The sequence below is a fragment of the Leucobacter holotrichiae genome (assembly GCF_055791005.1).
This window is the reverse complement of the sequence record NZ_JBVUAC010000006.1, coordinates 1-115095: the sequence shown is the minus strand read 5'-3', so window position 1 is coordinate 115095 and position 115095 is coordinate 1. Positions and strand designations below refer to the sequence as shown.

At 66.3% G+C, this 115095-nt stretch carries 102 protein-coding genes, 1 tRNA gene and 2 pseudogenes (1 of these 105 only partly in view); 44 read left to right on the top strand and 61 right to left on the bottom strand.

The genetic code is table 11. The features are described 5' to 3' along the window. Both AC0KXF_RS09475 and mtnA read right to left on the bottom strand, forming a co-directional pair. On the bottom strand, nt 1–181 hold the start of the coding sequence (locus AC0KXF_RS09475; protein ID WP_473108941.1) for a BMP family ABC transporter substrate-binding protein. 881 nt of this gene lie to the left of the window's left edge; only the first 181 of its 1062 coding nucleotides appear in the window; its start codon is at nt 179–181; the stop codon falls past the left edge of the window. Between the two features lie 65 nt (nt 182–246). Then, nucleotides 247–1290, bottom strand: a complete 1044-nt coding sequence (gene mtnA, locus AC0KXF_RS09470; protein WP_473108940.1) for an S-methyl-5-thioribose-1-phosphate isomerase — start codon at nt 1288–1290, stop codon at nt 247–249. Between the two features lie 245 nt (nt 1291–1535). Here mtnA and AC0KXF_RS09465 point away from each other — a divergent pair, with 245 nt between their 5' ends. Continuing rightward, nucleotides 1536–2924, top strand: coding sequence for a PhoH family protein (locus tag AC0KXF_RS09465; RefSeq protein ID WP_473108939.1), 1389 nt, complete (start codon nt 1536–1538; stop codon nt 2922–2924). Nucleotide 2925: 1 nt separating this feature from the next. On the opposite strand, the gene AC0KXF_RS09460 is transcribed toward AC0KXF_RS09465, so the two are convergent. Next, nucleotides 2926–3693, bottom strand: a complete 768-nt coding sequence (locus AC0KXF_RS09460; RefSeq protein ID WP_473108938.1) for an SGNH/GDSL hydrolase family protein — start codon at nt 3691–3693, stop codon at nt 2926–2928. Between the two features lie 166 nt (nt 3694–3859). Between AC0KXF_RS09460 and AC0KXF_RS09455 the strand changes: the two genes are divergently transcribed. Next, the gene (locus tag AC0KXF_RS09455) at nt 3860–5452 is read left to right on the top strand and encodes an asparagine synthase-related protein (RefSeq protein ID WP_473108937.1); all 1593 of its coding nucleotides are present in this window, start codon (nt 3860–3862) and stop codon (nt 5450–5452) included. 44 nt (nt 5453–5496) lie between these two features. On the opposite strand, the gene AC0KXF_RS09450 is transcribed toward AC0KXF_RS09455, so the two are convergent. From AC0KXF_RS09450 to xseA, 11 genes are all read right to left on the bottom strand, one after another. Next, nucleotides 5497–6429, bottom strand: coding sequence for an ABC transporter substrate-binding protein (locus AC0KXF_RS09450; RefSeq protein WP_473108936.1), 933 nt, complete (start codon nt 6427–6429; stop codon nt 5497–5499). A 126-nt stretch (nt 6430–6555) separates the two neighbouring features. Continuing rightward, the gene (locus AC0KXF_RS09445) at nt 6556–7503 is read right to left on the bottom strand and encodes a glycine betaine ABC transporter substrate-binding protein (RefSeq protein ID WP_473110101.1); all 948 of its coding nucleotides are present in this window, start codon (nt 7501–7503) and stop codon (nt 6556–6558) included. Between the two features lie 88 nt (nt 7504–7591). Beyond that, nucleotides 7592–8377, bottom strand: coding sequence for an ABC transporter permease (locus AC0KXF_RS09440; protein ID WP_223043291.1), 786 nt, complete (start codon nt 8375–8377; stop codon nt 7592–7594). Then, on the bottom strand, nt 8374–9642 hold the full coding sequence (locus AC0KXF_RS09435) for a betaine/proline/choline family ABC transporter ATP-binding protein (protein WP_473108934.1): 1269 nt from the start codon (nt 9640–9642) through the stop codon (nt 8374–8376). The genes AC0KXF_RS09440 and AC0KXF_RS09435 overlap by 4 nt, the downstream gene beginning before the upstream one ends. Continuing rightward, complete coding sequence (locus AC0KXF_RS09430) at nt 9639–10244, bottom strand: ABC transporter permease (protein ID WP_255572645.1); 606 nt, start codon at nt 10242–10244, stop codon at nt 9639–9641. The genes AC0KXF_RS09435 and AC0KXF_RS09430 overlap by 4 nt, the downstream gene beginning before the upstream one ends. A gap of 147 nt (nt 10245–10391) precedes the next feature. After that, entirely contained in the window at nt 10392–12200 is a 1809-nt protein-coding gene (gene glsA / locus AC0KXF_RS09425) for a glutaminase A (protein WP_473108933.1), read from the bottom strand. 175 nt (nt 12201–12375) lie between these two features. Further along, nucleotides 12376–13782: a class II fumarate hydratase gene (locus AC0KXF_RS09420; protein WP_473108932.1), complete on the bottom strand. Its 1407-nt coding sequence runs from the start codon at nt 13780–13782 to the stop codon at nt 12376–12378. Between the two features lie 123 nt (nt 13783–13905). Beyond that, a complete protein-coding gene (locus tag AC0KXF_RS09415; protein WP_473108931.1) occupies nt 13906–14580 on the bottom strand; it encodes a carbonic anhydrase in 675 nt (224 codons plus the stop codon). After that, on the bottom strand, nt 14580–15269 hold the full coding sequence (locus AC0KXF_RS09410) for a DUF4245 family protein (RefSeq protein ID WP_473108930.1): 690 nt from the start codon (nt 15267–15269) through the stop codon (nt 14580–14582). The genes AC0KXF_RS09415 and AC0KXF_RS09410 overlap by 1 nt, the downstream gene beginning before the upstream one ends. 2 nt (nt 15270–15271) lie before the next feature. Next, nucleotides 15272–15517, bottom strand: a complete 246-nt coding sequence (locus AC0KXF_RS09405; protein WP_473108929.1) for an exodeoxyribonuclease VII small subunit — start codon at nt 15515–15517, stop codon at nt 15272–15274. A 46-nt stretch (nt 15518–15563) separates the two neighbouring features. Next, nucleotides 15564–16799 carry an exodeoxyribonuclease VII large subunit gene (xseA, locus tag AC0KXF_RS09400; RefSeq protein ID WP_473108928.1) on the bottom strand — a complete coding sequence of 412 codons (1236 nt, stop codon included), beginning with the start codon at nt 16797–16799 and terminating at the stop codon, nt 15564–15566. Nucleotides 16800–17116: 317 nt separating this feature from the next. On the opposite strand from xseA, the gene AC0KXF_RS09395 reads away from it, so the two are divergent. Beyond that, a complete protein-coding gene (locus AC0KXF_RS09395) occupies nt 17117–18148 on the top strand; it encodes a 4-hydroxy-3-methylbut-2-enyl diphosphate reductase (RefSeq protein WP_223045322.1) in 1032 nt (343 codons plus the stop codon). Between the two features lie 170 nt (nt 18149–18318). Here AC0KXF_RS09395 and AC0KXF_RS09390 read toward each other — a convergent pair whose 3' ends face one another. Together AC0KXF_RS09390 and fbaA are read right to left on the bottom strand one after the other, a co-directional pair. Then, on the bottom strand, nt 18319–19035 hold the full coding sequence (locus AC0KXF_RS09390) for a DUF6264 family protein (RefSeq protein WP_473108927.1): 717 nt from the start codon (nt 19033–19035) through the stop codon (nt 18319–18321). Further along, the gene (fbaA, locus tag AC0KXF_RS09385) at nt 19035–20063 is read right to left on the bottom strand and encodes a class II fructose-bisphosphate aldolase (protein WP_473108926.1); all 1029 of its coding nucleotides are present in this window, start codon (nt 20061–20063) and stop codon (nt 19035–19037) included. The genes AC0KXF_RS09390 and fbaA overlap by 1 nt, the downstream gene beginning before the upstream one ends. Before the next feature lie 69 nt (nt 20064–20132). On the opposite strand from fbaA, the gene glpX reads away from it, so the two are divergent. Beyond that, nucleotides 20133–21116, top strand: coding sequence for a class II fructose-bisphosphatase (gene glpX, locus AC0KXF_RS09380; RefSeq protein WP_473108925.1), 984 nt, complete (start codon nt 20133–20135; stop codon nt 21114–21116). 49 nt (nt 21117–21165) lie between these two features. Here glpX and AC0KXF_RS09375 read toward each other — a convergent pair whose 3' ends face one another. The 5 genes from AC0KXF_RS09375 to erm form a co-directional block, all read right to left on the bottom strand. Beyond that, nucleotides 21166–22455, bottom strand: coding sequence for an RNA polymerase sigma factor (locus AC0KXF_RS09375; RefSeq protein WP_473108924.1), 1290 nt, complete (start codon nt 22453–22455; stop codon nt 21166–21168). A gap of 14 nt (nt 22456–22469) precedes the next feature. Next, nucleotides 22470–22817, bottom strand: coding sequence for a YciI family protein (locus AC0KXF_RS09370; protein WP_223043304.1), 348 nt, complete (start codon nt 22815–22817; stop codon nt 22470–22472). A gap of 81 nt (nt 22818–22898) precedes the next feature. Further along, nucleotides 22899–24224, bottom strand: coding sequence for a DNA recombination protein RmuC (locus AC0KXF_RS09365; protein ID WP_473108923.1), 1326 nt, complete (start codon nt 24222–24224; stop codon nt 22899–22901). 66 nt (nt 24225–24290) lie between these two features. Then, nucleotides 24291–24875: a 3'-5' exonuclease gene (locus AC0KXF_RS09360; protein ID WP_473108922.1), complete on the bottom strand. Its 585-nt coding sequence runs from the start codon at nt 24873–24875 to the stop codon at nt 24291–24293. Between the two features lie 68 nt (nt 24876–24943). Beyond that, nucleotides 24944–25765: a 23S ribosomal RNA methyltransferase Erm gene (gene erm / locus AC0KXF_RS09355; protein WP_473108921.1), complete on the bottom strand. Its 822-nt coding sequence runs from the start codon at nt 25763–25765 to the stop codon at nt 24944–24946. Nucleotides 25766–26296: 531 nt separating this feature from the next. Here erm and AC0KXF_RS09350 point away from each other — a divergent pair. Further along, complete coding sequence (locus AC0KXF_RS09350; protein ID WP_473108920.1) at nt 26297–26617, top strand: antibiotic biosynthesis monooxygenase family protein; 321 nt, start codon at nt 26297–26299, stop codon at nt 26615–26617. Between the two features lie 70 nt (nt 26618–26687). Beyond that, a complete protein-coding gene (gene ychF, locus AC0KXF_RS09345; protein ID WP_473108919.1) occupies nt 26688–27761 on the top strand; it encodes a redox-regulated ATPase YchF in 1074 nt (357 codons plus the stop codon). A 9-nt stretch (nt 27762–27770) separates the two neighbouring features. Here ychF and AC0KXF_RS09340 read toward each other — a convergent pair whose 3' ends face one another. The 3 genes and pseudogenes from AC0KXF_RS09340 to AC0KXF_RS09330 form a co-directional block, all read right to left on the bottom strand. Then, nucleotides 27771–28370, bottom strand: coding sequence for a DNA alkylation repair protein (locus AC0KXF_RS09340; RefSeq protein WP_473108918.1), 600 nt, complete (start codon nt 28368–28370; stop codon nt 27771–27773). Between the two features lie 212 nt (nt 28371–28582). Beyond that, nucleotides 28583–29415: pseudogene (locus AC0KXF_RS09335) on the bottom strand (SDR family oxidoreductase). Between the two features lie 268 nt (nt 29416–29683). Further along, nucleotides 29684–30250, bottom strand: a complete 567-nt coding sequence (locus AC0KXF_RS09330; RefSeq protein WP_217781467.1) for a TetR/AcrR family transcriptional regulator — start codon at nt 30248–30250, stop codon at nt 29684–29686. Between the two features lie 130 nt (nt 30251–30380). Here AC0KXF_RS09330 and AC0KXF_RS09325 point away from each other — a divergent pair, with 130 nt between their 5' ends. From AC0KXF_RS09325 to AC0KXF_RS09315, 3 genes are all read left to right on the top strand, one after another. Next, complete coding sequence (locus AC0KXF_RS09325) at nt 30381–31361, top strand: NAD(P)-dependent alcohol dehydrogenase (RefSeq protein WP_473108917.1); 981 nt, start codon at nt 30381–30383, stop codon at nt 31359–31361. A gap of 356 nt (nt 31362–31717) precedes the next feature. After that, a complete protein-coding gene (locus AC0KXF_RS09320) occupies nt 31718–32584 on the top strand; it encodes an AraC family transcriptional regulator (protein WP_473108916.1) in 867 nt (288 codons plus the stop codon). Nucleotides 32585–32822: 238 nt separating this feature from the next. Continuing rightward, nucleotides 32823–33605 (top strand): aminoglycoside adenylyltransferase domain-containing protein, encoded by a 783-nt coding sequence (locus AC0KXF_RS09315; RefSeq protein WP_473108915.1) that lies wholly within the window; start codon nt 32823–32825, stop codon nt 33603–33605. Between the two features lie 662 nt (nt 33606–34267). Here the strand turns inward: AC0KXF_RS09315 and AC0KXF_RS09310 are convergent. Together AC0KXF_RS09310 and AC0KXF_RS09305 are read right to left on the bottom strand one after the other, a co-directional pair. Next, nucleotides 34268–35386 carry a sensor histidine kinase gene (locus tag AC0KXF_RS09310; protein ID WP_473108914.1) on the bottom strand — a complete coding sequence of 373 codons (1119 nt, stop codon included), beginning with the start codon at nt 35384–35386 and terminating at the stop codon, nt 34268–34270. After that, nucleotides 35383–36048, bottom strand: coding sequence for a response regulator transcription factor (locus AC0KXF_RS09305; protein ID WP_473108913.1), 666 nt, complete (start codon nt 36046–36048; stop codon nt 35383–35385). Before AC0KXF_RS09305 ends, AC0KXF_RS09310 begins: the two co-directional genes overlap by 4 nt. A gap of 134 nt (nt 36049–36182) precedes the next feature. On the opposite strand from AC0KXF_RS09305, the gene AC0KXF_RS09300 reads away from it, so the two are divergent. After that, entirely contained in the window at nt 36183–36680 is a 498-nt protein-coding gene (locus tag AC0KXF_RS09300; protein ID WP_218153565.1) for a M15 family metallopeptidase, read from the top strand. A 470-nt stretch (nt 36681–37150) separates the two neighbouring features. Next, nucleotides 37151–37324 carry a hypothetical protein gene (locus tag AC0KXF_RS09295; RefSeq protein WP_181371666.1) on the top strand — a complete coding sequence of 58 codons (174 nt, stop codon included), beginning with the start codon at nt 37151–37153 and terminating at the stop codon, nt 37322–37324. A gap of 19 nt (nt 37325–37343) precedes the next feature. Here AC0KXF_RS09295 and AC0KXF_RS09290 read toward each other — a convergent pair. Then, nucleotides 37344–38212, bottom strand: a pseudogene (locus AC0KXF_RS09290) (integrase core domain-containing protein). A 16-nt stretch (nt 38213–38228) separates the two neighbouring features. Between AC0KXF_RS09290 and AC0KXF_RS09285 the strand changes: the two are divergent. Continuing rightward, nucleotides 38229–38393, top strand: a complete 165-nt coding sequence (locus AC0KXF_RS09285) for a hypothetical protein (protein ID WP_473108911.1) — start codon at nt 38229–38231, stop codon at nt 38391–38393. 4 nt (nt 38394–38397) lie between these two features. On the opposite strand, the gene AC0KXF_RS09280 is transcribed toward AC0KXF_RS09285, so the two are convergent. The 3 genes from AC0KXF_RS09280 to AC0KXF_RS09270 all read right to left on the bottom strand — a co-directional run bounded on the left by AC0KXF_RS09280 (nt 38398) and on the right by AC0KXF_RS09270 (nt 40765). Continuing rightward, nucleotides 38398–39570 carry a low temperature requirement protein A gene (locus AC0KXF_RS09280; RefSeq protein ID WP_091513674.1) on the bottom strand — a complete coding sequence of 391 codons (1173 nt, stop codon included), beginning with the start codon at nt 39568–39570 and terminating at the stop codon, nt 38398–38400. Nucleotides 39571–39665: 95 nt separating this feature from the next. Further along, nucleotides 39666–39995: a nuclear transport factor 2 family protein gene (locus AC0KXF_RS09275; RefSeq protein WP_473108910.1), complete on the bottom strand. Its 330-nt coding sequence runs from the start codon at nt 39993–39995 to the stop codon at nt 39666–39668. A gap of 14 nt (nt 39996–40009) precedes the next feature. Beyond that, nucleotides 40010–40765 (bottom strand): SDR family oxidoreductase, encoded by a 756-nt coding sequence (locus AC0KXF_RS09270; RefSeq protein ID WP_179628898.1) that lies wholly within the window; start codon nt 40763–40765, stop codon nt 40010–40012. A gap of 73 nt (nt 40766–40838) precedes the next feature. Here AC0KXF_RS09270 and AC0KXF_RS09265 point away from each other — a divergent pair, with 73 nt between their 5' ends. From AC0KXF_RS09265 to AC0KXF_RS09255, 3 genes are all read left to right on the top strand, one after another. Beyond that, complete coding sequence (locus AC0KXF_RS09265) at nt 40839–41513, top strand: TetR/AcrR family transcriptional regulator (RefSeq protein ID WP_218863844.1); 675 nt, start codon at nt 40839–40841, stop codon at nt 41511–41513. 826 nt (nt 41514–42339) lie between these two features. After that, nucleotides 42340–42780, top strand: coding sequence for a TIGR02391 family protein (locus AC0KXF_RS09260; RefSeq protein WP_473108909.1), 441 nt, complete (start codon nt 42340–42342; stop codon nt 42778–42780). Further along, entirely contained in the window at nt 42777–43895 is a 1119-nt protein-coding gene (locus AC0KXF_RS09255) for a hypothetical protein (protein ID WP_473108908.1), read from the top strand. The genes AC0KXF_RS09260 and AC0KXF_RS09255 overlap by 4 nt, the downstream gene beginning before the upstream one ends. A gap of 38 nt (nt 43896–43933) precedes the next feature. On the opposite strand, the gene AC0KXF_RS09250 is transcribed toward AC0KXF_RS09255, so the two are convergent. Beyond that, nucleotides 43934–44629, bottom strand: coding sequence for an AbiV family abortive infection protein (locus tag AC0KXF_RS09250; protein WP_473109050.1), 696 nt, complete (start codon nt 44627–44629; stop codon nt 43934–43936). Nucleotides 44630–44744: 115 nt separating this feature from the next. On the opposite strand from AC0KXF_RS09250, the gene AC0KXF_RS09245 reads away from it, so the two are divergent. The 8 genes from AC0KXF_RS09245 to AC0KXF_RS09210 all read left to right on the top strand — a co-directional run bounded on the left by AC0KXF_RS09245 (nt 44745) and on the right by AC0KXF_RS09210 (nt 49629). Then, nucleotides 44745–45026: a type II toxin-antitoxin system RelE/ParE family toxin gene (locus AC0KXF_RS09245; protein ID WP_473108907.1), complete on the top strand. Its 282-nt coding sequence runs from the start codon at nt 44745–44747 to the stop codon at nt 45024–45026. Then, on the top strand, nt 45013–45315 hold the full coding sequence (locus tag AC0KXF_RS09240; RefSeq protein WP_473108906.1) for a HigA family addiction module antitoxin: 303 nt from the start codon (nt 45013–45015) through the stop codon (nt 45313–45315). Before AC0KXF_RS09245 ends, AC0KXF_RS09240 begins: the two co-directional genes overlap by 14 nt. Next, complete coding sequence (locus AC0KXF_RS09235) at nt 45312–46136, top strand: alpha/beta fold hydrolase (protein ID WP_473108905.1); 825 nt, start codon at nt 45312–45314, stop codon at nt 46134–46136. Before AC0KXF_RS09240 ends, AC0KXF_RS09235 begins: the two co-directional genes overlap by 4 nt. A gap of 126 nt (nt 46137–46262) precedes the next feature. Then, nucleotides 46263–46484, top strand: a complete 222-nt coding sequence (locus AC0KXF_RS09230) for a hypothetical protein (RefSeq protein WP_473108904.1) — start codon at nt 46263–46265, stop codon at nt 46482–46484. A 175-nt stretch (nt 46485–46659) separates the two neighbouring features. Beyond that, a complete protein-coding gene (locus AC0KXF_RS09225; protein ID WP_473108903.1) occupies nt 46660–47607 on the top strand; it encodes an NAD-dependent epimerase/dehydratase family protein in 948 nt (315 codons plus the stop codon). Between the two features lie 195 nt (nt 47608–47802). Next, nucleotides 47803–48234 (top strand): VOC family protein, encoded by a 432-nt coding sequence (locus tag AC0KXF_RS09220; protein ID WP_473108902.1) that lies wholly within the window; start codon nt 47803–47805, stop codon nt 48232–48234. A 35-nt stretch (nt 48235–48269) separates the two neighbouring features. Continuing rightward, the gene (locus tag AC0KXF_RS09215; RefSeq protein ID WP_473108901.1) at nt 48270–49079 is read left to right on the top strand and encodes an alpha/beta fold hydrolase; all 810 of its coding nucleotides are present in this window, start codon (nt 48270–48272) and stop codon (nt 49077–49079) included. A 46-nt stretch (nt 49080–49125) separates the two neighbouring features. Beyond that, nucleotides 49126–49629, top strand: a complete 504-nt coding sequence (locus tag AC0KXF_RS09210) for a GNAT family N-acetyltransferase (RefSeq protein ID WP_473108900.1) — start codon at nt 49126–49128, stop codon at nt 49627–49629. Between the two features lie 49 nt (nt 49630–49678). On the opposite strand, the gene AC0KXF_RS09205 is transcribed toward AC0KXF_RS09210, so the two are convergent. Beyond that, on the bottom strand, nt 49679–50071 hold the full coding sequence (locus tag AC0KXF_RS09205) for a VOC family protein (RefSeq protein WP_473108899.1): 393 nt from the start codon (nt 50069–50071) through the stop codon (nt 49679–49681). 183 nt (nt 50072–50254) lie between these two features. On the opposite strand from AC0KXF_RS09205, the gene AC0KXF_RS09200 reads away from it, so the two are divergent. From AC0KXF_RS09200 to AC0KXF_RS09185, 4 genes are all read left to right on the top strand, one after another. Further along, a complete protein-coding gene (locus AC0KXF_RS09200; protein WP_473108898.1) occupies nt 50255–51010 on the top strand; it encodes a GTP pyrophosphokinase in 756 nt (251 codons plus the stop codon). A 65-nt stretch (nt 51011–51075) separates the two neighbouring features. Beyond that, nucleotides 51076–51831, top strand: a complete 756-nt coding sequence (locus AC0KXF_RS09195) for a phosphotransferase (RefSeq protein ID WP_473108897.1) — start codon at nt 51076–51078, stop codon at nt 51829–51831. A 92-nt stretch (nt 51832–51923) separates the two neighbouring features. Beyond that, nucleotides 51924–52847 (top strand): homocysteine S-methyltransferase family protein, encoded by a 924-nt coding sequence (locus tag AC0KXF_RS09190; RefSeq protein WP_473108896.1) that lies wholly within the window; start codon nt 51924–51926, stop codon nt 52845–52847. Between the two features lie 57 nt (nt 52848–52904). Beyond that, a complete protein-coding gene (locus AC0KXF_RS09185) occupies nt 52905–53621 on the top strand; it encodes a hypothetical protein (RefSeq protein WP_473108895.1) in 717 nt (238 codons plus the stop codon). On the opposite strand, the gene AC0KXF_RS09180 is transcribed toward AC0KXF_RS09185, so the two are convergent. Next, a complete protein-coding gene (locus AC0KXF_RS09180) occupies nt 53618–54403 on the bottom strand; it encodes a CPBP family intramembrane glutamic endopeptidase (protein WP_473108894.1) in 786 nt (261 codons plus the stop codon). The two genes, AC0KXF_RS09185 and AC0KXF_RS09180, sit on opposite strands and share 4 nt — an antisense overlap. Nucleotides 54404–54645: 242 nt before the next feature. Here AC0KXF_RS09180 and AC0KXF_RS09175 point away from each other — a divergent pair, with 242 nt between their 5' ends. The 4 genes from AC0KXF_RS09175 (at nt 54646) to AC0KXF_RS09160 (ending at nt 60085) form a co-directional block, all read left to right on the top strand. After that, nucleotides 54646–56265 carry a peptide ABC transporter substrate-binding protein gene (locus AC0KXF_RS09175; RefSeq protein ID WP_473108893.1) on the top strand — a complete coding sequence of 540 codons (1620 nt, stop codon included), beginning with the start codon at nt 54646–54648 and terminating at the stop codon, nt 56263–56265. Between the two features lie 202 nt (nt 56266–56467). After that, nucleotides 56468–57394, top strand: coding sequence for an ABC transporter permease (locus tag AC0KXF_RS09170; protein WP_473108892.1), 927 nt, complete (start codon nt 56468–56470; stop codon nt 57392–57394). After that, nucleotides 57387–58370, top strand: a complete 984-nt coding sequence (locus tag AC0KXF_RS09165) for an ABC transporter permease (RefSeq protein WP_473108891.1) — start codon at nt 57387–57389, stop codon at nt 58368–58370. Before AC0KXF_RS09170 ends, AC0KXF_RS09165 begins: the two co-directional genes overlap by 8 nt. Then, nucleotides 58367–60085 (top strand): dipeptide ABC transporter ATP-binding protein, encoded by a 1719-nt coding sequence (locus tag AC0KXF_RS09160; RefSeq protein ID WP_473108890.1) that lies wholly within the window; start codon nt 58367–58369, stop codon nt 60083–60085. Before AC0KXF_RS09165 ends, AC0KXF_RS09160 begins: the two co-directional genes overlap by 4 nt. Before the next feature lie 127 nt (nt 60086–60212). Here the strand turns inward: AC0KXF_RS09160 and AC0KXF_RS09155 are convergent, their stop codons facing one another. After that, a complete protein-coding gene (locus tag AC0KXF_RS09155) occupies nt 60213–61400 on the bottom strand; it encodes a multidrug effflux MFS transporter (RefSeq protein WP_473108889.1) in 1188 nt (395 codons plus the stop codon). A 137-nt stretch (nt 61401–61537) separates the two neighbouring features. Between AC0KXF_RS09155 and hutU the strand changes: the two genes are divergently transcribed. Both hutU and hutI read left to right on the top strand, forming a co-directional pair. Next, nucleotides 61538–63265: a urocanate hydratase gene (gene hutU, locus AC0KXF_RS09150; RefSeq protein ID WP_473108888.1), complete on the top strand. Its 1728-nt coding sequence runs from the start codon at nt 61538–61540 to the stop codon at nt 63263–63265. Nucleotides 63266–63293: 28 nt separating this feature from the next. Then, entirely contained in the window at nt 63294–64538 is a 1245-nt protein-coding gene (gene hutI, locus AC0KXF_RS09145) for an imidazolonepropionase (protein WP_473108887.1), read from the top strand. A 151-nt stretch (nt 64539–64689) separates the two neighbouring features. On the opposite strand, the gene AC0KXF_RS09140 is transcribed toward hutI, so the two are convergent. Together AC0KXF_RS09140 and hutH are read right to left on the bottom strand one after the other, a co-directional pair. After that, a complete protein-coding gene (locus AC0KXF_RS09140; protein ID WP_473108886.1) occupies nt 64690–65478 on the bottom strand; it encodes an IclR family transcriptional regulator in 789 nt (262 codons plus the stop codon). A 181-nt stretch (nt 65479–65659) separates the two neighbouring features. Next, nucleotides 65660–67243, bottom strand: coding sequence for a histidine ammonia-lyase (hutH, locus tag AC0KXF_RS09135; RefSeq protein WP_473108885.1), 1584 nt, complete (start codon nt 67241–67243; stop codon nt 65660–65662). A 124-nt stretch (nt 67244–67367) separates the two neighbouring features. Here hutH and AC0KXF_RS09130 point away from each other — a divergent pair, with 124 nt between their 5' ends. Continuing rightward, nucleotides 67368–68327: an arginase family protein gene (locus AC0KXF_RS09130; protein WP_473108884.1), complete on the top strand. Its 960-nt coding sequence runs from the start codon at nt 67368–67370 to the stop codon at nt 68325–68327. Nucleotides 68328–68447: 120 nt separating this feature from the next. Continuing rightward, the gene (typA, locus tag AC0KXF_RS09125; protein ID WP_223043330.1) at nt 68448–70352 is read left to right on the top strand and encodes a translational GTPase TypA; all 1905 of its coding nucleotides are present in this window, start codon (nt 68448–68450) and stop codon (nt 70350–70352) included. 100 nt (nt 70353–70452) lie between these two features. Here the strand turns inward: typA and AC0KXF_RS09120 are convergent, their stop codons facing one another. After that, a complete protein-coding gene (locus tag AC0KXF_RS09120; RefSeq protein WP_473108883.1) occupies nt 70453–71904 on the bottom strand; it encodes an amidohydrolase in 1452 nt (483 codons plus the stop codon). Nucleotides 71905–72039: 135 nt separating this feature from the next. Here AC0KXF_RS09120 and AC0KXF_RS09115 point away from each other — a divergent pair, with 135 nt between their 5' ends. From AC0KXF_RS09115 to AC0KXF_RS09100, 4 genes are all read left to right on the top strand, one after another. Next, entirely contained in the window at nt 72040–73452 is a 1413-nt protein-coding gene (locus tag AC0KXF_RS09115; RefSeq protein ID WP_473108882.1) for a purine-cytosine permease family protein, read from the top strand. Between the two features lie 231 nt (nt 73453–73683). Then, nucleotides 73684–73757, top strand: a tRNA-Pro gene (locus AC0KXF_RS09110). Nucleotides 73758–73927: 170 nt separating this feature from the next. Continuing rightward, nucleotides 73928–74167, top strand: a complete 240-nt coding sequence (locus AC0KXF_RS09105; RefSeq protein WP_473108881.1) for a helix-turn-helix transcriptional regulator — start codon at nt 73928–73930, stop codon at nt 74165–74167. Nucleotides 74168–74171: 4 nt separating this feature from the next. Then, the gene (locus tag AC0KXF_RS09100) at nt 74172–75350 is read left to right on the top strand and encodes a tyrosine-type recombinase/integrase (RefSeq protein WP_473108880.1); all 1179 of its coding nucleotides are present in this window, start codon (nt 74172–74174) and stop codon (nt 75348–75350) included. Nucleotides 75351–75433: 83 nt separating this feature from the next. Here the strand turns inward: AC0KXF_RS09100 and AC0KXF_RS09095 are convergent, their stop codons facing one another. The 5 genes from AC0KXF_RS09095 to AC0KXF_RS09075 all read right to left on the bottom strand — a co-directional run bounded on the left by AC0KXF_RS09095 (nt 75434) and on the right by AC0KXF_RS09075 (nt 81894). Next, nucleotides 75434–75994: a hypothetical protein gene (locus tag AC0KXF_RS09095; RefSeq protein ID WP_473108879.1), complete on the bottom strand. Its 561-nt coding sequence runs from the start codon at nt 75992–75994 to the stop codon at nt 75434–75436. 7 nt (nt 75995–76001) lie between these two features. After that, nucleotides 76002–76448, bottom strand: a complete 447-nt coding sequence (locus tag AC0KXF_RS09090) for a single-stranded DNA-binding protein (RefSeq protein WP_473108878.1) — start codon at nt 76446–76448, stop codon at nt 76002–76004. Nucleotides 76449–76498: 50 nt separating this feature from the next. Next, entirely contained in the window at nt 76499–78292 is a 1794-nt protein-coding gene (locus AC0KXF_RS09085; protein ID WP_473108877.1) for a type IV secretory system conjugative DNA transfer family protein, read from the bottom strand. Then, nucleotides 78289–78771: a hypothetical protein gene (locus tag AC0KXF_RS09080; protein ID WP_473110100.1), complete on the bottom strand. Its 483-nt coding sequence runs from the start codon at nt 78769–78771 to the stop codon at nt 78289–78291. The genes AC0KXF_RS09085 and AC0KXF_RS09080 overlap by 4 nt, the downstream gene beginning before the upstream one ends. A 210-nt stretch (nt 78772–78981) precedes the next feature. Further along, nucleotides 78982–81894: a hypothetical protein gene (locus AC0KXF_RS09075; RefSeq protein ID WP_473108875.1), complete on the bottom strand. Its 2913-nt coding sequence runs from the start codon at nt 81892–81894 to the stop codon at nt 78982–78984. Nucleotides 81895–82101: 207 nt separating this feature from the next. On the opposite strand from AC0KXF_RS09075, the gene AC0KXF_RS09070 reads away from it, so the two are divergent. Next, nucleotides 82102–82701: a hypothetical protein gene (locus AC0KXF_RS09070; protein ID WP_473108874.1), complete on the top strand. Its 600-nt coding sequence runs from the start codon at nt 82102–82104 to the stop codon at nt 82699–82701. On the opposite strand, the gene AC0KXF_RS09065 is transcribed toward AC0KXF_RS09070, so the two are convergent. The 15 genes from AC0KXF_RS09065 to AC0KXF_RS08995 all read right to left on the bottom strand — a co-directional run bounded on the left by AC0KXF_RS09065 (nt 82702) and on the right by AC0KXF_RS08995 (nt 97272). Further along, nucleotides 82702–84180 (bottom strand): ATP-binding protein, encoded by a 1479-nt coding sequence (locus tag AC0KXF_RS09065; RefSeq protein WP_473108873.1) that lies wholly within the window; start codon nt 84178–84180, stop codon nt 82702–82704. It lies immediately after the preceding gene. Then, the gene (locus AC0KXF_RS09060) at nt 84177–85394 is read right to left on the bottom strand and encodes a hypothetical protein (RefSeq protein WP_473108872.1); all 1218 of its coding nucleotides are present in this window, start codon (nt 85392–85394) and stop codon (nt 84177–84179) included. The genes AC0KXF_RS09065 and AC0KXF_RS09060 overlap by 4 nt, the downstream gene beginning before the upstream one ends. Nucleotides 85395–85418: 24 nt before the next feature. Continuing rightward, entirely contained in the window at nt 85419–86879 is a 1461-nt protein-coding gene (locus AC0KXF_RS09055) for an SCO6880 family protein (RefSeq protein WP_473108871.1), read from the bottom strand. A gap of 6 nt (nt 86880–86885) precedes the next feature. Continuing rightward, the gene (locus AC0KXF_RS09050; RefSeq protein ID WP_473108870.1) at nt 86886–88289 is read right to left on the bottom strand and encodes a conjugal transfer protein TrbL; all 1404 of its coding nucleotides are present in this window, start codon (nt 88287–88289) and stop codon (nt 86886–86888) included. 34 nt (nt 88290–88323) lie between these two features. Further along, a complete protein-coding gene (locus tag AC0KXF_RS09045; RefSeq protein ID WP_473108869.1) occupies nt 88324–88593 on the bottom strand; it encodes a DUF6112 family protein in 270 nt (89 codons plus the stop codon). Nucleotides 88594–88722: 129 nt separating this feature from the next. Further along, the gene (locus AC0KXF_RS09040; RefSeq protein ID WP_473108868.1) at nt 88723–88989 is read right to left on the bottom strand and encodes a DUF6112 family protein; all 267 of its coding nucleotides are present in this window, start codon (nt 88987–88989) and stop codon (nt 88723–88725) included. Beyond that, complete coding sequence (locus AC0KXF_RS09035; RefSeq protein WP_473108867.1) at nt 88986–90263, bottom strand: M23 family metallopeptidase; 1278 nt, start codon at nt 90261–90263, stop codon at nt 88986–88988. Before AC0KXF_RS09035 ends, AC0KXF_RS09040 begins: the two co-directional genes overlap by 4 nt. Further along, entirely contained in the window at nt 90185–90874 is a 690-nt protein-coding gene (locus AC0KXF_RS09030) for a hypothetical protein (protein ID WP_473108866.1), read from the bottom strand. Before AC0KXF_RS09030 ends, AC0KXF_RS09035 begins: the two co-directional genes overlap by 79 nt. A 77-nt stretch (nt 90875–90951) precedes the next feature. After that, a complete protein-coding gene (locus tag AC0KXF_RS09025) occupies nt 90952–92055 on the bottom strand; it encodes a ParB N-terminal domain-containing protein (protein WP_473108865.1) in 1104 nt (367 codons plus the stop codon). Next, nucleotides 92048–92920 carry a hypothetical protein gene (locus AC0KXF_RS09020; RefSeq protein WP_473108864.1) on the bottom strand — a complete coding sequence of 291 codons (873 nt, stop codon included), beginning with the start codon at nt 92918–92920 and terminating at the stop codon, nt 92048–92050. Before AC0KXF_RS09020 ends, AC0KXF_RS09025 begins: the two co-directional genes overlap by 8 nt. Nucleotides 92921–92995: 75 nt before the next feature. Beyond that, nucleotides 92996–93409 carry a hypothetical protein gene (locus AC0KXF_RS09015; RefSeq protein ID WP_473108863.1) on the bottom strand — a complete coding sequence of 138 codons (414 nt, stop codon included), beginning with the start codon at nt 93407–93409 and terminating at the stop codon, nt 92996–92998. Then, nucleotides 93409–94152 (bottom strand): DUF2637 domain-containing protein, encoded by a 744-nt coding sequence (locus tag AC0KXF_RS09010; RefSeq protein ID WP_473108862.1) that lies wholly within the window; start codon nt 94150–94152, stop codon nt 93409–93411. The genes AC0KXF_RS09015 and AC0KXF_RS09010 overlap by 1 nt, the downstream gene beginning before the upstream one ends. Continuing rightward, nucleotides 94149–95057: a bifunctional DNA primase/polymerase gene (locus tag AC0KXF_RS09005; protein ID WP_473108861.1), complete on the bottom strand. Its 909-nt coding sequence runs from the start codon at nt 95055–95057 to the stop codon at nt 94149–94151. Before AC0KXF_RS09005 ends, AC0KXF_RS09010 begins: the two co-directional genes overlap by 4 nt. Then, the gene (locus AC0KXF_RS09000; RefSeq protein ID WP_473108860.1) at nt 95057–96142 is read right to left on the bottom strand and encodes an ArdC-like ssDNA-binding domain-containing protein; all 1086 of its coding nucleotides are present in this window, start codon (nt 96140–96142) and stop codon (nt 95057–95059) included. Before AC0KXF_RS09000 ends, AC0KXF_RS09005 begins: the two co-directional genes overlap by 1 nt. A 233-nt stretch (nt 96143–96375) precedes the next feature. Beyond that, nucleotides 96376–97272, bottom strand: a complete 897-nt coding sequence (locus AC0KXF_RS08995) for a helix-turn-helix transcriptional regulator (protein WP_473108859.1) — start codon at nt 97270–97272, stop codon at nt 96376–96378. Nucleotides 97273–98118: 846 nt separating this feature from the next. On the opposite strand from AC0KXF_RS08995, the gene AC0KXF_RS08990 reads away from it, so the two are divergent. The 3 genes from AC0KXF_RS08990 (at nt 98119) to AC0KXF_RS08980 (ending at nt 104518) form a co-directional block, all read left to right on the top strand. Continuing rightward, nucleotides 98119–101781, top strand: coding sequence for a CshA/CshB family fibrillar adhesin-related protein (locus AC0KXF_RS08990; protein ID WP_473108858.1), 3663 nt, complete (start codon nt 98119–98121; stop codon nt 101779–101781). A 194-nt stretch (nt 101782–101975) separates the two neighbouring features. Next, the gene (locus AC0KXF_RS08985) at nt 101976–103469 is read left to right on the top strand and encodes a SpaH/EbpB family LPXTG-anchored major pilin (RefSeq protein ID WP_473108857.1); all 1494 of its coding nucleotides are present in this window, start codon (nt 101976–101978) and stop codon (nt 103467–103469) included. A 95-nt stretch (nt 103470–103564) separates the two neighbouring features. Next, on the top strand, nt 103565–104518 hold the full coding sequence (locus AC0KXF_RS08980; RefSeq protein ID WP_473108856.1) for a class C sortase: 954 nt from the start codon (nt 103565–103567) through the stop codon (nt 104516–104518). Here the strand turns inward: AC0KXF_RS08980 and AC0KXF_RS08975 are convergent. The 3 genes from AC0KXF_RS08975 to AC0KXF_RS08965 form a co-directional block, all read right to left on the bottom strand. Beyond that, nucleotides 104439–105746 carry an MFS transporter gene (locus AC0KXF_RS08975; RefSeq protein WP_473108855.1) on the bottom strand — a complete coding sequence of 436 codons (1308 nt, stop codon included), beginning with the start codon at nt 105744–105746 and terminating at the stop codon, nt 104439–104441. The genes AC0KXF_RS08980 and AC0KXF_RS08975 overlap by 80 nt on opposite strands. Next, nucleotides 105743–108355 (bottom strand): helix-turn-helix transcriptional regulator, encoded by a 2613-nt coding sequence (locus AC0KXF_RS08970; protein WP_473108854.1) that lies wholly within the window; start codon nt 108353–108355, stop codon nt 105743–105745. The genes AC0KXF_RS08975 and AC0KXF_RS08970 overlap by 4 nt, the downstream gene beginning before the upstream one ends. A gap of 388 nt (nt 108356–108743) precedes the next feature. Continuing rightward, nucleotides 108744–109841 carry a DNA cytosine methyltransferase gene (locus tag AC0KXF_RS08965; protein WP_473108853.1) on the bottom strand — a complete coding sequence of 366 codons (1098 nt, stop codon included), beginning with the start codon at nt 109839–109841 and terminating at the stop codon, nt 108744–108746. Between the two features lie 247 nt (nt 109842–110088). Between AC0KXF_RS08965 and mobF the strand changes: the two genes are divergently transcribed. Next, complete coding sequence (gene mobF / locus AC0KXF_RS08960) at nt 110089–113625, top strand: MobF family relaxase (RefSeq protein WP_473109049.1); 3537 nt, start codon at nt 110089–110091, stop codon at nt 113623–113625. A gap of 19 nt (nt 113626–113644) precedes the next feature. Here the strand turns inward: mobF and AC0KXF_RS08955 are convergent, their stop codons facing one another. After that, the gene (locus tag AC0KXF_RS08955; RefSeq protein ID WP_473108852.1) at nt 113645–114940 is read right to left on the bottom strand and encodes a Y-family DNA polymerase; all 1296 of its coding nucleotides are present in this window, start codon (nt 114938–114940) and stop codon (nt 113645–113647) included. Nucleotides 114941–115095: the final 155 nt, after the last annotated feature.

The window sequence follows — 115095 nt, the reverse complement described above, 5'->3', positions numbered from 1 at the left end:
TGAGGAACTCGTTCTGACCGATCGGGTCGCTCGTGATGTAGATGAACGAGGGGCCCTCGGCGCCGGCGTCGGTATTGCCGCCGTCGGCGTTACCGCCGCCGGAGCAGGAGGTGAGCAGAAGCGCAGCCGATGCGGCTCCCGCGATCAGGGCCGCGCGGGCGCGACGCTTGGTGAAGAACATTGATGATCCTTTCGAATGGGTGGATGAAGCCGCGCCGGTGGGCGAGCCCCTCACAGCGATACAGCTTAGGCGCGCAGATCCTCGAGCGGGACACCGGCGAGGGTGTCGCCCCTCCCCGGCAGGATCACGCGACGCTCGGTCACGATGGCGGTGATGAGTTCGCGGGGTGTGACGTCGAAGGCGGGATTGACCGCGCCGATGCCCTCCGGAGCGGTGCGGGTGCCGCCGAAACCCGCGACCTCTGCGGCGCCGCGATCCTCGATCTCGATGTCGGCACCGCTCGCCGTCGACATGTCGATCGTCGATTCGGGCGCGACGACGATGAACGGCACACCGGCGTGCTGCGCTGCGAGCGCGAGGGAGAACGAGCCGATCTTGTTGGCGGTGTCGCCGTTCGCTGCGATCCGATCCGCTCCGATGAATACGGCGTCGGCGATGCCCCGCGACAGCAGGAAGGGCCCCGCCGAGTCGATGAGCAGGCGGAACGGCGCCTCCATGCGCTGCAGCTCCCAAGCGGTGAGGCGGGCTCCCTGCAGCAGCGGGCGCGTCTCGAGCGGGAACGCCTCTTCGAGCGACCCCTGCTCGAGGAGGGTCTGGATCACTCCGAGCGCGGTGCCGCGCTCGACCGTGGCGAGGCTGCCCGTGTTGCAGATGGTCATCACCCGCACACGATCCTTGCCGGTGAGTTCGCGGGTCAGATCCGCGCCCCGCAGACCCATCGAGACACAGGCGGCGATGTCCTCGTCGCGAATCGCGAGTGCCTCCTCGAGGATCGCCTCCGCGCCGTCTTCGAGACGCGTGAGCGCGCGATCCACACCCCACGAGAGGTTCACCGCGGTCGGCCTCGCCTCGCGCAGCAGCTTCGCCTGGCGACGCACCTCGTCGCGATCCAGTTCTGCGTCCCCGCACGCAGCGGCGACGCTCGCGGCGATGAGCGCTGTTCCCATCGCTCCGGCGACGCCGAGCGCCGGGGCGCCGCGAACCGCGAGCCGCTGGATATCGTCGATGAGCTCGGGGAGCTCGGTGACCCGCAGCACCTCGATGCGGTGCGGCAGCAGGGTCTGGTCGATCAGTTCGATGGCTCCGTCGACCCAGTCGATCGTTCGCAAGCGGTGCCCCCTATGTACGTATGAATGGCTGCACTCCAGGATACCGTCACAGCTCCGCTGATGGGTTCACGAGTCGGTCACGAGGTGTTCACGGATGAACGCGCGTGTCACTAGCGGTTCCCCGGGTGGGCGGCGTAGCGTGTGAAGCGTCGGGCAGGGTGCCCGACCGAGGGAGGCCCGCCGGCACCGCTCGGAGTGTCGACCTCGCTGAAACGGGGCAGCCGCCCCGGAGCAGAGGAGCCATCGTGGCCGAATTCCAGCACCCCGCAACCGCCCCGCTCACTCAGACGGGGAACGAGCAGGCGCAGCCATCCGGTGCGCACGACGATCTCGCCGCCGCGAGGCAAGCGCAGCGCAGCTACGTGCTCGACACCTCGGTGCTGCTGAGCGATCCGTCGGCGCTCTTCCGCTTCGCCGAGCACTCCGTCGTGCTGCCCGTGGTGGTCGTCATCGAACTCGAGAAGAAGCGCCACGATCCCGAACTCGGCTACTTCGCACGCCGCGCGCTGCGCATCCTCGACGAACTGCGGGAGAAGCACCTGCGCCTCGACTTCCCGGTACCCGTCGGCGAGGCCGGCGGCACGCTGCGCGTCGAACTCAACCACTCCAGCGTCGACGGGCTGCCGAGCGGCATGCGCCTGGGCGACAACGACACCCGCATCCTTGCGGTCGCCCAGAACCTCGCGAGCGAGGGGCTCGAAGTCACGGTCGTCTCGAAGGATCTGCCGATGCGCCTCAAGGCCGCAGCCCTCGGGCTCGGCTCGGAGGAGTACCGGGCCGAGCAGGCGCACGACGACGCCTACACGGGCACCGCGGCCGTCGACCTCGACGAGGAGCGGATGTGCGAGCTCTGGGACGAGGGGCGTCTCGACGGGGTCGGCGAGGTCGAGGGGATTCCGCGCGGTACCGGTCTGGTGCTCACCTCGCCCCGTGGCTCGGCGCTCGGACGCATCGACGGGTCGGGCTCGTTGCGGCTCGTGCGCGGCGACCGCGAGGTGTTCGGGATCACCGGTCGCAGCGCCGAGCAGCGACTGGCGATCGACCTGCTGCTCGACCCTGGCTTCGGCATCGTCTCGCTCGGGGGCAACGCGGGCACGGGCAAGTCGGCGCTCGCGCTCGCCGCAGGGCTCGAGGCGGTGCTCGAGCGGCGGCAGCACCGCAAGATCATGGTGTTCAGGCCCCTGTACGCGGTCGGCGGGCAGGAGCTGGGTTATCTGCCGGGGGACCGCGAGGAGAAGATGGGGCCGTGGGCGCAGGCCGTCTTCGACACGCTCGGATCGATCGTCTCCGAGAACGTGCTCGACGAGGTGATCGCCCGTGACCTGATCGAGGTGCTGCCCCTCACGCACATCCGCGGACGCTCGCTGCACGACGCCTTCGTGATCGTCGACGAGGCGCAATCGCTCGAGCGGGGCGTGCTGCTCACGATGCTGTCGAGGATCGGCCAGAACTCGCGGGTGGTGCTCACGCACGATGTCGCGCAGCGCGACAACCTGAGGGTGGGACGGTACGACGGCATCGCCGCGGTGATCGAGAAGCTCAAGGGGCACCCGCTCTTCGGTCACGTCACGCTCACCCGCTCCGAACGCAGCGAGATCGCGGCGCTCGTCACAGAGCTGCTCGACACGCCCTGAGTCAGTGCCGCCGCATCCACCGCTCGACGCGCGGCTCGACGAGCGGCCAGAACGCGTCGGCCCAGACCTCGTAGCCGCGATCGTTCGGGTGGAATGCGTCCTCGGCGAACTCGGTCAGGATCCCCCTGATGCCCCGCTCCCGGGTCGCACGGTAGACGGGGGCGATCTCGTGCCCGCGCGGCTCGGCCACGGCGTGCAGGATCAGATTCGCCTCTCGCACCGCACCCTCCCTCCAGGGGAGATGGAACGAGGGGATCTCCCCGACGATGGTGCGCTTCGGCAGACCGTCGAGGATCCGGCTCAGATTGCGGTGGAAGGCCACCGGATCCCACGCGGCGATGTCGTTCGCACCGATGGCCAGCGTCACGAGGTCGGGATGCTTCTTCAGCGGGTTCACGGTGCGCGGCAGCTGATCCCGGGCGCACAGGAAGCTCGTCGCCCCCGACACTCCGAGGTTGGTGACGTGCACGGGCTCGCCGATCCTGGCCTCGATGCGGTCGGTGATCTGCCCGACATAGCTGCGGCCCGGACTGCTCGCGCCGATCCCCTGCGCCGTCGAATCGCCGATGGCGAGGTAGATGAACCGCCCGGGCACCCTGCGGCGCTCCCGCCACCAGGCAGCTGTGACCGGCTGCATGTCGGAGAGCGCCCACATGGGTCGTTCGGCCCGCTCCAGCCACGCCTTGCGGCCGAGGCGACGGGCGAGCCAGGCCTGCGTCGACAGCGAGATCGCCTGCAGGCCCTGCAGCGGGGGAACGCCTGGCATCATCCCTCCAGAGTAGCGGGAGCTCCGGTGCGCACGCGGATCCTGCCCGCGCGATAGTACGCCCCCTTAGCGAGCGCGCCTCCGAGCGCACGCAGAATCTCTCCCTAGGGTGGGAGGCGAGACCATGAACACCACAGAGATTGAAGCAACCGAGAGGGGTTGATCGATCATGTCGGCGATCGTCGCTGCACATGGACCATTCGACGGGCAACTGGGGCTCCGCATGCTGCAGCGCATGCGGCATCGGGGGAGCGACGGACTCGGGCACCGCAGCGGCGAGGGCTGGTGGCTCGGCACGCAGCGGCTGGCGATCATGGATCCCGGACCCGACGCGGAGCCGCTGACCGGGATCTCCGATGGCGCCGGCGAGCTCTGGCTCGCCGGCGACGGTGAGATCTACAACCACCGTCGTATCCGGGAGCGGCTGGGAACCTCGGTCGGCGGATCCGACTTCGAGGCCGTGCTGCAGCTCGTACGCCGGCGCGGCGCTGCGGCCTTCGAGTCGCTCTGGGGCGCCTTCGCACTCGTCGTCGCGGGCGACGGCATCGCCGGTGCCGACGAGAATGCAGGCACAGGGGAGGGGGCGAGCGTCGGCGAGAGCGCGGACACGGACGGCTTCTTCGCCGTCACGCGGGACGTATTCGGGATCGCGCCGCTGTACTGGGCGCAGCGCGAGGGCACCGTGCTCTTCGCCTCAGAACTCAAGGCCTTCGACGATGACTGGCGCGGACTCGTCGAGCCGTTCCCGCCGGGCCACGTCTGGACGCCGCAGACCGGCCTCGTCGCGGGGCCCGAGCAGCCCAGCATGGGCCCGGTGCTGCTGAAGAGCCGGGATCCTCGCGAGGAGCCGCCCGCGTGGGTCTTCGCCGCGCTGCGCGAGACCCTCGTGCGCGCCGTCGAGCAGAGCCTCGACGCGAGCGCGCCCGTCGGCGTGCTGCTCTCCGGCGGCGTCGACTCGAGCATCGTCACGGCGATCGCCGCGAAGCTCATGCGCGAGCGCGGCAAGACACTGCCGAGCTTCGCGGTGGGCATGGAGGGGAGCCGCGATCTCGCCGCCGCGCGACTCGTCGCCGAGCACACCGGCACCGAGCACCACGAGCTCGTCTACACGGCGGAGGAGGCCATCGCCCTCGTGCCGCAGGTGGTCTCCGAACTCGAGTCCTTCGACCCGACGCTCGTGCACAGCGCGGTGCCGCACCACTTCGTCGCGGCGCTCGCCGCCGAACGGGTGAAAGTGGTGCTCGCCGGGGAGGGGGCCGACGAGCTGTTCGCCGGTTACAGCCATTTCGGGAGGCACGAGAGCGGCGACCGACTGCACGAGGAGCTGCTCGAGACCATCGCCGGTATGCACATCGGCGGCTTGCAGCGCGTCGATCGTGTCGCCGCGGCGCACGGGATCGAACCGCGCATGCCTTTCCTCGACCTCGACTTCGTAGAGCTGGCGATGGCGCTACCGCCGGAGTGGAAGCTGCTGCGCGACGAGCGCCCGGCCAAGTGGCTCCTGCGCCGCGCCTTCGACGGCTGGCTGCCCGACGAGGTGCTGTGGCGCCGCAAGGAGCAGTTCGGCCAGGGCACCGGCATGAACGTCGTGCTGCGCGAGCACTACGGGGCGAGTTGCTCCGAGGAGGATCTGGCGCGCGAGGGAGCCCTGGTCGATCCGCCGTTGCGGACCAGGGAAGAGCTCGCCTACTACCGGATGTTCGTGGCGGCGCTCACAGGGATCGATGCCGAGCGCAACGTCGGCCGCTTCGTGGAGGCCTGACGGGGTGCGGGCCGGGGGCGGATCCGCCCGGCCCGCACCGCCGATCAACCGATGAAGCCCTGCTCCTGCAGCCACTCCTCAGCCACGTCGCGGGGATCCTCGCCGTCGTTGTCGACCTGGCCGTTGAGCGTCGCCATCACCTCGTTGGTGAGTTCCTCGCTCACCGGGGCGAGCAATTCGGCGATCGCGGGGTACTCGTCGAGGACGTCCTGGCGAAGAGTCACGGCTCCGGCGTATTCCACGAAGAACCCGCGGTCGTCTTCGAGGACCACGAGGTCGTTGGTGATGTTGCGCGCATCCGTCGTCGTGACCTCTCCGAAAGCGCACCCCTCGTTGATCTGGGTGTAGACGAGGTTGAGGTCGACCTCGACGAGCGGATCGAACTTCACGCCGTAGGCCTCTTCGAGACCGGGGAGCCCGTCGTCGCGGTTGATGAACTCGCTTGCGGCGCAGATGCCCGCATCATCCGGGTTCTGCTGCATGTATTCGGCCATGTCCGAGAGCGTCGCGATGTCGTTCTCCTCGGCGAAGTCTCGACCTGTCGCGATGGCGTAGCTGTTCTCGAAGTTCGCCTGGTCGAGCCAGGCGACGCCGTTCGCGGCGTCCTCCTCCGCGACGGCGGCGAACAGGTCGTCCGGCACGTCTTCCGCCGTGTGACCGAAGTAGTTCACCCAGGCGGTGCCGGTGTACTCCCAGTAGAGGTCGATCTCGCCCGACACCAGGGCCTCGCGCACGGTGGCGCTGCCGGAGATGCCCGTCTGGTCCGTCACGTCGGCACCGGCGTTCTCGAGGACCTCGGCGGCGATGTAGCCGAGGACGATCGATTCGGTGAACTCCTTCGAACCGACCGTGATGGATGCGCCCGACAGCTCGCCCTCCCCGGAGCCGCCGGTATCGCCGGAGCAGGCCGAGAGACCGAGTGCGAGGGTCATGCCGCCCGCGATGAGTAGATTTCGTGCAGTCTTCCGAGTGTTCATCTTCTTCTCCCCTTCAGGTGATTGCGGTCGGATGATGACAGGTGCGTGATGTCCTCCTTTCATGCAGAAGGGCGTCGATCGAGTGCGGTGCACCCGATCGACGCCCTCAGCGCGATCTCATGGTTTTCAGCCGATGAAGCCCTGCTCCTGCAGCCACTCCTCAGCCACGTCGCGGGGATCCTCGCCGTCGTTGTCGACCTGGCCGTTGAGCTCGGTCATGACCTCGTTCGTCAGCGCCTCGCTGATCGGAGCCATGATCTCGGCGATGGCGGGGTACTCGTCGAGCGTCTCCTGGCGGAGCGAGACGAGGCCTGCGTACTCCACGAAGAACTTCTGGTCGTCTTCGAGCACGGTGAGATCGTTCGAGATGATGCGGGCGTCGGTCGAGAAGACCTCGCCGACGGTGCACGACTCGCCGACCTGCGTGTAGATGAGGTTGAGGTCGAGCTCCACGGGTGACCCGAAGTCGATGCCGTACGCCTCCTCGATGCCGGGGAGCCCGTCGTCGCGGTTGATGAACTCGCTCGCGGCGCAGATCGTGGCGTCCTTCGGGTTCTCCGCGAGGTAGTCCGAGAGGTCGGTCATCGAGGCGAGGTCGTTCTTCTCCGCGAAGTCGCTCTTCACCGCGATGCGGTAGGAGTTCTCGAAGGGGGCCGGCTCGAGCCAGGCGATGCCGTTCGCCGCGTCGGCCTCGGCCACCGCGGCGTAGAGATCCTCGGGCAGATTCTCGGAGGTGTTGCCGAGGATGTTGATCCACGCGGTTCCGGTGTAATCCCAGTAGAGGTCGATCTCACCGCTCTCGAGGGCCTCGCGCACGGTCGCGCTGCCCGAGATACCGGTCTGGTCGGTCACATCGGCGCCGGCGTTCTCGAGCGCGAGGATCGTGATCTGGCCGAGGATGTGCGACTCGGTGAACTCCTTCGAGCCGACGGTGAGCGAGGCGCCGTCGAGCTCGTCGCTCGTCGAGCCGCCGCCCGAGCCGCCGTTGCCGTTGCCACCGGAGCAGCCGGTGAGTGCGAGCGCGACTCCGAGGCCTGCGGCCGCGAGCGCGGTTGCCTTGCGCATTCTCTTCATGGTGTTCCCCTTTTGGTTGTTTCTTGGACTCGGTGGTGCTCGACGTGATCGGGCGCTGGGCGCCGCACCGGAGCGCCTCTCCCCGGACTCAGAGGCCGCGCGGCGTGAGCAGGTCTTCGATGATGCCCGAGATGTAGTCGACCGCGAGCGCGAGCACCGCGGTGATCACGGCGCCCGTGATCTGCACGATCACGCGGTTGGTCGAGAGTCCCGCGACGATGATGTCGCCGAGACCGCCCGCGTTGATGTAGGTCGCGAGCGTCGCGGTGCCGACGTTGATGACGAGGGCCGTGCGCACGCCGGCGAGGATCACGGGCACCGCGAGCGGGAGCTCGATCCGGCGCAGCACCGTGAGCCGCGACATGCCCATCCCGCGACCCGCCTCGAGCACCGAGCGGTCGACCTGCTCGAGGCCGACGATGGTGTTGAGCAGCACGGGCACGATCGCGTACAGCACGAGGCCGACGATCGCCGCCTCGAACCCGATGAACAGGAACGCGACCGCGAGCAGCACGAGAATCGCGATGGTCGGCACGGCCTGACCCAGCGTGAGCAGTGTGATCAGGTAGGGCCGGAATGAGCGCGTGAAACGACGGCTGAGCAGCACGCCGAGCGGCACCGCGATGAGGAGCGTGAAGAACGTCGATACCGCGGCGAGCAGGATGTGCTGCCAGAGCGCGGAGGACAGCCGCGAGGGGGCAAGCGCGCGGGCCTCGATCGTGTCGAGATCCTGACTCGACACGTAGAGGAAGAGTGCGAGGCACACCGCCGCGAGCACGAGCGGCATCGTGAGATACCGCGTCCAGCTGCGGCGCTCCGGGCGCGGCGCGGCCGTCGCCGGGGCGAGATCGGGTGTCGCGATCGCGGTGCTCATCGCGCGCTCCGCGGTTCGGGATCGGCGGGCTGGGCGGGATCGCCCGGTCGCACGGTCTCCATGGAACCGCTCTGCAGATCCGAGCGGAGATCCTCGACCGCGGCGTTGCGCATCTCGCGGATCGCATCGTGGATCTGCTCGAAGTCGGCGACGCCCTGGTAGCGTCCGTCGTTATCGGTCACCGCGATCGCGCTGTAGCGCGCCGTGATGAGCTCATTGAGCACGTCTGCGAGCGTGGCGCGCGGCGATACGGTCTGCTCAGCCGAGACTCCGAGCCCCGCGACGGAGGCAGCTGTCGCGCGCCGCAGGTCGCGGCCCGTGACCCAGCGGTGCGGGTGGCCGGCCTCGTCGAGCACGAGCAGTGCGCTCTCCGGCACCGCGCGCAGCGTCTCGAGCGCCCGCTCGATGGTCGTGTCCTGCCCGATGGTGGGCCACTCGCGCAGTGAGATCTCCGAGACCCTGGTGAGGTTCAGCCGCTTGAGCGATGCGCCGCGGCCCACGAAGTCGACCACGAAGTCGTTCGCCGGAGAGGTGAGGATCTGCTCTGGGGTGTCGTACTGGGCGATGCGCGACCCCTCTTGCAGGATCGCGATCCGGTCGCCGAGCTTGATCGCCTCGTCGATGTCGTGGGTGACGAACACGATCGTCTTGTGCATCTCGGCCTGAAGCCTCAGCAGCTCGTTCTGCAGGCGGTCGCGGGTGATCGGGTCGATCGCGCCGAAGGGCTCGTCCATGAGCAGCACATCGGGGTCGGCGCCGAGCGCGCGAGCGACGCCGATGCGCTGCTGCTGACCGCCCGAGAGCTGCTTGGGGTAGCGATCCCGGTACTCCTCCGGCGGCATGCCCACCATGGTGAGCAGCTCGTCCACGCGGGCGCGGATCCGATCCTTCTTCCAACCCAGCAGCCGCGGCACGGTCGCGATGTTGTCGCCGATCGTCATGTGCGGGAAGAGGCCGATCTGCTGGATCACATAGCCGATGCGTCGGCGCAGCTGATCCGGGTCGCTCTTCGTGACGTCCTCGCCGTCGAGCAGGATCCTGCCTTCGGTCGGTTCGATGATGCGGTTGATCATCTTCATCGTGGTCGTCTTGCCGCAGCCCGAGGGGCCGACGAAGACGACGATCTCGCCGCGGCGGATGTCGAGATCCAGCCGCTGGACGGCGTCTCGCTGCTGACCCGGGTAGCGCTTGGTGATGCCCTCGAGACGGATCATCACATCGTCGCTGCCGCCGCTCTGAGTGTTGTTCTCGGTGTTCTCGCTCATCGGATTCCTTTTGACGTTGTGAGGCGGCGCACGACGTAGAAGAGCACGTCGAACAGGATCGCGAGTACGACGACCCCGAGCGTTCCCGCCAGTACGAGGTTGACCGCGACGGGGGTGCCCACGCGGGCCAGGCCGGTGAAGATGAACTCGCCGTAGCCGGGGCCGTTGACGATGGCGCCGATCGCGGCGATGCTCAGCAGCGTGAGCGTGGTCACGCGGATGCCCGTGATGATGACCGGCCACGCGAGCGGCAGTTCGATGCGGAACAGGCGCTGCCAGCGGTTCAGACCGACGCCGCGAGCCGACTCGATGACGGCGGCGGGAACGCTCTGGAGACCCGCGACCGTGTTGCGGATGATCGGCATGAGGCCGTACATCGTGAGCGCCACGACCACCGGGCGCGGACCGAGGCCGAGCGGTCCGAGCAGCAGGATGAACAGCGCGAACGACGGGATCGTGAGCATGGCCCCGGTGAGGGAGAGCACGAAGTTCCGAGCCCGCTCGTTGCGGTAGGTGGCGAAGCCGAGGGCGATCCCGATGACGGAAGCGAGGATGACCGACACCCCGACGACAGCGGCATGCCCGATGCCCATCTCGAGCATGTCGTCACTGCGCTTGACGAGGAATTCGACGAAATCGATCGCATACTCCTATGGCTATATCGGACGTGGTTCGCATGCGGCTGCGTTCCTGCAGCCGCTTCCCAGAATAGGAGAAACAGCCGGAGTAGTCACATCGAGGCGCCGGGATCAGTCGCGAGAACGGGGTGTCTGCGCGCTTCCCGAGACGTCCATCCTGAAGTACGCATCTCTCGCGAGCGCGCGCCAGAGCTGCACCGCCAGGCGCGGATCGGAGGTCTCGAGAGCCTCGATCGCGTCCGCTCCGAGCACCATGAGCTCGACCGGCCCGTCGGCCTTCGCCGTGGTCTCCTGGCGATCGTCATCGCCCAGCGCGAGATCGCCGAAGGTCATGCCCGCGCTCAGCGTGCTCACCTTGACCCTGTTGCCGTCGAGGTCCGATCCGATGATGTCGATGGATCCCGAGAGGATGAAGAACACGCCGCCGAACCGCTGGCCGACGCGACGCACGATCTCACCGTCGGTGAAGGTGCGGCGATCCATGAGCGAGGCGATGGCGCGGATGTCGGCGGGATCGAGCATCGAGAGCGCGGGAGACGCGATGACGGGCACCTCCTCAGGCGAGGACCCGGGCGCTCCATAACGATCGAGCAACGCTTCTTCGCAGCGGGCGATCGCCTCGTCCGTCGACTCGAATCGCGCGGCGTCGTCCGCCGGGAAGACCGCTTCGAGCACGTGGTCGGGGTCGACGAGCATGATGCGCCTGCCCTCGGTCTCGAACCGCTCGCGCACGCGGGTGAACATCTCGGTCGCAAGGTGACTCGCCTCGTCGACGCCGCTGACGTCGACCACGACGCTCTCGACCTCATCGTCGAGCCCGCTGAGCTCGCGCATCACCGACTCGGTGCCGGCGAAGTAGAGGTCGCCGGCGAGACTCACGACGCGCGCGCGATGTCCGTGCTCGGCCAGCGTGGCGACCGCCTCCTCGGTGCGCCTGACGCTCGATGGCTCGCGGTCGACGGACTCGTTCGAGCGGATCGCCGACTGGCCCACCCGGGCCGATCGCACGAAGTGCATCTCCATGTCGTGCGAGATCCGCCGGCACGCCGCGACGCCCCGCACGCTGTTGCCGTGCTGGTCGAGCGGCGGGGAGAAGACCGCGAGGCCCGCCTGGCCGGGCAGCACCGCGATGATCCCGCCGCCCACACCCGACTTCGCGGGCATGCCGACGCGCACCACCCAGTCGCCCGCGTCGTCGTACATCCCCGAGGTGAGCATGACCGACAGCACCCGCTCCACGGCGTCGAGGGTCAGCGCCTCCACGCCCGTGACCGGGTTCGTGCCGCCGTTGGCGAGGGTCGCCGCCATGACCGCGAGATCGCGGCACGTCACCTGCACCGAGCACTGGCGAAGGTAGGTCTCGAGCGCCCGCGTGGGATCGCCGTCGATGACGCCGGCCGAGCTCAGCAGATAGGAGAGGCCGTGGTTGCGGTCGCTGTGCGCGCGCTCGGCGCGGTAGACGCGGCCGTTGCTGCGCAGCTGACGCCCCGCGTACAGCGAGTAGTGATCCTCGATGCGCTTGATGGCGGATCTGCCGCCGGAGCCCTTGATGAGCGACGAGACCGCGAGCGCGCCCGCGTTGATCATCGCGTTGGCGGGCCGCCCCGTCGACTCGCTGAGCGAGAACTCGTGGAACGGATCGCCCGACGGCTCGACGTCCACCTTGGCGTCGACGGCCTCGCTGCCGAGCTCGGTGAGGGCGAGACCGTAGCTCAGCGGCTTCGAGAGCGACTGCAGCGAGAACTGCTTCGAGGTGGTGCCGACCTCGTAGACGTAGCCGTCGACCGTGGCGAGGGCGATGCCGAAGTCGTCGGGATCGATCGCGGTGTCGGAGGGGCCGATGAGGTACGGGATCCCGTCGCGCAGCCGGCTCAGGTCGGTGTGCACGCCGCGAAGGTAGCTCAGGATCGGTGATTCCATACGCGCGAGTTTAGAGGTTGTGCGCGAGCTGCTCCGTCATCCTGCGCGAGCGCGCGAGTCGGCCTCGAAGTACCGAGCCGGCCTGCGATTCGTGTGAATCACAGGCCGGCTCGGTAGGAGTGGGCCGTTTCGATCCGATGGCGCGGAAGCGACGAGTGCGGCTACGCGGCGGTCGTCACTTGGCGACGCCGGGGTGGGTCATTGACAGCAGATCGAGGGCCTTGTCGAGGTCGGCCTCCGAGACCTCGCCGCGCTCCACGTAACCGAGGTCGACGACGGCCTCGCGCACCGTGATGCCCTTGGCGACCGAGTGCTTCGCGATCTTCGCGGCGGCCTCGTAGCCGATGAGGCGGTTGAGCGGGGTGACCGTCGACGGGCTCATGCCCGCGAGCGCGGCTGCGCGGTCGAGATTCGCCTCGAGACCCTTGACGGTCTTATCGGCGAGCACGCGCGAGGCGTTCGAGAGGAGGCGGATCGACTCGAGCAGCGCGGTGCCCATGACCGGGATCTGCACGTTGAGCTCGAAGGCGCCCGACGCACCGGCCCACGCGATGGTCGCGTCGTTGCCGATCACCCGCGCGCACACCATGAGCACGGCCTCGGGCACGACGGGGTTCACCTTGCCGGGCATGATCGAGGAGCCCGGCTGCAGATCGGGGATGTGCAGCTCGGCGAGGCCGGTGTTGGGGCCCGAACCCATCCAGCGGATGTCGTTGTTGATCTTCGTGAGCGACACGGCGATGGTGCGCAGAGCGCCCGATGCCTCCACCAGGCCGTCGCGGTTGGCCTGCGCCTCGAAGTGGTTGCGGGCCTCGGTGATCGGCAGGCCGCTCGAGGCGGCGATCTCGGCGATGACCTTCTCGGGGAAGCCGAGCGGGGTGTTGATGCCGGTGCCGACGGCGGTGCCGCCCTGGGGCACCTCGGCGACGCGGGGGAGGGCCGCCTCGACGCGTTCGATGCCGTAGCGGATCTGCGCGGCGAAGCCGCCGAACTCCTGGCCGAGGGTGACGGGGGTGGCGTCCATGAGGTGGGTGCGGCCCGACTTCACGGCCGTCTTCCACTGCTCGGCCTTCTCCTCGAACGCCTCCGCGAGGTGCTCGAGGGCGGGCTTCAGCTGCTCGATGAGGGCGCCCGTGACGGCGATGTGCACCGAGGTGGGGAAGACGTCGTTCGACGACTGCGAGGCGTTGACGTGATCGTTCGGATGCACGGGGGCGCCCAGGTGCTTCGTCGCGAGGGTCGCGAGCACCTCGTTCATGTTCATGTTCGAAGAGGTGCCCGAACCGGTCTGGTAGGTGTCGACCGGGAACTGGTCGTGGTGGGCGCCGCCGATGATCTCGTCGGCAGCGGCGACGATCGCGTCTGCGATACCGGCCTCGAGGATGCCGAGCTCCTTGTTCGCGATCGCCGCGGCGCGCTTGATGCGCGCGAGCGCGACGATCTGGGCCGGCTCGAGGCCCTTGCCCGAGATCGGGAAGTTCTCCACGGCGCGCTGCGTCTGCGCGGCGTAGAGCGCGTTCTTGGGGACGCGCACCTCGCCCATGGTGTCGTGCTCGACGCGGTACTCGATTTCTTCGGTCACTGCATTCCTTTTCTCTTCGTCATCCTGCACGGAGCCGCAGGATCTCGATGGCTGGAGGTGGTTCCTGCGATCCGCTTCGCGGCCGCAGGATGGCGGACTGGGAGTGTCTGAGGGGTGAAGGCGTCAGTTGATCGGGGCGAGTTCGAGGTCGACCGGGCCGACCACCGTGTAGGGCACGGCGCGCCCCTCGGTGAGGCGGTACTGGCACCCGACGATCGCGAGCCGCCCGGCATCGACCGCGTCGCTGATGGCGCGCGAGGAGCGCAGCAGCTCGTTGACGGTGGCGGTCAGGTGGAGACGGCCCACCGCGTTCGCGTCGAGCCTGCTCGCGTCGGCATAGGGGGTGTCGGTCTGCTCGCGCAACCATAGCTGCTGCACGGAGGGCTGGATCGGCGCCAGCGTGTTGCGCACGGACTCGGTGACCTGAGAGGGCTGCCGGCTCGTCTGATCGATCGCCGCGGCGACAGCCCCGCAGGAGTCGTGAGCGAGCACCACGATGAGCGCCGAACCGAGGGCCGTGACCGCGTACTCCATCGACGCCGTGATCGATTCGGCGACCACGTGGCCCATGTTGCGCGCGATGAAGAGATCGCCGAGGCCGCGGTCGAAGATGATCTCGGCGGCCATGCGGGAGTCGGCGCAGCCGAAGAGGGCGACGTCCGGGGTCTGGGAATTGGCGAGCTCGGTGCGCCGCTCGACATCCTGATTGGGGTGCGCCGACCGGCCCGACACGAATCTCTCATTGCCCGCGATCAGTGCGTCCCAGGCCTGCTGCGGGGTGACGCGAGGTGCTGTCATCATTGCTCCTTCGGGGTGGTGAGCGATGCGGCGACGTCAGCCGCCAGCACGCGGAGGGTGGCGGGAGTATCGGTGCCGTAGACGAGGAGGGTGTCGCCCCGCCACTCGCCCTGCAACCCGAACACCATGTTGCTCGAATCGGGATCCCGGTCGGGGTGGTCGTAGACGACCCAGTCGATGCCGCCGATCTGCTCGGCGCCCGTGGGTGACTGCTGCTCGAGAGCCTGTGAGACCCACTTCTCGTCGACCGGCGCCCCGTCGGGAGTGAACGCCTGCACGACGGCGGCGTAGGCCTCGTGCCCGGTGGTCTCGTCGACGGTGGTGTAATCGATCTGCCAGGAGACGACGCCGTCGCGCTGGCGCAGGCCGGCGCTCTTCGCTTTCCAGGCGTCGGGCGCTGCCGGCGCGACCAGCGTGCGGCCCGCGCTGGGAGCCGCCTCCGCCGCGAGCGAGGCGACGTCGACCGAGTGATCCTCGAAGGTGCTCTTGCCGCCGATGAGCCCGGGGGCCATGAGCACGATGACCAGCATCAGGCCGAGGCTCACGATGAGCGAGAAGACGAGGTTGTTGACGGTCTTGCGCTGCCGGTACAGGCGGCTGTCGTTGGCCTTGCGGGCTGTGGTTTCGGCGGGCGTCTCGGGCCGGCCGAGTTCGGCGACGACGGCCGGGGCCTTCTGCTTCCTCGCCACGCTTACTCGCCCGCTCCGGGCTCGGCCGGCTCGGTGCCGGTGCCCTGGCGGGCGGCCTCGAGCCGCTGCCTGGCACCGAGGAGCCACTCCTCGCAGCGAGCGGCCAGCGCCTCGCCGCGCTCCCAGAGCTGCAGCGATTCTTCGAGGGTGATGCCGCCCTGCTCGAGCCTGGACACCACCTGGATGAGTTCGTCGCGCGCCTGCTCGTAACTGAGCGAAGCGGGATCCTGGCTTGCCGTTTCTGCCATGGTGCCAAGCTTACCTTCCGCTGCGGGGACGCCGAACCCGTGGATATCAGGAACCCCGCGAGGTCGCGGCGAGACGGCCGCCCGCGAGGGAGATCCTGATCTCGGTGCCCTCGGGCGCATCGGCGGGATCGCGCAGCACGTCACCGGCGGCGCCGTCCGGGCCGATGAGCTGGGCGATCGCATAGCCCCGCTCCAGCGTCGCCTGCGGGGAGAGCGCGGTCAGGCGGGCCCGGGTCTCGGCGAGGGAACGCGCGCGATCCTCCACCGCCCGTTCCGCGAGCTCCGTGCCGCGCGCCACCCAGCGCACCAGTTCCTCGGCGCGCTCGTCGACGATGCGCTCGGGCTGGGCGAGCACCCGGCGGTCCCGCAACTGCGCCACCCGGTCGGTCTCATGCGCGAGCATCTGCCCCAGCCGGGAGCTCATGCGCGCCCGCGCCTGATCGAGCCCCGCGAGCTCCTCGCCCACGTCGGGCACCACGCGCTTCGCCGCGTCGGTGGGGGTCGAAGCGCGCAGATCCGCGACTTCGTCGAGCAGCGGGCGATCCGCCTCGTGCCCGATGGCACTCACGAGCGGGGTGCTCGCGCTCGCCGCAGCACGCACCACACGCTCGTCGCTGAACGGCAGCAGGTTCTGGAAGTCGCCTCCGCCGCGCGCGACGACGAGCACCTCGACCTCGGGATCGCGATCCAGTGCTTCGATGCCCGCGGCCACCTCGGCCGCGGCGCGATCCCCCTGCACCGCCGCGTAATGGATCTTGAAGCGCACTCCCGGCCAGCGCAGCGTCGCGTTGCGGATCACGTCTTTCTCGGCGTCGGAGTCGCGTCCCGTGACCAGCCCGATCAGGCCGGGGAGGAACGGCAGAGCCCTCTTGCGGCCGGCGTCGAACAGGCCCTCCTGCTGCAACTGGCGCCTCAGCCGCTCGAGACGCTCGAGCAGTTCGCCGAGCCCCACGTGCGAGAGCTCGAACACCTGCACTGTGAGCGAGCCCCCCTTCACCCAGAAGTTGGGCTTGACGAGCGCGATCACGCGGTCGCCCTGGGCGAACTCGCTCGTGAGTCGCTGCGCGACCGAGCGCCACACCGTGAAGCTCACCGTCGCATCCTGCGAGAGATCGCGCAGCTTGCCGTAGACGTGCCCGCCCCGTACCTGCCACTGCGTGATCTCGCCCTCGACCCAGACCTGCCCGAGACGGTCGATCCACGCCGCGATCTTCTCGCTCATCAGCCCCACAGGCCAGGGGGCGTCGCGGGTGGCGGGGGCGGTGGATCCTGCTTCGGCCATGCCGCCAAGCCTAGCTGGAGCCCCGGGTGGGTCTGATCCCCGGTTCGTTCGTTGGTTCGTCCGTTCGTATGGGATCTCCCGAATAGATGCCGGTTTCGGCCTCGAGCTCCATATCCTCGGCAGACCCCATATCGTTGGGCGCGTGAACGGCGCCGCCAGTCCGATCCGTCGGCCCGATCCGCCAGTCCGATACGCCGGGGACCGGCCCAGGAACGAACGGTAGAATCGACCCCATGAGTGACACCGCCCAGCAGACCGCCCCCGCCCCGCAGGCTCGGGATCCGCGCACCATCGGCGCGCCGGTCGTGAGCCTCGCGATGCCGCGACTGAGGCGCGAGGTCGGCCGCCTGAAAGACCTGCCGGTCGACGGCGAGAAGAAGGTGCTGCTCGCGGCTCCCCGCGGTTACTGCGCCGGCGTGGATCGCGCCGTCGTCGCCGTCGAGAAGGCGCTCGACCGCTACGGCGCCCCCGTGTACGTGCGCAAGCAGATCGTGCACAACGTGCACGTGGTGAAGACGCTCGAGAAGATGGGGGCCATCTTCGTGGAGGAGGTCGACGAGGTGCCCGAGGGGGCGAACGTGGTGTTCTCCGCGCACGGTGTGTCTCCCGCGGTCGTGCAGGCGGCCGAGGATCGCGGCCTGCACGCCATCGACGCCACCTGCCCGCTCGTCACCAAGGTGCACCGCGAGGCCGTGCGCTTCGCGAAGCAGGACAAGGAGATCCTGCTCATCGGCCACACCGGGCACGAGGAGGTCGAGGGCACGAGCGGCGAGGCCCCCGATCACATCACGATCGTCAATTCGCCCGACGACGTCGACACTCTCGAGGTGAAGGATCCCGATCAGCTCGTCTGGCTCTCGCAGACCACGCTCTCGGTCGACGAGACGATGGAGACCGTGCGTCGACTGCGCGAGAAGTTCCCGAACCTGCAGGATCCGCCGAGCGACGACATCTGCTACGCCACGCAGAACCGGCAGGTCGCCATCAAGCAGATCGCCCCGCAGGCCGACCTCGTGATCGTGGTCGGCTCCTCGAACTCCTCGAACTCCGTGCGACTCAAGGAGGTCGCGCTCGAGTACGGCGCCAAGGCGGCGTACCGCGTCGACTTCGCGAGCGAGGTCAAGCAGGAGTGGCTCGACGGCGTGCGCACCATCGGCGTGACGAGCGGCGCCTCGGTCCCCGAGGTGCTCGTGCAGGAACTGCTCGACGACCTCGCCGACGCCGGCTACTCCGATGTCGAGGCGACGGTCACCGCCGAGGAGGACCTGGTGTTCTCGCTGCCCAAGGAGCTGCGGCAGGATGCCTCGGGCAACCGCGACGAACGTGCCCTCGGGGGTCGCGTGCGCTGACGCGCCCGCGGCGGGGCCGATTCGCCGCCGTGTGCGGCGCTTTCACCTCGCGGTGCAACGCTGCGCGTCGGACATTTCGCGAGGTGCACGTGCGCTGACGCGCCCGCGGCGGGGCGCACTGGGTTCAGTGCGCGACCGGGCGCTCGGCTCGGGGCCGCCGAGGAGTGACCCTACGGCTGCATCGAGTTCATGTAGTCGAGCAGTTTCTGCATGGCATCGGGATCGTTCGCCGCCTGGGTGAGGTCGGGTACGTTCATCATCGCGATAGCGGTGAGCACGAACGTGAGGATCAGCGCCAGGGCACCCGCCGAGAGCGGCACCCAGAATGCCAGTTTTCCCGCGCGCATGCGCTGGATCGAGAAGATGAGCACGACGGCGTAGAGCGCGAACATGGCGAGCGCGCTGACGGTGCTGAACGTGTTGATCCACGCGGGCACGCTGAAGTCTGCGAGGCCGAGCGCGTCGCCGACGAGCGAGAGCGTGGACGGCAGCGAGAACAGCACGAGCGCGGTGTAGAGCGCGCCGAAGGCCCCGATCGCGAGCAGCGCGATGGTGATCACGAGATCGCCCGTGCGCCGCGGCCGCTGCGCCTCCTGCGAACCCGCGAAGCGAGGCTGCGGGGGCTGCTTACGACCCGGCGCAGGCTGGTCGGCGCGGTAGGGCGCGGGATCGCCGGCCTCGTTCCGAGGCGGTGCTTTCCGAGCGGGCGCAGCCTGCTGCTGCGCGTCGGGTGCGGGGGCGACGCCGAGGTTGTGCGGAACCCCGGCGCGGGCAGCCTGATCGGGGGCCGCGGCCGCCGGTTCTGATCCCTCGGGCTTCCACTCCCACCCCTCGGGGGCGTATTCGCCGAATGCGGGAGCGGGCCGTTCGTCGCGCGGATCCGCCACTACGCGCTCACCGACTTGCCCGCCGAGCCGAGCTGTTCGGAGGCGAGCACGATGCGGGATGCCATGCCTGCCTCGGCCGCCTTGCCCCAGGCGCGCGGGTCGTACTGCTTCTTGTTGCCGACCTCGCCGTCGATCTTGAGCACGCCGTCGTAGTTCTTGAGCATGTAGTCGACGACGGGGCGGGTGAACGCGTACTGGGTGTCGGTGTCGATGTTCATCTTGATGACACCGTTGCGCACCGCCTCGGCGATCTCCTCTGCCGACGACCCCGAGCCGCCGTGGAAGACGAGGTCCAGTGGCTTCTCGCCGGTTCCGTACTTGGCCTGCAGACCGCTCTGGATCTCGGCGAGCAGCTCGGGGCGCAGCTTGACGCCGCCCGGCTTGTAGACGCCGTGCACGTTACCGAAGGTGAGAGCGGTGAGGTACCGGCCCTGCTCGCCGAGGCCGAGCGCCTCGACCGTCGCCACCGCGTCGTCGATGGTGGTGTAGAGCTGGTCGTTGATCTCGTGGCTGATGCCGTCCTCTTCGCCGCCGACGACGCCGATCTCGACCTCGAGGATCACGCCGATCGCCGCGAGCCGAGGCAGCAGCTCCTTGGCGATGTCGAGGTTCTCGTTCAGCGGGATCGCCGATCCGTCCCACATGTGCGACTGGAAGTAGGGGAGGCCGCCCTGCGCCACCCGCTCCTCGCTCGCAGCGACGAGCGGGAGCACGAAGCTCTCGAGGTGCTGCTGCGGGCAGTGGTCGGTGTGCAGCGCCACGGTCACGTCGTAGGCCTTGGCGACCTCCTCCGCGTACTTGGCGAAGGCGATGGCGCCGCCCGCGCGGTTCTTGACGGTGTGCCCGGCGAAGTAGTCGGCGCCGCCGAAGCTGACCTGGAGAATGCCGTCGGACCCGGCTTCCGCGAAGCCCTGCAGAGCCGCGTTGAGGGTCTGCGAGCTCGATACGTTGACCGCGGGGAAGGCGAAGCCGCCCGTCTTGGCTGCGTCGAGCATGGCTGCGTACTGTTCCGGAGTTGCAACGGGCATGTGTGCTCCTTAGCGTCGTAACGGGTCGGCTCGATGCCGCCGTACCAGTCTACGCGGTAGGCTGGGGGCATGACTGAACCTGTTTCGCTGGGCGAATGGCAGCCCGATCGCAACCTCGCCATGGAACTCGTGCGCGCTACCGAGGCCGCTGCGATGCGCGCCACTCCGTGGATCGGGCGCGGCGATAAGAACGCTGCCGACGGTGCCGCGGTCGATGCGATGCGACGGTTCCTGTCGACGGTGAACATGAACGGCGTCGTGGTGATCGGCGAGGGTGAGAAGGACGACGCGCCCTGGCTCTACAACGGCGAGCAGGTCGGCAACGGCGAGGGCGCTGAGTGCGATGTGGCCGTCGACCCGATCGACGGCACCAGGCTCACTGCCGAGGGGCGCCCCGGCGCGCTCTCGGTGATCGCGGTGGCCGATCGCGGCAGCATGTACGACCCCTCGGCCGTGTTCTACATGGACAAGCTGGTGTGCGGCCCCGATGGTGTCGGCGTGGTCGATATCCGCCGTCCCATCGGCGAGAACATCCGCGCGCTCGCCCGTGCCAAGGGCGTCGACGTCTCCGATATCCGCGTGGCGGTGCTCGACCGCCCGCGTCACGAGCAGCTCATCACCGACATCCGCGAGGCCGGTGCCGGCACCCGTCTGATCATGGACGGTGACGTCGCCGGCGGTGTGAACGCCGCTCGCTGGGATTCGCGGATCGACCTGTGCGTCGGCATCGGCGGCACCCCCGAGGGCATCATCACCGCCTGCGCCGTGAAGGCACTGGGCGGCGTGATCCAGGGCCGCCTGTGGCCGAAGGACGACGAGGAGCGCCAGAAGGCGATCGACGCCGGCCACGATCTCGACCGCGTGCTCGAGGCCAACGATCTCGTATCGAGCGACAACTGCTACTTCGTCGCGACCGGCATCACCTCCGCGGACTTCGTCGACGGCGTGCAGCGCCGCGGGCCGTTCGTGCGCGCCGAGAGCATCGTCATGCGCTCGCACTCCGGCACGATCCGCCACGTCATCAGCGACATGGATCCCGACCGCTGGAGCTGACCTCCGTCTCCGGGGTGTTGCCCCGCGCTCGGATGCGCTGGCGCGGAACTCACTCGAGGCCGGCGAGCACCGAGGCGAGGTAGTCGTCCTCGGCCTCGTTGCCCGGAAGTTCGAGCGCGCGCCGGTAGGCGCTCGCGGCGCCGGACGGGTCTGCAAGCTCCTCGAAGGTCACGGCGCGCGCGATGTGGAACGGCCGGTATTCGGCCAGCACGGGATTGTGCTGCAGCGCGTCGAGCTGCCGCATCCCGGCTTCCGGCCCCAGCGCCCGGCCCACCGCGACGGCGCGACCGAGACGCACCACGGGGCCGGGTTCGAAGCGCTCGAGCATCTCGTAGAGCACGGCGATCTGCGCCCAGTCGGTCGCGGCGAAGTCGGCGGCCTCGGCGTGCACCGCGGCGATCGCCGCTTGGATCGCGTAGGGGCCGGCTCGTCCCGCGCGTGCCGCGGTCTCGGCGAGTTCGATGCCCTCCGCCGCGAGCTCCCGAGACCAGCGCGCCCGATCCTGCTGCGCGAGCGGGACCGGGCGGCCATACTCGTCGAGCCGGGCCGGCCGTCTGGCCTCTGTGAGGAGGAGCAGGCTGAGGAGTCCTGTCGCCTCAGGTTCTCCAGGTATGAGACGGTGCAGCACGCGCGCGAGCCTGATCGCCTCGGTCGTGAGGTCGTCGCGCACGTGAGCCGAGCCGTTCGAACGGGCGAAGCCCTCGGCATAGAGCAGGTAGATGACGCGTTCGACTTCGGCGAGCCGCGCGGGGAGTTCGGATTTGACGGGGATCTTGAACGGCACTCCGAGGGTGCGGATGCGCTTCTTTGCGCGAACGATGCGCTGCTGCACGGTGGTGACCGGCAGGAGCAGCGCATGCGCGACCTCGGCGGTGGTGAGCCCCGCCACGAATCGCAGGGTGAGGGCGATGCGATCGGCGGGGCCGAGCACCGGATGGGCGCACGCGAAGAAGAGCTCGAGTCGGTCGTCGGGTATCGGCGACGGTGGTTGCTCGGACGCCGCCTCAGCGGGGTCGGCGAACCCCTCGGGGATCGGCGAGCGATCCTCCTCGATGCGCAGCCGGGCGAGCTTCTGAGCGAGCACGGATTCGCGCCGGACCGTGTCGAGCGCCTTCCGCTTGGCCGTCGTCTTGAGCCAGGCCTCCGGCGATGCCGGTACACCCGTACGCGACCAGGTGCGCAGAGCCTGGGCGAGGGCGTCCTGCGTGACATCCTCGGCGAGGTCGAGGTCGCCGAACCATCGCGCGACTGTAGCGGTGATGCGGGATCTGGCATCACGATCGATCGCGGCGAGGGCTCGGCGAACCTCGTCCCGCGGAAGGCCCCTCTCAGGGTTCACGGTCGGCCCGCGGCTCAATAGGGGGCGAGGGGGCGGATCTCGACGTGGCCGCCCGGCGCGGAGGCGGGGCTTCTGCGCGCCCACTCGATAGCCTCATCGATGTCGGCGACGTCGATGATGTAGGCGCCGCCGACGAACTCCCGCACCTCGGCGAAGGGGCCCGACGACACGACTCGCTCGCCCTCCGGGTCGCTGCTGACGATGGCCCCCTGCTCGGGGTCCTCGAGGGCGAACGAGCTGACGACCACGCCGGCTTCGGTGATCTCCCGGTCGAAAGCGAAGAACTCCTCGGGGCTCGCCCCGCCGTCCTCTCCGCAAGCAGGGTCGGCCGTGTGGCCCATGAGCAGTAGTGCGTATTTCATGATCTCTCCTGAGCTCGTTCCGCTCTGAACGCTCGGTGCGGTCGGCGGATCCGAAGTGCCGAACCGGGTGGCCCGACACCATCATGACGGATGGGGAAGCTCTGGATCGACACCTCCTTCGGAAAAAGTTTCTGCGGATGTCGCTGCCGGTTCGTTCGCCGCTCCATCATCCGGTCGCAGCTCGGGGGCGACGAGCGGACGGACCGCGTCCTCGAGCTGCGCGGGCTCGGTGCCGATCTTCTCGCCGTTGAGGGCGCTGATCTTGCGGGCAGTGGGGAGCACCTGCCGCTCGAGCGATCCGATGTAGGCGTTGTAATCCTGCACACCGCGGGAGAGGGTGCGGCCGAGCTTGTCGAGGTGCGCCGCGGTGCGCCCGAGGCGCGTGTGGAGCTGTCGGCTGAGGTCGAAGAGCGTGCGCGCCTCAGCCGTGAGGGACTCCTGACGCCAGCTGTGGGCGACGGACTTGAGAATGGCCCAGAGGCTCACCGGCGAGGCCAGGGCCACGCGCCGTTCGAACGCGTACTCGAGCAGCAGCGGATCGGTGTCGAGCGCGCTCGACAGGAGGGACTCGCTCGGCACGAACGCGATGACGAACTCGGGGGAGTCGGGCAGCGCCGCGGCGTAGTCGCGGTTGCTCAGTGCCAGGATGTGATCGCGCAGCGCTTTCGCGTGCCGGTTGAGCAGCGTCGTGCGACGCTCCCCGTCATCGATGTGCTGGGCCTCGAGATAGGCGTCGAACGGCACCTTCGCGTCGATCGCGATCGCCTTGCCGCCCGGCAGGTGCACGACCATGTCGGGCCGGGCGGCACCGCGCTCGGTGGAGAACTGCTGCTGCACCTCGAAATCGACGTGCTCGAGCATGCCGGCCGCCTCGATGATGCGACGAAGCTGGGTCTCGCCCCAGAGCCCGCGAGTGTTGTTCGAGCGCAGGGCCGCCGCCAGGTTCTCGGCCGTGCCGCGCAGCTTCTCTTCGGCTCGGGCGGCCTCGCGGAGTTGCTCGGCCAGTTCGCCGTGCTGCGAAGCCCGCTGCTGCTCGATCGTGGCCACGGTCCGTTCGAGCTTGCCCAGGGAGTCGCGGAGCGGCGCGAGCTGCTGCAGCACGCGCTGCTCTTCGCGGTCGGCCTGCGATCGCTGCTGGGCGTTGACCTGGGCATCGCGCAGGCGATCCTCGAGCCCCTGCACCCGCGTCTCGGCTGCCGCGAGCTCCTCGCGCAGCAGACGTGCCCCGTCCTCTGCATCGAGCCGGGCCTGCTGCACCGCGAGGGTGCGCTCGTGTTCGGCTCGCGAGGCGGCCTCGGCCATGCGCCGCGCCGCCGCCGCGCCGGCGATCCGGTGGCCGGCCGCGGCGCCCGCGATGCCGAAGACCAGGGCCGTGATGACGACCAGGAGGAGCGTGAGAACTGTCATGCGGCTATGGTCTCAGGGACCACTGACATTCTCGGGATCCGAGTCGAATGACAACCCGTGTGCGGGTTACAGCTTGAGCGGGATCGCCTTGAGCTGCTGGATGCGCAGGCCCGTCTTCTTCGCGAGGGCGGCCAGGTCGCCGACCTCGTGGCGCCGCGCTGCGTCGGAGATGATCGCGGCGCACGCCTCGGCGTCGGCGAGCGCGTCGTGGTGCGCGAAATCGCCGAACCCGGCCGCCTCGGCCGCGAGCGGGAGCCTGTGCGAGGGCAGTTCGTAGGTCTTGCGCGAGACCTGAACGCTGCAGAGGTAGCGCAGCCTGGGCGTCGGAGTGATGGTCTCGGCGCAGGCCGCGCGGATCACCCCCATGTCGAAGCTCGCGTTGTGCGCCACGGTCACGTCGTCGCCGATGAAACCGCGCAGATCCTCGAGCTGCTCGGCCCAGTCCCGAGCATCGACCACCATCTCGGCCGTGATGCCGTGGATCTTGATGTTGAAGGGGAGGAACGCCGCGTGCGCTCGGGGCGGGCGGATCAGCCACTCGACGCGATCCACCACCCGCCCGTCGCGCACGCGCACCATGCCGACCGCGCAGGCCGAAGACGGGTGGCTGTTGGCGGTCTCGAAATCGATGGCGGTGAAGTCGACGGGCACGCATCTAGGGTGGCACACGCGTCTGACATTCACGCCGCCGGTGCTCCGGAGCCAGCCGACCCCCGCACTCAATGCCTCGAGAGACTCCGCCAGAGGCTCGCCCACTGGGGCGGAGTGAGATCCCGAGGGAGTGCCGCAGGGGACACCGAGGCGCGGCTCAGAGCAGCGCCACCCGAAGAGCGGCTCATCCCGAGACCCCTCTGCAGGATCTGGCCGATCCCGCGCCCGCGAGCGGTGAAGACCTGCCGCACGAACCGCTCGTACGCCGCCCGCTCCGAGAGCGGGACCAGGGGTGACCTGCGACGCGAGATGTCGAGCAGGCCGCCGTCGACTCCGGGGACCGGCCGGAACGCCCGGGCCGGTACGCGGCATCGCAACTGGAAGTCGAACCACGGCGCCGACTGGCCGGTGAGGAGAGTCCCACCGCCCACGCCTGCGCGCTTCCGCGCCACCTCCCACTGCGTGACGAGGATCGCCCGCTCCCACTCGGGGGAGCGCAGCAGCTTGCGCAGCAGGGGCGTCGTGAGGTGGAACGGGAGGTTGCCGACGACGACCCGCGCGTCGAGAGCGGTGTGCAGCGCGTCGGCGTGCAGGACCGTCGCGCGCGGGAAGCGCTGTCGGAGCCGGCGAACGCGGTGCTCGTCGAGTTCGACGAGGGTGAGAGGGCGTCCGAGTCTCGCGAGGCCGGCGGTGAGCGCGCCGTCGCCGGGGCCGATCTCGAGGAGCGGACCCTCCGTGTCGCGAGCGAGATCTACGATCCGCTCGATCGTGGGTCGGTGGTGCAGGAAATTCTGACCGAGTTCATGGCGGCCGCCGTAGCGGGATCGGTCATCGCCGGAGCGGCGGAGCTGGTGGGAGGGACGATGGTCTGAGTGGGGGTGGGCATGCATGATGCGCTCCATCCGAGAGAGGGTGAAGCGCCCGGAGGCGTGTCGGAGCAGCGGCCTTCCGAGCGCGATGGGCTCGGAGGTCGGCGCGACGAGCTGCCCGGCGTGCGAGGGCCGCCCTCAGCGGGCACGCCCGCGGCTCATAGCGGGGCAGGGGTTCGGGATCGCGCCGTCAGGCGCGGCGATCCCGGAAGAAAGCGCGCTGACCGAGCGCGCTGCACAGAGTTCCCATGCGCTCCACCGTAGCAGGGAGCGGCCGCGGTGTCAGCCCGGGCCGGGCCGGGCGGGGCGGGGCCGGGCGGGTGCGCGGAGCTTCCCGGCGCCGAGATACGGATTCCGCATGGAGGATCGCGGATCCGCGTGCGAGATCCACCTCTCGAGAGGTCGATAACGGCTGCGGTCCACGGAGTGCAGAGCGCTTTTCGACCTCTCGCGAAGATGCGTGAGGGCTTGGAGGGGCCGATCCGCGGTACCGTGGGTGCGATCCCTCGATCCAACACGCGATTCGAGCCGCAGAGCGAAAGGTCGATGCCCATGTCCGTCGTCAAGATCAACGCCATCTCCGTCCCCGAGGGCAAGGGACCCGAACTGGAGGCGCGATTCGCCGCTCGCAAGCACGCGGTGGACTCCTCGCCCGGCTTCGAAGGCTTCCAGCTGCTGCGCCCGGTGCAGGGCGATGACCGATACTTCGTGGTCACCCAGTGGGAGACCGAGCAGCACTTCGAGACGTGGCGCGACTCGCGCGGCAACGCCGACGCCCACGCGCGCCCCGAGGGGGAGCAGCCGCGCAAGCCCGTCGCGACCGGGGCCGAGCTGCTCGAGTTCGAGGTCGTCGACCTCGACAGCCTGAGCTGAGGCGCGGCCCGAGGGGGCCGATCCTGCCGCCCGGAGTGCGGCGCCCCCACGGCGGGTAGACTGATCCCTCGTGGCTCTTACTATCGGCATCGTGGGACTCCCCAACGTGGGCAAGTCGACCCTCTTCAACGCGCTCACTCAGAACGACGCTCTCGCGGCGAACTACCCGTTCGCGACGATCGAGCCGAACATCGGTGTGGTGAACCTGCCCGATCCGCGGCTCGACAAGCTCGCCGAGATCTTCGGCAGCGAGCGGATCCTGCCCGCCCCCGTGAGCTTCGTGGACATCGCGGGCATCGTGCGCGGCGCGAGCGAGGGCGAAGGGCTCGGCAACCAGTTCCTCGCGAACATCCGCGAGGCCGACGCGATCGCCCAGGTCGTGCGCGGTTTCAGCGACCCCGATGTGGTGCACGTCGACGGCGCGGTCGATCCCGCGAGCGACATGGAGACGATCAACACCGAGCTGATCATCGCCGACATGCAGACCCTCGACAAGGCGCTCGTGCGCTTCGAGAAGGAGCTGAAGAACCGCAAGATCGACGCCTCGGTGGTAGAGACCGCGAAGGCCGCCCGCGCCGCGCTCGACGAGGGCAAGGTGCTCTCGCACGCGGGTATCGACCTCGAGCCGATCAAGGAGCTCGGATTGCTCACCGCGAAGCCATTCCTCTACGTGTTCAACGTGGACGAGACGGTGCTGCAGGATCAGGCGAGGCTCGACGAGCTCTCGGCCCTGGTTGCTCCCGCGAAGGCGATCTTCCTCGACGCCAAGATCGAGAGCGAGCTCATCGAGCTCGACCCCGAGGACGCCGCGGAGCTGCTGGCCTCGATCGGGCAGGAGGAGAGCGGGCTGGATCAGCTGGCCCGCGTCGGCTTCGACACTCTCGGCCTGCAGACCTACCTCACCGCGGGGCCGAAGGAGGCCCGGGCCTGGACGATCAAGAAGGGCGCCACCGCGCCCCAGGCTGCCGGCGCGATCCACACCGACTTCGAGAAGGGCTTCATCAAGGGCGAGATCATCTCGTTCGACGACCTCGTCGAGTGCGGCTCGGTCGCCGAGGCGCGCGCCAAGGGCAAGGCCCGTATGGAGGGCAAGGATTACATCATGCAGGACGGCGACGTCGTGGAGTTCCGGTTCAACGTTTAATTGTCGGGTTCATTGATCGCGCCGTGCTGCATGCTTGCGGTAGATCTTGACCGCGGAGGCGACGCGCGGGTGCGGGTCGTCAGCAAGTAGGTCGGCAATGAGAAGTCCGCGCGCGACGTCACCATCTGTCCCTTTCTTGATGAACCATAATGGCGCGGTGATCGCAGACCGTCGTCGAAGTGGGTCGTCGGATCGTGCAAGGTCTTCGAGAACCCTAAAGTCGATCACGTCGCTTAGGATCGGCCACCCGATTACCCGGGGTGCTGCTCGATCAACCATGTCCCATGTCGTGATGGCGTCGTGGTGGTCGAGATAGATTGCGGCGAGATCCTCACGCTCTTTGTCGGAGAGACGCCGACGGGCGCGAAAATCGAGGATGCAGAATGCGGCGAGGCGCGGCTCATACGCAGGATGGGTGAAAAGTCTCTCGAGCTCTGCTGGGGGGATGTCGGTGGCAAGCTTCGCCGTCTCGAACAAGGTGCCCATCCGGACGCCGATGACCGATTCATCGGTTGCGACTCGGGTTCGGATCCGCTCGGTCTCACGTGGGTCAGACGCGTTCTGCAGTGCAGCGACGAGTTCGTCTGCAGTTTTCAGGAGACTCCCCATGTTCGGATCTTAGCAAGGGTGTCAGGGTTGCGGCGTGAGCCCAGCGCGAACGGTGGGGCATCGTTAAACGCCTCATGGAGACGCCAGGCGGCGGCGTTGCACATTCGACAGATTCTTCTTCTGGACGGAGCTGCGAGCACGCCCGCCTCGTCCAGCCCGTAAAGGTTGTTCCGTGCCGGAACGTGGTGGAGTTCCGCTTCAACGTCTGAAGGTTAGCTTCCGCGGGGACGCCAGCGCCCGAACCCGCCCTCGGTATTGATGATCTGGCCTGTGAGCCACGATGCCTCGTCGGTTACGAGCCACGCGATAAGGCGCGCAGGGTCGTCCGGTTGTCCGTATCGCCCGAACGGGAACATGGGCTTCACGAACTGCCACATGTCGTCGGTGAGATACCCGGTGTCGACGGGGCCTGGATTGATGGTGTTCACCCGAATGCCGTCGTCGGCGAGTTGATCGGCGATCGTCGTCGTCACTCCGGCAATCGCGGCCTTGGCTGCTGCATATGCGACCTCGCCGGGCATCGGGCCGAGGTCCTGTCCCGATGTGAGGAAGACGATTGACGCCGGCGTCCCCGGGACGTGATGTGTAGCGAAGGACTGGGCGAGCAGAATCGAAGCGCGTGCGTCGACTGCCCAGTGTTGGTCGAGATCTGCGGCACTCAACTCACCGATGGGCCGTCGGATCCTGATAGCGCTTGATTGCAGACCAATGCATCGACATGGCCGAACTCGCTCACGGCTGCGTCGATCACCTGCTCGGCGGCGTTTGGCTCGGTCAGATCGGCGTGGAAGTCAGCAACTCGTGCATCGCCCACGGCGTGTGATCGAACGCCTTCGAGTGCCGCGGTGATGTCGTCGCTGCCCCACTCCTGCTCGGCATCATGTGGGGAGAAGTGGTGACAAAACACGTTGGCTCCGTATGCGGCGAGTCTGCATGCGATGGCGTACCCGATTCCCGCGCGGCGGCTGACCCCGGTCACGACAGCGGACTTGCCCTTCAAAGGGAACGGGACGCGCGTCAAAGGATCCGTCGGTTCGAGGTTCATGATCTCCAGTGAAACAGAATGCCCGGTCGCATTCGACGGTTCTGCGCGGCTGTCAGCTGTGCAGAGGTTGCTCCGTGCCGGAACTCGGTTGAATTTCGTTTCTCGAACTGAACCTCTGGGCGTGATCCCGCTGACGAGGGCTTTCGAACGACCGCCTTCATGGCGTGCTCTAGACGATCAGGGAGAATCACCAGATCTGTCTCCGGTCAGCCACCCAGGTGATCCGGGAGCGGCCGACAGCGGGCTGTCGCGCCTTCGCGCGCATGGGCTATGGGTGACGGCGCAGGCCTTCGGTGATGAGCGTGATGTACCTGCGGCAGCGGGCCCGGATGTGAGGACCACCGCCAACCGCGATGGCGCGAACACCGGTGAGAAGCAAGGCGATGTCCCCGCTGGTCAGATCGGGGCGGGCCTCGCGGGTGTCGCGCACCCGGGCGGCAAGGCGCTCGAGATCCTGCCGCACGTGACGGTCGAATCCCTCGAGGAGCGGCGCGGACCGGTCGCTCGTCGTGATGAGGCTCGCAAGGCCTGGCGCAGCCAACTCAAGTTCGACGACTGCATCGAGCGCCTTACCGAGCCCTCGCCACGGGTCCGAGGTTCTGGCGGCGTCCGCGAGGATGGCCAGGCAGTGCTCGATCTCGTGGCCGAACACGGCGTCGATCAGGTCGGAGCGGGTGGGAAAATGCCGGTACAACGTGGCCGTGCCCACACCGGCGTGGCGTGCGACCGCGGCGGCCGACACCTCGAGCCCATGGTCGGAGAACGCCGCGCGAGCTGCGTCGACGATGCGAACGCGGTTTCGACGCGCATCCGCTCGATTCATCGACTCGGCCACGACCTCACCTCCGATGCGAGAGACCGAACAGGAGTACACTCCCACTTTACCGGAAAACGGATAGGCCTGCCCACTTCCGCAGTACCTTTGCTCAGGAAGGTACGAACGACTCAGGGAGTGTGAGATCACGATGACAATGGCAGCAGCGGGCTTCCGCCGCTACGGCGGACCCGAGGTCCTGGAGGTCATGCGGGTCGCGATGCCGGCGGCGGACGTGGGGCAGGTTCTCGTCAAGGTTGAAGCCAGTTCCGTCAACGGCGGCGAGATCGCCCAGCGGCAGGGCAAGTTGCGGGCACTCGCCCGGGTGAGCCTGCCGAGGTACGTTGGCATCGACTTTGCAGGTGAGATCCTCGCGCTGGGGCCCGGCGTCACCGAGTTCTCGATCGGGGACCGGGTGTGGGGAACCGTCGACGAGCGCGGCTCGGTGGGCGCGGCCGCAGAGGCGGTGGCGATCGATACGGGCCGGGTTTCCCGGATGCCCGAGGGGTGGAGCGCAGCGGACGCGGTCAGCGTGCTGGCCGGGGCTGCGACCGCAGTCGTCGGGCTCCGGGACAAGGCCCGGCTGCGGGCCGGCGAACGACTGCTGGTGCGCGGCGCCTCCGGTGGTGTGGGCAGTGTCGCCGTGCAGCTTGGCCGTATGTACGGTGCACACGTCACCGCCCTGGCCAGCCAGGCGAGTGAACAGTTTGTCCGAGGACTCGGCGCAGATGAGGTGATCGACTATCGCACCTCCCTCGACGCCATCGGAACCTACGATGTGGTGTTCGATACGCGTGGCACCGATCTGTGGCGACTGCGGCAGCACCTCGCGCCGCGCGGACGCATGGTCGCAGTGTCGTTCGACGTCGACCGCAAGGTGCGAAGTCTGGGCGGCATCGCAGCGTCGAGCATCTTCGGTGGCCGCCGCATACGCTTCTTCCTCGGGCACCCGACCGCTGCACTCATCGGTGAGGTGGCTCGGTTGGCGGAAGACGGGCACCTGCAGCCGATCGTCGATGAGGTCTATCCTCTCGACCGCATCGGTGACGCTCACGCCAGGCTTGAGGCCGGCGGGGTGCACGGCAAGGTTGTCCTCGTCGTCGAAGAGACGGCGTCGGGGGCAGTGGACTGACCGGTAATTCGTTGCCGGGGACAACGGATTCGGTCCGGCATCGTTGACGCCATCTCGGGTCTGGGTTCCGGAAGGGGTGATGGCGTACTTGACGGCCCCCACATACCGCATGACCGCCCACCGAGACTGGAAGACCTGTAGAACCCAGAGGTTGTTCCGTACCGGAACGCGGTGGAGTTCCGCTTCAACGTGTGACGTGAGCTGATCCTGCTCCGGAGCCCCGTCGATCCTCGTGATCGGCGGGGCTTTCGCTGTCCAGTGCGCTCGGTGTGGTCGTGAACCCGACAGAATCGGACCGGAACGATCGGGCGGGCGTCATGTCATCGGGATGAGAGTGGATGGCGAAGGGAGTAACCATGATCGAGATCCTCAATCGGCTGGTCGATGAGATCGAGCGCCGAATCGACGAGGACATCGACGTCGATGCGCTCGCTGAGTCGAAGGGCACGACGGGTTATCACGCCAGACGAATGTTCTCGTCGCTGGCGGGCATGCCCATTTCCGAGTACGTGCGCCGACGGCGGATGACTGTCGCGGCGGCGGACGTGGTCGGTGGGGAGGATCTGCTGACGATCGCGGTGCGGTATGGGTATGGATCCGTCGAAGCCTTCGGGCGTGCGTTCCGCTCCGTACACGGCGCAAGTCACGGAGACGTTCGTCGTGATGGTGGCCCCCTTCGTACTCAACCCACCCTCAGGTTCCGCCTGACTGTCGAAGGGAGCGTCCCCATGGATGCCCGAATCATCGAACGACCCGCTTTCCGCCTGATCGGTCACGCCGCGCGCGTGCCGCTGATCTATGAGGGCGTCAATCCGCACATCCAGCAGCACATCGCGTCGCTTCCGGCGGAAGAGCATCAGCGGCTCAAGGCGATGAGCAGCACGGACCCCCGTGGGATCCTCGCGGTGAGCGCCGATGTCGAGCCCGACTATCTGGAGGGGAGCGAACTCACCTATCTCCACGGCGTCGCGGTCGAGCACGGCACCGAGACCCCGGCGGGCCTGGATGTGATCGACGTCGATGAGGGGGAGTGGGTCGTGTTCCGTACCTCGGGGCCGCACCCGGCTGCCCTGCAGGACGCCTACGCGGCGTCGGCGTCGGAATGGTTCCCGTCGAATCCGTGGCGGTTGCGTCCCGGCCCGTCGATCGTGTCGATTCTGGAGCATGCCGACGACTTCCGCACGGCCACGTGTGAGCTGTGGTTCCCGATCGAGCGCGCGTGACCTGATCAGGCGCACGGGCGCAGACACGTGGCGGATGTCCGCCGTGAAGCCGTGAGGTTGGTCCGTGCCTGAACTCGGTGGAGTTCAGGTTCAATGTATAAATGACCCTGGTCAGAAGGGTGTCTGAGTCGTTCTCCCGTGTGGGTGAGTTTCACTTCAACATCTGAGCGCCGCGTTTCCGGCTGGAACGAAACGACCCATGCTGCCGAGCGGATTCTGGCACGTAGCCTTCACTGATATGGACGATCTGATCCGGACTGTTCTCGACAGAGTGCTCGCAATCGACCCCGGCGGGATCGTCGGGGTGTACCTCTACGGCTCCAGTACGTCGACGGGTCTCGGCCCGGAGAGCGATGTAGATCTGCTGCTGGTGACGCGCAGATCGTTGACGCCTCAAGATCGGGCATCGTTGATCTCCACGTTGCTCGGGCTCTCGGGGTGGAAGGGGCATGCCGAGGCGTTCCCGGAAGTCGCGAGCTGTCGCCCGCTTGAGGTGACGAGCTTGGTCACGGCTGACCTCAAGCCGTTGGTCGCTGCGCCGTGGCGTGACTTCCAGTTCGGGGAGTGGCTCAGGGGCGACTTCGTCCAGGGCTATGTGTCCGAGCCGGAGCGCGATCCGGATGTGGTGATCCTGCTGGCGACAGCTTTGGCATCGCACCGGGTGCTGCACGGGGCGGCGCTGGACACTCTGGTCACTGATGTGCCCTTCGCGCTCCTGAAGGACGCGCAACTGGCTGCACTGCCGGCGCTCGTCGACGATCTGGATGGCGAGCCGCGCAATGTTCTTCTGACGCTGGCGCGTGCGCTTCATACCGTGGAGACCGGAGCGATAGTCGCCAAGGATCAGGCGGCAGCTGTTGCGGCGAGGCGCGTCGATCCCGCTGGGGCGGATCTGCTTCTTGCTGCCGCTCGCGAGTACCTAGGCGAGGGGCAGGTCGACTGGGATCGTGAATCGAGTCAGGTGTCGTCTCTGGCGCAGTCGTTGATCACGCTGATCCATCGAACATCTGCGGAGGCGTGAACGTACACACGGACATCACCGGGCAACCAGCTGTGCGGATCCGGTGACAGAGGTTGGAACGTGCCTGAACGTGGTTGAATTCAGGTTCAACGTATAAGCACGTGCGAGTTGCACTTGCGATGTCTGCATGAATTCTCTCCGCAAGTGGCCGCAGAGTGCGTGCCGCGACGTCCGGCTTCTTATTCGTCCCGACAGATGCCGGGCTGGGAAACTCGCTGACGCGAGGGCCGTACGAGCCACGGGTCACGATCGTTCGAGCGTGCGGGCCCAGGGCCGGTCAAGGCCCACTCCTACAGGCGAATCAGGCCGCCGCGGTGACGCGGAGGAGGTCGAGCTTGCTCTCGCCCTGGAGTCTGCGGCAGCGGAATCGGCGACGATGCGCAGATCGGGTCCCGGGACGGAGAGGACGTCGCAGTCGAGCGTGATCGTACCGGCCTCGGGGTGCTTGATCGTAGTGTGGCTGCTAGTGTGCTCGGCCGGCCTTCTACGACGTCGAGGGCGAGCACACCGCCGCCAACCGCGCTGCCGGTCTGCGGGATGCGCGCCGCATCGGCGCGGTCTTCCTCTCGCCGGACCGCGTGCCCTGGGATGCGAAGGCCCAGCACCTTGAGGCGCGGCGGGCCGGGAAGGCCGCCTGACGCCGGTCGTGACGGCCGACGGCATCACCATCCTCCACCGCGTTGGTCCTCCGGCGCAGAGGTCGGCCGTTGATCGGCGGCAGGCAGTCGTATTTCGACCCGCATGCCGCCATCTGTGCGGGCCTGCAGCGTCAGGGTGCCGTCGTGGCCGTCGACGATCGCGCGTGCGATCGCCAGGCCGAGTCCCGTTCCCGAGTGGTCGTCACGTCGTGTGCGCTCGGATCCGCGCTGGAACGGCTCCGCAAGCGTCGACACGGTCGCGTCGTCGAGGACCTCGCCGGTGTTCTCCACCACGAGGGTGACCTCGCCATGGGTCGACGACGTCGCCACGCGTGCCGAGCCGCCCGCTGTGTTGTGGACGATCGCATTGTGCAGCAGGTTCGTCGCCAGCTGGCCCAGCAGGGCAGGGTCCCCGCGCACGTCGGCGCGGTCGCCTGACAGGTCCAACGTGACGTCGCTGCGCTCGGCAAGCGGCAGAAGCTCTTCGGCCGCCGCCTCGGCAGCCAACGACAGATCGATGGGTTCACGCTTGTCGATGCCCCGCTCGGCAGAAGCGAGAGCGAGCAGCGCCTCTGCCACGGCGATGGCGCGGTCATTCGTCGCGGCGAGGCGCTCGAGGGCGACGCGCGGATCCGCGTCAGGGTCGTCACGTGCGACGTCGAGCACCGATCGCATCACCGACAGGGGCGTGCGCAGCTCATGTGAGGCGTTCGCGGCGAAGCGCCTCTGCTCGGCGACGTGTGATTCGATGCGGGCGAGCATGCTGTCGAACGCGTCCGCGAGCTCGCCGAACTCGTCGTCGCGCCCGGTCATCCGGATTCGGTGCGACAGGGACCCCGCGGCCGTGGCTCTCGTCGCGGCGGTGATGCGCTGCAGAGGCGAGAGCATCCGTCCGGCCAGGAACCATCCGCCGATGAGCCCGAACGCCACAAGGAAGGCGAAGGCCCACGCAGCGCGCGGCCAGAACGCGCGGCCCAGGTCTGACCGGTTCGGCACGAACCCGCTTCGCATGGGAATCGCGTCGTCGGGCACATAGCGCAGCAAGAACAGCCACACGAGCGCGAGCAGGATCACGCCGGCGACGATGACGATCAGCGCGTAGCTGAGGGCGAGGCGCGCACGGGCGCTGCGTAGAAGCGTCATGACGGCACCGCGATGCGGTATCCGACGCCAGGCACCGTTTCGATGAGCATCGGTTCGCCGAGGCGTTTGCGCAGGGATGACACGGTGATGCGCACGGCGTTCGTGAACGGGTCGGCGTTCTCATCCCATGCGCGTTCGAGCAGCTCCTCGGCGCTGATCACGCCCCCGGCGGCGTCGACGAGCACTTCGAGGACGGCGAACTGCTTGCGGGTGAGGGCGACGTAGCGGCCGTCACGGTAGACCTCGCGGCGGAAGGGATCCACGCGCAGTCCTGCGGCTTCGAGGATCGGCGGTCGCCGTCGGTCTCTGCGTCGGGCGAGGGCGCGGATCCGCAGCACGAGCTCGCGCATCGCGAACGGCTTCGTGAGGTAGTCGTCGGCTCCGAGCTCGAAGCCGGTCTCCTTGTCGTCGAGCCGGTCGGCGGCCGTCAGCATGAGGATCGCCGGTCCTTCCCCTGAGGCGACGATCCGGCGGGCGACCTCGTCGCCGGATGGGCCGGGGATATCGCGGTCGATCAGCGCGATGTCGTACTCCGTGACCGACAGCGCCTCGAGCGCCGAGTCGCCGTCGCGCGCGATGTCGGCGTTGATCGCTTCCAGGCGCAGCCCGTCACGGACCGCTTCGGCGAGGAGGGGCTCGTCTTCGACGATCAGCACGCGCATGCGCCCATCGTACGAACGCGCACATATCGTCCGCGTATCGAAAACGGCATACGCTCTCGCAACACGCGCCCGCGTGAGCTGGGGGTATGACATTCACGAAGCGCATCTTGTCTGCCAATGCCCTTGTGGCAGTGATGCTCGGCGCGGCCGCCTGCGGGGCGGCTCCCGACTCCGCGGATCCGCGGTTCGCCGACGGGACCCTGCCGGAAGAGGCGACGCTCGACGACACGTATCCCGGCATCACGAACCTCGATCCCGACCTCGTCGCGGCCGTGCGGGCGGCCTCCGCCGACGCCGCCGAGGAGGGCATCGAGTTCTTCGTCAACAGCGGCTGGCGCTCGGTCGAGCATCAGCAGCGCCTCTATGAGGAGGCGGTCCAAGAGCACGGGTCCGAGTCGGCCGCCGCCCGCTGGGTCGCGACGCCCGAGGGATCGGCGCACACGACCGGCGAGGCCATCGACATCGGCTACTGGGATGCCGCCGCGTGGCTCCAGGAGAACGGCGCGCGCTACGACCTGTGCCAGATCTTCGACAACGAACCGTGGCACTTCGAACTGCGCGAGGGGGCGAGTGCCGACGGGTGCCCGAAGCCGTACTGGGACGCGAGCTTCGACCCGCGCAACAGCGCCTGAGGCCTGACCCGAGCTCATGACGCCGGCAACGAAAGCGCCGCCAGTGCATGAGGGCCGAGTCGCCCCGCCTGTCCCGTGGGGTCTGCTTTCGCCGACAGCCAATCAGGAAATGGTGCCTGAGGGCCGGATCCGCGAGGGCGAGCATGAGCTCGTGCAGGCCGAGGTGGCCCTGGCGATGGCCGAGGGGTACCTGCAGAACCTGAAGTCGCGGAGGACCGGCCGAGTAGCCGGCACTGATAGGATCGAAGGCGTACGCCCCGGTGACTATTCGGGCCTTCGGGTCCGGACTCTCGGGGCCACAGTTTTTCCGGGTTCATATTCGTGGCGGGTGTCGCCTCGCAAGTAGCACTCGAAGGCTCGGTCGGGCGCACCGAGGCGCGTGCCGAGCCTCCGTGATCGGCGAACTTGGCAGGCCTTCTGCAATGAGTCGTACAACGGGCGTTCGGTCTCGCCGATGAAATGATCAGCTCATGGACATCGCCGCCCTCATCATCTCGGGCCTCTCCTTGGTCGTCGCCGGCATCGGCACCTACTGGTCCAACAGGCGCTCGAAGGAGGCGCTTGCTGGGTCGCGACGCGCCGCCGCCGACGCTCGTTGGTCGGCGCGGCAGGAAGCGGTGCAGCGGCTCATCGGCTTCGACTGAATCGGCCTGACTTTTGTTCCTATCGGGAGCCTTGTCCAGCAGGTGCCGGATTGGCTGATTCCAGGTCAGCGTAGTACGCGTCTTCGACCTCGACCGGCGTGCGGTAGTCGAGCTCGCCGTGGAGACGAGCGTTGTTCCACCACCACACGTACTCGAGCGTCGCGAGCTCGACCTGCTCGACCGTCCGCCACGGGCCCTTCCGACGGATCAGCTCGGTCTTGTAGAGCCCGTTGACGGCCTCGGCGAGGGCGTTGTCGTAGCTGTCACCGACGCTCCCTGTCGACGGGGTCGCGCCGATCTCGTTGATGCGATCCGTGTAGACGACCGAGAGGTAGTTCGACCCATGATCGGCGTGGTGGACGAGGTCATCGAGCGACCCGCGCGCGCCCCACGCGGCCATGTTCAACGCCTGTAACGGCAGCACCTCCGCGCGCAGCGTCCCGGCGACGGAGGGCACGCGCGTCTTCGCCGCGCGATACCCGCGCGAGGTGAGGAACCTCGGCACCGCGTCGCGGAGGACGCGGCAGAGAAACTCGACCCCGGACTGATCCCTGTGTTCGTCGATGAAGCGGATCATGCTCGTCAGGGACGGTCGAGTTCCTTCGCGAAAGACACGCTCGCGGCTTTGAGGACCTCGTTCGCCTTCTTCAGCTCGGCGTTCTCACGGCGAAGTCGCTTGTTCTCCTCGGCGACGTCGGTCGGCACGCCGGGGCGCTGCCCGGCGTCGATCTCGCGGCGGCGGTGCCACACGCGCAGCGTCTCCGGGCTCATGCCGAGCAGGCTCGCGACATGTCGCACCGCGGACATGAGGTTCGGATGCTCGAGCTTGGCCTCGTCGAGCATCCGCAGCGCGCGCTCGCGCATCTCGGGCGAGTACTTCTGATTCATCGCATTCCATCCTTGCTTGAAGAACGGAACGAAACCCAGGGCGATTCACGTCCACAAGTCGATTCACGCTGCACGCTTCGAAGCCGTGCTCGGCGAAGGTGCGCGCGGAGGACAGCAGCATCTCGTGCCGATCGAACTGCGCAACCCCGACCATGCTCCAAGAACAGCCATTCTTGAATGACCGGTCAAGTTTGCTGTGGAGAGTCCTCTTGCGCCTGGCGTCGCGCGGTGTAGGCCGTGTGTGCTGCGAGGGTGGCGGTCACGGCGAGCACGGCGACGCTGAAGGCGCTCACTGGGAGGTGTCTGGCCAGCGGCATCGCGACGAATGTCAGCACCATGAGCACTGCGGCGGCGATGAAGCGGGATCGGGCGAGGCGTCCGAAGCGGGATCGGAGGAAGAGGATGTTGCCGACGAGGTAGACGAGCGGTCCGGCCGATGTCACCAGGACGGTGGCAGGGGTGAGGTGGTCGTGCGAGAGTCTCAGCTCGATCGACACCGCGACGAGGATTGCGCCGAGGACCATGAGCGCGTGAGCGTACGCATACGCCGAACGCAGTGCCGCCGTCGAGGAATCGCCGCCGCGAGTCTCCGGGCCTGCGAGTGCGAAGTAGTTCCACCAGAGGACGAACAGCGACGCGAAACCGATCACTGCGCTCAAGGCAAGTGATCCAGTGAGCTGTCCGCTGGCGACAATGCTGCCGCCCATGAGCAGAATCGACTCTCCGAGCGCGATGATGAACACGAGGCGGTTGCGTTCGGCGAGGTGGTCGGCATCGGTGTCCCAGTGCTCCATCGGAGCGGAGCCGAGCCCCGGGATGCGGTACTGCGCGAGGGGCGCGGCATAGTCGACCACGACCGCAACCACCCACAGGGCGAGTCTCGATTCTGCGGGCAGTGCCGCCCCGAGCACCCAGAACACACCCGCCAGGAGGGTCCACAGCAGCAGCATCCGGTAGTTGGCCGCGAGACGGTGACCGCGGTACGCGATCATCATGAAGACCGGGCGGATGACGCCCATGAGCAGGTAGCAGCCGACGAAGAGCCAGGCCGCATCCTCGAACGCACGTGGGATGGCGATGGACATGCCCAGCGCCGTGAGCATGAGCACTCCGCAGAGCAGTTGGACCTGTGTGCGACCGGGGTCGAGCCAGTTCATCGCCCAGGTCGTGTAGTTCCAACCCCACCACACCGCGGCGAACACCACGACGGTCTGTGCGGCCCCCTCCCAGGAGAGATGCTCGATCAGCAGGTGCGACAGCTGGATGATCGCGAAGACGTAGACCAGGTCGAAGAAGAGCTCGACGGGGCCCACCTCGGAGCGGCGGTGCCCGGGGCGGGCGAGTGCAGCGGTGGCCATCGGGGATACCTCCGGGTCGTGGGAAAAGCTGTGGTGGCGCACCTCGAGCGGGCGTCCGGATGCTAGACGCCCGCTCGAGGTACGAAGAAGCGTTCTCAGCCCTCGCGGATGGTCATCTTCGCGAGCTTGTCGCCTGCGATGTCGAAGATGAACGTGGAGCGTCCGTTGGCGTAGTTCGAACGCCAGTCGCCGACGACGGTGATCGTGCTGCCCGCGACGTCGACCTCCTCGACGGCGAGCGTGCCGCGCGCCCCGATGAACTCCTTGTCGCTCCATCGTTTGATCTCGTCGCGTCCGGTGAACACGCGGCCCCAGTCGTCGACCGCGCCGTCCGGAGTGAACGCTCCGAGGAACGCCGCCTCGTCGTGTCGGTTGACGGCGTCGATGAACGACGACATGGGCTCGGGGATCGTCAGGTCCGTCATCTCATCCCTCCCTGTCAGCGAGTGGTGTAGCCGCCGTTGGCGAAGATCGTCTGCCCGGTGATCCACCAGCCCTCGGTCGCGAGGAAGCGCACGATGGGTGCGATGTCCTCGATCTTGGTCAGCTGGTTCCCCATGCCCTGCGACTTGTGGAACTCGACCCGCTCAGGGGTCTCCTGCCCGTAGAAGAACGGGGTGTCCATCGGCCCCGGCGCGATCGCGGTGACCGAGATGCCCCGCTCAGCGAACTCCTTCGCCGCTGCACGGGTGAAGTGCTCCACAGGGGACTTGCCGCCGGCATAGGTCGAGTACCCGTCGGTGAACGCCGCGAGCAGCGAGGTGACGATCGTGATGACCTTCCCGCCGTCGGCAAGCTTCCTGCCGGCCTCCTTGATGAAGAAGTACGAGGCCTTGGAGTTGATGTCGAACATCGAGTCGTACTCGTCTTCAGTCGTCTCGACGATCGGCTTGCGCAGCACCTTGCCGACCGTGTTCACGGCGACGTCGATCTTCCCGATCGCCGCCTCCGCATCGGCGAACAGCCGCTCGACGTTGGCCGGGACGGTGAGATCACCCTGGAACATCGCGCCCTTGACCCCGGCGGCCTCGACAGCGGCAAGGGTCCGCTCAGCGTCCGGGCGCGTCGAATCGGAGTTGTAGTGGATCGCGACGTTCGCCCCGGCCTCGGCCGCCTGGCGGGCGATCAGGCCGCCGAGGTTCTTCGCGCCCGCGGCGATGAGGACGTTCTTTCCTGCGAGAGTGTGCTCGGTCATCGTGCTTCCTCTGTGTCACCAGTATGTATCAATGTAGCGTGGCTACATACGGTACTATAGCGACATTATGGAGATGGCGTCGAGTGATACACGGGAGAGGCTGATCTCCGCTGCCGCTGACCTCATCGCCGCCTCGCCCGGCGAGGACTTCTCCCTGCGCGCGGTATGCGACGCGGTGGGCGTGAAGATGCCGACCCTGTACCACTTCTTCGGCTCCAAGCAGGGGTTGATCGACGCCGTCGTCGAGCACGGCTTCGACCTCTACCTCGGCGAGAAGGCGGCGATGGAGTCCTCAGGAGACCCGATCCAGGACATACGGGCCGGATGGGATGCCCACGTCGCATTCGGCCTGACCAACCCGGGCTTCTACACCCTCATGTACGGCAAGGTCAGCCCGGGTCACTCGCCCGCCGGCCAGTCGAGAGCGAACGAGATACTGAAAGGGCTCACCTCGCGGGCCGCTGATCAGGGTCGCCTGGCGGTGTCGCCGGATCAGGCCGCAGCCCATGTCCTCGTCTCGAACATCGGCGTCACCCTGCGCCAGATCATCCTTGCGCAGCCGGACCCGGAGTTGAGCCACGCTGTGCGCGAGGGAGTGATGGCGGCGATCACCGGCACGGCGACCGGACAGGGAGACGCCCTCAACGCGGCGATCGAGGTTGCCGCTGCACATCCACACATCCTGGGCGCCACCGAGACTCAGCTGCTCGTCGAATGGCTGGGCAAGTTGAGCAGGGAAGTCTCCTGACCGCCCGCATTGATCGAGAGGCGAGCACACGTTCGACTCCACAGCGCCTCGCCGTGGATGCCGCCGACGCCCTCGAGGTCTCGCGGCGGTCCTGGCCCGTAGCGCCGACCTGCAAGTCCGTGACGCGGTCCACGATCGAGGCCAGGCCCGCGGATCGGACGCGCCCCAACGGCGTGCATAAGGAGCGGAAGTTGGCCGAGGTCCCGGACTCCGTCACGGGCGAGCTACGGAGCCACCGGGGCGCGAGGTCAACAAACATTCGCCAACCGCGGCGACGTGTGCGAGTGGCGTTTCAATGTCTGATTGGTGTTCGGCTGAGGGTTCTCAGCGCCGAAACGTGGTGGAGTTCCGTCACGGAGGAGCATCTGGCTCCGGCGAGAATTAGGCACTCAGGGCATGGCTCGCCAGCTCTCGCTCGTCGCGTGGCGGCGGTGATCTAGCATGGTCGAACTCCAGCCTCCGTGGTCCTACCCTGTGTTGAAAGCGATCGCTGACGTCCTCGCCGACACCTCCGACGGGTTGACTGGCCGCGAGATCGACGACTTGCTCCTGCGTCTGCGCATGGATGACCCGATCCCGACGGCGACCAAACGCGACCGGCTCGCCGAGGCCTTCGTCGTTCGCCAGAACAGGGACCAGAGCTCCAAACGCATCATCACATTCATAGTCACGGCGATGGAGCCGGTGCGGTCGCACCCAGCCGGAGCTCTTCACGCTTCGCCAGGAGCGGCTCAACGAGCACCTCGCCTTCGTCGGGTTGCGAGTCAACGACGAGGGCAGGGTCGCCAAGGGCGCAGTCGCGCGGACGCTGGACGAAGCGTCTCGCGTGGCCACATCGATCCGTGACGAGCTTCACCGCCGCAAGTGCCATCCTGAAGTGCTCAGGTACTGCTCCGTCGAGGTGCTGAAGAAGGCGCACTTCCACGCCTGTCTCGAGGCGACCAAGAGCATCTTCGATCGTCTTCGGAACCTGACAGGCGCGCCCGGCGACGGCGCTGCACTGGTCGACGCTGCATTGGCCCTCGGCAAGTCCGGTGTGCCGATGCTCGCGATCAACTCGCTGCGCACGCAGACCGAGAGGGACGAGCAGACCGGGCTTACGAACCTCGTGAAGGGCCTGAACGGTCTTTACCGGAACCCTACGGCGCACGACCCCCGGCTGAACCGCACGATCACCGAGGACGAACTGCTCGAGGTGCTGACGATGGCCTCGATGGTCCACCGCAGGCTCGACGGCGTGCCAGTCTCCCGAGGAGGTTCGTTGTGAGCGACGACGACCTCACCGTCGACCCTGAGGACGAGGACGCTTCCCGGGCCGAAGAAGTGGAGCCGGAGCCGGAGGAGTCGGGCGAAGGAAGCGACAGGGAGTCGGTCAGCGGCTTCCGCATGCCAGCGGGCTTCTCCCGATCGCTGATGCCGAACATGGACGACTACGTGGCCAGCATCGTCGCGCCCCAGCAAGAGCAGGTGCGCTCGATGCTGCCTGACTACAGCGCCATCACCCGCGAGATCCTGGCACCGATGACCCGCCGCGTCCAAGAGCAGGTGGCATCGGTCGTGGCCGCCGTCCCCACATTCTCGATGCCGCCGCTCGATTTGCCCGCGCTGCATGCTCCCGTTCTCAACTCGGCTACGCAGGAGATGCTCAAGAGCATCTCCGAGCAGCACTCCACTGCCATGCAGGGCCTGCGGAAGTCGCTTGGTCCGCTCTTCGACCCGGAGGCGCTCCGCGGCCTCAACCGCGCGCTAGTGCCGCCCAACCTCAAGGAGCACGCCGACGAGATCAGGGCCAGCCAGGTCCACGAGTTCGTCGAGCAGGAGGGCATCCCGCTCTACCTCGTGCCGCGGGGGCGGACGGCCTTGCGGCTGCTGCGGGCCAAGGACCGGGCAGGTCGACGACGAGTGCTTGGCGACTGCTACGAGTCGCTCATGGAAGACTGCGCGGCTGTGCTGGCACAGGCGGACCACGAGGCGGTCAGCGAAGAGCTGGGCTTCGCTCTCGACGGCCTCGGCGCGATGCGCGCGGGCCACGCCCGTTCCGCTCAGGCCATGTTCACCGCCACCCTGGACACGCTGATCTACCGCTTCTACCCCGACCGGAAGACCCGCGGCGTCATCACGAACCGGCGGAGAGGCGCTGACGTCCCGGATGAAATCGACGAGATGAAGGTCCGCGAAGCTCTCGTATGGTTGCCGATCTGGAATGCGCACGAGCAGTTCTGGAAGCACAAGGGCGACAAGGTGCCGCACTACTACTCTCGCCACGCCAGCGTCCACGGCGTCTCCTCGCGCCAGTTCAGCAAGCGGAACTGCATTCAGGTGCTCATGCTCGTCACGAGTCGTATCGGCTACGCCGATCGAGTGGCCCGCGAAGCGGATTAGTGCGCCTGCGGGCCCCGCGGCGGTGACGATGGCTCGGCTCAGTCCGTCCTGTCTCTGAGGTAGTCGCCGTCCTTGAATTCCTGCGACGCCGTGGCCCAGTCCTCGGGGTGCGAGATCGGCAGGAGCCTGTGCTGCTGCTCGTGCGTGCTGTCGTAGGGCATCGTGGCCTCGTGCTTCATCCGGCTGTGGTCCTTGATGAGCAGCATCTCCACGACCTGCGCCGCCGTCTGCAACTCCGCCTCGATCGTCCCAGCCGCGACATCGGCAGGGGAGAGGACCGTGGTGCCGTCGTCGCCCAGATCGACGTAGAAGCCGGCCATCTTCTCTTCGTTGGCCCGCTTACCCGCGGCAGCGGCCTCGGCGCGCTGGTTCGCGAAGTAAGCCGTCCAGCCCTCCTCTGACTGGTCCTCCGGGAGCTCATGCGACTCGTAGTCGCCCCAGAACGACGCGAGCTCCTGCCCGAAGACGAACGCCTCCATGTACTTCACCGCATGGCGGCGGCCGTCCGACGCGAGTCGCGGAACTTCACGCACATCTTCGGCTCCGGTGCTCCATGCAGTCTCGAAGGTCTCGTAGATCCAGAGGGCCTTGCCGAGTTCCTCCTGCGCGAGGACGGTGAGTGAACGTGCGCGGCCGAACGAGCCGCGCTCGAGCAGGATGTGGGCGTCGGTGATGAGGCCGGAGGCGTTGTCCATGAGCGCCTTCCAGAAGGTGCGCGCGGTGCCGGAATGCATTTCCACGTCTCGATTCTCCCTCACGAGCCGATGCCTCGATAATGCCTATGCGCAGTCGTGCGAGTGAAGATTTAACGTCTAGCGTTAATGACACAGCCCGTTATATGCTGGCCCCATGATCAGATCGTTCGGTGACAAGGAGACCGAACGGCTGTGGCGTCGTGAGCGTGTGCGGTCGATCGATCCGAGGATCCACCGGGTCGCACTACGCAAGCTGCGTCAGGTGGGCTCCGCGGAGGTCCTCGAGGATCTCCGCGTCCCGCCCGGTAACCGGCTCGAAGCTCTCAAAGGCGATCGGGTTGGGCAGTACAGCATCAGGATCAACGACCAGTGGCGGATCTGCTTCGTGTGGACCGACGCCGGACCGGAGGAGGTGCAGATCGTTGACTACCACTGACAAGATCGAGCCGATCCACCCTGGGGAGGTCCTCATGGAGGACTTCATCGAGGGATTTGGGATCACGCAGAACAAGCTCGCCGTGTCGATCGGCGTCCCGCCGCGGCGGATCAATGAGATAGTCCATGGCAAGCGAGGTATCACCGCCGACACCGCGCTTCGGCTGGCGAAGTACTTCGGCACGTCGGCGGAGTTCTGGATCAACCTGCAGAGCCACTACGAGCTCGACCGTGCGGAGGACCTGGCTGGCCAGCAGATCGCCGCGATCACGCCGCTGAGGGTTGCGTGACATCCACCATGGTCCTGCGCCCGGACGGCGTCTCGGTTGCAGTCAGCGATCTGGGCAGCGACGGGCCCGTGGTCGTGCTGCTTCACGGGTTGGCCGGGAGCTCGCGGGAGCTGCTGCCCACCGCGCAGGCACTCGAGGGGAACCGGGTGCTCCTCGTGGATCAGCGGGGGCATGGTGAGAGCACTCGGTGTCCAGGTGATCTGAGTCGAGCGGCCTTCGTAGGTGACGTCGTCGCCGTGCTGGAGGAACTTGTCCCGGGGCGAAGCGCGACCCTCATCGGCCAGTCGATGGGAGCGCATACGGCGTTCCTCACGGCTTCAGCACGTCCGGATCTCGTCGATGGTCTCGTTATGCTGGAAGGACACGTGGTGGGGAGCGACGATCCAGAAGACGCTGCGGGCCTTGGCAGGTACTTCGCATCCTGGCCGGTGCCTTTCGAGGACGAGGCTGCCGCTCGCGACTTCCTCGGTGATGACGCGATCGTCGATGCCTGGCTGGCGGACCTCCAGATGGCGGATGGAGGGCTTGTTCCGCGCTTCGACCCAGATGTCATGCGGCGCGCGATCGAAGCTGTGCATGAACCACGTTGGGTCGAGTGGGAGATTCTGCGGGTTCCGACGCTCGCGGTATTCGCGAAGAACGGGATGTTCAGTGATGCCGACAAGGACGACTTGATCCGGCGCAGACCTCAGACGGACCGGATTGATCTCCGCGGCGGTAGTCATGACGCCCACCTCGATGCCTTTGACGAGTGGATCGACGTGCTCAGTCGCTGGCTGTCTCGTGAGCCGACCAGCGTTGCGCATACTGATGGCGGCTGATGGCTTTCCGCGTCGGAACTCATGCGAGTGGCGGTTCAACGTCTAGCGAGGTCTTCGGGCCGAGCGTTATCGACGCTCGGGTACCTTGGCTCCGCGATCAGGTTGTTCGGCGGCGAAAGGATCGTGATGCCTGAGACGATGCCCGACGGGCTCGCGGAGGAGCCCTTCGCCTACGAGATCGCGAAGAGCGGCGAGGTCCGCATCAGTCGCGCCGGCCGGGTGGTGACCGTGGTGCGGGGAGCGGCGGCCGCGAAACTCGCCTCTCGGCTCGGGCGGGGAGCCCTGCGGGATCAGCAGGCGCTGGCCCGGGCCACCGGCAATTACCGTCGCGGCAACGAGCGCCGCTGAACCCGAGTCCTGCCGGCGAACCCCGGGCCCCTCTGTCGTCATGCACGTATCATCGACGCATGTTGACAGTGCTCACATATGCGGCCTACACTTAATGTGCTCGCTGTAAACATAGGTGTGATCCGGGTATCGAACGCTCTCGAATGCCCGCTCGCACGGGGAGTCGAGGACCGCAATGCAGACGATTCTGGGGGCCAACGGGCAGATCGCCGTCGAACTGGCGCGAGAGCTGCGCCGCACATCCGACACCGAACTGAGGCTGGTGAGTCGGAATCCCCGCAAGGTCAACGAGACGGACGCGCTCGCCCGCGCCGACCTGCTCGACGCAGAGCAGACCCGAGCTGCGGTCGAGGGGAGCGACATCGTGTATTTCACGGCCGGCCTGCCCGCGAACACCGAGCTGTGGGAACGGCAGTTCCCGACCATGCTCCGCAACGCGCTCGACGCGGCCCGCGCGGCCGGATCGAAGTTCGCCTACTTCGACAACACCTACATGTACCCGCAGGATGACCGTGTTCAAGACGAGCGGACGCCGTTCGAGCCGCTCGGACGCAAGGGTGTCGTCCGCGCGCAGATGGCGACGATGGTGCTCGAGGAGATGGCGCGGGGCGACATCCCGGTGCTGGTCGCACGAGCCCCCGAGTTCTACGGCCCGGGCCGCACCCAGGGCTTCACGAACGCCCTCGTCATCGACCGGCTGCACCCCGGCAAGAAGCCGCTCGTGCCGGTGCGCGACGACCGGCTGCGCACCCTCATCTGGACGCCCGACGCGAGCCGCGGCCTCGCGGCGCTGGGCGACACCCCCGATGCCTACGGGCAGACCTGGCATCTGCCCGCCGACGACGAACGGCCGACCTACCGCGAGTTCGTGGAGATGGCGGCGGCGGCATTCGACCGCGAGCCGAGCTACCACGTCATCCCGAAGTGGGTTCTGACCGCGTCTGGAGCCGTCAACGCGCAGGCGAAGGAGATCCGCGAACTGCTGCCGCGGTACGCGAGCGACAACCACTTCGACTCGTCGAAGTTCAAAGCGCGCTTCCCCGGGTTCGACGTGACCACCTATCGCGAGGGCCTCGGCATCATCGCCGACGAGGCTCGCGCGCGGAGCAGGTCGCGTTCCTGAAGGAGCAGGGGATGGGGCACGGACACGCGAACGCTCTCGTGCACGTCTTCCGGGCCGAGCACGACGGGGCCTGAGCGACGCTGACGGGCGCAATGCGATGACGTCGTCTGCCACGCCGCACGATGGGGGTTCTGCAATCGGCTCCGCGCGAGCATACTGGGGGAGTACCGACACTGGACACCGAAGGAGCGCGTCATGCCTCAGTCACTCGCAACCTACATCGCATTGCCGGGAACGACGGGCGACGCCATGCAGCACTGGCACGATATTCTCGGCGGTGAGCTGAACATCATGCGCTACGGCGACGCGCCGCCGATGGAGGGGATGCCGTTCACACTCGATCCGAAGGCCGTCGCGCACTCCACGCTCGTGCTGCCCGGAGGCGCCGGAGTCATCGCCGGCGGCGACGCTATGGACGACGAGAACGACTACCCCGTGCGCGGCACCGCCTACTCGCTGCTCTACACCACGGACACGCCGGAGGAGGCGCAGGGCCTGATCCAGAAGCTCGTCGACGGGGGCGGGGAGATCGGCATGCCGTTCGAGAGGGCGCCCTGGGGCGACTGGTACGGCCAGGTCTTCGACCGCTTCGGGGTGATGTGGGCGTTCTCCTGCGCGAGCGCCTGATTCCGAGCGGAGCCGGGGCGGAGTAGCGTGGAAGCGTGACTGACCACTCTCCGCCCCGTATCCACTCGACCGTGGTCGGCGACGCGGCGAACGCCGAGCATCGCGTCGTCTTCCTGCACGGCCTCTTCGGTCGGGGCAAGAATCTCACGAGGATCGCCGCGGGTCTCGAACCCGAGGCCGCGAGCCTGCTCGTCGACCTGCCCAATCACGGCAAGTCGGACTGGACCGACGGTTTCGACTATCTCGAGACCGCCGATCTCGTCGCGGAGCACGCCCGTACGGCCTTCGCGGGCGCCCCGGTCGACGTGGTCGGCCACTCGATGGGCGGCAAGGCGGCCATGGTGCTCGCGCTGCGCCATCCGGACCTGGTGCGCAGGCTCGCGATCCTCGATATCTCCCCGGTCGCCTCGGGATCCTCGCGCGGCGAGTTCCGCCACCTGCTCGATTCGCTCGCAAGCCTCGACCTCTCGACCGTCGAGCGGCGCTCTGACGCGGACCTCGCGCTGCGCGCCGCGATCCCGAACGACGGCGTGCGGGGGTTCCTGCTGCAGAACCTGCGCCGTAGCGAGCAGGGGTTCGAGTGGGAGCCGAATCTGGCGCTGCTGCGGGCACAGCTATCGGAGGTGATGGGGTTCCCCGATCTGACGGGCCTGCAGTTCGCGGGCCCGGTGCTGTGGATCGGCGGAGAGCGGTCCGACTACATCGCCGATGAGGACGCCCCGGCGATGCGCGCCCTCTTCCCCCGCACGCGTCGGGTGACCGTGAAGGGCGCCGGCCACTGGGTGCACTCGGAGAAACCCGACGAGGTCATCTCGGCGCTGCGAGCCTTCCTGCTGCACGACTGACCGAGGGCGGTGCGAGGCCCGGGCGGGCGCGGGGTGATAATGGGTCATGGGCATCCCTCCGCCGGTCATGACTCGCCCGCTCGGTGAGGACGAGGGAGAACTGCTGCTCGAAGCGGCGCTCGGCAATTTCAACTGGAAGACGCCGCTGTTCACGCCGCAGCAGGTGCGCGAGCGACCCGATCTCGACCGGTACACGAGGTTCGAGCCCGAGCGCGGTGATTTCGGTGTGGTCGCTCAGGCGCACGAGGGTCCGGTGGGTGTGGCATGGGCGCTGTACCTGCCGGCGGAGGAGCCCGGGTACGGGTGGATCGACGCGGTGACGCCGGAGTTCTGCGTCTGGGCGCACGAGGCGTGGAGAGGGCGCGGGATCGGGCGCATGCTCACCGGCCGACTGCTCATCGCGGCGCGCGTGCGCGAGGTGCCGCGGGTGAGCCTGTCGGTCGACTGGCGCAACGTGCGGGCGAAGATGCTCTACATGGATCTCGGCTTCGTGCCGGTTCCGGGCGGCGAGACCTACGGCGTGCTGCTCTGGACCAACCCGTGGGCGTGACGGGCGGCCGAGGGGGCGCCCCGGGCGCCGATGGCACGGAGACGCGGGATCAGTTCTCGCAGAGGCAGAACGGGTGGCCGGCGGGATCGAGGAAGACCATGAATGTGCCCTCCTCGCTCGGCTGGACCTCGTGCCGCACCGCGCCCGCGGCCTCTGCGAGGGGCGCGGCTTCGGCGATCGAATCGACGTAGAGATCGAGGTGCGCCTGCTGCGGGATCGGGCCGGCCGGCCACTCGGGGGCGCGGTAGTCGGGCACTTCCTGGCACGCGATCGAGAAGCCGGGGCTCTCGCCCTGCGGGGGAACCACGTCCACCCAGTCGGGATCCTCCTCTGACGAATCCGCTCGCCACCCCAGCAGGCGCGCGTAGAACTGCGCGAGAGCCGCGGCATCGGGGCAGTCGAGGGCGTATACATGGCGGGTGGCGCGGATGGATGTGCTCATGCCGGGCAGTGTAGGGCGGTTCGCGTGCCGGCGGAAGGGCCTTGCCTTTTCGGGCTCGGGCCCGCTCCTGAGGCCCGTCTGCGGACCCAGCCGCGCCCGCGTCCGAGGGCCAACCGGGGGAACCGGAGCCCGAACGCCGGGAGTCTCAGCCCCTTCCGACGTCGGCCCGCTAGCCTGTGCCCCATGAGCAATGCCGCAGTCGACAGCTTTGATCCGAGCTCGGACGAGGAGGAGAACGACGACGAGATCACCATCTCGGCCAGCGCGCTTCGCACCCTCGGCGACCAGATGCAGCGGTTTCTGCTCGAGTACCGCTTCGCGATGCAGGAGGTCGAGACGAAACTCGCGATCCTGCGCGAGGAATTCCTGCACATGCACGAGTACAACCCGATCGAGCACGTCTCGAGCAGGGTGAAGTCCGTCGACAGCCTCGTCGACAAGTTGCAGCGCCGAGGGCTCGGCACCGACTTCGACGAGATCCGCCGGGAGATCCACGACATCGCGGGTGTGCGGGTCACCTGCGCCTTCATCCGCGACGTGTACCGCCTCTTCGACCTGCTCACGCAGCAGGACGACATCACGGTGCTCGAGGTCGAGGACTACATCGAGCAGCCCAAACCCAACGGGTACAAGAGCCTGCACACGATCATCTCGGTACCCGTCTACCTGTCGAGCGGGCGGGTGGACGTGCCCGTCGAGGTGCAGTTCCGCACCATCGCCATGGACTTCTGGGCGAGTCTCGAGCACAAGATCTACTACAAGTACGCCCGTCAGGTGCCGCACGCCCTGACCGACGAACTCCGTCGTGCGGCCGAGGCCGCCGCAGAACTCGACACGCGCATGGAGCGGTTGCACATGCAGGTGCACGGCGAGCAGCAGCTGCCGCCGACCTCGCCGATCGATCTGCGCAGCGTCTCGGAGCGCGTGCACCGCGCATAGGGGAGCCGTTGTCGGTCGCGCCCCTCGCAGCCGTGGATCCCGGCGCACGGCGGTAGGGTCGATGCGTGGAGAACGAGCATCTGCCGGGTGGATCGGGCGGCGTGTGGCGCAGACGGGCGCCGGAGGGTGAGATCCGCGTGCATCGACCGACCGGGCCCTGGACGCCGGCGGTGCACGCGCTGCTCGGGCATCTGCACGAGCGAGGGCTCGACGGGGTGCCGCGCGTGCACGGTTTCGACGCCGACGGCCTCGAGGTGCTCGACTATCTGCCGGGCGAGACGCTCGATCCCGAATCCGAGCAGGCGAGCGACCGCGCGCTCGGGGAGGCCGCAGCCTGGTTGAGGCGCTTCCACGATGCGGTGCGCGACTTCCGCCCCGGCGCCGTGGAGTGGCGGCAGGGGGTGCGGGATCTCGGCGACGACGAACTGATCTGCCACAACGATCCCGGCCTGTACAACTGGGTCGTGGTCGACGACGGCTTCGCAGGCATGATCGACTGGGATCGGGCGGGCCCCGGCCGACCGATCGACGACCTCGCGTTCCTCTGCTGGTCGGGGGTGCCGCTGCTGCGCGAGATCCCCGTTGCCGATGCGGCGCGCAGGATCGCGCTCGCCGCGGATTCGTACGGCGAGGTCGACCCCGGCGAACTGCTCGACGCGGTCGATGCGCGCATGGAGCTCATCGCTCAGCGGTGGAGAACGGGGATCGAGCGGGGCGATCCCGGCACCATCGCGCTGCGTGATTCCGGTGTGATGGATCGTCACCTGGAACGGGTACGGGGGTTCTCGGGGCGCAGGGAATCGATCCGGCGCGCGTTGTAAAGACGTTACGCTGCGAGGCATCGTGGCTCGGAGCATGTGCAACACTGGGATCGGGGAGTGCCGCACGGCGCGGCCTCGTGAGGAGCGCAAGCATGACGACGACGGGCGTGACGGGTGCCACTGCGACCGGGGTCGGTCTCGCCGACGGCGGGATCGAGACCGCGTTGACAGAACGGCTGGGGCAGCGATTGCCGGAGTTCGCGGCGTTCATACTGCTCGACTCCGCCGAGGGGCGCGAGGCGCTTCGCGACTACTACCGCCCGTTCCTGCGCCTGGCGGTCGAGCACCGGCTGCCCATCGTGCTCGACACCGCCACGTGGCGTGCGAACACCGATTGGGGCGAGCGTCTCGGCTACGACCAGGAAGCGCTCGACGCGCTGAACGCCGACGCGGTGGCCCTGCTGCGAGAGCTCGTGGAGAACGAGGGAGGCGGCTCGGTCGAGGCCGTGATCAACGGCTGCGTCGGCCCGCGCTTCGACGACCACTACATCGAGGGACGCCGCATGACGCCGGCGGAGGCCGAGGAGTATCACGCGCCCCAGGTTCGCGCGCTGGCCGAAGCCGGCGCGGATCGTGTGACGGCCATTACGACGCTCGATGCGGCCGAGGGCATCGGAGTGGTGCGAGCCGCGCAGGCCTCCAGTATCCCCGCCGCGGTCTCCTTCGTCGTGGGCGAGGACGGGCTGATGGCTGACGGCAGCACCCTCGCGGAGGCCATCGCCGCCGTCGACGCCGGGACTGAGAACGCCGCGCTCGGTTTCCTCGTGAACTGCGCTCACCCCTCCGCTGTCGCAGAGGGACTCGCGGCCTGCGCGGGCAGTGCGGAGCTGGGCCGGCTGATCGGCTTCCGGCTGAACGCGGCTCACGACGGCGACGACGGGCCCGGCGAGGCTCCCGACGCCTTCGCAGCGCTCGAAGCGGGGCTGCGCGATCTGGCGCCCAACGCGAGTATCTTCGGAGGGTGCTGCGGCACCGACACTCCGCATGTCGCCGCACTCGCGGCGAGGCTGGCCTAACCGCGCTTCCTGCCGCGCGGTTACGGAGCGACCAGCTGTTGTGGTTAGGCTGGTGTCGTGAGTAGAGACCCATTCGAGGAGCTGTTCGGGGCGTCGAACGACGACGCCCCGGAGTCGACACCGGCCCCCGTGCCCGCGCGCGAACGCCTCGCGCACGAGCAGGCGGAGCGCGTGCGTACTTCCCAGCTGCCGACTGGCAAACGCACGGGCCCCGCGGGCGCGAGCACCCAGGCCGGCGACCGCGCGGCGCAGGCGAAGCCATGGATCGTGGTGGGCATCATCGCGCTCATCGCGCTCATCGCTTCGATCGTGGTGGTGAATCTCGCACGCGGTGCGCAGGAGGAACCGCCGCCGGTGACCGAGCCCACCACGACGCAGACACCCGACACCCCGTCTCAGCCGACGACACCGGATGCGGAGCCCGAAGCCGACGCGGACGCGGATGGGGAAGACGCGGAGCCCGACGGCCCGCCCCAGGTCGAAGTCGGAGCGACCTACGACATGAATATCGGGCCGTGGAACGCGACGTCGCAGATCTCGCAACGCTTCGGTTCGATCAGTTTCACCATTCCCGACAACACCAATCTCGTGCTCAACTCGGATCTGCTGAACTCCTTCCCCGACTCCTGCGCGGCGATGCGGCAGGGCTGGGGCGCCACGAAGACCGAGAGCGGCTACGAGGTGCTCAAGCCAGCTGAGCGGTGCGCTGAAGCCCCTGAGCTGTATGACGAGGTGTGGGGTCTCGTCGACGCCTGGGTGAAGACGATCCGCTAGGCCGCGAAGAGCGCCGGCCAGAGCGCAAGAGCCAGCGGGTATCCCGCGAAGCTGACGATGTCGAGGATCCAGTGGGCCACGATGAGGGGGAGGGAACGGCCCCAGCGCTGATAGACCCAGCCGAACACGAGGCCCATCACCACGTTGCCGATGAAGCCGCCGAAGCCCTGGTAGAGGTGGTAGCTGCCGCGCAGCAGTGCGCTCGAGACGATGGTGGCCACCGGCCCCACCCCCAGCCGGCGCATGCGATCGAAGAAGTAGGCCACGACGATCAGCTCTTCTCCCAGCGCCGCCTTGAGCGCCTGCAGCACGAGCACGGGAACGGTCCACCAGAAAGCGTCGAGCGCAGTCGGCACGACGGTGGTGTTGATCCCGATCCACTTCGCGAACAGATAGAACCCGAGGCCGGGGATCCCGATGAGCGCGGCGAGGGCGAATCCGCCCGCGACCTCGCGCGGCCACCAGCGATGGCGAGTGCCGTCTCCCGCACGCCCCAGCCCGAGCGCGGCCAGATGCGGGCGGCGCTCCCGCCACAGCAGAAAGACGACGAGTGCTACGGGCGCGAGGCCGAAGGCGAAGCCCAGCAACTGGTAGATCAGGTCGAAGAGCGGGCGCTCCGCCAGGGGTCGGTTGATCGTCGCGGTCTGGGAGGCCAGTGCCGTCTCCCGCGTCAGACGCTCGATGATCGTCACGATCGCGTAGACGCCGGATGCGCCGAAGGAGAGCGCGAGCACGATGACGAGTTCCCAGCGCAGTTTCGCGGGTGAAGAGTGAGCGGCCACGGCACCAGCGTATCCCCGCTCAGCTGCAGAACATGGTGATTTCGCACAGTCGGGGTCGCCGCTGGCGGGCAAACTTTTTCGGAGACCTACAGACCTCGATCACGATGCCGTTACGAGCCCGTTTTTGTCAGGACGGGCCCTCGGCGCTGGTTAGGCTGGGGGAGTTAATCGAATTCACTCCCGGGGGCGGATCTCGCCGAGGCGTGCCCGCGCCGGGGTGGAACTTTCAAGGAGGAAACCTAGTGAAGCGATCAAGGATTGGCTTCGGGTTCATCGCGCTGGCGGCAGCGGGTGCACTCGCGCTGTCGGGTTGCGCGTCGAACGGCGGAGGTTCGGACGAGGGCGGCGAGGCCACCGGCGGCATCATCACCGTCAACAACACCGAGCCGCAGAAGGGCCTGATTCCGGCCGACACCACCGAGGTCGGCGGCGGCAAGGTCGTCGACGCGCTCTGGGAGGGCCTGGTCTACTACGACGCGGATGGCACGACCCAGATGGGCGTCGCCGAGTCGATCGAGCCCAAGAACGACACCAACACGCTGTGGGAGGTCAAGCTCCGCGACGATGCGGTCTTCTCCGACGGCACCCCCGTGCTCGCGAAGAACTTCGTCGATGCGTGGAACTACGCCGCGAACGTCGACAACGCTCTCGGCAACCAGTACTTCTTCAGCGCGATCAAGGGCTTCAGCGAGACGGAGCCGGTCGAGGCCATGGAGGGTCTGAAGATCATCGACGATCACACCTTCACGATCGAGGCGAGCCCCGACTTCCCCGACCGCCTGGGCTACTCGGCCTACTACCCGCTGCCCGATGTCGCGTTCGAGGACATGGAGGCCTTCGGCCAGAACCCGATCGGCAACGGTCTGTACAAGCTCGACGGCGAGGGCGCCTGGAAGCACGACGAGTCGATCAGCCTCGTGAAGAACGACACCTACGTCGGCCCGCGCGAGGTCAAGAACGACGGCATCGAGTTCAAGGTCTACGCCTCGCTCGACGCGGCCTACACCGATCTGCAGGCCGGCAACCTCGATGTACTCGACCAGATCCCCGATACCTCGTTCGCGGTGTTCCAGGACGAGCTCGGCGACCGCGCCATCAACCAGGCGGGTGCGCTGACCACCACGCTCACCATCTCGACCAGCCTGCCGCACTTCGGCATGGACGAGGAGGGCAAGCTGCGCCGCGCCGCACTCTCGATGGCGGTGGATCGCGAGGAGATCATCGACGTGATCTTCGAGGGCACCAACGTGCCGGCCGAGGACTTCACCTCGCCCGTCGTCGACGGCTACGCCGAGGACCTCAAGGGCTCGGAGAAGCTGGACTTCAACCTCGACGAGGCGAAGAAGCTGTGGGCCGAGGCCGACGCGATCAGCCCCTTCGAGGGCACGATCGAGGTCGCGACGAACTCCGACGGCCCGCACCAGGTGTGGGTCGAAGCCGTCGCGAACCAGTGGGCCACGAACCTGGGCGTCTCCGCAGCGCCGAAGCTCTACCCGACCTTCGCGGCATTCCTCGATGACCGCGAGGCCGATGTGGTCGGCGGTCCGTTCCGTGCCGGCTGGCAGGGCGACTACCCGGGCGCGTACAACTACATGCAGCCGCTCTACTACACGGGCGCCAGCTCGAACCACGGCTTCTACTCGAACCCCGAGTTCGACGCCCTGCTCGACGAGGCCGTGCAGGAGAGCGATCACGATGCTCGCAACCAGAAGCTGAACGAAGCCCAGGAGATCCTGCTCGAGGACATGCCCTCGATCCCGCTGTGGTACCAGGGCACGACCGGCGGCTACAGCGAGAGCGTCGACAACGTGGAATTCGGTTGGAACTCGGTGCCGATCTTCAACGAGATCACCAAGAACTGACCTCTCACGAGGGTCCCGGGCCGCTGGCTCGGGGCCCTCGCACCGTCTCAAGGCCGGGAGTCCCGCTCAGCGGGGCGCTCGGCCTTGAGACGGTCACAGCACTTCGAGTCGGAGACACTGTCGTCCCCGACTTCGCATCCCAAAACAATTGCGAGAGAATACGCAACATGTCAAGCCAATCTGAACGGGGAGGTATCGGCGCATGCTGAGATACATCCTCTTCCGTCTGCTGCAGGTGATCCCGGTACTGCTGGGAACCACCTTCCTCATCTACTTCATGGTCTTCGCCATGCCGGGCGACCCGGTCGCCGCGATGTTCGGCGACAAGCAGCCGAGCGCGGCGGTACTCGAGCGGGTGCGCGAGCAGTACCATCTCGATCAGCCCTTCTTCATCCAGTATCTGCTCTACCTCAAGGGCATCTTCGTCGGCGACCTCGGCATCAGCTTCTCGGGGGAGCCGGTGTCGCAGATCCTCGCCCGCACCTTCCCGGTGACCATCAAGCTCGCGGCCATGGCGATCGCCATCTCGCTCGTGCTCGCCGTGATCATCGGCCTCTTCTCGGGGCTGCGCAAGGGCAAGCTCTTCGACAACATCAACCTGATCATCGGCCTGCTCTTCCTGAGCGTCCCGATCTTCGTGATCGCGTTCATCGCCCAGTTCGGCCTCGGCCTCAAACTCGGCTGGTTCAAGCCCACGGTGAGCTCGGGCGCTCCGGTGCAGGATCTGCTGCTGCCCGCCATCGTGCTCGGCGTGAGCCTCTACGCGACGAGCATGCGCCTCACCCGCGCCTCGGTCATCGATACCCTCAACCAGGATTTCGTGCGCACCGCCTACGCCAAGGGGCTCAGCCGCAACCGGGTCGTGCCGGTCCACGTGCTGCGCAACTCGCTCATCCCGACGATCACCAACACCGCCACGGACTTCGGTGTGCTCATGGTCGGCGCGACGGTCACGGAGGGCATCTTCAACGTGCCCGGCGTCGGCAACGTGCTCTTCCAGGCCATCCTGAAGGGCGAGAACTCGACCGTCGTCTCCTTCGTCACCGTGATGGTGCTCATCTACCTCGGCGTGAACCTGGTCGTCGACCTCCTCTACGCCGTGCTCGATCCGAGGATCCGCTATGCCTGAGTCGCAGAATCAGTCACCCCAGCGCGGGCGCGCGCAGCGTCCGCCCATCGAGCACTTCGTCGCTCCCGTCGAAGAGGTGCCGGTTGCCCCCGTCGATGCCGTGCGCATCAAGGAGAAGAAGTCGAACCTGTGGCTCGACGCGTGGCGCGACATGCGCCGCCGCCCCATGTTCTGGATCTCGCTCGTGATCATCCTGGTGGTCGCGCTCGTCGCGCTGTTCCCCGGCATGTTCACGCAGGTGGATCCGCGCGCGAGCTCGCTCGCGAACTCCAACGGCGAACCCACCGCGGGTCACCCGCTCGGGTTCACCAAGCAGGGCTACGACGTCTACGCGCGCATCATCTACGGTGCCTCCACCTCGGTGTCCGTCGGTCTCATCGTGATCCTCATCACCTTCGTGGTGGGCACGATCACGGGAGCGCTCGCAGGCTTCTTCGGCGGGATGGCCGATACGGTGCTCTCGCGCCTCGGCGACATCTTCTTCTCGATCCCCTACATCCTCGCGGCAGTCGTCGTGATGAGCGTGATGCAGGACTACCGCAACCCGCTCGTGATCGCCTTCGCGATCGGCGGCTTCCAGTGGCCCATCACGGCGCGCATCGTGCGAAGCGAGATCCTGCGGGTGAAGAACGCCGACTTCGTGATGGCGGCGGCGTCGCTCGGCCTCTCGCGCTTCGCCACGCTCGTGCGGCACGTGCTGCCGAACGCCCTGGCGCCCGCGATCGTCGTCACCACGCTCTCGCTGTCGTCGGCGATCGTGGCCGAGGCGACGCTGTCCTTCCTCGGCGTCGGCCTGCCCCCGGGCGAGTTCATCAGTTGGGGCAACGACATCAGCGCCGCGCAGCTCTCGCTGCGCACCGATCCGATGCCCCTCATCTACCCGTCGCTCGCGCTCACCGTCACCGTGCTGGGGTTCATCCTGCTCGGCGAGACCGTGCGCGACGCGCTTGACCCGAAGGCGAGGGCCCGTCGATGAGCGCGGAACCGCAGAACGAACAGAGCATGCAGCCGCTGCTGAGCGTGCGCGACCTGCGGGTCGCCTTCGGCTCGAAGAAGGAACCGAACGAGGTGCTGCACGGCGTCTCCTTCGACGTGTACCCCGGCGAGACCGTGGCCATCGTCGGCGAGTCGGGATCCGGCAAGTCGACCACCATGCACGCCGTGATCAATCTGCTGCCCGGCACCGGCCGCACCACCGGCGGCTCGGTGACCTGGAACGGGCGGGAGCTCGTCGGCATCGGACGTCGCGACATGGAGCGCATCCGCGGTCGCGAGATCGGCCTCGTTCCCCAGGACCCCATGTCGAACCTCAACCCGGTCTGGTCGGTCGGCTTCCAGGTCGAGGAGGCGATCCGCGCCAACGGGCTCGCGAAGGGGCGGAAGGAGGTCAAGCAGCGCGCCGTCGAGGTGCTCGAGCAGGCCGGCCTGCAGAACGCCGAGCAGCGCATGAAGCAGTACCCCCACCAGTTCTCGGGCGGTATGAAGCAGCGTGCGCTCATCGGTATCGGCCTCGCGGCGAGCCCGCAGCTGCTGATCGCCGACGAGCCGACGTCGGCGCTCGACGTGACGGTGCAGCGGGTGGTGCTCGACCACCTCGAGTCGCTCACGAGCGAGCTCGGCACCGCTGTCGTGTTCATCACGCACGACCTCGGCCTCGCGGCCGAGCGCGCCGAGAAGCTGATCGTCATGTACAAGGGCAACATCGTGGAGTCGGGGCCGAGCCGCGAGATCCTGCAGCATCCCCAGCACCCGTACACGAAGCGCCTCGTCTCCGCCGCACCGAGCCTCGCATCTCGGCGCATCGGCTCCGACTCCGAGCTGCCGCCGGCTCCCACCGAGTCGTTCGACCTCGCGGCGCTCGCCGACGAGGAGAAGCCGACCGTGAAGCACGGCGAGCCGATGATCGAGGTGAAGGGGCTCGGCAAGGTCTACAAGATCCGCAAGGGCAACTTCGGCTTCGAGGATTTCCACGCCGTAGCGGATGCGTCGTTCACGGTGAACCGCGGCGAGACCATGGCGCTCGTCGGGGAGTCGGGCTCGGGCAAGTCGACCATCGCGAAGATGGTGCTGCAGCTCGAGAAGCCGACCTCGGGAGAGGTGCGGATCGCGGGCCAGAACACCGCGGGCATCTCGGGGCGCAACCTGTTCGATCTGCGGCGCACGCTGCAGCCTGTCTTCCAGGATCCCTACGGATCGCTCGATCCGCTGCACAACATCGGCAACACCATCATGGAGCCGCTCAAGATCCACGGTGTCGGCGACGCGGCGAGCCGTCGGGCTCGCATGCTCGAGCTGCTCGACCAGGTCGCCCTGCCGCGCGAGCTCGCGAGCCGCTACCCGAACGAGCTCTCGGGCGGGCAGCGGCAGCGCGTCGCGGTGGCGCGCGGGCTCGCGCTCAAGCCCGACATCCTCGTGCTCGACGAGGCCGTGTCGGCGCTCGACGTGCTGGTGCAGGCGCAGATCCTCGATCTGCTCGCCGAGCTGCAGCAGGAGCTGGGGCTCACCTACCTGTTCATCACGCACGATCTCGCGGTGGTGCGGCTCATCGCCGACCGCGTGTGCGTGATGCAGCAGGGGCGCATCGTCGAGCAGGCGACCACCGAGGAGGTGTTCGAGAACCCGCAGCAGGAGTACACGAAGAACCTGCTCGCGGCGATCCCCGGCGCCCAGATCGAGCTCGGGGTGAACTGAGCACGCGGGCCCGGCCGGGGCTCCGGTCCGGGCTCGCGCGCGCAGCCGAATGCACCGATCGACGTTCGCGCACCTCGATCTCGTGGAAACAGGTGAGTGAACGTCGATCGGTGCTGGAACGGGTCGCTCAGGCCCCGCGACGGTAGACGAGCACTCCGACGCAGCCGAGGATCGCGGATCCGAGCACGAATGCCGCCATCGGCAGAGCCGTGTGCTCGCCCCAGGCGCCGACGAGGGGAGACGCGAGACCGCCCACGGCGAACTGGGCGGCACCGAGCAGCGCCGATCCTGCTCCCCGAGACGCCTCGGCCAGGCTCAGCGCGAGCGCGCTGGCGTTCGACATGATGAGCCCGGTGCCTCCGGTGAGCACGAAGGCGCAGACGATGAAGAGCGGCGGCGACAGGGTATCGCTGAGCGAGGACGCGGTGAGAGTCGCGCCCGCGGCGAGCGAGAGCACACTGCCGATGAGCAGCATGCGGGACGCGGGCACCTTGCCGGCCAGGCGGGCGTTCACCATGTTCGCGAGGATCATCGCGCACGCGCCCGCCGCGAAGGCGAGCGAGTAGAGCAGCGGCGGCATGCCGAGCATGGTCTGCCCGACGAAGGGCGAAGCCGAGATGTAGGCCATCATGCTGCCGAACCCGAGCCCGAATACGCAGGTGAGCAGCAGGAACCGCGGGTCGCCGAGCAGCCTGCCGAAGTTGTGCATGGCGGTGCGCACGCCGGACGAGGCGCGGCGGTCGCGGGGCAGCGATTCGGAGACGAGGATCAGCGCGAGCGCGAACATCGCCGTGGCGATTGCGGCGAGGGTCGCGAGCACCGCGCGCCAGTCGCCGAGAGTGAGGATCGCGCCGCCGATCGGGGGTGCGAGGAGCGGGCCGAGCCCGACGAACATCGCGATGAGGCTGATCGCGCGGATCGCGTCGGCGCCCTTCGTGAGGTCGACGGCGATGGCCCGGGAGACGACGACGCCCGCCGCGCCCGACATTCCCTGCACGGCGCGGAGCGCGATGAAGATGCCGATGTTCGGCGAGAAGACCATCGCGATACTCGAGGCGGCGAAGACGCCGAGGGCGATCACGAGCACCGGGCGCCGGCCGCACTGGTCGGAGAGTGGGCCCAGCAGCAGCTGACCGGTGCCCATGCCGATGAGGAACGCGGTGAGGGTGAGCTGCACCGAGGAGGGTATGGCACCCAGGTCGGTCGCGATCGATGTGAACGACGCGAGGTACATGTCGGTCGCGAAGGGGCCGACGGCCGCGAGGAAGGAGAGCACCGCGAGCAATCCGGGCGTGAGTCGGTCGCGTGCGAACATCTCCCGATCATATACGATCCGCGCAGTGTCCGGGATTCCGGACGCGGGGCGTGCGAATCCCGTTGTCGCGTGCCGCGAGGCGCGGTGGAATGGGGACATGATCCCGCGTTCCCGCGGACTCGACGAAAGGATCACCCATGGCTCTCCCCGGCGCCCGCCCCGTCCGCGCACCGCGCGGTACCGAGATCACGGCCAAGAGCTGGCAGACGGAGGCCCCGCTCCGCATGCTCATGAACAACCTCGACCCCGAAGTGGCAGAGCGCCCCGACGACCTCGTCGTCTACGGCGGCACCGGCAGGGCCGCCCGCAGCTGGGAGGCCTACGACGCGATCGTCGATACCCTGCGCGACCTCGAGGAGGACGAGACCCTGCTCGTGCAGTCCGGCAAGCCGGTGGGTGTGTTCCGCACCAGCAGGTGGGCGCCGCGCGTGCTCATCGCTAACTCGAACCTCGTGGGCGACTGGGCGACGTGGCCCGAGTTCCGCAAGCTCGAGGCCGAGGGCCTCATGATGTACGGGCAGATGACGGCGGGATCGTGGATCTACATCGGCACCCAGGGGATCCTGCAGGGCACCTACGAGACCTTCGCCGCCGCCGGCCGCAAGCTGCAAGGGCAGAACCGCATCGAGACCATCGAGGGCAAGGGCTCTCTCGCAGGCACCATCACCCTGACAGCCGGCTGCGGCGGCATGGGCGGCGCCCAGCCGCTCGCGGTCACGCTCAACGACGGCGCCTGTCTCATCGTCGACGTCGACAGGACGAGGCTCGAACGACGGGCCGGCAAGCGCTACCTCGACGAGATCGCGGGTGATCTCGATGAGGCGCTCGCGAAGGTGCAGCAGGCGAAGGATGAGCGGCGCGGCTGGTCCGTCGGCCTCGTCGGCAACGCCGCCGAGGTGTTCCCCGAGATCCTGCGCCGCCACCGCGCCGGCGAGATCACGATCGACCTCGTCACCGACCAGACGAGTGCCCACGACCCGCTGTCGTACCTGCCGATCGGGTATCGCGTCGAGGAACGCCTCGCACGGGCCGAGGCCGATCCCGAGCAGTTCACGCGCGACGCGCAGGCGTCGATGGCCGCGCACGTCCGGGCTATGGTCGAGTTCCAGGACGCGGGCGCCGAGGTCTTCGATTACGGCAACTCGATCCGCGACGAGGCCCGCAAGGGCGGCTACGACCGCGCCTTCGAGTTCCCGGGCTTCGTGCCGGCCTACATCCGGCCGCTGTTCTGCGAGGGCCTCGGACCGTTCCGCTGGGCGGCGCTCTCGGGCGATCCCGAGGACATCCGCGTCACCGACGAGGCGCTGAAGGAGCTGTTCCCCGAGAACAAGCACCTGCACCACTGGCTCGACGCCGCGGCGGAGCGCGTGGAGTTCGAGGGTCTCCCGGCCCGCATCTGCTGGCTCGGCTACGGCGAGCGCCACCAGGCGGGCCTGCTGTTCAACCGCCTCGTCGCCGAGGGCCGGGTCTCGGCCCCGATCGTCATCGGCCGCGACCATCTGGATTCGGGATCGGTCGCCTCGCCGTACCGCGAGACCGAGGCGATGGCCGACGGATCCGATGCGATCGCCGACTGGCCGCTGCTCAATGCGCTGACGGCCGCGTCCTCCGGTGCGACCTGGGTGTCGATCCACCACGGAGGCGGGGTCGGGATGGGGCGCTCCATTCACACCGGCCAGGTGTCGGTGGCCGACGGCACGGAACTGGCCGCCGAGAAGCTCGAGCGCCTGCTCACCAACGATCCGGGCATGGGGGTGATCCGGCACGTCGATGCCGGCTACGAGCGCGCCGCCGAGACCGCCGCGGAGCGCGGGGTGCGAGTGCCGCTGTCGCCGACCATCCGGAACCACGACCGTGCCTGGTAGGCCGCGTGCGGCGAAGGCTGGGAGAGTGATGACTCGCACACTGCTGATCGAGAACATCGGCGAGCTGACGACGAACGTCCCGGAGATCGGGGAGGGGATCGGGGGCCGCCTGCACGACGCCGCCGTGGTGATCGACGGCGAGCGGATCGCGTGGGTCGGCCCGGCGGCCGAGGCCCCGGCCGCGGACGAGCGTTTCGACGCCGCAGGTCGCGCGGTGCTGCCCGGCTGGGTCGACTCGCACACACACATGGTGTTCGCCGGCGACCGCACCGCGGAGTTCGAGGCGCGCATGGCGGGCGAGGCCTACGCTGCCGGGGGCATCAACGTCACGGTGGAGGCGACCCGAGCGGCGTCCGACGCGATGCTCGCCGCGAACCTCGAGCGACTCGTCGCCGAGGCGCGACGCGGCGGCACCACGACGCTCGAGACCAAGACGGGCTACGGGCTCACCGTCGCCGACGAGGTGCGCGCCGCCCGCCTCGCGGGCGAGCAGGTCGACGCGGTCACCTTCCTGGGGGCGCACGTGGTGCCGGCGGGGGAGGATCCCGCATCCTATCTCGACCTCGTCACCGGCCCGATGCTCGAGGCCGTCGCACCCCACGTGAGCGCCGTGGACGTGTTCTGCGAGACCGGCGCCTTCGACGAGGCCGCGTCGCGCAGCGTGCTCGAGACGGCGCTCGCCGCCGGCCTCGATACCCGCGTGCACGGCAACCAACTCGGCCACGGACCCGGCGTGCGGCTGGCCGTGGAGCACGGCTCGCTCAGCGTCGACCACCTCGGGTTCCTGAGCGATGACGACATCGCGACGCTCGCGGGATCGTGGGACGGCGGATCGCGCGGCACCGTCGCCACGGTGCTGCCCGCGTGCGACCTCTCGACCCGCATGCCCCTGGCCCCGGCTCGCGAACTGCTCGACGCGGGAGTCGTGCTGGCGATCGCGTCGAACTGCAATCCGGGCACGTCGTACACCAGCTCGATGGGCTTCGGCGTGGCGACCGCCGTGCTGCAGATGCGGCTCACGGTGCAGGAGGCCGTGCGCGCGGCGACACTCGGGGGAGCGATGGCGCTCGGTATACACGAGGACGGCTGGCGGGATCCGCGCGGCGTCTCTCAGGCGCGCGTCGGCGTCGTAGCGCCCGGTGCCCGGGCCGACCTGCAACTGCTCGAGGCGCCGTCGGCGACCCACCTGGCCTATCGGCCGGGGATGCCGCTCACCGTGGCGGTGTGGCGGGCCGGCGAACGGATCGTGCAGGAGGATCGCGCCCCGCGGTGATCGAGCCGGCCCGTTCTGTGCGAGCCGACCCACGATTCACGCAAGTTTCGGGCTGACTCGATAATTTCTGGCCGGTTCGTTGCGGGGCAGGGTGGGGCGCAGGCGGAGTGGGGGCCGACTCGCTGTCGGGCGGGGAGTGCGCGGATCCGGATCACCGCGCGGTCGCCGCGGCCCGGGCGTAGATGCGGGTCGAAAGCGTCGCCGCGGTTCGCCGGACATCGTTTGCAAGACTCGCGAGTGCGTCGTCGGTGATCTGCTCATCGGGAAACGTCACAGCGATCGCCGCGACCGGCCAGCCTCGATGGTCGAGCACGGGCACGCCGACCGAGGTGAGCCCCGGAGTGACGGATCCGCGCTCGAGGGCGAAGCCGCGCGTCACGGTCTCGTCGAGCACCGCGCGCAGCTTCGAGTAGCGGTCGATGCCGTCGCTCGACTCGTGCCGGTGCGAGAAGGCGTTCTGATCCGGGAACAGCGCACGCGCCTGCGCTTTCGGCAGTGCCGCGAGCACCGCGCGCCCGCTCGCGGTGAGGTGCATGGGCAGGCGCACATCGACGTCGGTGATGAGCGGGGGCGAGCCCGGAGCCCGCTCCTCGATCACGTAGAGCACGTCGCGCCCGTGCGGTACCGCGAGGTGCCCGCTCATGCGCGCGCGGTCGACGAGGGCTGCGAGGAGCGGGCGTCCGATCCGGGCCAGCGGCTCCTGTCGGGCGTAGGCCGAGCTCAGTTCGACCGCGGCGATCCCGAGGCCGTAGCGTTTCTCCTCGGGCAGGTGCATGACGAAGCCGTGCTCCTGCAGCGTGGCGAGCAGATGATAGACGGTCGACCGGGGCAGCTCGAGCTGGGCCGCGATCATGCTGGCGGGCAGCGGCCCCCGCGAACCCGCGAGCAGGCTCAGGATGCGCAGCGTGTGATCCGCCGCGGGCACCTTCGGAGTCACCATGGGTCGAAGCCTACCCTTCCGTTTCTACCCTTCCGTTTCTGCGTGCCGCGCCGTCCCGGCACCTCGCAACGTGCTCCCGCGGCGCCCGCGGATTCGATACAGGCTCCTCTCGTCGAGACCGCCTGCAACCGTCAGTATTCCAGCCGGTCTCGATGGCGAGAAGCCGTTTCGACATCCGTGCTTAGACGAGCGGGACGCCCAGTCGGGCCTCGACGGTGTCGAGCACGATCCGGCTCGCGACGAACTCGTGCGCCGCCGCGATGTCGGGGGAGAGGAAGCCGTCCGTGTCGGGTGCGGCGATGCGGCTGCGGAACAGCGCGTGCACCGCCGCAGTCGGGACTGCCGGCGAGCCGGATTCAGGATCGGCGGCGCGGAAGTCGAGGGCCCGCGTCGAGGCGAGCAGCTCGATCCCCAGCACCCGCGCGAGGCCGTCGAGCGCGCGGCGCAGCTTGCGGCCCGCGTGCCAGCCCATCGAGACGTGGTCCTCCTGCATGGCGGATGACGGGATCGAGTCGACCGACGCGGGCGCCGCGAGGCGCTTCAACTCGGAGACGATGCCGGCCGCCGTGTACTGCGCGATCATGAGTCCGGAGTCGAGGCCGGCGTCGGCGGCGAGGAATGGCGGGAGCCCGTGGTTGCGCGCGACGTCGAGGAAGCGGTCGGTGCGGCGCTCGCTGATCGAGGCGACGTCGGCCGCAGCGATCGCGAGGAAGTCGAGCACGTAGCCGACGGGAGCGCCGTGGAAGTTGCCGTTCGATTCGACGCGGCCATCGAGGGTGACGACCGGGTTGTCGATGGCCGAGACCAGTTCGATCTCGGCGACCCGCGCCGCGTGGCTAACGGTGTCACGTGCGGCGCCGTGCACCTGCGGAGCGCAGCGGAGCGAGTAGGCGTCCTGCACCCGCGTGAACTCGCCGTCGCGGGGGCGCTGGATCAGACCCGACCCCTCGAGCACCGCGCGCATGTTCGTGGCCGCCGCGGCCTGGCCGGGGTGCGGCCTGAGGGCCTGCAGATCGGCGGCGAATACGGAATCGGTGCCGGTGAGGGCCTCGACGCTCGCGGCGGCCGCGACGTCGGCGGTGCGCAGCAGCGCGGTGAAGTCGTGCAGTGCGAGACAGAGCATGCCGAGCATGCCATCGGTGCCGTTGATGAGGGCGAGGCCCTCCTTCTCGGAGAGCACCAGGGGCCGGATGCCGGCCGAGGCGAGCGCATCGGCGGCGGGGATCGGCGCCGCCTGCGGATCCTGATCCACTCGTACATCGCCCTCGCCCATCAGCGCGAGGGCGCAGTGGGCCAGCGGGCTGAGGTCTCCCGAGCAACCCAGGGAACCGTACTCGTGCACCACCGGTGTGATGCCGGCGTTGAGGATCGCGGCGTAGGTCTCGACGACCTCGGGTCGCACGCCGGTGCGCCCGCTCACGAGAGTGTTCAGTCGCAGCAGCATGAGGGCGCGCACGACCTCGCGCTCGACCTCGGGGCCGGCGCCGGCGGCGTGCGAGCGGATCAGGCTCCGCTGCAGCTGCTGGCGCTTCTCGACGGGGATCTGCACCTTCGCGAGCGCGCCGAAACCCGTGGAGACGCCGTAGTGAGGGCGGGTGTCGTTCGCGAGATCCTCGATGATGCGGCGGCTCTCGGCGACGCGGACGAGAGCCTCGGCCGTCACCTCGACCCGCGCGTCGTGGCGCGCGACGGCCACGACGTCTTCGATGGTGAGGGGAGCGGAGCCGAGCTCGACGGGGGCTGAGGCGGATGCGTTCGCGTTCATTGTTCGATCACATCGCAGCGGAGGGCCGTGTTCCAGGGGTTTGGCGCGCGTTGCGTCCGGGATTACAGACGGTGGACGAGGGATCGGCGGCACCCTCGCGCCCGAGACTGTTAGCGTCGCAGGCATGAGCACTGAAGCCTCCGAAGCACGCCCGCTCTCGCACGATCCTGCATGGCCGCGCACCGGTGGCTGGCCGACCGCCGACGGCGCGTCGGCGGACCTCGTGATCGTGGGTGTCCCCACCTCGCAGACCTCGCTCTCTCCGAGCAACGCGCACGAGACCCCGGCCGCGGTTCGGGAGGCGCTCCGCCGCTACTCCAGCCACCTCGTCGCTCCGGGAGCACGGGGCGAGCGCGGCGACGAGGCCGAGTGGGTGCTCGACGAGGCGCTGCGGATCGTCGACGCGGGCGACCTCGCGGATCCCGACACCGAGGCCGGGGAGCGCGCGGCCGCCGAGCGCGTGCGGCAGCTCGCCGCGAGCGCGCAGCTGCTCGTCGCGCTCGGCGGCGACAACGCACTCACCGTGCCTGCGGCGCTCGGCGTCGCGGGCGACGGCCTCGCGACGGCCGGCCTCATCACCCTCGATGCGCACCACGATCTGCGCGACGGGCGCAGCAACGGCTCGCCGGTGCGGCGGCTCGTCGAGGCCGGGCTCGATCCGCGGCGCATCGTGCAGATCGGGATCGCCGACTTCGCGAACTCCCGGGCCTATCGCCAGCGAGCCAAGGATTTCGGGGTCACGGTGATCCACCGGGACGAACTGCGCACCCGCCCCCTCTCCGAGATCGTCGATGAGGCGCTCGATGTTGCAGGCGCGGGCGGCGGGCCGATCCATGTGGATCTCGACGTGGATGTCTGCGACCGCTCGGTGGCGCCGGGGTGCCCGGCGTCGATCCCGGGCGGGATCGGGGCCGACGAACTGCGGATCGCCACCCGTCTGCTGGCCTCGGACGCGCGTGTGCGTGGGCTCGACATCGCCGAGGTCGACGCGAGCGCCGATGCCGCCGACGGCCGCACGGTGCGCCTCGCGGCGCTGCTCGTGCTCGAGGCGGCCGCCGGTCTCGCCGCGCGCCTCGGCCGCTGAGCCACGTTCGGCGTTGGGTCGGACTCGTACGCCAGGCCGGTTCCCCGGCGTCCAGGGGAGTTCGCAGGCTCGCCATGTATCATTGAACGTTCGCTGTTTCACGTTCGTTAGGAACCATCTATGGCTCTCGCCACTCGCGAAGACCTCCGCAACGTCGCCATCGTCGCACACGTCGACCACGGCAAGACCACCCTCGTCGACGCCATGCTGCGTCAGACCAACTCCTTCGACGCGCACGCCGAGGTCGACGACCGGGTCATGGACTCGAACGACCTCGAGCGCGAGAAGGGCATCACGATCCTCGCGAAGAACACTGCGATCACCTACGAGGGGGCGCACGCGAAGAACGGCCCCATCGTCATCAACGTGGTCGACACCCCGGGTCACGCCGACTTCGGCGGCGAGGTGGAGCGCGCCCTGTCGATGGTCGACGGCGTGGTGCTGCTCGTCGACGCCTCTGAGGGTCCGCTGCCCCAGACCCGCTTCGTGCTGCGCAAGGCGCTCGAGGCGAAACTGCCGGTGATCCTCGCGGTCAACAAGACCGACCGCCCCGACGCCCGCATCGAGGAGGTCGAGGGCGAGGCGCAGGATCTCCTGCTCGGTCTCGCCTCGGACCTCTCGGAGGATCACCCCGACATCGACGTGGACGCCGTGCTCGACGTGCCCACCGTCTACCTCTCGGGCCGCGCAGGCGCCGCGTCGCACAACCGTCCGGCCGACGGCGCCCTGCCCGACAACCCCGACCTCGAGCCGCTGTTCGAGACGATCCTCGAGCGCGTGCCCGCTCCCAGCTTCGACGACGAGCACCCGCTGCAGGCGCACGTCACCAACCTCGACTCCTCGCCGTTCCTCGGTCGCATCGCGCTGCTGCGCGTGCACAACGGGTGGATCAAGAAGGGCGAGACCGTCGCCTGGGTGAAGCACGACGGCAGCGTGCAGAACGTGCGCATCACCGAGCTCATGCTCACCAAGGCCCTCACCCGCTACCCGGCGGAGAAGGCCGGCCCCGGCGACATCGTCGCGATCGCCGGCATCGAGGACATCACGATCGGCGAGACCATCGCCGATGCCGAGGACGTGCGTCCGCTGCCGACCATCACGGTCGACGAGCCCGCCATCTCGATGACCATCGGCGCGAACACCTCGCCGCTCGTCGGCAAGATCAAGGGCCACAAGCTGACCGCGCGCATGATCAAGGACCGCCTCGACCGCGAGCTCATCGGCAATGTGTCGCTGCGCGTCGTCGACACCGGCCGCCCCGACGCCTGGGAGGTGCAGGGCCGCGGCGAGCTCGCGCTCGCGATCCTCGTCGAGAACATGCGCCGCGAGGGCTTCGAACTGACCGTGGGCAAGCCCCAGGTGGTCACCAAGATGATCGACGGCAAGAAGCACGAGCCCTACGAGCACCTCACGATCGATACCCCCGAGGAGCACCTCGGCGCGATCACGCAGCTGCTGGCGGCGCGCAAGGGCCGCATGGAGAACATGGTGAACAACGGCACCGGCTGGGTGCGCATGGAGTTCATCGTGCCCTCGCGCGGCCTCATCGGGTTCCGCTCCGAGTTCATGACCATCACGCGCGGCACCGGCATCGCCAACGCGATCGCCCACGGCTACGGCGAGTGGGCCGGCACCATCACCACCCGCAACAACGGCTCGATCGTGGCCGACCGCGCGGGTGTGGCGACGCCGTTCTCGATCATCAACCTGCAGGAGCGCATGAGCTTCTTCGTACAGCCCACCGAAGAGGTGTACGAGGGCATGGTCATCGGTGAGAACTCGCGCTCCGAGGACATGGACGTGAACATCACCAAGGAGAAGAAGCTCACCAACATGCGCTCCTCCACGGCTGACACCTTCGAGTCGATGACGCCGCCCCGCAAGCTCACGCTCGAGGAGTGCCTCGAGTTCGCCCGCGAGGACGAGTGCGTCGAGGTCACCCCCGAGCACGTGCGCATCCGAAAGGTCGAGCTCGAGGCGACCGCCCGCGCCCGCGCCGCGTCGCGCCTCAAGAACCAGAAGTAGGCACCGCTGTAAAACGGGAGTCCCGAATTGCTGTCTCGAATGTGACGGAGGCAGCAATTCGGGACTCTCGTTTTGTGTCGGGCGCTCAGCGGTCGGGCCCTCAGGCGCGCGGGAACCTCGTGCCGCCCACGACGGTGAGCACCGGCGTCGCCTCGCGCAGCACCTCTGCGCTGTCGGCGAAGGGATCGACGTCGAGCACGGCGAAGTCGGCGCGGCGCCCGATCCCGAGCACGCCTCGGCTGTCGCCCCAGCCGCACGCGACGGCGGCGTCGCGGGTCGCCGCGATCAGGGCGCGCTCGAGTTCCAGGTGCAGCTCGGAGTGGTTCGCGGGCAGCTCCGGGCGGCTCGGCGACCGGCGCGTGATCGCGATGAAGATGTTCGGCAGCGGCTCATATGGTGCGGTGGGCGCGTCGGTGCCGAGCGCGATCAGCGCGCCCGCCTCGGCGAACTCCGCCCACGGGTAGCCCCGCTCGACCCGGTCGTCGCCGAGCTGACGACGCCAGGCTCCCTGCACGGCGGGGTCGGAGTGCACGGGCTGCACCGAGGCGACGGTGCCGGAGCCGGCGAGGCGCTCGGCGGCCCGTCGATCCACCACCTCCAGGTGCTCGATGCGGTGCCGAGGCCCCGCACCGCCGTTCGCGCGTCGTGCGGCCTCGATCATGTCGAGCGCGAGATCTACCGCGGCGTCACCGATCGCGTGCATGGCGACCTGCAGACCGGCCGCGTCGGCGGCGATGACGACGGGTTCGAGGAGTGTGCGGGTCCACAGAGGCGCGGGCTGTGAGCCGTCGGAGAACGGTGCGGACATGGCCGCCGTGCCGCTGTCGATGACCCCGTCGATCCACACCTTGATGCCCGCGATGCGCAGCATCGGGTCGCTCTCACCGCGCTCGACGGCCCGGGCTGCGATGCGATCGCGCGTCTCGACGGCCCGCTGCAGCCGCTCCCGCAGCAGCTCGGGATCGGCTGAGGTCTCGACGCGCAGGTAGCCGGCGACGGGGATCGGCAGGGCGTCGGCATCCCAGGCCCGCTCGAGCGCCTCGAACTCGGCGCGGCGCAGCCCGAGATCGGCGACCGCCGTGGTGCCGGCCGCACGGTAGCTCTCGAGCGCGCGCAGCAGCGCCGCATCTCGCACCGAGTCGTCCTCGAGCGCCTCGATGCCGCCGCGCATGAGCACGAGCGACGCGGTCTCCAGCAGCAGGCCCGTGGCCTCGCCCGCGGCGTCGCGCACGATCGTACCGCCCTCGGGATCCGGAGTCTCACGATCGATACCGAGTTCGCGCAGTGCGGCCGTATTCACCCAGCCCGAGTGCAGATCGTTCGAGACCAGGTAGACGGGCAGGTCGGCGACGACCGGGTCGATCATTCGGCGATCCGGCTGGGCCCCGGCGAGCGGTTCCAGCAGCCAGCTGCGGCCGAGGATGCGCGCTGCCTCGGGCGCCGCGTCGGCCGCCGCCGCGATGCGCTGCCAGCTGATCGGCGGCGAGCGTGGGTCCGACGAAGCGGATCCGGTCGCCCTGCACCAGCAGGGATTCGGCCCAGGGCTGCTCATCGTCGGCGGTGAAGATGCGCCCGCCGCGGTAGTGGGTGAGCGATGCCATGCGGGCCTCCGAGTCGATGACGTCGATGGGACTCGGCAAGACTATAGTGTTTCCACGTTCTGCATCATCCCGGCGAATGGAGCCCCATGCCCAGCAGCGCAGCCCAGGAAGGCGTGGCGGCCTCGAAGCCGGAAACGCGCGGCATCGAGCTGATCCCGCCCTCCCAGCGGCACGGCAAGCCGCGATCGCTGTTCTGGGTGTGGGCGGCGCCCAACGCCAGCTACCTCACCTTCACGATGGGCGGCGTCATGGTGGCGGCGCTCGGACTGTCGCTGTGGCAGGCGTTCGCCGTCTTCCTCATGGCGGCGACCGGGTGGATCCTCACCGGCATCGTCGCGGTGAGCGGCCCGGCCGCGGGCACCTCGGGATCGGTGATCACCCGCGCGATGTACGGCGTACTCGGCAACAAGATCGTCGTCGGCCTGTACGGCTGGCTGTTGGCCGCCGTATACCTCTCGCTGACGTGGTCTGCGGCCTCGGTCAACGGACTCGGCCTGCTCGGCCGCCTCGGCGTTCAGGAGACTCCGGCTCTGAGCGTCGGCGTGATCCTCGTCATCGCCGCGCTCACCGTGGTCGTCGCGGTGTACGGGCACGCGCTCATCATCAAGCTGTACCCCTTCATCTCCAACTTCCTCGTGATCGTGTTCGTGCTGGCGACGGTGTTCATGGCGCCGCATTTCGACTGGAGCTACGAGCCCGCCGAGCCGCTCACCGGCGGCAGCCTCGCCGCGACGATCAGCATCGGCTTCACGATGCTCGTCTCGACCCCGATCTCGTTTATCAACAGCCCCGACATGGCGCGCTACCTGCCCGTGGACACGGCCCCCTGGCGCACCGCGACCGCGACCGCGCTCGGCGGCGCGCTCACCGGCATCCTGTTCTCGATGGTCGGCGCGCTCATCGTGACCGCCGCCGACTACGATCCCTCGCGCGGGCTCATGGGCGCCTTCGAGACGCACCTGCCCGCCTGGTTCTTCCCGATCTTCACGATCGCGGTCATCGTCGCGGCGATCGCGCTGAACGGCATGACGACCTACAGCGCGAGCCTCGCGCTGCAGGCGCTCGGGATCCCGATCAAGCGCATCCCCTCGGCGATGGTGATCGCCGTGATCGGCACGGTGCTCACCATCGTCGCCGTCACGATCTACGACTTCACGACTTCGGTGTCGGTGATGCTGCAGCTCGTCGTGGTCGCCGCGGCCCCGCTCATGGCCGTCTACGCTGCCGACGTGCTTCTGCGGCGCAATCGCTACGACGGTCCCGGGCTGATCGACGACACCTCCACGAGTCCCTTCTGGTATCGCGGCGGTTGGAACTGGGCCGGGCTGCTGGGCCTGCTCATCGGCGGCTTCGCGTCGGCGCTCTGCATCAGCACCGACATCTACGTCGGCCCGATCTCCGCGCTGACCGGGCTCGACCTCTCGATCCCGGCGGGAGTGATCGTCTCGGTGCTCGTCTACTGGGGGCTCTCGCGCACGTCGCTCGCGCGGGCGGAGTGAGGGCTTGGGGCGGCTGGGTGCCGGGCGGCTGGTCGGCCGGTGGGCTGGGCGGCTGGGCACGCCCTTCGAGATACGGATATCGCATGTGGAATCGCGATCCGGCATGCGATACCCGTATCTCGGCGCGTGCTCGCCGCGCAGCCGTTCCGCTGATCCGCCGCTCCCGATGCACCGCCGTTTTCGCTTTTCTGAAGGAACGCGCTAGAGTAATCCTCGCGTGAAAAACGCAATCGGGATGTGGCGCAGCTTGGTAGCGCACGTCGTTCGGGACGACGGGGTCGCAGGTTCAAATCCTGTCATCCCGACAGAAAAGCCGCGGAAACTCAATGGTTTCCGCGGCTTTTTAGGTAGGTAGATTTGATCTACTCAACAAAAACTCAACAAAAACCCCTCCGGATGACCGATATTTTGACCCCCGGAGAAGGACGTTTTTCGTCGGTTCCGGTTGCTTCGGAACAGTGCGCACCTGTCTGTCATGGACACTACGCAACACACCCCACCACCCTCTTCATTACTCGAACCGCTCTTCGACATCGAGGAGCTGGCAACGTATCTCGGGATTCCCGTGTCGACGTTGTACGACTGGCGAGTGCGCGGACTCGGTCCTCGCGCGCACCGTTTCGGGAAGCATCTGAAGTTCGCACTGTCCGACGTGCAAAGCTGGATAGCCGAACAACGCGAACCAGACCCCGACCCCATGCAGGATCGGAGGTGACAGCATGAGCCGGCCACGACTGACCATCGGCACGTACGGCGACATTGGATTCTTGCCTGCCGCTCGCGGAAGAACGACTGCCTACGCGCGATACCGAGACTGGGATGGGATCTCCCGTCAGGTGCGAGCCACCGCGGATTCGAAAGCGGCTGCCGCGCGCGCATTGCGGGCAAAACTTGCCGATCGCACCGTCTTTCAACCCGCCCACATCACGCTCACCCCAGATAGCCCGTTCGAAGACTTGGTGGCCTACTGGCTGGCCGACCTTGATCTGGATGAATACCTCTCTCCGAGCACCAAGCAACTGTATGAACGAAATATGCGCACCTTGGTTGTTCCAGCGTTTAAGGGGCTCACTCTTCGAGAAATCGGGGTCGCCAGGTGCGACCAGTTCCTGAAGCATCTGGCAAAGCAAAGCTACAACCGGGCACGCCAAGCACGGGTATCGCTCCGACTCGCTTTCGCTCTGGCAGTACGCCACGAAGTGTTGCCGAGAAACCCTGTCGATCACGTCTCGAAGCTGCGAAAGCCCAAACGCACCCCTGATGCGCTCACCCCCGTCGAAGTGAATGCGGTGCGTGCAGCCATTGCACATTGGGAAACCGGCCTGTCTTCCTCGGGACCAAGACCAGACGGACAGTTGAGCGCGATCGTCGAAGTGATGCTCGGTACCTCTGCCAGGATCGGTGAAGTGCTGGCAATTCGCCGCCGTGACATTGATCTGACGAGCCAGGTGCCCTCGATCCGAATATCGGGTACCGTCGTCAGCTTGAAAGGGCAACCGGTGCACCGGCAGGACCACCCCAAAACCTCGAAGTCTCGGCGAACCGTGGCAATCCCATCGTTCACCGCCGAAGCCGTAAGGAAACGGTTGGCACGACTGGACGACACTGACCCGGAAGCGTTGCTGTTCCAGTCCCGCGAGGGCACCCCACTCACCACCGCAAATGTGCGTCGGCAACTCCGACAGGTGATGGACCTGGCTGGGATCACCGGAGTGACCCCGCACATGTTTCGCAGGACGGTCGCAACGGCGATCAACGAACAAGCTGGTGCAGAACTCGCAGCAGAACTCCTGGGCCACACCGATAGCCGCATCACCATCCAGCACTACATTCGCCGGAACGAGATGGTGAACCCAGGTACCGCCGACATGCTTGAAAGAGCATTCGCGAAAAAATAGTTCCGACTGATAGCGGTGCCCGCCGAACCATTCACGTGTTCGGCGGGCACTGTCATGTAAACCGGAGACTTCTCGCATGAAGGTTACTGATCACTCCCTGCGTAGAATTCGTCTTCGGCTGCTTGGCGAGCGGCGACGTCATCGATCACGAACTGTACGAAGTCCTGCTCGCGATCGTCGATGAAGTGTTCGTCGATCGGACTGTGGGGTTCTTCGCCGGGCCAGGCCGTCTGGCGAGTGGGTCGGTCGTGGTTGAGTCTGGTGCCGCAGGCTGCTACCCAACCGCGCAGCCGTTCGCGAGCGAGAGCGAAGTCTTGGTGCCAGCCATGAGGTGCAAAACCGTTCTGCTCAGGATCGTAGGCGCATAGCCAGTGCAGGTGCAGCGCGCTGAGTTCCCAAACGAGCTCTGGGTGTCGATGCCAGAACGGGGGCACTTCGCTCACGGGGAGACCGTAGGTGTGACGGAGCCAATGCACCCATTTGTTCAACTCCAGCCACTCGATTTCAGCCTCGTGCGCGGTGAGGAGGTTCCAGTTGATGGGATGGGGTGGCTCCGCCTGCTCCATGTGACCGGTCGCTTCGAACTCGACACCTGGTTCTGGGGCATGGGGGTCAGGAACAGCCGAGTAATCGTTCGTGGTCATCTCGCCGTCACAGCCCCATTGCTTGAGTGGGCGATTCTTGCTGCAGCGCGCTTCGCTTCGCGCTGGGATTGCGCTTTGCCGCTACGGAATCGCGCTTGGTGCGATCAACCTCGTATCGTGTGCGAGCAAGGTCGTGGCCGAGCTTCTTCGCGATGAACTCCTCCGCTTTAACTGACACGCCTTCATCGTTCGTCCGCTCGTACTCTCGGGTGTACCCCTCGGCGAGAAAGTTGTCGCCCTTCGAGAACCTGTCATACGCCCGTTCGGCGGTCTTCCGGTAGGCGACCAGATCGTGAAATGTTGTCTCGGTCTGGGTGAAGCTGCCGTCTTCCTCTTTGCGGTAATGCTCTTGCCCGATCTTCGCGTAGAAGCGGGCATCGCCTCGTTCCGTCTGCGTGAGCTGAGGAATGGAAGCGATGAATCCCGACACCGATTCCTGAGTATGAATTGCCATTGGGTTCTTCTCCTGACGTCGAAGGCGACCCCATGGGCGGGATCGCTCTGTCAGGCAGGTGCGCTCCCGCTGCCTCGAGGTTGTTGGAGGATTTCTTCGATGCTCTTTCGGTCCGCGCGCAGCCGTGCCGAATCGGGACGGCTGGTCCACGTCCGCATCCGGGTCACGATGGGCGGTGCCGCACGCAGCAGCACGAGTGAGGTGCCGAACGGGAGTGTTCTGATCGTGTCGGGTGGCATGATCGGTACCCGGCGGATCGAGCGCTGCGCTGACCGGGAGCCCATATCGCCGATCGTCGTAGAGTCGGTGACCTCATCGCGTTCTCCGATGAGGGTGGAGAGGTCGGCGAGGTCTTTCGAGTTCGATGCCCCACCGAGAATGATCTTCACAATGGAGGCATCCCAGATCGCCCCGGCAGCGTTTTCCGACCACTTCTCCCGCGCCTGCGCGAGCGACTGCAACACGGGCATCGTCGTGATCCCCGTGCCGCCGCCCTCGGCCATAAGCGTCGGAAGCGACGGCAACGGTGCGAGGTTACCGACCTCGTCGAGAGCAAGGAGCACGGGTGGGTCGAGGCGAGCACCGGGGCTCGTGGCGGCGATGTGGCGTGCGGCTTCCACGAGGTCTTCTACGAACGCCGCAACCAGTGCTGCGGAGTTGTTCGCGCCGGCCCCGGTCGCGAGCAGATACAGGGTGCCTTTCGCGCGGAGAAACGCTTCGGGGTCGAAGTCCTCACCCTCCTGCGGCGATACGGCATCGAGCACTCGCGGGTCAGCGAGAGCGGCGAGTGCGAGTGATACGCCTTGCCAGATGGAGTCGCGGGTGCGGGGGTCTGATTCGATCATCGCTTGCAGCGAGTCCGCCCATCCCGTCGCAGCACGAGGGTGGGTGGTGAGGATAGCTACCGCGTCGGCAGCGGCAGAGGGGTCGAGGGTCCATCGGAACAGTTCGGCCGGTGACCGGCGATCTAGCGCGGCGGCATGAAGCAGCGCTTGGAGTGCAGTTCGCGTCTTTCCTTCCCAGAAGCCGCCGCCCTCGACACCGCCAGCGGAGAGTCCGGTGCCGGCGGCAAGTCCTGTGGCGCGGATCATCGCAGTGAGTGGGTCTTCACAGCCCCGGATCGGTGACCAGCGCAGCCCTGACGGTACGCCTTCGGCGAGGTGCTGAGGATCGAACACCGCCGTCGGCCCGATCTCGGCACGAGCCTTGAGCGTGGCGGTGAGGTTGTCTGGTCTGGTGCTCGTCGTGACGACCGCGCCGGGCGCGTCCAGGATCGCGTTGATGACGATATGCGCGCCCTTGCCTGAGCGGGGCGGCCCGATCAGGAGGATTGAGTCTTCGACGGATGCCCACACGCTCTTCCCGCGTGAGACGCCGATGCGGTAGCCAACGTCGTCGGGTTTCGGGTGCTCGAGCGAGGGCCGCAGATGCCCCGCCCGTCGCAGCAGCGCGGTATCGGAGGCGTTCTTTGCGACATCAGTGCGGGTCGCGATCCCGACGATACGGTACGGGTCTGATTCGGTCTGTCTTCCATGTTCACGGAGCAGATGCCACACCCACCACCCCGCAACCCCAGCAGTGACGATCAGGATGCCGGCGGTGACCCAGTACGCGACCGGGCTGAGCCCTGCCGCACCGAGCGGCACGGCAGGATCGCCGGGGTGCAGGATCACGCCCAGGCCGGCATCGATACCGCCCGAAGGCTGGGAGTGTCCGGTGATCCAGGCGGCGACTGAGCCGGCGGCGCGGAGGATTACCGCGAGGATCGCGGCACCGATGAGGACGCCGATGCCGAGGGTGGAGAGTTCATCCCCGAGCGCCCCGGTCGGGCGCGGCGCGCTCACGCCGGCCGCCCGACCGCGATCGTGCCCGACACGCGCCCCAACAGGATCACTTCGCCCGTGGGAGAGAGAGCGGCTTGCTCGGCGGTGAGCATCCCGCGTACTGCGCCCGTGGGGGCGGCGTCGGTGTGTGCGACGATGACCGCGATCGCGACATCCTCGCCAGGTACGAACCCTTCGCTTTGCAACCCGACCAGACGCGGCGGCACTGCCGGAGCCTGACTTCTCACGAGCTCGGGCGGTGCCGGTTGCACGTGTTGTTCTGGTGTTGTCTGGCGGCGTTTTCCTGGGGTGATGATGTCGGTGAACACGCTGCCGTCGACTTCACGGACCTCGACGCGGAGCGGGCACTGGCGTTGCGTCGTGAGCTGGTCGATCAGTCGCGCGAACGACTCCCGCCGCCACTGCGGCGCATACGGTTTGGGCTCATACGGTTGCCCGTCGACCGTGACGGTCATCGAACCGTCACCTGCGATGGTCATGATGACGTGAGGGAGCACCACCGGCACCCCGGCTTCTCCGTGCGAGGGGGCGGGCTGGTTCGGGGTGCGCTTGTATCTGAGGCGGCTCATGATAGGTGTCTCTCCGTTCGTTCAGACACACAACAGGTGCACGAACACCGCCAAAACGGGCACGAGAAAGGGGCGCGCACCCAACGGATGCGCGCCCCAGTTCGCCGGGTTCAGATGTGGTTAGTCCTCCTGTTCTTCACGAGCGCTGAGACCGATGCGGTCGTAGAGCTCCTGGTCCTCTTCTCGGATGTAGCCGTTGTTCTCGCGGTAGATCGCGAGGCGTCGTCCGAACCAGAGCATGAGGCCACTGGCGAGGATCATCACGCCGGCCACGATCCCTGCCGGCAGCCACCAAGAGCCGCCACCAGTGACCGCGAGCGTGTCCGGAAGCTCCGGCACCTCGGGCACCGGAGTCTTACTCACGACCGTCGTCTCACCCGGCGCACCGCACACGCCCCGATGAATCACCGTGCCCTCATGGTCGTACAGGGTCTCGACCCAGAAGTAGGTGCCGACCTTCTCGAACACCACCTCATCCGAGGTGACTTCGCCCGGCCCGTCGACTTTCACGGGGTCAGTGGCGAACACGAGCGTGTCAGGGGTACAGACCGGCTCCGTGCCGTCCTGCCGGTACGCCTCGAACGTGAGCGTCGCCCCGTCGGGCACGGTGCCAACGATCGTCGCGACATCATGGGCGGGCTTGCCGAGTTCCACCGACGGCATCGCCTTGGTCGAGACAGTCACGCCTTCGGGCTGCTCAGTGATGACGGTCGTCTCACCCGGCGCCCCGCACTTCCCTTCGGAAAGCACGCCGCCGGTTTCGTCGTACAAGGTCTCAACCCAATACACGTTCCCGGCAGTATCGACGCTCGTAGTGCCGGAGCGGTAGACGCCGGCCTGGGTGACCGGGATCTTCTCGCTGGTGAAGAACGGGTCTTCACAGACCGGCTCCGCATCCGCATCCTGCGGTCCGTAGGCGCGGAACACGAGGTAGGCGCCTTCTGGAATTTCGGAGCCCTGCACGAGCGCCGTATCCTCGAACGGCTCACCGACACGAGCTTCCGGGGTGGCCTGCGTGACGACCGAGACGGGCTGCTGATCCTCGGGCACGAAGAACCGCTCCCAAATATCCGATACCGAGCTCGTAAACGGCTGCACGCGGTCGTCGCCCGCGAACGTGGAGACGATGACGTAGTAGCCCGGCTCGGTCGGCTCGATCCGCTCCGCATCGGTGTAGCCGATGTCGTAGACGCCGTTCTTCGCCGGCGTCTCGACCGTCGCAAGCACGGGTGCGGTCGACAGGTCGAGTTCGTCGGTCAGCTCCTCATCGGTAGCGAATGGCCCGTAGACCGTGTGCGTGAGTGTCTGGGCGTCGGCCTGCCAGTAGCCGTCGCCTTCGAAGTCGCCGTGGTTCTCCGGGAACCCGGTCACGGTGATGCGGTCGAACGCGCGCCCGCCATCGTGCACGTTGTATTCACGCACCTCCGACGTGACGGTGATCGGCCAGCGCACCGAGTGGGTCTCGATGTTGATGCCGTACCGGTCCTGCCAGTCGGCGGCGAGGAACGGGCGCACCCACTCCGGCTGCGCACTCTTCCGCATCTGCCACACCCACGTCACGAAGCCACCGTTAGGGAGCGTGACTTCTGGCGAGGTGTAGGTGCCGGTGCCGGTCGCAGTCACAGTGACGGTGCCGAGCGGCGTCGCACCCGTAGGCACAGCGTCGTCTTCTGCTGGGGGTAGGGTGCCGGGCACCTGGTAGGCGGTGCCCTCGAATACGACGGGGATGTAGTCGCCGTTCTGTTTCAGCCAGGTTCCGTTGGTCGAGGAGACGGTGATCGTGTCGGTCACCTGATCGCCAGGAGCGACGAGTTTGCCGTTGGCCTTCGACACGGCCTCCGGCTGGAACGGCACCACCGAGGTTTCTGCGACGCGACCGTACTTGTCGTTGAAGGAGTCGGTGAGGTACTTCGCATTGCCGCCCTGTTTGGGTTTGTCGATAGCCCAGACCCACGTGTAGAAGCCCGACTCGGGCGCCGTGATGCTAGGCGACGTGAACGTTCCGGTGCCGGTGAGCGTGAGCGGCACCTGCCCTGCGACCGGGGTGCCGGTCGGGGGTGCGTTCGCTTCGGCGGGCTGCTCATCCAGCGGCCCGTACAGCGTGCCCTCCGCGACCACGGGCACGGGATCGCCGTTCACGACGATCCAGGAGTGCTTCGTCACGGAGACGGCCACGCTGTCGGTGAGTTGGTCGCCGGCCTGCACGAACTTCGACGTGACCTGCGTGCCGATTTCGGGTTGGAAGTCCAACGGGATTACCGGCGAAGACGCATCCGCCGACAGCGGCGTGAACGAGGCGAACCCCATCGTGCGTTGCTGACCCGGCGAGTAGAACACGTCCACGCCTGCACCGAGTCCAATCGAGGAAGCCGTCATGTGGCTTCTGATCTGATACTCCGGTGCCCCCGTCGCCGGCGTACCGACAATTGGATACGTGCCCGCACCCAGGCTCTTCGTCGTCGTGCCGTCAGCGAACTTCGCGTTCGAAAGCGTCACCGAGCCAGTCGCGCTGGTGGGGTTCGTGGCGATGGTGAGGTGCCCGGCGTACTGGTCGTCCATGCTGATCTGAAGATTCAGCGACGGGTTCCTGACCGCGTTCTGTGGTGCGCTCTGCCTCATGCCGTCGAGGTTCGCGAGCACGGTCGACTGCTCGCTGGCGGGTACGCGGGTGATGTAGTGAGCGTCACCGCCACCGTTCACATAGGCATCGTGGTCAGCGACATCCCAGACGTACAACTGCACCGCAGCCGTCACGCTCGGATCGCTCGATTCACCCCACCGACCCAGCACATAGTTGAGCTCCGCGAGCGTCTGCGGCGACAGATCATCTAGCGAAGTCACCGTCTCCGGCTCCTGCGTCTCCCCATACGGCGGCGCAGCGAGCAGATCCATGCAATACGCCTGCCGGCCAAACGCCGAGAACGAGCCGAGCCACAGATTCTCATTGCCATATCCGACACCGAGAGTCGCGGCCTGCGCCGTCGTCGGGGCGAGAATCAGACCGCCCGCGATGACGAACAGCGCGAGCAGCATCGAAAGAAGCCGTGCGACCGGGCTCCGATTCTCTGGTGGAGGCGCCTCCGCGTCTCGGGGCGGACTGGTGAACGGGTGAGCCATGGTGTTCCTCCTGACAAAACGAAGGCCGCCGCCCGGAGCGACGACGGCCAACAGTCAGGTGCACCCGATAGTCCGTGCTTAGCTGAATCTCGGTCACTGTCTTCGGCTCGATAAAGTACTTTCATGGTCAACCTCTTGAACTTCATTCCAGTTCTTGGTCTGGGAGCCACCATTGCAACACTGATCGTGAACTCTGCCCGCGAATGGGGTTGGAAACGTCGGCGTGAACTCCGAGACGAATTGGTGGCACTGATCAAATTCGAAGAAGAGTTCAATGCTGACGGGGCGCTTCTTGAAGGCGATAACCGGAAACGGAAGCAGGCCCTTCTCGAAGCAGCCTATGTACTTCATCTCCATGCCGGCGAAAGCGCTCTCAAAGCAGCTCGCAAACGTGCCCAAAAACTCAGGAACCGCGGTGGTAAACGCATAGTTTGGGCGGTGATAGGTGCGATCGTTACCATTTCACTATCCGCGGTTGGATTCTTCGTTCAAGTCCCGCAAATGCCAGCCGTCTTGGCAATCTTCGCGGTCATCTTCTACTCGATGTTGCCAGTTCTCGTGATATTTGCGGTTGTCATGCAGGTGAAAGACATCCGAAAGATCAAAGTCGGACGTACACACTTGACGAAGCAACTGGATGAAGTAGCAAGAGTGGGCTCCCTCTTCGGGCCTCACGAAGTACTGAGCCCCACAGAGCCACCAGCACCCGGTAGCAGGAACTGACTACTTCATACGCTCCGTAGTGTCGAACGTGGCAAGTTCTGACGGGTGGAGTTGGTGTTGGATAACGAAGGATCGGTCCTTGATGCGCCAGAGTCCCTGACCGGTGCCGAGCGTCGGGAGCAGTTTCTGTTCGGTGCCGGTGAGTCCGAGCGCGGTCGCGGTCGTGCCGAGCTGGTCGGGCTCTTGACGGTACACGATTCGCGTTTCCGCGTTCGCGAGCAGTGACGACGCGAGCGCCCGCATCGCCGACCCTTGATCGCCCACGTTGTCCAAGTCGCTGAGTTTGTGGAAGATCAGCATGTTTGCGATGCCGAAATGGCGGGCAAGACGCCACTGAGCATCCATACGGCGTAGTAGTGCGGGGTACTGCATGAGCCTCCACGCTTCGTCGTAGATCACCCAGCGTTGGCCTCCGTTGGGGTCGGCGAGGGCTGATTCCATCCAGGCACTTGAGCAGGTCATGAGTACGGAAATGAGCATCGAGTTCTCCGCGACTCGAGACAAGTCAAGTGACACCATCGGCAGGGTGGGATCGAACTTCACTGTCGATGGCCCATCGAACAGCCCTTGCAGGTCGCCTGCGACGAGGCGGCGTAGTGCGTGGCCGACGAGGCGCCCGTCTTCAGCGAGCCTGCCGTCGTCATCGGTGGCGGGGTCGGGGTCGAGGATGCGGTCAACGACCATCGGCAGTATCGGTACCTCGGATGATTTCACCGCGTCGGTTAGGGCGAGGTCGATCGCCGTGTGTTCCAGCGGCGACAGCACCCGATCCAGCACCGTCTCCGCGAGCGCCCCGATGAGGTCACGCCGGCGCGAGGCCACCTGCGTCGCCCACTCGGCATCGGTGATACCCGAGGGGCGGTGCCCTTCATCAAGCGGGTTCAACCGGTTCTGTAGTCCATGACCCAGGATGATCGCCTTCCCGCCGACTGCTTCAGCGACCGCGGTATGTTCCCCTTTCGGATCACCTGGCACATACACGCGCCGCCCGAACGGGAGCGAGCGCGTGTAGAGCGACTTGGCGAGTGAGGACTTCCCAGAGCCCACGATGCCCGCGAGCACAAGGTTCGGGGCGGTGATGAGACCCCGCTGGTACAGCACCCACGGGTCGTACACGAACGACCCGCCCGAGTAGAGGTCCTGACCGACGAACACGCCCTGCGATCCAAGGCCGCCTTCCGCAAGAAACGGATACTGGCCCGCAAGCGTCGCCGAGGTGTCTTGATGCTTCGGGAGTCGAAACCTGCCCGGTGTACGTAGCATCGCCCGCCCCAGCTCGCCAGCGGCGGGCAGATAGGTGGTGGCGCGTTTCTCGGCCTGCTCCAACTGCCACTTCGCTTTCGCCTCCTGTTTGCGAGACTCGCGGGCAGCCGTCTCGATCCGGGTCGCCGCGTGCCGCCTGGCCTTGCGGTTACGGCGTCGTTCGCCTTCCGGGTCGATCAGCGTCGACGTGTGCAGGCGCTCCTCTTCGCTGCTCACAGCGCCAGCCCCTGCGACGGGGCTCGGCTTCTCCCGCTGCGCCCAAACCACGACGACCCCGAGCGGTCCTTTCCGGCCGGTTGCGGCTCGCTAATGGTCTCGAGTCCAGGTTCAACTGTGGGTGGGGTGTCGATGCCGAGGAGTGCCGGATCTGGGATCGCATCGTACTCGCGCAGCAGGGAGACGTAGCCGAAGTCGTGGTTGTAGGTGAGCGTGTAGACATCTCTGGTTGCGGTGCGGTCGAGCGGCCCGTTCGGGGGCTCGTCGTAGACGTACCCGTTCGCGAGTGCTGCCTGCACGGTGTCGTCGCCCACGTCGTAGCCTGCGAGATACTCGATGAGTGCGTCCGTACCTTCTCGGTCGAGCATTTGAAGTGCCTGATCGGCGTCGTCTCCCTGGAGGAACACGACGTTAATCCACCGCTTCTCGTTCCCTGCCCCGGTGTCCATCAAAGTCTTGCTCGGACTCGCTTCACGGAGTGGGGATACGGACGTGATCGGCTGTTCTTGAAGCGTATGGAGCACGTTTCGGCTGCCGCGTGTGGCTTCCCTGATCGTGTCAGGGAACATTGGTCTGGGAGCGGTTTTACCTTCGGGTAGGAGCGGGTACTTCGGTGAGGCGGCGTCAGCCAGAAGAAGCCGCACGAGTTCTCGCATTGCCTGATCTGGTTCGACCGCTTCGGTACCGGTATAGATGTTGCGTCCGCTTGCGATATCCCCGGTTCGTTCATCTTCCACGAGATACCCGTATCGGTGATGTTCACCAAGTGGGCTGATAGGCCACACGGTGAGCGTCAATCGTCCAGCTTTCACGGTCGTTCGGGGCGCATCCGCTTCAAGGGCCCGGCCTGGGGGCACGCTTGGCGGTTCCGTGTGCCAGGCGATCTTTCCGGCTTGCATCTTGCCCGCATCGAGCCGGTCATGCACCTCGTCAAGCAGTGCGCCGGCGGTGTGGATTTCCGCGGCTGCAGACACTGCCGTTCCTGCGCCGAGCGATGGGCTTCCGGCATCGTCATACGCCTGCGCTCGACCCTCCAGGTGAGCTGCCGCGACCTGGTCAATCACTTGCCGAAGTGCCCGCACCCCTGCCAGCACATCTCCCAACACCGGGTACATATCGGACGGGTTCTCAAAGGTGCGTGTGGCGTGCGCGAGTCCACGCAATGCTTCAGCGGCTTCGTATGCATCGGCTTTCGGATCGTTGAATGTCGGCATGACAGGTCTCCTCGAATCGTGGGGTTAGACGTTTCGGCACAGCGGCAAGGCTGCGACCGTGAACGCTTGGGCTTGCTGACCCACCAGCCGGCGGGTCTCGCAGGAGGCTTGGATCGCGGCCTGCTCGATCGCCGACACCGCCGCATCAAGCTCATCCGATGTCGGGGCGGACACGGAGATGAGGCCGGAGACGCGCAGGACGCCGTGCCCTGCGGTGAGGTCGGCTTCTTGTTGCAGCACGTCATCGAGTTCCGCTGACGAGCCCGCGTCTTCGACCTGCCCGATCTTCCGCCGCTGCGCCGCATCCGAAATGAGTTCGGTCTTCTTCTTCCGCAGATCACGTGCCGCCTGATCCGCACGCACCGGCGTGTAATGCAGCGCGAGCGTGCGCAGCACCCCGTTCGAGAGCACGAGCGGGGCGAGGAAGCCGGGGAACACTTGCGAGCGGGGCCATTCGCTGATCCAGAGGACGGCGTGGAATGCGGAATCGGAGCGCAGCCGATCCCAGGTTTCGGTTACTGCGACAGGCCCCGCGGTTGCGAGATCACGGCCCAGTGCGCCGTGTCGTTCGAGTGAGGGGGCTGCGGCGGGGTCGTAGGCCGAACGTAGGATCACGGCGACCTCGCCAGGGGTGAGCCACCCGGTTGAGGTGAGTTCCGCAGACCTGAGCGCGGTCGTCATCGTCGCCATTTCCTGCCGCAGTACCGCAGCCGCCCCGCGTATCCCGCCACCATTGGTTCTGATCTGCCGGGTCGCCGCCTTCATATCCAACGCGAGCGAAATGGTGGTGGCGTGGCGTTCCCCGGCGGGGCCCGCCCGGTCGATGAGCTCCCGATACGTCGTCGCAGCCCACGAACCGTCGTCGGTGCCGTGCGCACGCCACCACTCCGCAAGCCCGGTTCCTGAGTCCGGCAGAGTGCGCTCCGACACCTGAATTCGGGCGATCCGCCCAGAACGGCACGCGGCGGCAAGCACGCGACCCCAGCCTGCGACGCGGCGCTGCTGCTCACCAGGATCGAGGAGCACGAACGCGGGATGGGAGACGCCGAGGATCGCGGTGAGGGTCCCTGCGTGGGGGTCGTGGATCATTGCGGCCCCGGTCTCGGGGTCTTCCCATTCCCGGAGTGCTGCCGCATCGCCCGGTAACGCGAGGGTGCCTGCTGGGCGGGGCTTGATGATCCGGGCACGGAAGAGGAGCTGCCCGGCATACACGCGCGTGACCCAGCGGGTGAGGATCGGCACCCACTCGATGATCTTTTTGCCGCCGACGGGCACCACGGCCAGCATGGTCGCGGTGCCCCAGATGGGTGAGGTCCACGCGAACGCCATCCCGCCGCCGACATACAGTGCGACGACGAGAGTGAGGAGCGCGATCCCGAGGACGATGAGTTGCGGCAGCGACAGACCGAGCATGATGCCACGTTTGGTGAGTCGGGAGAACTGCACCGGGTGCAGCGGATACTCCACGGTGGTGTTGGTAGCCAAGTCTGGTCACCCCTTTCCTGACGGCTGTGACGACGGCGGCGTGGGCGGCTCTGACCGGGGCTGCGCCGGCGGTACCTGCGTGCCGGGCGGGTTCCCGGACGGAGCGGCAGGCGGCACCGGCGGTGGTGCATCTGGTCCGGCAGCGGCCATATGCCCTTCTGCCGCGCCACCGACGGCGCCGCCGAGTTTCGGTCCGGCAGTCGCCGCCCCTTTCACGACAGCGGCACCAGCGACCACGGCGAGGCCGACCGGGCCAGCCGCCGCACCAGCCCCGGCCCCAGCCCCTGCGCCTGCGCCGGCTCCCGCACCGGCGCTTCCAGCCCCGGCACCAGCACCAGCGCCTGCGCCTGTTCCGGCACCTGTTCCCGCTGACGCGCCGGCAGAAGGTGGCGGTGGTGGAGGCGGGGTGCCACCCCCGCCACTTCCTTCACCAGGACCACCATCGAGTACTTTCTTCGGCCCGCCACCACCGCCGGGGGTTGACGGCATGGGGATAGGGCGGTTCATGGCCTGCTTGGCTTCCTGCTCCGAGCTCATCGCGTGGTACATATCGAAGCCGACGAAGGACACGAACTTGTAGGTGATGTACGGCGCGAACGCGGCAACACCCATGAGGACGACGCCGGCGATGGGGTCGCTGATCGAGGCGAGGTCGAACTCGATCGGTGCCGACATTTGCGCGACCGCGACGAGGAAGATCACGACGAGCACGAGTTTCGACACGATGAGCGCGATCACGAATGACGCCCACTTCCCGAACCATCCCTTGGTCGCATCCCAGGATGCGCCGGCGAGGGCGACCGGCCCGAAGACGATCGCGACCAGCAGCAGGGCTTTGCGGATCAGGAGGGAGAACCAGACGATCGCGGCAGCGCTGATGGCGAGGCCTGCGAGGAATATCGTGATGATCGCGCCGACGCCGGGGGCGGCGATGTTGATGCCTGCGAACCCGGCGGCCAGCAGCGCGATCCGGTCGCCCATCGTTTCCATCGTGTTCCCGGTGGCCTGTACGATCCCGACCGCGAGCTGGTCGGTGATTTCCAGCAGCAGCCCGGTGATCGTGATGACGAGGAACGACCCGAGCACCGACTTCGCAAGGCCCAGGCCTGCGCGTGAGAGTGCGGTGGGGTCGCGGTGGATGAGACCGGTGATGAGTTGCAGGCAGAAGAAGATCAGGAACACGAACACGGCGACACCGAAGAGCACGTTGTAGACGCCGAGATATTCGCTACCGGTGACATCGACAAGGGTCGTGGTGTCCATCACCGTCCAGACGGCCTCGAAGAGCCAGCCTGCCGCCTGCCCCATCGCTTGGGCGAGCCAGTCGAAGGGTGCCGCGACCAAGGTCGCAGCCCCCTCTCCGACGGCATCACACACATTGGAGATGACCGGCACATCGCAGACACTCATGCCCGGTCACCCCCGCCTGAGGTTGGGTGTCGTGTCATACCGACTGGCCCACGTTCCAAAAGAAATTGATCAACGTGACGGCAGCCCCACAAATGATCGCGGCACCGCACGAAATCAGCACACCGACCTTCCCGCGCGAGGCAAGATGCGGGTTCGAGCTGTTCGACCCGAACCCCCAGATGATCGCCGAAACAATCAATGCCAAGACGCTGAGGATAAGGCCGATGGTCATGACGGCGCCGACGATGGTTTGCAGTTGGTCGATACCGGGAAGGCCGGACGAGTTGGGGTCAATATCGATCACGGGATGCTCCTGAACTGGGGTCGAAACGGTCGAGAAGTGTTCTCGCACGTCAGGTGCACAACAGAGCGCCCCGCATCCCTCGGAGGTGCAGGGGGTGGGATGCGGGGCGCCGTCTCAGGGAAGCAGCAGTTACAAGGTGTCGCCCAGGTTCAGAAGGAAGTTCGTCCATGCGACGCCGGCACCCGCGAGTGCTGCCGCACCGACGGCGACGAATAGGCCGGCACGGGCTTTCGCCGCGACGTGATAGTTGCCGTGAGAGGACGCGATCGCCCAGGTAATCGCACAGACGATCAGCATGAGGACGGCGATGATGAGGACGAACATCAACAACGCGCCCACCACCTGGCTGAGCTGGTCGGAGCCGTTCACGGCCCCGAAATCGGGAAACACGTTCATGAGGTGCCTCCGGCTGGGGCGGTGCAGGCGGCAGGCTGCACGTTGCCGCCCTGGACGCCTTCGGCGTGGTGCTCAGTCAGCCAGGCGTCTCCGTCGACGGGGTCATTGCTGAGGCTTCCGGGGAAAATCTCGAAGTGCAGATGCGGTCCCGTGGAGTACCCCGAGGATCCCACGTCACCGATGTGTTGGCCGGCTGCGACGGTCTCACCCGCGGTGACGTAGATGCCGTGATCCCACATGTGCGCATACCGTGAGATGACGCGCTGACCGCCAACGGTGTGGTCGATCGCGATGAGATTGCCCCACCCGTCCGGGTCACCAGTCATCAACACCACACCGTCCGCGACCGCGAAAATCGGGGTGCCGTCTGCTGCAGAGAAGTCCGACCCGGAATGGAAACTCCTCTCACCCGTGAACGGGTCACTGCGCCACCCGAATGGGTCAGTGCGCACCCACGAACCATCCGGCAGCGGGAACACAATCCTGCGTGTCTCCGGCACCCTCGGCCCAGTCTCCGTACCACCCGTATTCGAGCCTGCTGGTTTGATGAGTGTGGTGAGGATCGCTTCGGCGACGGGCTGATAGTTCTGATACCGGTCCGGGTACGCCGACACTTCGACCGCTTGTGCGGCTTCGCCGGGGTCGAGTTGCTGCCACCCCGGAATATCCAACAAGCCCCGCGGGCTCGGGTAGTTGGGTCCATCCGGGCCCCCGTAGAAGGCGCGCGCTTGATAGTTCGGATCCATGAGCTCCGCCACCGTGCCCCACCCGGCTTGCGGGCGCATCTGAAACAAGCCGAGAGAATCGTGATCGCCGCCGTCACCGTCGTTCGGGAAGTCGGCAGACTCGGGATAGGTGCCTGTGTTCGCGAGCATCCGAAGCGACGACTCGGTAAGCGCCGCCATAAGCGCGATCAGCACGCCGGGCCTGCCGACACCGGGGGTCTGGGCACCGGTGGTGATGATCGTTGCCGCGTGCGTGAGCTGGGCCTTGTTCAGCGTGATCGTGGTGCCGTCCTTCGTGGTCGCGGTCAACGAATCAGGGATCGGCCCCACGATCAGGGAACTCGTCACACAAGTCGCCGTCGCTGCCGGATTCATCAGCACCCCGACCCCGACGAGCGCGGTCGACGGCCCAACACACACCAGCGCGACACCGAGCGCAAGAAGTTTCTTCAGCACGACAACACTTCCCGTCAGTGCAGGGGGTTGTCGAGGGCGGACAGCCGCACGAGCGTGCAGATGCTCTGGAACTCGGGTGCCGGGCGCGGGCACGCGATGAACACCGTGAACGACACCGCCCGTTCGGCATCCTGCGGCACCGTCCCCCACGTGCCCGTGCGGTGCCTGACGCCAGTGATCGTGTACGCGGTTGATCCTTCAGGGAGTTGCCCAGGCCTCGCCTGCTCCACCGCGGTCTCCCACGCCTCGGGCACGTTGGCGGTGTCGATGGTGAGCCACTGCCGCGCCTGATAGGTCTTCAGCTGCGCCCACGCCTCCGCGGTCGGGAGGTACGATCGCACATCCGACGCCAACGCGTCGAGCTCCGACGAGTCGCCGGCGTCGATGAGGACTTGCGCATAGTCCGACGGCCCGAAACGTGTGGTCGTATCCCAGGCGAACAATGCTTTAGCGACCCGGCGCGCGAACTCCTCCGGGTTCCCCGTCTGCACGATCCGCCCCAGCCGGGGCGTCTCAGCGCCACCGTCTTCCACTGGTGCTGAAGTCTCTGACGGGTGAGCCGGGTTCTGAGTGTCGTGTTCGGCGGGGCCGCGCACGAGCCCGTAGATGCCGACGCCCACCAGGATCAGGAGGGCGAGGCCGCCGGCGATGACGGCGATGAGGAGGCGACGCGCGCGGCGATGAGCGTAAGCGGTGGAGTCCATGACGAGGTACGCCTTTCAAACAGACAAAAAAATGGGGGTGGCACCCAGAAGGTGCACACCCCGCTCAAACGCGTCAGTTAGACGGTGTGGAGCCTGGACGGTTCGTCGCCGGGATCGTTCGCGGTGGCGTCTCGCGCCTGGGTGGCGGCGTGCATGAACTGCACGGTGCCGGCCACGGTCTGCGTGAAGAGCTCCCATTGCTCATTTGTGAGTTCTGGACCGATCACCTCTGGATCGGCGCGCTCCCACCAGCCTGCGAGGTCTTCCCAGGTCAGCACGAACGCCCGCACCGACATGCGTGCAGGCTCGGGCTTCACGACGGGACGGGGTGTGCGGCGTTTCGTGCTGTGTTCCCGGTTCACCCGGTCGAGTGCTTCTGATGCGAGTCGTTCGAGCTCCACCGCACGCACTTCAGCCTCGGTGGTGCGAAGCTGTTTCGCATCGAGTGCGGCTTGCGCGCGTACATCCTGCGGCTTGCTGGGGTCTGCCGCGATGTGTTCGAGCTGGGCGAGGGATGCTTCAGCATGAGCGCGTTGATGGGCGGCGGTGATGGACCCGCCGGCGTCAATCCCGGCAAGTTCTCGAAGGGCACACTCCCTGACCGATGACGGTTGGGACTCGTCTGCAGCGAGGCGCTGCAACTCGTTGATGCGTTCGAAGCTCGTGTACGACTTCCGACCCGACACCATTTTCGCGGCCTGCGCACGAGAGTCACCGACCGCGTTTTCTCCCTGTTCTGACGGTGCCGCCACGGTGGCGGCACCGTCACTTCTGGGGTTCGGCCCGCCGACAGTGAACCGGCTGGCCTCCTGCCGGCGTGCCGCATCTTCGGCCATCACCTGCTTGAGTTCCCGGTACAAGGCGGCCTGCTCAGTGAGGGTGAGCGGCTTATGCAACGCGTTATCGTCTTGTTCTGCCAGGAGTTCCCCGAGCCGATCGGTGATCCCGCTGCGCACCCACACGTTTGAGGTTTTCCACCCGAGGCGACGCATCGCGGTGAGGCGGCGCAGCCCGCACACGAGGACCCCGTCCGGGGTGATCGTGATGGGCTGCAACAGTCCGTCGCGTTCGATCGACTCGGTGAGCTGGTCAAGGTCTCCCAGATCGTCGCGATGACGCCGCCCGACCCGGATGGAATCAAGTGCGCGTTCCAACTCGATATGCCCCGGCCCGCTACCCACGACGCCCCCTCCCGGAACGGCTCGGAGCTGCAGACGCGACTTCCGACAGTAGCCGGTCATCGGTGAGGAGCACCGGCAAGGGTTCATCGATCAAGAGCCGTAGCAGCACGCCACGTCCAACCGAGGTGTGCGCCAGGTCGGGGTCGGGGTTCCCGAGCACGGCCCTGAGCATGGCAAGCCACGACGTGCCAGGAATATCCAAGAGCGCACGCGCCTGGTAGTCACGGCGCAGTGACTCGAACGCGGACACCCGGTTCGGGCTTTCCGCGAGCCTTGCGCAAATGTACTCGATGCCAGCCTGCGCGGTTCCCTCCGGCCAGCCCAGGTAACAAAACAGGGCGATCGTGTCCGCGATCGCCGCCTCCACCCCGGTGCAGCCCTCCGGCTCGTCGCCGACCATGTCGTCTTCCTCGTCAAGATGAGACGGGGCCGGGGTTTGGAACGCGGGATGGTATTCCGGGAGTTCGTTTTCTCGATCACTGAACCGCTCCGCGTCATGGAACCCGGAATAGTGGGGGCGGCGTGCCCGGTTCACCGAACACAGCAGGCCTTGGCCGCGCTCTTCAGCGATACAGGTGATCCGCACCGCATGGGTGACGACCGCCCACGGGTCGTTCGCGCGTCTGGCCGACGGCCCCTGCATCGCAACAAACGCTGCCGAGGCCGCCTCCCACGGGTCGAGATGATGCTTCTTCGCGAGCGCCGCATACTTTTGGGCGGCATGACGCATCAGCCCTGCCGCTTCCGGGTCGCTGCGCCACGCCGCAGCCCCACCAGCGTCGAGCCGGTTCAAGATCGCGCGAAGCCGTTCAGAGTCCTCAAACCCGGACTCGCTGACGGGATTACTGTGATGCTGTTCGTACATTGCGGTACCTCCTGCACAACAGGTGCACACCTGCTGCATGGGCCCCGAGACACCAAACCGAATCTGCATGGCATCTCACCCCAACCCCATCCCAGAGCGTGAAGCCGACGGAAACTGCGGTACGTTCCGTGACCGCCCGAATGCCGACACCGGCGGGAGCTGGTACGAACGCTTGTCGATACCAGTTCTCGAGTACGGGGTGCGCTGGATACCGAGCGTGCGCGTACGACGTGCGAGCTCAGCCTGGAAATCGATCCCGCGCCCGGCAACATGACTACCGGCACGCGTCATCAGATCAGCCGGCCGCACCCACTCGATCCCGCGCCCAGGCACCCGCTTCGCCGCTTCCATCAGGCGTGTCTTCTGCGACGGGTCGGCGTGGGTCGCGAACGCGGACACTTCTGCCGCCTCCACCGCGTCGGGCGTTTTCGTGCCGGCAGCCAGCCGATTCTCCCAGTCCATGCGGCGCATTGTCTCTTCAGGATTCATCAGAGTTGCTCCTTCACTGCTTCTTGACTGTCAGGTGCACCCGCCGTGTCGTTTTCCTTCGAGAACCATCGCCCGACCGTGCTCGGAGCTACCCCCAGTTCTCTGGCAATCGCCTTATTCGACAGCGCCCGCTCATCCCGTAACCGTGCCGCGAGCTCCCGCCGATCCACCCCAGCCGCAATTAGTTCTTCCTTTAGTGGTGACACCGGTACGACCGCCGCCTGCACCTCGACCGCCTCTTCACCGCTTGGTTTATCGACATCTGCGGCGGGGGCAGACTGGTTCGCCGAGCGTTCCACCACCGGCAATTGCGGGGATGCTTCGTGGGAGCGTGTGCGATGGGCACGAACGAGCACGACAGTCAAATGCGTGGACGCCAGAAGCACAAGCGGCGGCACCGACGCCACACACCCGGCAAGGATCTCGGGCACGTCGGCATCGGCGGCGACCGTCGCGTGCAGCGCGTTCGCGACCACCGACACGAGCGTGCCGGCAATCAGCAACAGCCACGGATACCAGGCCGCCCGATGCCCGTCGAGCGCGACCACGGCGACGGTCGCGACGACGATCAGGCCGTCAACGATCAGCGGCCACGCCCACGCCTGCCCGGCGTCGATCCCGGAGCGACGGGCAAGATCCGTGAGCGCGGTGAAACTGAGCCAGAACGCGGCCGCCGCGATGAGCACCGTGCCCGTGGTCGCAGTCGAGACCGCGAGCCGCCCACTCGGCAACCGGGGATTCACGAGAGCACCTGCCGATTCACGCCCGCACCCCGGCGCACAGGCGCACCCTGCCAGAATCTCGGTGAGTCTGTTCTTATGGGTGCAGAGTGAACGGTGCGATACGCGGAGTTGATCGTCACTTCCACCTCGCGCGGCGGGAGACCTGCGCGTTCTGCTGCCGGAGCGAGCGCATCAAGCGTCGCAGCGGGATCGGTGCCGGCCTCCGCGAGACGACACGCCGCCCAAAACAGACCCCGATTTCGTTCACCCTCACCGAGCGCTGCAACCCAGCCCGCCAGCCGCTCCGCATCCTGCGACCGCGACACCCCAGACCGGGGCCGATATCGTGCGGGTTCGCGCGGGTCGAGGAGATTACGGATCGCGCCAGCGTTCAGCTTTCGAGGTGCGGTGTCTGATCCCGAGATGAGCAGATACGGGCGTGCCGCACCGTCAGGCTGGGTGACGACCGAGGGTGGGGCGATGACGTAGCCGCCTTCGCCCCGGAAGTCGATATACGCGTTTGCGGCCTGCCAGGAGCGTTGCGGCTCAAACCTGGGGGCTGGGAAGTAGGCATGCATCCCGCCCGAAGGCGTCATCACCATCGCCGACCACCCAGGAATCAGCCCCGCATCCTGAAGACGCTTGAACCCGGTAAACCCGTCACCGCCAGGCTTCCGGTCGACATCAATCACCTCGACCCCGGAGAGTTTCCCGGTCGGCATGCCGATGTTCGCTGACGGCCAGCGCCGCCACCACGCCGTGATCTGTGCCGGGTTCAATGAGGCATCGCGGAAGCCATGCTCCACGAGCGGGCGCTTCTCGCCCGGCACGCATGGGAAGATCGGCACCCTCGCGGCAGTAAATCGTGCCGCAGCCTCCGGCAACGACAGGCCCTTGACTCCTTTGAATACGTCCGCGATCCCCATTAGAGGCTCCGAACCGTCGCGGTTGGGCGGCGCTCCGACCGTGGAAACTCCCGAACCGTCGACGCAGAGCGCCCGGGGGCTTCTGCCGGCGAGTCTTGGGTGAGGCCGGGAGGGGTGCCGTCGCCGATCTGCTCGGTGTCGAGCTGGTCGAGGATACCGACTGCGGCCTTGCGCACCTTCTCTGCGGTCGCTTGGATCACCGCGACGGGTTCTTTGCCGGCGACGGTGGTTGCCCAGCCGGAGACATACGGGATCGTGTACGAGCTGGTGTCCATGCCGTGCGCGGCACCGACCATCAGCGCAACGCTTTCGGCTTCGACCTCGCCGATACCGCGATGCTTCGTCGCATCCTCGTCCGACGGATCATGCAACAGCACGTGGGCGAGCTCGTGCGCGATGGTCTTCACCTGCGCGGCATCATCCATGTTCGTCCGCACCGCAACCTGCCGCGCCTCGAAATCAGTGGTGCCGTTCGCACCGTGGATCATGCCCTCATGCGGCACTGGCAGAAACGAGAACCCCGCCGCCTCCACCTGCCGGATAAGCCCATCCCGAAGACCGGCAGGGGCTTCGCCTTCCAGGAGCACCGTGGCCGGCGGTGTCGGCACCTCCGTCCCAGAGGTTTGGGAGAGGTCGAAGACGTAGGCGGGTTTCGCGCCGACCATTCTCGAGCGCACGACTTCGCCAGGCTTGGGCTTCTCACGCCGAGCCAGCCTGCGCCACGATGCCGCATCCTTCGGGGTCGCGGACGCAAACCGGCCCATCACCGGGGCGAGGATCGCGTACCCCTTCAGGCCTTTCTCGACATGCCGGCCGAGTTGTTCCCACTGCCGAAACCCCGCCACATACGACGGCACCGGGTCAGGAACAAGGCCTGCTTCCCACGCGGCTTGATGCTGCGCGAAAATCAGCATCGTGTTGTTGAACGATCGCGACCGGAACTGCGCCGCAAACTTTAACGCTTGCGTCCAGTCCTCGCCCGTGACCAGCTTCTCGACCTGCGCGGCCAACTGTTCATGCAACTCGTCAAGCTTCGCATCCCGCGCAGCGCGGGCTTCCTCAGCACTTCTCCTCTGTGCAGCCATGATCCGCCTCCTTTCTGGCGGGCCGCGCACGACAATTTCAGCGGCCCGTTACCATCAGGTAGGTCACGAGCTGCCGACGAGTAGGAAATCCTGGGAGCTGACAGCCACAGTTGCGAGGGACTCACCAGGTAGTGATTCAAGCTTTCTACGTCAGAACTGCAAAAGAACCAATAACCAGCGGCTCAATCTGCTCGATGTCCCATGCGTTTGTGCGCGCTTCGACCGGACTCAGATCAGAGTTCAGTGAACAACTGGCGGTACCGACGAGGCGGAATCCCATGCACTCTTTTGAATTGTCGGGACGCGAAGTCCGGATCGTACCAACCCACCGTGGCAGCAATCTCCGAAATTGGAAGCTGAGTCGTTCGTAAAAGGACGGCCATTCGTTCGACTCGAACAGACGCTAAGTAGGACAAGGGAGATTGACCAAACGAAGCCTGGAAGACTCGTCTCACCTGTGAAGGTGACAGATACACACATTGGGCGAGTTCACTCATCACCCACCGACGGCCAGGCGCTTTGTGGAACTGTTCAGAGATAAATCTTGCTTCCTCGCGCAGCACAGGCGTGGCAACATTCCTTCTATTCGTAGCCCACTTCTCCGAATATGCCTGAATGCCATTTGCCTTCGCGAGAACTGGAACGATTAAGTCCAACAACAAGGACAGATTTGCCTGTACCCGATAAAACCTCTCAACTAGCAACCCGCTTTGAAACAAGTTCGTGAGCTCGTCAAGCAGATGGCCCATGAACTCGACCGCATGTGTGCCGAGATCCAGACTCTGGATAGGCCTTCGGTAATGCCGATCAAAGAACCGGGTGGCATCGACCCGATCGGAAAAGTATTCGCGATACCGCCAGAACACTAAATCAACCAGATACTCCCGATTCACTCTCAACACATTAACCACCGCGTGATCCTCGGAAGATACCTCGGCGCGCGTCTGCGTCACAACAAAAACGTCGCCAACGACACCTTTTTCAGTCACGTGAGATCCGGAAACTGATATTGTCCCGCGGCGAATCACGAGAAACTTCACTTGGTTTGAAACCTCAAGTTGAAGCGGCAGTTCAAGATCAAACTCGCCAAAATTCAGAGTTTCAGTGGCTTCCCAATCTGAACCTGTCACGCCTCCACCTCGTGAGCGCTGCTTCTCCGAACGCACTTAACGAGTCGATCGGCATAGTACTCACAGTCGAATGAGCTCACTACCGCCCTCTCGAACCCGCGAAAAGTAGGAGGGTAAATGGAACGAGCCCGGGATGCCTTTGAATTGAGCTCCTCAATGCCGAATTCGGTGCGAAAAGGTTGAGAATCCCGAACACTGGATCAGTCAACTCTGACGTACCTTTCAATGCCAATTTCCCACTCACGAAAAGTGGCCCTGCCTCCGCGCTCGCCAGCTCTAAAGCTGCGATGGGGGGAGTGCGCGGAGGGCAGAGCCAATGGAAGCGGAACACCGCATTCCATCACCCGTGAACTTCGGCTGTCATGATCCGATACTTGAAACGTCACGGAGGCAATATCGCCAAAACCAGTTTCCACGACTCCGTCAATTCATGTGAGCAAGCCACCAATTGAGGTATGCCCGCAGCGGCCGTTCGAGGCCGACGCTGCCTACTTCTGGAACGAGGTCTTCCGAGAAAATGGCGTAACCCATATGGGTATTACGGCCCGATTTCAGCGAACTCTTGAGGGCAGCCGTCGCGCTCTCCGTCCGATCTTGGCTTAACTCAATTTCGGTGCGGTGCCTTTTCGTACGAGGTGTGACATCTCGATTCGAATTGCCCCGAACTTGTAAGCAGGAGAACAGAAAGGGCTGGTTCGTGCTACGAAACGAGACATTGCCAGGCTCTTCGAGTCCTCGCGTGAAGCGAGTGAACGGTATGGAGGGGCAAGAATGAAATCGAGAAACTGGCGACCAGATTCAGGGCGCTTGGCATCGGTGAAGGATCGGGCCAAGCGGTCTACTGCGATGGTTGGCACGCTTGCCGTTCTCTCTACCGTGCTCGTGACCGGCGGCACACTGATCGATGCCGCGCCTGCACAAGCCGAGTATGCGACAGGAGGCGAGGGGCGGTTCCTCGGAGCCATTGACTGGATCGAATGGGGCGAAGCGCAAGGCCAGGTGATCGCCGACGGCTCGACAGCCACCAGCGTCAGAGACGTCAATGGCCAACAACTCGTGACGACCTGTACCGCCTCGAACGTCGCTGGCGACATCCGTAGCTACCGCAGCGGCTCGTTTGTTGGTGACGGTCTCGACAACCTCTATAACGTCGGCGGTGTCGGCGGCGATAACCAGCTCATCCAGGGCCTCTACAACTGGGCCGCCGGCGCAACGGTGTCGCTTGATTTTACGTGTGGGGTGACGCTCGACGGCGTTCCCGTACCGATCCAAGGCCTCGTCGTTGCCGACGCGGAAGCAAGCGGGGCCACGGAATACATCTCGGTCCTTCCTCATGAACCGGTGACATGGCGGATCATCGACCGTTTCCGGACTCCAGGTTGCACGCAGACGACGAACGCACACCTAAACTCCGATGGCTTGATGGCTCTCAGGCCCGATGGATCTGAATGCCGATCTGTATACCCGAACGGAGAAGGTCCGCTTGCAGTCGGCTTCATGGAAGGCGCCAACGGCGCGCACGTTGAGATGAAGGGCGGTGGCCGGAGTGCCGTTGCGCTGGGCGTCGTCCTCGAAGCCGATTTCGGCGACGCGCCGGAGAGCTACGGCGCCGCCGGAGCGCTCTATGAACCGGCCTGGAACGGCGGCACGCTCTCGGAGGGTGTCACGGACGTGAGCAGCGACACGTTCGCGCTTGCTGAGCAGGTTGCGCCACAGACGCGACTGGGCACGTTGATCGATTCAGATCCTTCGCCCCAGTACTCTGCTGACGGCCTGGGTGACGACAACAGCGGGCAGTCGGACGAGGATGCTATCGCACCTCTGGGGGAGCTCTCGGTCGCTCCAGGCGAAGGCTACAACCTCACCGATGTTTCATGCACCGGGCCGGGCTATGTCGCCGGGTGGATCGACTGGAACGTCAATGGAGTCTTCGACGAAGGTGAACGCTCCGACGCTGTCGAGTGCACAGATGGCTCGGTCGATCTGTCCTGGACCGTGCCAGACGATGTCGCTCAGGGCGACACCTTCCTACGACTGAGGATCGCCGACAGCGAGGACGCGGTAGCTTCGCCAGTTGGACTCACAGTCTCCGGCGAGGTCGAGGACCATTCACTTTCTATTGCACCGCAGCCGAAACAACTGTTCTTCGGGTGCGATGTACTGACCACCTTCGATACCGACAACGAAGGATGGCGCGCCGCCACAACGAACTACGGCACTCAGGTCATCATGCAGCCGCAACCGGTCGAATGGCAGCCAGATGCCGGGAATCCAGGCGGTGCACTCATCGAAGATGACCTCGATGGATACTGGACCGAGCTCTGGACTCCAGATCTTGTCGCCAATGGATACACCACCGACTACACGGACTCGATTGGTCGGACGCTTCAGTTCGATTACAAAAATAACACCGGCATTAGTGTCGACCTGTATGTCGGAATCGTTGATACCAACAACACCTTCTACTGGTACAACTTCCGCCCACAAATCGTGGACTCTACTCAGTGGACGAGGGTCCTCGTTCCCATGGATGCCTCGCAGTGGCACACAGGGTTCAATAACAATACCGGCCCGGCAGGGCCAGCCCCCTCCGCCGCAGAATTTGAAGCCGCATTGTCGAGCGTCGACCGTTTTACTTTCTCCATCGAAGGACAACTCGGTCCTGATCGAACCGCATTCGACAACTTCGGTGTTGCTTGCGACCCAGCCCTATCGATCGAGAAGCAGACGTCGGCGACCGGCGACACGCGGCCCGGCGATACGGTGACATACACGGTGAGCGCGACGAACACGGGCGAAGGCGACTACACGTCAGGTGACCCGGCACACGTCTGGGACGACCTCAGCGATGTGCTCGACGAGGCGATCTACAACACCGACGCGACCGCGACGGTGGACGGCGACGCGGTTGGAACGGTCAGTTTCGACTCCGATACGAACCGCTTGACTTGGGAGGGTCCGTTGGCGGTCGGTGAGACGGTCGAGATCACGTACACCGTGACGATCGATGCGGTCGATAACGGTGAGCTGCGTAACATCGCGTGGAGCCCGGAAGATTCGACTGACCCGGATGCGCCTACTCCTTCGTGCGAGACCGAGGACGGCATCGACCCGGAGACCGGTGAACCGTGCGCGAGCACATACACCGAGCTGCCACGACTGGAGATCGACAAGCGCGCGGATCGTGTCGACGAAGGCGTTCCCGCGGTGGGCGAGGTCGTCACCTACACGCTGGAGATTCTCAACTACGGGCCAGGTTCCTATTCGGAAGATGCGCCCGCGCGTCTTGAGGACGATCTGCGCCGCGTGCTCGACAAGGCCACGATGAACGACCCCGGATCGATCACGGCCCATGCGGGATCGGAAACCGGGCCGGTAGTCGGAACGGTCACCTTTGATGACACCGAAGGTGCCGAGAAGCTGATCTGGGAGGGACCTCTCGCCGCAAACGAGCCTGTGTACGTGGTGTACTCGGTCACGTACACGGGGCCGTCCGGTAATGGCAGCTCAATTGAGAACTATATTCTCCGCAACATCGCCTGCATCGATGAAGACGAGACATATCCCGGAGGCATCCCCTGCACCAATGTTTCGGTGCCGGCTGCTGGGTTGCTGGATTGGAAGGAAGTCGAGTCCGATAGCGACCCGGTGACCGCCGGTTCTGTCCTGACCTATACCCTTCACTTCGCGAATCCGGGTCGTGCCGACGCGACCGTGAACGCGACCGACGACCTGTCGGGCGTGGTCGATGACGCACAGCTCACGAGCGAACCGGTCTCTTCGAATGAGAACCTCACGGTCGTACGTGACGGTGACCAGATCGCGATCACCGGCACCGTCCCACCGGGCGCGCACTACACCGTCGAGTACCAGGTCACCGTAAACGCGGATGGTGAGCGCGGCGACAGCATGGCGACGAACTTCCTCCTGAATGAGGGCGAAGTGCCGCCGCCGGGCGGAGAATGCACGCCCACGGAGGGTCAGTTGCCCAACTGCACCACGACCCGAATCGATGGGGTGCTCCAGGTGCAGAAGATGGGTCAGGGACTCAACGGTGTCGAGCCGATGCCAGGCGCCGGGTTCGAGATCTACCCCGACGAGAACGGCGAGGCCGGTGACACGCCCTTGACCGACCCAGGCTTGGAGGAGACCGCGGCGACGGGCATGTTCCAGATCACCGGAATCCCGACAGGCTCTTACTGGCTGCGTGAGGTACAAGCGCCGCAGGGTCACCTGCTCCTAGCTGAGGATGTCGCCTTCGAGGTCACCGCGACCGGTGAGGTGGTCGTGAACGGCGACCACCCCCAGATCGAGGTGAGCGACGAAGACGGCACCTGGCGCATCACCGTGACCGACCTTGAAGCGTTCGCGCTGCCAATGTCTGGCGGTACCGGAAGCATGCTCTGGGTCGGAGGCGGAAGCCTCTTGATCCTGGCAGCGATGACCCTTCTGGTGCTCCGCACACGCCGTACCCAACGAGAGCGTTACCACAACACGGAAACCTCTTGAGCAGAGCCCCACTTGCAGCATGCAGGTGGTCCCGGTCGGCATCCCCGGCCGATCGGAGTGACGCGTGCAAATTCTCCCGCACAGCGTCTCGACCGGGCCGAGCATCTCTCTTCCCCCTACAGCGTCATGCTCGGCCCGGTCCGTCCCTACCAACTCCGCCTCAACAAAACGATGACTAGATAAGGAGTCACTGAATGAAACACACAAAGACTCGCGCTACTTGGCGCGGCCTCGTCGGAGGTGCAGCCGTCGCGCTGCTCGCCTTCGGCGGCGCGCAAGCCGCGAACGCAGCCGACAACGTGATCGACCCGGATCAGACCGGGTCGCTCACCGTGCACAAGCACCAGCAGTCGAGCCCCGCCTCCGAGACTGAGGGCACCGGCCTCGAACAGTCGCTTGACACGGATCAGTACCCGCCGATCGGCAACATCGAGTTCAGCCTGCAGCAGCTCGATGTCGACCTCACCACCAACCAGGGTTGGCAGGATCTTGCGGACCTCAACGAAACGTTCTCCCCGAACCTCAATGTCGCAGACACTCCGTGGGGTCTCCCGGTCACCGGTGACGTGGAGACGGATCGCACCGCAAACGACGGGGCCCTGACGTTCGGAGATCTGGAGCCCGGCGCCTACTTGGTGTGGGAGTCGGACTGGCAGAACCCGGTCGACGCGAACGGTGAGGCAGTCGATGGCGGAATCACCCCGTCGTTCCCGTTCATCGTGACCGTGCCGATGACGAACCCGGATGACCTCAACGCATGGGTCTACGACGTACATGTCTACCCGAAGAACGCCGTCACACCTCCACCCACGAAGACAGTCGAGGACTCGGACGCGGTGAAGATCGGAGACAACATCGAGTACACGATCACCTCGGAGATCCCCGACGGCACCGAGATCGACGGCTACCGGGTGCGCGACACCTTCGATGCGAAGCTCGCCTACGTTTCGAGCACGGTCGAGCTCAGCGACGGCACTGCCCTCGTTGAAGGCACTGACTACACCGTGAACCAGGACGGGCAGACCGTCGACATCGACTTCACTGCGGCAGGGCTCGACGTGCTCGAGCAGCACTCGGACGCCCAGGTGGTCGTCACGCACACCGCTACCGTGCTGGAGGTCGGCGAGATCACGAACGAGCCGCAGCTGTTCCCGAACAACCCGGCTATCGAGAACGATACCCCGACCGATGGCCCCGGGGTCGAGACGAAGTTCGGCAACATCGTCATCCAGAAGCATGACGAGAATGATGAAGCCCTCGCGGGTGCCAAGTTCAGCGTCTACCTCACTGAGGAAGATGCCCGCAACAACACCAACGCGATCGAGATCGACGGCCAGTCGGTGTTCGAGTCGGGTGAAGACGGCATCGCCCTCATCGAGGGTCTGCGCTACTCCTGCTTCGAAGACGGTGCGGAGCTCGCGGAAGAGGACTGCCGCAGCTACTGGGTCGCTGAGGTTGAGGCTCCTGCCGGGTACGAACTCCTGGCGAACCCGATCGAGGTGTCCGTCGATTCGACTGATGCCGAGGTTCCGACCGAGACCGTGGTGAACGTGCCGAAGAACGCTGGCTTCGAGCTTCCGATCACCGGTGGCGCGGGCACTTCCGCGCTCCTGATCGGCGGTCTGCTGCTCATGGGCGGCGCGATCGTGGTCCTCGCGCGTCGCCGGAAGACCAGCACGGCGGCCTAATACCGACGATCCGGTGCCGGAGCATGCGTCACAGTTTCGTGGCGCGGCTCCGGCACTGGCATCTTTGTTTCACTGCATTGAGAAAGACAGACACGATGACGCTGCTCCTCGACGAATCGAACACGCCAGACACCCCTGAGACTTCCACACCTTCGCGATCGAACCGGAGCCGCCAAGATTGGGTGACCGTCGTCGTCGCTATAGCTGCCCTGATCGGGCTACTAACTGCCAGCTATCCAGCGATCGCTCAATGGTTCTCGGCGAAGGAACGAGAAGGCGCTGTAACCGGATACACGCGAGAAGTGCAGTCACTTCCCGACGCAGACAAACAGGCACTCCTCGAAAATGCGCACGCCTACAACGACGCGATGCCGAACATTCTCCTCACCGACCCCTACACCATGAAAGAAGCCGGCGAAGGCCGAGGCGGTGCCTGGGAAGTGTATGAACAACAGCTCACAGCCCCGGACACCGACGTCATGGGACGCATCTCAATTCCCGCGATCGACACCAGCCTCCCGATCTATCACGGCACTGACGATGGCACGCTTGCGAAAGGCGTCGGACACCTATTCGGATCCTCACTCCCCGTCGGTGGAATCGGAACGCACGCGGTGTTGACCGCGCATACCGCCTACACGAACGCGCACCTGTTCGACGATCTCGATGAGGTCAAAATTGGGGATGACTTCTTCATCACTGTCGCGGGTGAAAAGCTGGCATACCGCGTCGACCAAATCGATGTCGTCCTGCCGACCGAGATCAATTCCCTACAGCTTGAAGACGGCAAGGATTACGTCACGCTCGTGACGTGCACCCCTCGCGCCGTAAACTCGCATCGACTTCTCGTCCGCGGCGAACGCATCGATCTCGATGACGCTCCAGATCTACGCAATGAAACCGTAACCGATGGAACAACCGCAGGGTTCCCGTGGTGGTTACTGTGGACAGCCGGCGGAACGATCCTCATCACGGCTGTGACGCTGTACACGATTCGACCCGATCTCGCGCAGCGGGTTCGACGTCCGCAGAGATCCGACGCTGAGTAACGAACACCAAAATGCTCCAGAAGAGCGGAATACACGCGACCACAAGGAAGAGATTGTTGTATCCGGCAGCTTCTGGCGAAACGTGAATGATGAGGAGACCGAGTGGCGGTCCAGCAAGTTGACCAATCGGAGTGACTGCACTGTACAGCCCGATCCGTTGGCCTAACCGCTCTTTCAGACCCGCGCTGAGTGCTGCAAGGAGCAGCGAAGCCGAAGTCAACGCCACCGCAACCCCACTCAGAAACAGCAACACAACCAGCTCGGGGCCTTGCGCATACGGCCTGAGCGCAATCGAAGCCATAAGCACGACTCCCGACAGGATCAACAGTCTGGGAATGCTGCCGAGGAGTGCTGGACGTATGAGGAGCACTGTGCTGGTGAGGAGCAGACCGAGAAGTGCTGCGGCAAGGGTCAGCAACGTCATTTGCGTCGTTGAACTCTCCCAGTCACCTCGTGCGCTTTCTGCGATATCCAGCGCATGGTATGCCAAATACGCAGACAACGTGACATGCAGGCCGCATTGCGTCAGTAAGACCACTGGCCACGGCAGGCTTCGCTCCCTCGGAACCCTGCCGGTGCGATGTGCCCCTCCAAACTGTGACTCAGGCGCCGCATCGGGTGTGTATGCGGCAAAGCGGTTGAGATCTCCCGAACGTACGGCTGCCAAGAGTGGTATCGCGATAGCGAGAAGTGCGAGCACCAAAGAGGTTTCCCAGACCGTGTTCGGGAAAACGATGAGGATAAGGATCGGGATGAACGCTCCCAGATAGGTGAGTGCAATCATCACTGTCGCGCCGCGTCTGCGTTGTGTCGGTTGCGTGAAGCCGAGCATGGCCCGAATCACAGACATGGCCCCGGAACACCCAATCTGGGCAGCGCCCCATCCGATCACCAACATCCACGGCGTTGAAGCGAACATCATCAATGTGATCCCTACGCCGGCGCTCGATGCGCCGACGACGACACACCACCAACGGCCACGGACTGATGACGCAACTCGGTCAGTGAACCGACCAAACAGTACTGCCCCAACGATTCCACAGCACGCACCAACTGTTGTCGTTACTGCCACCAGACCGGCCTGAGCATCATCCGGAACCATCTCGACTGCACGCTGCGAAATCCCGACTGTCGCCGCCGGAGCCAATACTGCCAGCGCAAGGAGCTTCGCGAGATTCAGTTGAATCACGAGGGACTTGGATTGTGCCTGGTTCAACACTGCAGTCATACTTCCCCCGTCCTCGATGACTCCTCCACGATGTCAAGAACACCTATTTCACGGGCCTTCCGAATCGCATCCACCTTGGTGCGTACCCCCAGCTTGCGATACGCCAGTTTGAGCTGATGCCGCACGGTGTGAGGCGAGAGGAACAACGTGTTCGCCGCGGCAGTTGCCGTTCCGTGCTCTGCGACCGCAGCGAGTGCCCGAACCTCCCCAAGTGAAAGCGTCTGAGTTCCCTGACTCACACTGTCAGCCCCCTTCATGGGGTCAAGCTCTGGAGCGAACTCCTGCAACCGTTCGATCACCAGTTTCGGCAATGCTCGATACGGGACCGTCAGTCCATGTTCCTGCAGGATCGACGCTGCGAGCACGGCCGATTTTGAAGCGGCATCCTGGTCCTGCTCACTCAAACACACATGAGCATGCAGCAATAATGCCTCTGTTCGCCTGCGAGGAAACGCGACCAGGTCACGGTCGGTCAAGAATCCACCTAGAATGGCTCGGGCGCGTACGTGTTCGTCTCTCCCCAACGCGGCATACACGCCGGCAAGATCCTTAGTGTAGCTACGCTCTGAGCGAGACACTACGGAACGACCAGACTGCCAGACCAGTCGTGCATGCAGCGCCGCAAGAGACCGCCTGGGGGTGGTCAACACTTGGAACCTTCGTCGTCTCTCCTGCAACTCCTGCTCGAGCCTGGCCAAGGCTTCGCCAGCACCGAAGCGCGACTCCGTGATGAGCGTCTTCAATTCAACGATGTACGGCCAATGCTCGATCGTTGATTCCAACTCATGCATTGCATCGAGATGCGCCTGCGCAGTGTCGAGGTCCCCGAATTCGAGGCGTTCGATGGCTGACGCGATTCGATACCCCGCGCCAGCGTATGAGTCCTCCCAACCGACCGGGGTATCCGCTTCTTCAGCCCTCACGATTCGCCGCCGGGCCTCAGCGAGCCGGCCCTGCCATGCTGCCGAGAACGCGTCGAGAGCGAGAACATGGGCACGATTCCAAGCTGTCTTTGGCACCCCATCAAGCTGCGTGGCCTGGACGACTTGTTCGACTTGAGAAAACCTATTCGCGTACAGGTAGGTGATTGCCAACTGCGCATAGCCAGTGGTCAATGTTCTTCGCACTTGCTGTATTTCGTGAGGAGCAAGCGAGAGCAGCGCATTCTGAGCTTGATCAGCGAGCTGCAGGCTCTGCGACTCCTGCCCGCTCAGACGAGCCGCCGCCATGCGTAAGACGCTAGCCACGGCACCTTCAAGGCCTTGCCGTTCCGAAATGCGTTGCAGACCCGGCCCAGCTAAGAGCCTGAAACCTTGGATGACGCGTTGGAATCGCCCCGCTGGCACCGCATATTCATCGATAAGTGCGAATGCCGCAAGCACCGGGTGTTTGCTCCGAACTGAGCCCGGAATATCTCGCAACCAATGACCAGTAATAGTTCGCCGGCCACCCGGCGCATAACTGTACGAGGGGTGGGACACCAAGATTTCGGTGAGTAATTCCCACGCTTCGCCACGGATTGCGGCCTCGATCGCGTCTCGGGGACGCGTATCAAGCAATGCTTCTGCTGCACGGGCATAGTAGAGACGCAGCATCGATAATGGAACTTCTGAGAACGCACGCGAGAGCAGCTCTTCACGCACCATGTCGTGATGCCGATACCAGCGCGTCCCGGCACCATCCTCCCAGAAACTCAAGCTCGCGACAGACAGTTCATCAAGGAAACGGTCGGCGTCGGAAATTTCGAGGCGCAGTGTGTCGGTAAGGATCTCAGGCGAAACTTCTCGCAACAGCGCCGTCACCCACAGTGCGGGACGTTCATGTGCTGAGACAGATTGCACAATCCGATCAACATACGAATGCACAAAGGAGTGCCGGGTTCCGGTACGGTTCCCCCGCAGCTGCTCCACGTGCTCCACGATGAGCGCATGAACTGCCAACGGCCAGCCCTTAGTGCGTCGATGGATCGCCGCTGCAGACAGTTGCGGCTGAATGCCTGTGCCGCTCGGAGAATGCATGGCGAGAAGCTCTTCGATTTCTGATTCGGAAAGCGCGAGTTCCGTCTCCGAGATTTCATCAATTGCAAGCCGCAGACGCGAAGCCACCCCCGTAAGAGCGTGGAAGCGGACACGAGACGTTGCGATCACGCGAAGTGCAGGAACCTGTTCCAGGACAAAAACGATGTCGTTGAGTACTTCGTCCGATCCGGCCAGGTGGAGATCATCAAGGACGAGCACCATCGATTGCTTGCTCTCCGACAACGCCGCCGCGATCAACTCAGGTTTAGGCGAAGAAAGCCCCTCGCGGGCCATACGAGCCACGGTGGACTGCGGAGAGAAAAGTGCCGCATCGGTCACCGTCTCAAACACGCGTTCCCAAAACGTTCGCCTTTGCCCGTCGTCACTGGACAATCGCAACCACACTGTCTCGACACCACTGTCAGCTATGGCCGATGCGATCTCGAGGGCAGCAAGTGTTTTTCCAGTCCCAGGGCCGCCGTGGATCATGAGCAGCGCAGATTGTTTCGAAACATGGTCATGCAACTGTGACCGTTGTAAAATCTCGAACCGCGATTCTGGAAAAAAATGACGCGTTTGTACAGCCCTCACATCCCCTCCTATGACCAGGCATCATTGCCGCATCTTCGAGTCGGCCTTCGGCGGCCGCTCAAGAGACGGGCACGCCAACAGAGTATCGCCGGCCACATGGCGACAGGCAGGGCAGACAACGGCCACCCCCGTGGAACACCTTGCCCGGCGCGTGGAAATCTCACTCAAAATTGGCTGTATGCCTTGACAAAGCCACGAAATCAGAAATACGCATACCCTTGTTAGGTATTTGTTCCCATGAAGCGTCACCACTGTCTAGGTTTGAATCTTGGAGCCAAAGATTAGCTCTCGATTCTTGAGTCTTCGACCTACGTCGGGGAACACCCGCCGCGCACATGTAAGGCACCGCCCGGAGCGCGAGACGGGAGCCAACGGCTAGTTCGAGATCTCACAATGCTGTCGATGGAGAGAGCATGCCAAGGGCGAATCCGGCCTGTAATGGGAGTACGCCATTCCCGAGTGCAGTAATTTGCTGGCGGGGATTCAGCCCGGTCGATTCATCTGTCACCCAGCCTTCTGGTAGGCCCATGAACCATTCCACGAACGCGGGGGCAGGCCTGGGCGAGGTATCGTCCAGCAGGAGTGCGGGCATGGGGGCAGCGCGTTGGGTTATGTGCTCCCATCGTTGGATAGCGTCTGCGTATCCTCCCCATTCTCGAAGATGCTGTCGATCAGGATAAACAAGGTCTCCTGCTCGTTCTGCCTGGCCGGCGAGCCAAGCGGTCCGTGGAGCATGAAGTCGATGACCTGGTGACTGAGCGCGATCGTGCCGCGCCTCGCCTTCACCGCGTCCAGTGTTTCCCCGCCCCGCGAGGAGTCCGACGCGAGTGGTGTTCTGAAAAGGGCTGCGGGGGTGCGCGGTGATGAAGATGCGGAACCGGTGGTGAGGGGCGCCGACCAGTGAAGCGGGTAGGCCGATCCATTCCGAGTCGTACCCGAGGTCGGCCAGGTCACCGAGAACGGCGCCGAGTGCCCGAAGAGGTCGGGCTGACTCGTCTCCCAACAACCAAGCAGCGGGTTCCATATCGCCCAGGGTTGCATCGGGTGGGGTTGCGGGGTTGCGTCTTCCATCGGTTGCATCTTCTTTCTGGTTGCGGATCGCGGGAGATGAGAGAAGCCCACGAACGTTTTCGATCACGACGAGTTCGGGTTGCAACGCGTCGATCGCTGCCGCCATGAACGACCACAGCCCGGACCGAGTACCGGGGGCAAGACCTGCCCGTTTGCCGACCGTGGACACGTCCTGGCAGGGGAAGCCGCCGCAGAGAATGTCGACGGGCGGCACAGCACTCCAGTCAATGTGTGAAATATCGCCCAGGTTGGGGGCATCTGGCCAATGGTGAGAGAACACGCGGGCGACGGGTTCGTTCAGTTCTGAGAACCAGATCGTTTCGCCGCCGGTGAGGTGTTCGACGGCGAGGTCGAGGCCCCCGTACCCGGAGAACAGCGACCCGATACGGGGGCGGGAAACAGCAGGTTTCGACATGAACACTCCGACTCGAAGGTGATTCCGGCCGCCTCCCTCATATGGAGAAACGACCGGGCTGGTCACCTGACAGGTACGCGACCCGTACCGCGCAGGCCCTGCTCGGACGGCCACTGCTGCAGTCTCGCTCCCGAGCGACCACGCCTCTTGCAGGTCGAGGGCGAGAGCTTCGGAACCGGCGCCGAAAACCTCGGGCCGCACCGGTTCACCTCCTGGGTACAGGGAGGCGATATTCGTGACGGTTTCGATGCGGGTGATGTCCGCAGGCGACGGATACAAGTACCTCCTGCGCACCGTGGTCGCAGGAGACGGAGACCGGTCACTCTCAACCCCGCTCACCCGCTATTACGCCGAAGAAGGCACCCCTCCAGGCCGCTGGCTCGGGACCGCGCTCACCGCGTTGGGCGGACAGATCAGTGCCGGGGATCACGTCACCGCGTCACAACTACAGCTCCTGATCGGGATGGGACGGCATCCACTCACTGGCGACCCGTTGGGGCTGGCCTTCCCGACGTTCACGCCCGTGACGGAACGCATCCAACAACGAATCGCCGCCCTCGACCCGAATCTTGGTACTCGCGCTCGGGGCGAAGCGATTGCCGCGATCGAAGCGGAAGAGATGCGGAAGGGTACCCGTAGGGCGGTTGCGGGGTTCGATTTCACGTTCTCGATCCCGAAATCCGCATCGGTACTGTGGGCGGTTGCCGATGCCGGCACGCAAGCCCTGATCGCTGACGCCCACCATGCAGCGGTTGCAGACGTGATTGCATTTCTCGAACGAGAGGTTGCCGCAACCCGGACGGGTGCAACCGGGCGCAACGGCGCGGTTGCACAGGTCGATGTCGCCGGAGTGATTGCAACCGCGTACGACCATTACGACAGTCGCGCCGGCGACCCCCACCTGCATACGCACGTCGTCGTCAGTAACAAGACCATGACCGTGCTGGATGGGAAGTGGCGATCGCTCGACGGCCGCCCCTTGCACGCGGCGACGGTCGCCCTCTCGGAACTCCATGAGGCGGTCTTTGCCGATCACCTCACCGGCCTGTTCGGTGTCTCGTGGGAAGCCCGCGATATGGGCAAAGACCGCAACCCCGCGTGGGCGGTGACCGGGGTCCCCGAAACGCTCGTGGCCGAGTTCTCGACCCGGGCCCGACATATCGACGCCGAGACGGATCGCCTCATCGAACACTATGTGGAACAGCACGGACGCCGGCCCTCTCCCGCGACACTCATGAAGCTCCGGGCACAGGCCACGCTCTCAACCCGACCAGAAAAGCAGGTTCGCTCTCTCGCAGACCTCACCACGCAATGGCGTGGCCGTGCGGGCATGCTTCTTGGCGCGGATGCGACCGGGTGGGCAACAACCGTGCTCGAGAACCCGGCACCCAGGCTCCTGCGAGCAGACGACATCCCGTTACCGGTCGTCGAGGATCTCGGGGCCACGGTCGTGGAAGCCGTCGGTGAGAAACGGTCGACGTGGCGGCGGTGGAACCTGACCGCCGAGGCGGCACGGCAGACCATGCCCTACCGGTTCGCTTCCGCCCTGGATCGCGAAGCGATCATCGGGCTCGTCGTCGACGCCGCAGAACGGGCTTCGATCCGGCTCAGCCCGCCCGAGCTCGCCACCAGCCCGGCCGTGTTCCAGCGTCCGGACGGGTCGAGCGTGTTCCGACCCAAGCACTCGACCGTGTTCTCGTCCGAACTCCTCCTTGACGCCGAAGACCGGCTCCTTGAACGCAGCCGCACCGTCACCGGCCCCGTGGTGCGCCTGGACACGGTAGAACAGATCACGCATAGCCCAGATCACGACGGCCTCATGCTCGGCCCCGACCAGGCCGACGCGCTCGCGAAAGTCGCCGTGTCCGGGCGTATCGTCGATGTCCTCGTCGGTCCCGCAGGTGCCGGGAAAACCACCGCGATGCACGCGCTCAGGCGTGCCTGGGAAATCGAACACGGTGCCGGGTCCGTGGTCGGTCTCGCACCGTCTGCTGTCGCAGCCCAAGTCCTTGCCGATGACCTTGGTATCGCTACCGAGAACACGGCGAAATGGTGGCAGAACCATCTCATGTACGGGGAAACGTTCACTGCCGGGCAGCTCGTCATCATCGACGAAGCTTCGCTTGCCGGCACCCTCTCACTGGATCGCATCACCGCGCTCGCGGAACAGGCCGGCGCGAAAGTGCTGCTCGTTGGCGACTACGCGCAACTGCAGTCCGTGGACGCTGGCGGCGCGTTTTCGCTCCTGGTTCACGACCGTGACGACACCCCAGAACTCGTCGATGTGCACCGCTTCATCAACCCGTGGGAGAAGCTCGCGTCGCTGGATTTACGTCATGGCCGTCCCGAAGTCATCGACACCTATATCGACCATGGACGTGTGAAAGAAGGCGAAACCGAGTCCATGATCGAGGCCGCCTACCTTGCCTGGCAGACGGACATGCGCTCCGGGCTGGCGTCAGTGCTTGTGACGGACTCGAACGAAGCCGTGACCGCCCTCAACCTGAGAGCCCGCACCGACCTGATCCTCGATGGCACCGTGTACGGGGATCGAGAAGTAGAGCTGCGTGATGGGAACCGTGCCGCGATCGGCGATACCGTCATCACCAGACGCAACGACCGGCGCCTGCACACCGGGCATTCGTGGGTGAGAAACGGTGACCGGTGGACGATCACGGACGTGCGAGAAGACGGGTCGGTGGTCGTACGCCGTGCCGGAAAGAAATGGGGCAGCGTCCTGCTCCCGGCCGACTACGTCACCGAAGCGCTCGATCTCGGATATGCCGTCACCGCGTACCGGGCCCAGGGCATCACGACCGACACCACGCACGTCCTCGTCGACTCGGCCATGACGCGCGAGAACCTCTATGTCGCACTCACTCGCGGGAAACACACGAACCACGCCTACGTCGCGATCGACAAGCCCGACCCCTCCCACGAAGGCCCCCACCCTGGAGATCACGGCGACGCCACCGCGAAAACCGTACTGTACGGGGTGCTGCAACACTCCGGGGCAGAACTGTCCGCCCACGAAACCATCAAAGCTGAACACGAAACCTGGTCGAACATTGGGCAACTCGCTGCCGAATACGAAACGATCGCCGCTGCCGCGCAACACGACCGATGGGCCGCTCTCATCCGAAACTCCGGGCTCACCCCCGAACATGCAGAAGCCGCAATCACCTCCGACGCGTTCGGCCCCCTCACCGCCGAACTCCGCCGAGCAGAAGCAAACCACCACGATCCCGAAACCCTACTCCCACGACTCGTCACCGCGCGCGGGTTTGATGACGCTGACGATATTGCTGCCGTCCTCCGCTACCGTCTCGCACGCGCCACAGCACGCCCGGCAGGTTCGGGACGCACCAGGAAACCCCCGCGCCTCATCACCGGACTCATCCCAGAAGCCACCGGCGCAATGAGCGCGGAGATGCGACAGGCCCTCACGGAACGACGAGAGCTCATCGAGCAGCGAGCCGCAGCACTCACAGATACTGCACTCGCGAGTGGGCAACGGTGGGTTGCGTCTCTCGGAACACCGCCCGAGGACGCCAAGACCGCAGAGGTGTGGATGAGGCAGGTGCAGACGGTGGCCGCGTATCGGGATCGCTACGACATCAGCACAGATCAACCGCTTGGCGCTCCTCCCGAATCAGAGGCACAGAAGATCGACGCCGCCCGAGCTCAAGCGGCCATCGCCCGAGCCCAAGCGCTCGCGAAACCTGCCGCCCGGAATGCGCGCAGACGCCAGCAAGCCCCGACTCGGTCAGGCCCCGGCTTGTAGCCCCGGTATCAGGTCGTAGTCAAGCGACGGCGACGGGGAGTTCGCTCCAGTGCGTCGTGGCACGCTTCGAGAGCATCGCACGTTTCATCTCCCATCCCGGGGGCTGCTTCATACCGCCCAACCCGACACCGATTGATCCGTTTCCGAGCGCCCGGTTGATTCGGTCGAGTGCTTGCCCGATACCGCGGCCTTCGAACTCGCGCGAGAACAAACTCAGCGGCTGCACACCTGCCGCTTGCCGCACATCGGTCAACACGACGCCGGCCCGTGCATACCGGATGCCCGGCACCGGATACAGGCGAGGTAGGAGTGCTCTCGCTGCTTTCGTGAGAACGATCGGGTCATCCGTTGGCGTCTCCAATGGCACCGATACCTGAGCGCTGTGCCCGACAGATCCTTCGTCAGCCCATCCCGTCATCGCCCATGCGCTCAGATGCGACGCCACTGAACCCTGTGCGCGAAGCCGCTCACTAACGCGCTGCGCATACAACGACAACACCTGCTCCATCTCCTTCAGTGCAGTCATTTTGTGGCTGAAACTGCGCGAGAAAATGAGCTGGTCTTTTTTAGTCGGAGGGATCGTCTCAATTGGGATACACGAGATACCTCGCAGTTCCAGGACGATCCGCTCCATGTTCACGTTGAACTTCTTCCGCAGCCACTTCGGAGACGCGTCACGCAACTGTCGTGCCGTGTGAATGTTCATGCCAGCAAGGCGTTTCCCCGAGCGACCAGCAACGCCCCAGAGCTCGGTGACGGGGATCAAGTCGAGGATCCGATCCAGTTGCGCATTCGGGAAGCGCCCCATGTGCAGCGAGCCGCCGAAATCGGGGGTCTGTTTGATTCCGATGGCAGCAACCTTCGCGAGAGACTTCGACGCTCCCATTGCGACGCGCACCGGCACGCCGACGAGTTTCATCACCGTTGAGCGGATCTCTCGTCCGAGCTGTTCGAGTTCTTCCGGGGTGCCGGTAAGCCGGATGAAACTCTCGTCAATCGAATAGATTTCCTGCCATGCGGAGTAGCGACTCAGAATCTCCGCGATGCGTGCGGATAGGTTTCCGTAGAGTTCGTAGTTCGAGCTCCGTGCGGCCACGCCGTGTGTTTTCGCCCAGGCTTCGATCTGGAACCACGGTTTGAACATGATGTTTGGATCGAGCCTTTTCGCGAGCGTGTCGGCGGCCACCACGCAGCCGTCATTGTTTGAGAGCACCACCACGGGTACACCACGGAGCTTCGGATAGAAGACCCGCTCACAGGATGCATAGAACGACTCAGCATCCACGAGCGCAATCGAGTTCACGGTATTGGGCACGCGGAGAGCATAGGCCTAACCTCCGACACAGCAGTCACCGGGCGCGGCATATTGGCCTGCAGCGACTGTCGGGTGGTTGGGCCTTGACCCTTGATCGTGGACACGGTGTTACAGGTGGTTATGCCGCCATGGGTAGCGTAGCGGAGGTGTTGGCC

What these genes read in the sequence shown, in the direction of transcription:
- hutH (WP_473108885.1), bottom strand. Translation starts at nt 67,243, where the DNA reads ATGAACGCGAACGCATCCGCCTCAGCCCCCGTCGAGCTCGGCTCCGCT.
- AC0KXF_RS09190 (WP_473108896.1), top strand. Translation starts at nt 51,924, where the DNA reads ATGACGACGACGGGCGTGACGGGTGCCACTGCGACCGGGGTCGGTCTC.
- AC0KXF_RS09095 (WP_473108879.1), bottom strand. Translation starts at nt 75,994, where the DNA reads ATGACCACGAACGATTACTCGGCTGTTCCTGACCCCCATGCCCCAGAA.
- AC0KXF_RS09340 (WP_473108918.1), bottom strand. Translation starts at nt 28,370, where the DNA reads ATGGGGAGTCTCCTGAAAACTGCAGACGAACTCGTCGCTGCACTGCAG.
- glpX (WP_473108925.1), top strand. Translation starts at nt 20,133, where the DNA reads ATGACTGAACCTGTTTCGCTGGGCGAATGGCAGCCCGATCGCAACCTC.
- AC0KXF_RS09155 (WP_473108889.1), bottom strand. Translation starts at nt 61,400, where the DNA reads ATGTTCGCACGCGACCGACTCACGCCCGGATTGCTCGCGGTGCTCTCC.
- AC0KXF_RS09005 (WP_473108861.1), bottom strand. Translation starts at nt 95,057, where the DNA reads ATGGGGATCGCGGACGTATTCAAAGGAGTCAAGGGCCTGTCGTTGCCG.
- AC0KXF_RS09160 (WP_473108890.1), top strand. Translation starts at nt 58,367, where the DNA reads ATGAGCGCGGAACCGCAGAACGAACAGAGCATGCAGCCGCTGCTGAGC.
- AC0KXF_RS08980 (WP_473108856.1), top strand. Translation starts at nt 103,565, where the DNA reads ATGACGCTGCTCCTCGACGAATCGAACACGCCAGACACCCCTGAGACT.
- AC0KXF_RS08985 (WP_473108857.1), top strand. Translation starts at nt 101,976, where the DNA reads ATGAAACACACAAAGACTCGCGCTACTTGGCGCGGCCTCGTCGGAGGT.
- AC0KXF_RS09395 (WP_223045322.1), top strand. Translation starts at nt 17,117, where the DNA reads ATGCCGCGACTGAGGCGCGAGGTCGGCCGCCTGAAAGACCTGCCGGTC.
- AC0KXF_RS09030 (WP_473108866.1), bottom strand. Translation starts at nt 90,874, where the DNA reads ATGGACTCCACCGCTTACGCTCATCGCCGCGCGCGTCGCCTCCTCATC.
- AC0KXF_RS09170 (WP_473108892.1), top strand. Translation starts at nt 56,468, where the DNA reads ATGCTGAGATACATCCTCTTCCGTCTGCTGCAGGTGATCCCGGTACTG.
- hutI (WP_473108887.1), top strand. Translation starts at nt 63,294, where the DNA reads ATGACTCGCACACTGCTGATCGAGAACATCGGCGAGCTGACGACGAAC.
- AC0KXF_RS09140 (WP_473108886.1), bottom strand. Translation starts at nt 65,478, where the DNA reads ATGGTGACTCCGAAGGTGCCCGCGGCGGATCACACGCTGCGCATCCTG.
- hutU (WP_473108888.1), top strand. Translation starts at nt 61,538, where the DNA reads ATGGCTCTCCCCGGCGCCCGCCCCGTCCGCGCACCGCGCGGTACCGAG.
- mobF (WP_473109049.1), top strand. Translation starts at nt 110,089, where the DNA reads ATGCGGGTGATGTCCGCAGGCGACGGATACAAGTACCTCCTGCGCACC.
- fbaA (WP_473108926.1), bottom strand. Translation starts at nt 20,063, where the DNA reads ATGCCCGTTGCAACTCCGGAACAGTACGCAGCCATGCTCGACGCAGCC.
- AC0KXF_RS09115 (WP_473108882.1), top strand. Translation starts at nt 72,040, where the DNA reads ATGCCCAGCAGCGCAGCCCAGGAAGGCGTGGCGGCCTCGAAGCCGGAA.
- AC0KXF_RS09090 (WP_473108878.1), bottom strand. Translation starts at nt 76,448, where the DNA reads ATGGCAATTCATACTCAGGAATCGGTGTCGGGATTCATCGCTTCCATT.
- AC0KXF_RS09100 (WP_473108880.1), top strand. Translation starts at nt 74,172, where the DNA reads ATGAGCCGGCCACGACTGACCATCGGCACGTACGGCGACATTGGATTC.
- AC0KXF_RS09075 (WP_473108875.1), bottom strand. Translation starts at nt 81,894, where the DNA reads ATGCTGCTCGCGCTGTTCGTCATCGCGGGCGGTCTGATTCTCGCCCCG.
- AC0KXF_RS09315 (WP_473108915.1), top strand. Translation starts at nt 32,823, where the DNA reads ATGGACGATCTGATCCGGACTGTTCTCGACAGAGTGCTCGCAATCGAC.
- erm (WP_473108921.1), bottom strand. Translation starts at nt 25,765, where the DNA reads ATGCATGCCCACCCCCACTCAGACCATCGTCCCTCCCACCAGCTCCGC.
- AC0KXF_RS09300 (WP_218153565.1), top strand. Translation starts at nt 36,183, where the DNA reads ATGCTCGGCGCGGCCGCCTGCGGGGCGGCTCCCGACTCCGCGGATCCG.
- AC0KXF_RS09250 (WP_473109050.1), bottom strand. Translation starts at nt 44,629, where the DNA reads ATGCATTCCGGCACCGCGCGCACCTTCTGGAAGGCGCTCATGGACAAC.
- AC0KXF_RS09365 (WP_473108923.1), bottom strand. Translation starts at nt 24,224, where the DNA reads ATGACAGTTCTCACGCTCCTCCTGGTCGTCATCACGGCCCTGGTCTTC.
- AC0KXF_RS09280 (WP_091513674.1), bottom strand. Translation starts at nt 39,570, where the DNA reads ATGGCCACCGCTGCACTCGCCCGCCCCGGGCACCGCCGCTCCGAGGTG.
- AC0KXF_RS09210 (WP_473108900.1), top strand. Translation starts at nt 49,126, where the DNA reads ATGGGCATCCCTCCGCCGGTCATGACTCGCCCGCTCGGTGAGGACGAG.
- AC0KXF_RS09050 (WP_473108870.1), bottom strand. Translation starts at nt 88,289, where the DNA reads ATGAGTGTCTGCGATGTGCCGGTCATCTCCAATGTGTGTGATGCCGTC.
- AC0KXF_RS09015 (WP_473108863.1), bottom strand. Translation starts at nt 93,409, where the DNA reads ATGAATCCTGAAGAGACAATGCGCCGCATGGACTGGGAGAATCGGCTG.
- AC0KXF_RS09435 (WP_473108934.1), bottom strand. Translation starts at nt 9,642, where the DNA reads ATGAGCGAGAACACCGAGAACAACACTCAGAGCGGCGGCAGCGACGAT.
- AC0KXF_RS09265 (WP_218863844.1), top strand. Translation starts at nt 40,839, where the DNA reads ATGGCGTCGAGTGATACACGGGAGAGGCTGATCTCCGCTGCCGCTGAC.
- AC0KXF_RS09105 (WP_473108881.1), top strand. Translation starts at nt 73,928, where the DNA reads ATGGACACTACGCAACACACCCCACCACCCTCTTCATTACTCGAACCG.
- AC0KXF_RS09275 (WP_473108910.1), bottom strand. Translation starts at nt 39,995, where the DNA reads ATGACGGACCTGACGATCCCCGAGCCCATGTCGTCGTTCATCGACGCC.
- AC0KXF_RS09200 (WP_473108898.1), top strand. Translation starts at nt 50,255, where the DNA reads ATGAGCAATGCCGCAGTCGACAGCTTTGATCCGAGCTCGGACGAGGAG.
- AC0KXF_RS09370 (WP_223043304.1), bottom strand. Translation starts at nt 22,817, where the DNA reads ATGAAATACGCACTACTGCTCATGGGCCACACGGCCGACCCTGCTTGC.
- glsA (WP_473108933.1), bottom strand. Translation starts at nt 12,200, where the DNA reads ATGGAATCACCGATCCTGAGCTACCTTCGCGGCGTGCACACCGACCTG.
- AC0KXF_RS09455 (WP_473108937.1), top strand. Translation starts at nt 3,860, where the DNA reads ATGTCGGCGATCGTCGCTGCACATGGACCATTCGACGGGCAACTGGGG.
- AC0KXF_RS09415 (WP_473108931.1), bottom strand. Translation starts at nt 14,580, where the DNA reads ATGACAGCACCTCGCGTCACCCCGCAGCAGGCCTGGGACGCACTGATC.
- AC0KXF_RS09070 (WP_473108874.1), top strand. Translation starts at nt 82,102, where the DNA reads ATGGTCAACCTCTTGAACTTCATTCCAGTTCTTGGTCTGGGAGCCACC.
- AC0KXF_RS09430 (WP_255572645.1), bottom strand. Translation starts at nt 10,244, where the DNA reads ATGCTCGAGATGGGCATCGGGCATGCCGCTGTCGTCGGGGTGTCGGTC.
- AC0KXF_RS09350 (WP_473108920.1), top strand. Translation starts at nt 26,297, where the DNA reads ATGTCCGTCGTCAAGATCAACGCCATCTCCGTCCCCGAGGGCAAGGGA.
- AC0KXF_RS09230 (WP_473108904.1), top strand. Translation starts at nt 46,263, where the DNA reads ATGCCTGAGACGATGCCCGACGGGCTCGCGGAGGAGCCCTTCGCCTAC.
- AC0KXF_RS08975 (WP_473108855.1), bottom strand. Translation starts at nt 105,746, where the DNA reads ATGACTGCAGTGTTGAACCAGGCACAATCCAAGTCCCTCGTGATTCAA.
- AC0KXF_RS09305 (WP_473108913.1), bottom strand. Translation starts at nt 36,048, where the DNA reads ATGCGCGTGCTGATCGTCGAAGACGAGCCCCTCCTCGCCGAAGCGGTC.
- AC0KXF_RS09445 (WP_473110101.1), bottom strand. Translation starts at nt 7,503, where the DNA reads ATGAAGAGAATGCGCAAGGCAACCGCGCTCGCGGCCGCAGGCCTCGGA.
- AC0KXF_RS09130 (WP_473108884.1), top strand. Translation starts at nt 67,368, where the DNA reads ATGAGCACTGAAGCCTCCGAAGCACGCCCGCTCTCGCACGATCCTGCA.
- AC0KXF_RS09020 (WP_473108864.1), bottom strand. Translation starts at nt 92,920, where the DNA reads ATGTACGAACAGCATCACAGTAATCCCGTCAGCGAGTCCGGGTTTGAG.
- xseA (WP_473108928.1), bottom strand. Translation starts at nt 16,799, where the DNA reads ATGGCCGAAGCAGGATCCACCGCCCCCGCCACCCGCGACGCCCCCTGG.
- AC0KXF_RS09405 (WP_473108929.1), bottom strand. Translation starts at nt 15,517, where the DNA reads ATGGCAGAAACGGCAAGCCAGGATCCCGCTTCGCTCAGTTACGAGCAG.
- AC0KXF_RS08990 (WP_473108858.1), top strand. Translation starts at nt 98,119, where the DNA reads ATGGTTGGCACGCTTGCCGTTCTCTCTACCGTGCTCGTGACCGGCGGC.
- AC0KXF_RS09040 (WP_473108868.1), bottom strand. Translation starts at nt 88,989, where the DNA reads ATGAACGTGTTTCCCGATTTCGGGGCCGTGAACGGCTCCGACCAGCTC.
- AC0KXF_RS09310 (WP_473108914.1), bottom strand. Translation starts at nt 35,386, where the DNA reads ATGACGCTTCTACGCAGCGCCCGTGCGCGCCTCGCCCTCAGCTACGCG.
- AC0KXF_RS09165 (WP_473108891.1), top strand. Translation starts at nt 57,387, where the DNA reads ATGCCTGAGTCGCAGAATCAGTCACCCCAGCGCGGGCGCGCGCAGCGT.
- AC0KXF_RS09060 (WP_473108872.1), bottom strand. Translation starts at nt 85,394, where the DNA reads ATGCCGACATTCAACGATCCGAAAGCCGATGCATACGAAGCCGCTGAA.
- AC0KXF_RS09000 (WP_473108860.1), bottom strand. Translation starts at nt 96,142, where the DNA reads ATGGCTGCACAGAGGAGAAGTGCTGAGGAAGCCCGCGCTGCGCGGGAT.
- AC0KXF_RS09080 (WP_473110100.1), bottom strand. Translation starts at nt 78,771, where the DNA reads ATGACCATCGCAGGTGACGGTTCGATGACCGTCACGGTCGACGGGCAA.
- AC0KXF_RS09225 (WP_473108903.1), top strand. Translation starts at nt 46,660, where the DNA reads ATGCAGACGATTCTGGGGGCCAACGGGCAGATCGCCGTCGAACTGGCG.
- AC0KXF_RS09220 (WP_473108902.1), top strand. Translation starts at nt 47,803, where the DNA reads ATGCCTCAGTCACTCGCAACCTACATCGCATTGCCGGGAACGACGGGC.
- AC0KXF_RS09120 (WP_473108883.1), bottom strand. Translation starts at nt 71,904, where the DNA reads ATGAGCAGCCCTGGGCCGAATCCCTGCTGGTGCAGGGCGACCGGATCC.
- AC0KXF_RS09320 (WP_473108916.1), top strand. Translation starts at nt 31,718, where the DNA reads ATGATCGAGATCCTCAATCGGCTGGTCGATGAGATCGAGCGCCGAATC.
- AC0KXF_RS09460 (WP_473108938.1), bottom strand. Translation starts at nt 3,693, where the DNA reads ATGATGCCAGGCGTTCCCCCGCTGCAGGGCCTGCAGGCGATCTCGCTG.
- AC0KXF_RS08965 (WP_473108853.1), bottom strand. Translation starts at nt 109,841, where the DNA reads ATGTCGAAACCTGCTGTTTCCCGCCCCCGTATCGGGTCGCTGTTCTCC.
- AC0KXF_RS09245 (WP_473108907.1), top strand. Translation starts at nt 44,745, where the DNA reads ATGATCAGATCGTTCGGTGACAAGGAGACCGAACGGCTGTGGCGTCGT.
- typA (WP_223043330.1), top strand. Translation starts at nt 68,448, where the DNA reads ATGGCTCTCGCCACTCGCGAAGACCTCCGCAACGTCGCCATCGTCGCA.
- AC0KXF_RS09440 (WP_223043291.1), bottom strand. Translation starts at nt 8,377, where the DNA reads ATGAGCACCGCGATCGCGACACCCGATCTCGCCCCGGCGACGGCCGCG.
- AC0KXF_RS09205 (WP_473108899.1), bottom strand. Translation starts at nt 50,071, where the DNA reads ATGAGCACATCCATCCGCGCCACCCGCCATGTATACGCCCTCGACTGC.
- AC0KXF_RS09295 (WP_181371666.1), top strand. Translation starts at nt 37,151, where the DNA reads ATGGACATCGCCGCCCTCATCATCTCGGGCCTCTCCTTGGTCGTCGCC.
- AC0KXF_RS09450 (WP_473108936.1), bottom strand. Translation starts at nt 6,429, where the DNA reads ATGAACACTCGGAAGACTGCACGAAATCTACTCATCGCGGGCGGCATG.
- AC0KXF_RS09325 (WP_473108917.1), top strand. Translation starts at nt 30,381, where the DNA reads ATGACAATGGCAGCAGCGGGCTTCCGCCGCTACGGCGGACCCGAGGTC.
- AC0KXF_RS09270 (WP_179628898.1), bottom strand. Translation starts at nt 40,765, where the DNA reads ATGACCGAGCACACTCTCGCAGGAAAGAACGTCCTCATCGCCGCGGGC.